We start from the raw sequence: 115,343 nt of genomic DNA on the forward strand, positions 1-115,343 counted from the left end.
GAAATGGCATTTGCTGTTTCGTGTTTTACTTCTTTGATGTGTAATTTATAAAACGATGACATGAAATATTTTTTTTGTAAAGGTAAAGAAATAGCAACGAATAGAAAAAGAAAGAAACTTTGAAAGTCTGTAACATTTTCCTATTTTTAGAAACTAATTCAAAAATTTAAACCGTTAACTATGTTCAAGCATTTCATTAAATTAGAATGGAAATCTTTTTTTCGTTCGGCATCCTTTGCAACTAATTTAGCTTTGAAAATCATAATGGGTTTAGGAGCTTTATATTTTATGGTATGTTTTGCCATATTAGGTTCCGCAGTTTTTTTTATTTTAAAAGAGGAGGGATTAGAACCACTTTCCACGATTAACACCTATATCATTTATTATTTAGTGGGTGATTTGATTATGAGATGGTTAATCCAAAAAATGCCGGTTACCAATATTAAACCTTTATTGACACTGCCCATAAAGAGAAGTACAATTGTTCATTATTCATTAGGAAAAACAGCCATTTCTTTTTTTAATATCATTCATGCTTTTTTCTTTTTGCCGTTTACCATTGTTTTGTTAATTGAAGGTTATGGTTATCAAGCTATTCTTTGGCATTTGGCCATGATGGCGCTGATTTATGCAAATAATTTCCTGAATGTAATCATAAATAATAAAGACATTGTTTTTTACCCATTGGTAGCTATAGTGGCTTCACTAGGTTTGGCACAATACTATCAATTTTTCAACATTACAGAGTACACCAAACCTTTTTTTCAAGGAATGTATGACACCAATTATTTATTTTTAATTCCAATACTTTTACTCATAATTACCTATTATTTTGCGTTTAATTATTTCAAAAATGATTTGAATTTAGATACAGGTTTGGCTAAGAAAAGTGCTGAAGCAAAAACCGAAAATCTTACTTGGTTGAACCAATTTGGAACATTAGGAACATTTCTTAAAAACGACATCAAACTGTTGAAAAGGAACAAACGTTCCAGAACTACTGTAATAATGAGTTTTCTTTTTGTTTTCTATGGATTACTCTTTTTCACTAATTCAATTGAAGCTTATAATAATCCCGCCATGCATGTGTTTGCTGGCATCTTTGTATCGGGTGGATTTTTATTTACTTTCGGACAGTTTGTTCCCAGTTGGGATAGTGCATACTATCAACTTATGATGAGCCAAAATATTAGCTACCGACAATATTTGAATTCAAAGTGGTGGTTGATGGTTATTGCAACCATAATTTCAACAGTTATAGCTTCGTTTTATTTGTATTTTGGATGGCAAACCTATATGTTAATAGTGGTTGGAGCTATTTATAATATTGGGGTAAACTCTCATTTGGTATTGCTTGGAGGTGCTTTTGTGAAAACACCCATTGATTTGACAATGGCAAACAAAGCATTTGGCGATAAACAAGCATTTAATATGAAAACCTTGTTAATTTCTTTGCCAAAATTATTAGTACCAATGCTGCTATATGCTGCGGGATATTATTTGTTTTCTGCCAACATTGGATTTTTATTCGTTGCAATTGCCGGAATTTTAGGATTTGCTTTGAGAAATACAGTATTTTCTAAAATTGAAAAAATCTATAAAACAGAAAAATACGCTACCATTGCTGCTTACAAACAGAAAAATTAGTGTCCAGTTTTCAGTCTCAGTTTTCAAAAATAAACCTCAAAACCTTATAAACCTCATAAACGCAAAAAAATGATACAAGTAACAAATTTAACCAAAAAATATATTGCAGGAGTAAACGTTTTAAATATTTCAAACTTGGAAATCCCAAAAGGACAAAGCTTTGGTTTAGTAGGAAACAATGGTGCTGGAAAAACCACTTTTTTTAGTTTGCTTTTGGATTTAATTCAACCAAGTTCAGGACATATAATAAACAATGGCGTTCAAGTCAACACAAGTGAAGCATGGAAACCTTTCACCTCGGCGTTTATCGACGAAAGCTTTTTGATTGGTTATTTAACCGCCGAAGAATACTTTTATTTCATTGGTGATTTACGAGGACAAAATAAAGCCGATGTCGATGCTTTATTAACCAAACATGAAGAATTCTTTAACGGAGAAATCTTGAAAAGCAAAAAATACCTTAGAGATTTATCCAAAGGGAATATGAAAAAAGTGGGCATTATCGCTACTTTAATTGGAAACCCAGAAGTAGTTATTCTAGATGAACCTTTTGCAAATTTGGATCCAACTACTGTAAATAGATTGAAAAAAATCATAAAAGAATTAGCTCATAATCCAGAAGTAACTGTTCTCGTTTCTAGTCACGATTTGGTTCATACTGTTGAGGTTTGTAACAGAATTGTAGCACTTAGTTTAGGCGAAGTGGTTAAAGACATTCAAACTTCTCCAGAAACTTTGAGAGAGCTGGAAGCATTTTTTGCAGTCTAATTTTTTGCTATATCAAAAAGAAACGTATTTTTACCCGTTAGTTATACTATTTATAACTTTTTCACGTTACAATACAAACCGTTTCGCTTTGAAAACCAATACAATTAAATATATCGTCTTTTCGGGATTACTGATTTTTTTGATAGCATGCTCTACCAAGAAAGATACAATTCTTTCTAGAAATTATCATGCGCTTAGTACCAAAGACAATGTTTTATATAATGGTGGAATTGCTTTGGATAAAGGAGTCGCAGAGGTAAAACAAGCAAACATTGATAATTTTTGGGAACTGCTTCCAATTGAGAGAATGCAAATTTCAGATCAAAGCATGATGCCAGGACAAACCAAAAACGCCAACTTTGAAAAAGCAGAAACCAAAGCAACTAAAGCCATTCAGAAACATTCAATGAATATTGGCGGGTCCGAAAAAAACCCACAAATGGATGAAGCATACCTAATGCTCGGAAAAGCAAGATATTATGATCAACGATTTGTTCCTGCCTTGGATGCCTTTAACTATGTTTTGAGTAAATCTCCCAACAGCAATAAAATATACATCGTAAAAATTTGGAGAGAAAAAACCAATATGCGCCTTGATAATGATGCATTAGCTGTTAAAAATCTGCAAAAATTACTGAAAGAAATAAAATTTAAAGATCAAATTTTTGCAGATGCCAACGCAACTTTAGCTCAGGCATTTATCAATTTGCAAGAAAAAGACAGTGCTGTTGCTAAACTAAAAATTGCAAAGGAATATACAAAATCAAATGAGGAAGTATCCAGGTACAATTATATTTTAGGGCAACTTTATGAACAACTAGGATATAAAGACAGCGCCTATGCCAGTTATCAATCGGTAATTGATATGCATAGAAGAGCGGCAAAATCATATGTAATTCATGCTCACGCAAGACAAGCGGCTCAATTTGATTACAAAAAAGGAGATACCGTTGCTTTTCTTAAGAAGTATGATGATTTGCTAAAAGACAGAGAGAACAGACCTTTTCTAGATGTGATACACCATCAATTGGCACTATTTCGCGAAAAAACCAATAATAAAGAATTAGCAAAAAAAGAGTATAACCTTTCTTTAAAAAAGAAAACACAAGATACGTATCTCGCGGCATCTAATTACAGAAACTTAGCGGACATCTGTTTTATAGAATCTAAGTTTATCAAAGCAGGGAAATATTACGATAGTACTTTAGTTAATTTGAAACCAAGAACTAGAGAGTATAATTTGATAAAAAAGAAACGAGAAAATCTCGATGATGTAATTAAATATGAGGGAATTGCTCAGAGTAACGATAGTATTATATCGCTTTATAATATGTCAGCTAGTGATAGAACCACGTATTTCGAAACGTATATAGCCAAGCTTAAAAAAGAAGACGAAGCAAAGAAAAAGTTGGCCGAAAAAGAAGCTAGAATCAAAGAGAATATTGCAAAAAATAATGGAGGTTCTGATGTTAAAGGAGAAAATGCTAACATGATCAAAGGGAAATCTAAGCCTAAAGAGACCAATAATGTTGCGTCATTATCAGGAAACAGCGGAAGTGTTTTTTATTTCTACAACCCTACAACCGTAGCCTATGGGAAAGTAGAATTTGCTAAAAACTGGGGAAAAAGAACACTGAAAGACAACTGGCGCGTTTCTTCACTTTCGGAAAAAGGAACTAGTAGTGAAAAGGATTCCGATTCAAATGACTCAGATAAAGATTCCGATTCAAAAGATGTTGCTGCAGTTGATGAACGATATACACCAGAGTTTTATACCAAACAAATTCCAGTTTCTCAGACTTTAATTGATAGTTTGAGTAAAGAAAGAAACTTCGCCAATTATCAATTGGGAATTATTTATAAAGAGAAATTTAAAGAGTTTCAATATGCCGTAAACAGATTTGAAAAATTATTAGGAGACAATCCAGAGGAAAGATTGGTATTACCTTCAATGTATAATTTATATAAGCTATACGAAATTATAGATAAAGAAAGGGCAGAAGCTACAAAAGCAAGCATCATTTCACAATATCCTAATTCTAGATATGCTCAAATTTTGCTTAATCCATCAAGTGAAGCAGAAGAATCTAGTGACTCCCCAAATTCGGTTTACCAAAAATTGTATAAGCAAAATAAAGACGGAGAATTTAAAGCAGCTTTGGCTGGAACAGAAAGCGCAATAAACAGATTTACAGGAGAAGAAATTGTTCCAAAATTAGAATTATTGAAGGCCCAAATAACAGGTAAACTGAATGGTTTAATTGAATTTAGAACGGCTTTAAATTATGTTTCCTTAAATTATCCCAACAGCGAAGAAGGGAAAAAAGCAGAAAAATTAATCACCGTAGATTTACCAAAACTTGAAGCGTTGCAGCTGTCAAAAGCACCTTCAAAAAACTGGAAAGTATTGTATGCCACCAAAGATTTTGAAAACGCAACAACCAAAACACTTCGTGATAAAATCAAGAAGTTCATTACCGATAGAAATTTAACCAAACTTTCTATTTCTTTGGATATTTACACGATGACAGATAATTTTGTGGTAATACATGGTATTTCTTCAGAAGATTTGGCAAATGGAGTCGCCACGGTTTTAAAAGAATTTAAAGAATATAAGGTGCAAAACACACCAATTATTATATCGGCAGAAAACTATACCATCGTTCAAATTAAAAAGAATATAGCCGAATATTTAGCAGGTAATCTTCCTGACACTGCGCCACCACCAAATTGGGACGGCACTATAGAAAGAGTTGCAGCAGTTCAACCGCCACCGCCCGCAAATACAAATCAGCAGCCACAACAAAATCAAGAAGGGCAAAACGAACTTAATGGTAAAGACAAACAGCCTGAAGGAGGCGAATTCGGACCACCACCATCACCCGGAATGCCAAATACAGGTAAAAAAGGATAGAAAACATGTTTGAAAAAAGTCCAAAATCATACACCGATCTTTTAGGTAAAACCAACAGAATTGTTGAGGGAACTAGTATTCACGGAGATATAAATTCGCCAGCAGATTTTCGTTTAGACGGACATTTAATAGGTAATTTTCAATCTAAAGGAAAGATTGTAATCGGCCCAGCCGGTAGCGTTAAAGGCGATATTATTTGTAAAAATGCCGATATCGAAGGTAAATTTGAAGGCAAAATTCAAGTACAAGAAATCCTTAATGTTAAATCCAAAGCACATATTATTGGTGATGTAGTTTGCGGTAAATTATCTGTTGAACCAGGCGCTGAATTTAGCGCAACATGTGTTATGAAACCACCTGTAAAAAACATGATAAGCGATGGAAAATCCACAGAGGAAAAAACAGCGTAACAAATGGCTGTCGCTGATCAATATTCCATTTCAAATGGGACTTATTGTTTTTTTATTTTCACAATTAGGGCAATGGCTTGACCTAAAATTCGTTAATAAACACAACCTTTACCTAAAACTCTTTACTATAGTTGGTGTTGTTTTAGCGTTTTATAACATAGGCAGACAATTAAAAGAAATAAACAAATCGGGACAAGAATAATGAATGTAATAAAAAACCGCTCATTTTTAATCATAATTCTAGCCGCCATTTTTGGCTTTATAATCCACAAAACCATAGCACACTTTTTAATTCCTAAAGGCTTTGAAGATAATTTTATCTACTCAACGCTTTTACTTTATGGCATTTTTGGATTACTTTCTTTTGTTATTGTGTTTTTGCTGATCAAAGTAAAAAAAACGTCTGTAGATTATGTTGGCTATGCCTTTTTGGCGGCAACTACTCTAAAAATGGTCATTGCCTATGCACTACTGAGACCAATTATCCAAATACAGCTACCAAAAACGCCAGCTGAAAAGATAAGTTTTTTTGTAATTTTTATCTACTTTTTAGCAATAGAAACCATTCTAACCATCCGGATTTTAAACAATAAGCAATAAATTGTTTTATATTCGACAATTCCATCAAAAAAAATAAAACATATACTTTTTAATATTAATTAAAAGTGTACTTTTGCACCAAATTTCAGAAATAAAATTTAGACAAATCATAGTTATGGTGTTTTCAAGAAAATCATTCCTTTATAGTTTAGTAGCTTCAATCGCTTTTTTACCTTCAGTTATATTGGCTAATTCACCTGAAACAACATCAGAAATCAAAGAAGTTGTTGCTAAAGAAAGCCAAGATCCTGATGCTGAAATTAGGGCTCAGATAGATGAAGTAAAAAATCATCACGTTTTAGACGGACATAGTTTTAGTTTATTTGCAGATGAAGCGACAGGGAAGCATTATGGTTTTCCTCTTCCTATCATACTTTGGGATAATGGACTGCAAGTTTTTTCTTCTTCCAAATTTCATGATGGTGAATCAGTAGCCGAACATAATGGTAATCATTACGTTTTACACCACGAAAAAATATACAAAACAGATGCAACCGGAACCTTAACAGAACACGAAGGTCACCCAACTAACGAAAAACCTCTTGATTTTTCCATAACAAAAGGCGTATTCACCATGTTGATTATTGCACTTTTAATGTTCTTATTGTTTAGAAGTTTAGGGAAATCATACGCTAAAAACGGCGGAGTAGCCAGGGGAGCAGGAAGATTTTTTGAGCCAATCGTATTGTTCGTTCGTGACGAAATTGCGATTCCCAACATCGGAGAAAGACATTATAAAAAATACATGAGTCATCTGTTGACGGTATTTTTCTTTATTTGGTTTTTAAACGTAGTGGGGATGACACCCTTCGGAATCAATGTAACAGGTAATATTTCTGTGACTTTTGGATTGGCAGTATTGACCTTTATCATCACAACATTTACAGCAAAAAAAGATTATTGGATGCATATTTTTTGGATGCCAGGAGTTCCTGTTCCAATGAAATTTATATTAGCACCAATTGAACTAATGGGCGCTATCATCAAACCGTTTTCATTAATGATTCGTTTGTACGCTAATATGTTTGCAGGCCATATCGTTATTATGAGTTTGATTGGAATGATGTTTATTTTCAAAAGCTGGATTGGTAGTCCATTGGCTTTCGGACTATCGTTTATCATCTCATTAATTGAAATTTTAGTAACGCTATTACAAGCTTATATTTTTACCATGTTAACCGCTTTGTATTTTGGTTCGGCTGTTGAAGAGCATCATCATGAACACGAAGGAGCCGAGCATCATTAATAAATGTCCAGTGGACATTCTATGCGAGTAGCCAGCCGGCGCGTTGGCACATTAATAATTTGAATGTTTAATTAAATATATATACATTATGGAAGGTACTCTTAATTTAGTAGGAGCAGGATTAGTAGTTATTGGAGTAGGAATTGGTATTGGTAGAATCGGTGGTTCTGCATTAGATGCAATTGCTCGTCAACCAGAAGCTACAGCAAAAATTCAAACAGTGATGCTTATTGCAGCGGCACTTATTGAAGGTATTGGTTTTGCAGCTTTATTTGCTGTAAAATAATAAAAAAAGTAAACTAAAAGCTGCAACGGTTGGTTGTAGCTTTGGTTTATCTTTAAAAAAATTAAAAAATCACACTATATATTACATAATATAAATTTAAATTATGGAAAAGTTAATAAATGATTTCTCATTCGGATTGTTCTTCTGGCAAACGTTAATCTTCTTGTTGTTGGTTTTCTTACTAAGAAAATTCGCCTGGAAACCGATTCTTGACGCCGTTAATGAAAGAGAAGAAGGAATTAAAAACGCATTACTTTCTGCAGAAATTGCAAAAAGAGATATGCAAAATCTTAAATCAGATAACGAAAAATTGTTAGCTGAAGCAAGAGTAGAAAGAGATATTATCCTAAAAGAAGCTAGAGAGATAAAAGATAAAATTATTTCTGAAGCTAAAGAAGATGCTCAAGTTCAAGCAGGTAAAATGATTGAACAAGCAAAAGCTGCCATCAACAGTGAGAAAAATGCTGCGATGTCAGAATTAAAAAACCAAGTTTCTTCTTTGTCTATTTCGATTGCAGAAAAAGTATTGAGAGAAGAATTATCTAACAAAGAATCTCAAACAAAATTGGTTGTTCAACTGTTGGGTGATGTTAAATTAAATTAATCGGTATGTCAAGAGCTGCGATTAGATATGCAAAAGCAATTTTAGAAACTGCGGTTTCAAACGGAAAAGCAAGCCAAGTAAATGAGGATATGAAATCTATCATTGCTGCGGTTGAATCGAGTGCTGATTTAAAAGAATTTTTGACAAGCCCAATCATTATTTCAGAAGTGAAGATGAAAGCCTTGTCAGAAGTTTTTGGGTCGGTTCAGGCGGATACCAAATCGCTTTTCAGATTGCTACAAGAAAACAAAAGATTTGAAATATTAGAAGCTATTGCTTCACAATACATCACTCAATTTGACGAAATGAATGGCGTTGAAGTGGCAAACGTTACTACAGCTTTTCCTATTACAGCCGATTTAGAAGCTAAAATATTGGCAAAAGCAGCTACTATTTCAACCAAAAAACTAACCATTCAAAATACTATCGATCCTTCAATTATTGGCGGATTTATATTGAGAATAGGCGATAAACAGTATAATGCTTCTGTATCCAACAGATTGCAAGAATTAAAAAGAGAATTTAGTAACTAGATTACCATTAAAGATAGATCAAAATGGCAGAAATTAATCCAGCTGAAATTTCAGCAATATTAAAAAAACAAGTAGAAGGTTTTGAATCGGGTGCAACATTAGAAGAAGTAGGAACCGTTCTTCAGGTAGGTGATGGTATCGCTCGTGTTTACGGGCTATCAAACGCTCAATACGGTGAGTTAGTACAATTCGACAACGGATTGGAAGCCATCGTTTTGAACCTAGAAGAAGACAATGTTGGAGTGGTACTTTTAGGACCATCTACCGGGATTAAAGAAGGTTCTACTGTTAAAAGAACGCAACGTATTGCATCTCTTAAAGTAGGCGAGCAAATTGTAGGTCGTGTGGTAAACACTCTTGGAGAACCAATCGATGGTAAAGGTCCAATCGGTGGCGAATTATACGAAATGCCATTGGAAAGAAAAGCGCCTGGAGTTATCTTCCGTCAACCAGTAACGGAGCCATTACAAACGGGAATCAAATCTATCGATGCCATGATTCCAGTAGGAAGAGGACAAAGAGAGTTGGTAATAGGTGACCGTCAAACAGGTAAAACTACCGTTTGTATTGATACTATTTTGAACCAAAAAGAATTCTACGATGCGGGCCAACCCGTATTTTGTATCTATGTGGCGATAGGACAAAAAGCATCAACAGTAGCCAATATTGCTAAAACATTAGAAGAAAAAGGCGCTATGGCTTACACTACAATTGTAGCAGCTAACGCTTCAGATCCAGCACCAATGCAGGTTTATGCGCCAATGGCCGGAGCTGCAATCGGAGAATATTTTAGAGATTCAGGTCGTCCTGCTCTAATTATTTATGATGATTTATCAAAACAAGCAGTAGCTTACCGTGAAGTTTCTCTTTTATTAAGAAGACCACCGGGTCGTGAGGCATATCCTGGAGACGTATTCTACTTGCACTCTCGTTTATTAGAAAGAGCATGTAAAGTTATTGCTGATGACGGAATTGCAAAAGACATGAACGATTTACCAGATGCCTTAAAAGGAATTGTAAAAGGTGGAGGTTCATTAACCGCTTTACCAATTATCGAAACGCAAGCGGGTGACGTTTCTGCGTATATCCCAACTAACGTAATTTCGATTACTGACGGACAGATTTTCTTGGATGGTGATTTGTTTAACTCAGGGGTTCGTCCAGCGATTAACGTAGGTATTTCGGTATCTCGTGTGGGTGGAAACGCTCAAATTAAATCGATGAAAAAAGTTGCGGGTACCTTAAAATTAGACCAAGCTCAATTCCGTGAATTGGAAGCGTTTGCAAAATTTGGTTCTGATTTGGATGCTGTTACTTTAAACGTAATCGAAAAAGGTAGAAGAAACGTTGAAATCTTGAAACAAGCAGTAAACGATCCGTATACTGTAGAAGATCAGGTTGCCATTATCTATGCAGGTTCTAAAAACTTGTTGAGAAGCGTGCCTGTAAATAAAGTAAAAGAGTTCGAAAGAAGTTATATCGATTTCTTAAACAATAAGCACAGAGATGTTTTAGATGCTTTGAAAGCAGGTAAATTGGATGACAAAATTACCGACGTTTTAGAAAGCGTAGCGAAAGAACTTTCTGCTAAATACTAGCCCCACCAAGCCTCCCCAAAGGGGAGGAGTTTGGAACAATAAAGTTATTAATAATGTAAGACAAATACCCTCGTGAGTCTCCCTCCCCTTTGGGGAGGGTTGGGGAGGGGCTTAAAATGGCAAACTTAAAGGAAATACGTAATCGAATTAGTTCCGTTTCATCTACGATGCAAATTACATCGGCGATGAAAATGGTTTCTGCTGCAAAGCTGAAAAAAGCTCAAGATGCTATTACAGCGATGCGACCTTATGCCGAAAAACTAACCGAACTTTTACAAAATGTAAGCGCAACTTTGGATGGAGATGCCGGAGGAGAATTTACGGCACAACGCGAAGTAAATAAAGTTTTAATTGTAGCGATAACATCAAACAGAGGTTTAGCAGGTGCATTTAATACGAATGTTATCAAGCAAGCTAAAGAAGTTGCTGAGAGTTACGCAGGAAAACAAGTAGATATTTTTGCTATTGGTAAAAAAGGAAACGACATTTTAAGAAAAACTACTACGGTTATTGAGAACAAAAGCGAAATATTTGACGAATTAACTTTCGAAAGAGTATCTCAAATTGCAGAAGCATTAACCGAAAAATTTGTTTCTGGCGACTATGATAAAATTGAATTGATTTACAACCAATTTAAAAATGCGGCTACTCAAATCGTTCAGGTAGAACAATTTTTACCGTTGGCACCAATTCAATCAGACGTTCCTGCTTCAACAGGGGATTATATCTTCGAACCATCTAAAGAAGAAATTGTAATGACGTTAATTCCAAAATCATTGAAAACACAATTATATAAAGCCATAAGAGATTCATTTGCGTCTGAACACGGAGCGCGTATGACGGCAATGCACAAAGCAACCGATAACGCAACGGAGTTGAGAAACCAATTGAAATTAACCTACAACAAAGCGCGTCAAGCTGCCATTACCAATGAGATATTGGAGATTGTTGGTGGTGCAGAGGCATTGAAAGGATAATTTTCAAAATAATATTTTACCAAAAAGAGTCAACTCGCGTTGGCTCTTTTTTTATACTTTTAAATAAAAATTCCAAAATGGAAATCAGAGAACTTTCATCGCTTGAACAAATCCTCGAACAATTTGAGACCATCCAATTGCTGTATCCCAATATGGCAATCGAACGTTATAAATCTTTCCTCGAAGACATGATTCCCAAAAGTTACAAACAAGTAGCCGTTTTTGATGGGAAAATTTGTGTTGGTTTAACTGGCTTTTGGTTTGGAACCAAATTATGGACTGGAAAATATATCGAAATTGACAACTTTATTGTCCATCCAGACTATCGTAAAAAAGGAATTGGCAAATTAATTTCAAATTATATTGATGAAAAAGCAGCCGAATTAAATTGTACTTGTATTGTTCTTGATGCCTTCACTGGAAATTTTCCTGCCCATCGTTTTTATTACAATCAAGGTTATGTGCCTCGTGGGTTTCATTTTATCAAAACTATTGACGAAAATGGATTTTCATAATCTAATAAAAACCTATTTTTGTTTCATTAAAGAAAACCACCTTGAGTTTATATAAAAATCTCTTTAAACAAACCTTAATTTACGGATTAGCAACCGTTATTCCCAGGTTAATCAGTTTTATCCTGAATCCCCTTTATGTACTTTATCTGCCTGATAAAAGCAAGATGGGTGAAGTGTCTGTGATTTTTGCTTATTTGGTTTTCTTTAATGTAGTCTTGTCCTATGGAATGGAAACCTCATTTTTCAGGTTTTACAATTCGGAAGACAATAAGAAGAGTGTCATTTCCACCTCGACAATTTCACTGTTTTGGTCGTCCTTAGGATTCTTAGTGTTAGGATTATTATTCCGAAATGCCTTAGCCAGTTGGTCCGATATTAAGGTTGAATATATCACCTATACGATATGGATTTTAACACTTGATGCTTTAGCCATAATTCCATTTTCCAAACTTCGCGCAGAGCGAAAACCCATAAAGTATGCTGCGATAAAAATTGGAAATGTTTCTATAAGTTTACTTTTGACGTTGTTTTTCCTAGCAATTTTACCCAAATTGGTAGCCAATAATCCCGATGGCATATTCAGTACGATTTATTTTAAAAATTATCAGATTGGGTATATTTTTATTTCTTTCATTGTGGCTAGCTTGGCTACATTTCTGGTATTGATTCCAAATTACACCAAAATTGCATGGAACTTTGATAAAGCACTTTGGAAAAAAATGATGACTTATGGACTTCCAATCTTATTCGCAGGAATAGCCTTTGCCATCAACGAACATTTTGACAAAATCCTTTTAGATTGGATGCACGTTCCGCTTTCAGAAATCGGGGCATATTCTGCCTGTTATAAAATTGGGATGTTTATGGTACTTTTCAGAACTGCTTATAGTTTGGGCATTGAACCGTTTTTTTTTAGTCATGCTAGCAATGAAAACGCACAACATACTTATGCGACTATAACAAAATATTTTGTGATTTTTGGCTCGTTCATTAGTTTGTTTGTGATTGTTTTTGCCGATTTACTGAAACAGGTTTTGGTGCCAAATGATACTTATTGGGATGCGATGAAAGTGGTTCCGTTAATTGTTTTGGCTAATTTCTTTCTTGGTATTTACACTAATCTTTCTGTGTGGTATAAACTTATAGATAAGACTAAAATAGGCGCTTATATTTCATTAATTGGCGCAGCAATAACATTGATTCTGAACTGGATTTTAATTCCGACCATGTCTTATTATGGCTCGGCCATTGCAACTATTGCGGCCTATGGCAGCATGATGATTATTTCCTATCAGTTAGGTCAAAAAAACTATCCGATTCCCTATGAAATGAATGTTATTTTGAAATACTTAGGAATTACGATTTTGTTTTCCGCTATTTCGTTTTATATCCCAATTTTAAGAGAAAATTATTTAGTTAAGCTAGTTTTACTATCGTTATTTTTATATTTTATTTATCGCAACGAAAAAGAAACCTTACTTAAAATCATTAAAAGAAAAAATAAATAACCTTCGAGTCTTAGTGACTTTGTGGCAAAACATAGAATATGCAAATAAAAATCATCAATAAATCGCAACACGATTTACCCAATTACGAAACCATTGCGTCAGCCGGAATGGATTTAAGAGCGAATTTGGTTGAACCAATAGAATTAAAATCATTAGAAAGAGCCATCGTAAAAACGGGACTTTTTATTGAATTGCCAATTGGATACGAAGCGCAAGTAAGACCAAGAAGCGGTTTAGCTGCTAAAAAAGGAATTACCGTTCTCAATTCTCCGGGAACGGTTGATGCCGATTATCGCGGAGAAATTGGTGTGATTTTAGTAAATTTATCGAATGAAAATTTTGTCGTAGAAAACGGCGAAAGAATTGCGCAATTAATTATCGCCAAACACGAACGCGCGGAATGGGTTTCAGTTGAAGAATTGTCTGAAACAACTCGTGGCGAAGGTGGTTTTGGAAGTACAGGAGTGAAATAGTAATCAGTGTTCAGTAATTAGTAGGCAGTTTCAGTCTTAATACTTAATACTCAAATCTTAATACAATTTTTATGAAAATAATAGTACCCATGGCAGGTCGCGGTTCCAGATTAAGACCACACACTTTAACCATCCCAAAACCCTTAATTCCCATAGCAGGAAAACCAATCGTTCACCGATTGGTAGAAGATATTGCTGGTGTTTTAAATCAGAAAATTGATGAAGTAGCGTTTGTCATCCACGAAAGTTTTGGTAAAAAAGTAGAAGAAGATTTGATTGCCATTGCTCAAAAATTAGGAGCAAAAGGAACGATTTACTATCAAAATGAAGCATTAGGAACGGGTCATGCCATTATGTGTGCCAAAGATTCTTTGATCGGACCAGCGGTTATTGCTTATGCAGACACATTAATTCGTGCTGATTTTGATTTAGATAAAACTGCCGATAGTGTAATTTGGGTTAAACAAGTGCAGCAACCCGAAGCTTTTGGCGTAGTTAACTTAAATACGAAAGGAGAAATTATTGAGTTAGTAGAAAAGCCAAAAGAGTTTGTTTCCGATTTAGCGGTAATAGGTATTTATTATTTTAAAGATGTAGCCGTATTGAGAAACGAACTTCAAGCGGTATTGGATAATAACATTATTCATGGTGGCGAATATCAAATAAATGACGGAATTAAACAAATGATGGTAAAAGGCATGAAATTTGTGCCGGGCAAGGTCGATGAATGGATGGATTGTGGCAATAAAGATGTAACAGTTGAAACGAATTCGAGAATGTTAGGTTTTTTACATAAAGACGGAGAAAACCTAGTTTCAGACAATGTGCGTCTTGAAAATGCTACTATTATTCCGCCCTGTTTTATTGATGAAGATGTTGCGATAATCAATTCAATCGTTGGTCCAAATGTATCACTCGGAAAAGGAACACACCTTATCGATTCAAAAATCAAAAACAGTTTGGTTCAAACGCATGTTCATATTAAAAATGCCAAATTAGATAACGCCATGATTGGAAATCATGTAAATTTTAACGGTGATTTTACTAGTATTAGTATCGGAGATTACTCTGTTTTAGAATAATTCGAGAACTGAAAATAATTCAGCTAAAATGTATAAAATAAGAATTTATTGTTTATTGTTTTTTGGAATGGCTATCATTCCAAATGTTATTGTGGCACAAAATGAACCCAATAACGATGTGGTTACAATGGATGATGGATTTGAAGATTTATTTTATGAAGCGATACAACATAGAAGTATTGAGAACTATGATAAAGCGATAATAGCTTTAGAAAAAGGCATTGCCATTCAACCCGAAAACCCTGTGATTTATTTTGAATTAGGGAAGAATTACTTAGCCCAAAAAAAGTATAAAGAAGCGTATGATAACTTTGAAAAAGTTACCAAAATGGACCCAAAAAACAGATGGGCTTGGGTTGGGATGTATGATGTTTGTTATGACACTCACGATTTTAATCAAGCAATTGTGATAGTCGAAAAATTGATACCGTTCAAGGAAGATTACAAAGAAGACTTGACATCGTTGTATATGAAAACACAACAGTTTGACAAGGCATTAGATTTAATAAACGAATTAAACACAAAATTTGGAAAGTCAGATAAACGCGAATTATATAAAGCCGATATTCTAAAAGAAGCAAAATACCAATCCTCAGAAAAATTTAATTTGCTAGATCAAATAAAGAAATTTCCAAAAGACGAATCCAATTATATTGCGTTGATTTATTTATATTCTCAAAGTAATCAAGAAGAGAAAGCTCTAGAAATTGCCAGAAAATTAGAAAAGGAAATCCCAACTTCTGATTGGGCTCAAGTTAGTTTATTCAAATTTTATTTGAATAATAGTGACGGTGACAATGCGGTGAAAGCCATGAATATTGTTTTTCCGAGTAAAAAAATAGATTCTAAAATTAAGCACCGTATGCTCAATGAGTTTTTACTTTTTACTAAAAATAACCCAAAATACGAGCCCGATTTAGACAAAGCGTTAGTCTATTTTGAAAATGATAAAGAAATTAGAGTCGCAAAAGAAATAGGCAAATTTTATTATTCGAAAAGTAATTGGGCTCAAGCCATCAAGTATTTCGAAATGCATTTATTAGATAAAGAAGACGATGTTGAAACCCAACTTTTAGTAATGCAAGCCTATACCGAAAAGCAACAATTTGATGTTTTAGCAAAAAAGGCGGATAATTTGACACAACTTTTTCCAACACAACCTCAGTTTTATTATTACGCTGGATTGGCAAATAATCAGTTAAAGAATTTTAAAAGAGCTATATCTATACTAGATTCAGGTATTGATTTTGTTGTTGATGATGCAGCATTAGAAATAAATTTTATCATTCAATTAGGTGAAGCTTACTCAGGTTTAGGCGATGTATCTAAGAAGGAAAAGTATTTTAAAAAAGCTAACGAACTAATACAAAAGCAAAAGAAATAATGAATAAAGGATTAAAGGTTCTTAGGGTTATTTCGATTTACTTTACGTGTTTACTGTTGCTGGTATCATGTAAGTCAAAAGCAGTTCTCGTTGGTACCAAACCTTCTACGAATACAGATAGTATAATTACATCTGAAAAAATCATTCAAAATCACTATAATAATAAAATTAATTTTTCAACGTTATACATTAGAGCTAGTGCAAAATACAAGCATGAAGATGATTCACAAAGTGTTTCAGCAGAAGTTAAAATAAAAAAAGACGAGCAAATATTAGTTAGTATTCGCGTTTTGGGAATAACTATGGCTAAAGCACTGATTACCCCTTTGGAAGTAAAATATTATGAAAAAATAAATGGTTCTTATTTTGAAGGCGATTATCAATCTTTGAGTCAATGGCTTGGAACCGATTTAGATTTTATGAAAATACAAAATATGCTTCTTGGCAAGCCTATAGATGATTTGACAAAAGGCAAGTATTTTTATACAGAAACGGATAAATTTTATACGTTGAATGCGACTGAAAAGAATGATGAAAAATCTTTTTCTTTTGAAGCAGAACATTTTTTACTAAAAAAACAAGAAATTAGCCAACCAGAAAAGGAACGGAATTTTGAGGCAAATTACCCCAGTTTTCAAGAATTTGCTTCAGCAATATTACCGTCAAGTTTGACTATAAATGCTTTTCAGAAAAATGTAAAGACAACCATAATTATAGAGTATAATTCGATTTTGTTTGACGAAGAATTAAATTTTCCTTATAGTGTTCCAAATGGTTACGACAGAATTTTTATTAAACAGAATTGAAAAAACAACCCGAAAAATGCCAAAATCTTTTTTAACTCTACTCGTATTCTTTTGCTTCACATTAAAAATGTGGAGTCAACCTCCAACGCAAGAAGAACTCGAAAACAGAAAAGCTAAAATTCAGATGGAAATTCAGGAAAAAGAGCAACTGTTGAAATCTGTAAAAAATAAAGAGAAATCTGTTCTTACGCAGATGTCTATTCAAAAAGAAAAAATTGGATTAAAAGAAAAACTAATAAAAACTACCGAAAAACAAACAAAGTTGTTAAATAATGATATTTATATTAATCAGGTTAAAATCAATCAACTTAACAAAGAGTTAGAACAGTTAAGAAAAGATTATGCCGCCATGATTTTAAAATCGTATAAAAGCCGATCGGAACAAAGTCGAGCCATGTTTTTATTATCTTCAGAAAACTTTTTGCAAGCCTATAAACGGGCTCAATATATGAAGCAATATGCGAGTTATCGAAAAATGCAAGGGCAAGAAATTGAAGTAACTACAAAGCAACTTAAAGGGTATACCAATCAAATAGTAATTCAAAAGACCGAAAAAGAAAAACTAATCAAAGAAAATGAAAAAGAGAAAGAAGAACTTGTAAAAGAGAAAAAAGAGCAAGAAAAAATAGCACTTCAAATTCAAAAAGAAAAAGGCAAAATCTCAGCTGAAATTAAGAAAAAGCAACAAGAAACGAAAAAGATTGATGCTCAAATTCAAAAATTAGTTCGAGAAGCCATTGCCGCCGCCAATAGAAAAACGGCCGCCGCTAACGTAAAAGCAAATCCTAAAATTACAGCAACCGAAAAGAAAGCTATTGAATCATCCACGAAAATTATACTAACACCAGAAGGGAAAATAGTATCCGATAATTTTAAAGCGAATAAAGGCAGATTGCCTTGGCCTGTTGAAAAAGGAGCTATTTCTCTCGGCTATGGCGACCAACCACATCCGGTATTTAAATCATTAATGATTCATAATAGCGGAATTGAAATCTCAACCGAAAGCGGCTCAAATGCTAGAACTGTTTTTTCAGGCGAAGTGGCTCAAGTGCAGCAAATAACACCACTTAAGAAAGCAGTTTTGATTAAACACGGAGACTTTTTTACCATTTACCAAAACTTAAGTTCAGTAAATGTTCAAGTGGGCGATAAAGTATCGGCAAAACAAATTTTAGGAAAAATTAGAACCGATGCTGACGGACAAACAATTCTTAAATTTTTGGTATCTCAAAACTCGGTATATTTTAATCCGACAAGCTGGTTGAGTGGGAGATAAAAAAAATTGATTTAAATTTTCTTCAACAAAACCTTTTCTTGAGTAAATTGATACGCTGCATCTAAGAATACTATGATCTTGCTCCAATTTGAGTTTGGCTCGTAGTATTTTTTATAATGTTTAAATGTTTTGATGACCAATTGATTTCCTTTTACTTCAGCAGAAGAAGTAAATCCTCCTGTTTCGTTTTCAACTTTTTTATTTAGTTTTTCCAATCCAGAAACTGCATATCCAGTTGGAATTTCTAAGACAATTTCATTATCAAAAGAACGTGGATAAACCATGTAAATATTGTTCTTTCTGTCTTTTTCTTTTTGGTCAATTTCTATTTGAGAAGTCAATAGTTTACCAATTTCAATCAAATATTTATCACCTGCTTTTTTGATTAAATTGTTTTTAATAGTAAAATTTTCCTCAATCTCAAATGCCGATTTTTTTCCGTAACGCCCCGTATTTTTGATTTCAAACTTGAAATCATCAACATCAAAATCGTATTCCTCTTCTGTTGATTTTTCGAATGCTTCTTTTTGTTTATCCTTCATCTTGTTTACCAAGGCATTCAGTTCATTGGTATATTGCTCTTTCTTCTTTTTATTTTTCACATACTCTAAAAGCTGAATCGTGCCATATTTTTTATAATCTTCGTATACATAATCATAGAAATTAAATTTTTCTTTTTGCTCACTTTCTTTTAAATGTCCAAGAAAAGAAGATTCTCTTTTTACCGTAAAACCTGTAAAATCGTCAAGTTTCAAAGTGGTTTTGCTTTTATAACTGTTTTCCTGATAAGTACTAGAGGGAAGCACAACTGTTGAAGCATCGGTTACTCGTTTTCCTTTAGAAACTTCTAAGACATACGCTTTAGAGTTTTCTATCTTTGAATCAATCTGATCGGCACTGGTGTAAGGCGAAAAATATTCTAAATATACTGGAATTTTGGTGTTCACTCGAATCAATTTTGTTACATTTCCTTGTATCAACAAATCATCAATAGAGCCATTATATCTTGGGGTAGCAACAATAATATCATAATCGATTTCATTCTTTTTCAAGAAATACATGAAATAGTTGATAAATGATTCTTCCTGACTAAAGAATATGGGATTGTATCCATAATATTCAAAAGGATAAAAAAGTTTGGCTTCATTTACCACAAAAGCCTCTATATATCGAGTGTAATATTCATGTCGGCAGAAGTAATACACCTCACGAACTTTTTCTTCCTCATTAGCAAAAGATTTGCCTTTTAGGAAATCTTTAATTGGACCTAAATCACCCGACGGTAAAAATTTTTTGTTGTAATAATCATAAATGTCTTCTTTGGCAACCGTTTTTTTAATCACTTTTTCACTATCGGATAAAAAGCCGTCCGCTAATTTTTCAAATTTTCCAGAACGAGCAAAAATCACCTGAAACTTATAGCAGGGCAATTCAGCAAAAGGATAAAACCAACGAGGAAATTCATTCTTTTCAATGTTTTTTTCTACCAATTCATAACTTCTTTCGCCACTGTTTTTGGTTGGAATTTGTTTTAAATCTGGTGCGCCATTATACGTATTGAAATTCACAAAAAAATCATTTTCAGTATCTAAAGTAATCTTCAAATCCATCGTTGGATACACATCGCCCAAAGGAGTTTCAACCGCTTCAAAAGTGTAATCATAAACCGATTTGAATGGTTCAATACTATAAAAATAGTAATCAAGAATGTCACCAACTTCCAAATTTGGGATGGCTAATTTTTGTTCGCCATTTACTTCTTTTGATTCTTTTTCGGCATCAATTTCTATTTCTTTTCCATCTGGCTTAACCACTTTTACGCCAATGAAATTTGTTCCTCTGCGCCAAAATCCACTTCCGTATGCTTTGTTCGAATAGAACTTGGTTTTATAAGAAAACTGAGAAAACTCAGTAACTGCGGCTTGATCTAAAAGCTTAACTCTTTTTCTGATACCCGAAGTATAGGTGACATTGGTGCCAAATTTATGATAGTTATAATGTTCTCTTTTATGAATAAGTACTGCCGATTCATTTTTCCATTTATCAGGAATGGTATTGGCTTTTTTGAATTCATCTTTTGCGCCCCAAAAAAACTCTTTCACTTCTTTTTTATCTTGAGCTAGTATCGAAGTGGTTACTAATAGCAAAAGGAATAACAGTTTGGTTTTCATTTGATTTGATTTTTATTTGGATAAAGTAATCTGCTGGTTATAATTATCGATTAGTTTTTTATTGAAATCATTCCATTTTTCAATTTCATTGGCTTTAATACAACCATTTTTAAATAAGAACGTTTTTTTATAGACAATCTCTTTTCCTGTGTTTTGAAAGCTGATGTTAACATCAAAATTATTTTCTTTAATCACCAAATTTGATGGTATTTTGGTCACTTTGTATCCGTCAGGAATTTTCAATGTTATTTCCGAATTGAAATAGGTTTTATAATCCATTTCATAATCTACTTTTCGGTCTTTTAATTCGAAACTTTTATACTCATTCATAAAATCTAAATCAACATAAATCTCATCATCAAAAAAGGAAACTTTATTTGATAGGGCTATAGTATAATCAAGTGTCAAAGCTATATCTCTGTTTGTAAAATCACTGGTTTTTATGTCATTGACCTGAATATCTTTTTTTTGTCTGGATAAAAAGCCATTTAAACGCTCTTTCTTTTTATTGGTTTCAAAACTATTGTAAATGTTTAAAAATTGCGTTTTGCTTTCGCCTAAAAAACTTTTGCTGCACGAACCAATCATCTTCTCGTTTTCGAGACTTAATGTGGCTTTAAATATTTCCTTGTTAGCATCAGCAGTTCCGCTGGGAACTTTTTCAATAATACATTTGTCACCATCTTCTATCATCACTTCTTTGTTTTGAATACGCTCTGCATAATCGCCCAATGAATTGAATTTTTCGGTGCCATCAAGGTAAATCTTTTTGCCTTTGTGAATCAAGGTACAAATCATGTGATTGTCTACTGCCAATGATGGAGTTCTATAATCATAAACAATGTGTTTGGTTCCAATCCAGGTAAGTCGTGCATCAAAACCCGCTACTTTAAGCATTTGCTTAATCAAGTTAGCCATTCCTTTACAATCGCCATATCTTTTTGTAAAAACATTATTGGATTCGTCAGGTTTAAATCCCGCAAGACCATCTTCAAAAGCGATATAACGAATATTGTCTTGAACCCAATAATAGATGTTTTTAATTTTCTCATCATCAGTTTTAGCATTCGCCGTGAGTTCAGTAACCTTAGCTTTAAGAACATTAGTGTCGTCTTTCATCATCAAGATTAACGAATGATACCATTTGTACAAATCATTATAATCTCTAAACAAGGGTGTTTTTGTTCCTTCTTTGGTGAATGATTTAGCTAAAACTAAAATATGCGGATAAATATAACTTCTTCCCGGAGTTTCTTCTTCTTTATAAACTGCCGGAACATCGTCAAAGGTATATGTAATGTGTGTGATGTTATTTTCCTGAGTTGTTGTTTTGGTAATTTTGAAGCCTTCAAAATGGAATTCTTTTAACTCAACTTCGAGCCAATTTGGAATATCAAAAGTGATTTTTTTCTTTAAAATTGGGTATTCATCATTAAAATATAATGCTGTGAAATATTTGACATCTTCATACTTTTTCTGCATTTCATATTTATAGTTGTATCCCTGAACAGGAAAATCAACGTTGATGTATTTTACTTTAGCGTCGTTATAAAATAAATCCTTGTCTTTATAAAATTCATCGGTTACGAGAAATTGTGCGGTTTTGTCATTGCGGTATTTCATCGAGAAAGTCTGAATGCTCGATTCACTGTTATAGAATTCATATTTATGAATGTTTGCACGATAATTAATGTTCATCAAATTCTCTTTAGAATTATGATTTACAATTACTTTCCCGTCTTTTTTGTTTAAATCAAAAGAAATAAAATCGCTGCTTTCAAGGATGGCAATATCATCTTTAGCATATATTTCTCTTAATTTTTTCGCTTTGTTAATGTCTTCAGGAGTTGGATCAATGCTCTTTTGTGCCTCAGCAACATTCACAAAAAAGCATAAAAAACCCAACAGGAGTTGAATGGTTTTCATTTTTCAGAATTTTTCGAAATATACTGCTTTTTATATAAAAATAAGAATATTATAAAAACAATGCCTTCAATTCGGTTGCATCGTGTGGTTTCATTTTTCCAGCCAAGACCAAACTCAACTGTTTTCTTCGTAAAGCAGCGTCATATCTCGACTTTTCTTCTTCGGTTTGTGGGTCTATTGGTGGCACAGGAACAGGACTTCCCATTTCGTCGACAGCTACAAAAGTATAAATGGCTTCGTTTGCCTTGGTTTTGTTTCCTGATTCTCTATCTTCTATCCAAACATCTAGAAAAATCTCCATAGAAGAGGTAAATGCACGCGACACTTTCGCTTCAACTGTTACCACACTTCCCAAAGGAATAGCTCTATTAAACGCAACGTGATTAACCGAAGCCGTAACGGTAATTCTACGCGAATGTCTTCGTGCCGCAATACTTGCCGCTCGGTCCATTCGGGCTAATAATTCGCCACCAAAAAGATTGTTCAACGGATTGGTTTCGCTTGGCAACACCAAATCGGTTAAAATGGTCAATGATTCAGAAGGATGTTTTGGGCTCATACTTTTTTTGGCAAAGGTAATAACAGTATATAAAAAATCCCGATTAATCGGGATAAATTTATTCTGATTCAATAAGAAGCCAAGCGTCTTTATTATCTAATTTTCGGATGTCTTTCATGGCTTGATGTGCTTCTGCATAACTTGCATAACTTCCGTAAAGAACAGGAAACAATCCATGCTTGTTTGGCGCTAATCGTTTGGCTTTTGTAAAGCCTAATTTTAAGAGTCTTTGATAGTGTTCTTCGGCATTATTTTCAATTCTAAAAGCGCCAGCAACCACACAAAAAGGCGTTTTTTCTGCCGGAACAGTTAGTGTTACAGATGGCAGTGGATTTGAAATATAAAACGTAGCTTCTTGAATTTTTTGATTTACTTTTTTCTGAACATTGGTTTGTACTATAAGTGTCTCTTCGGCAATTTTTTTCTCATAGTATTTATAACTCAAAGTTCCTGCAATTCCAGCAGTTAACAAAAAGACTGCCGCATATTTCAATACGGTATAGTTTCTTTTCTTTTCGGGAGTAAAAATGATTGGCGCAGTTTCTTCGAGTTGTTCAACTTCTTCTTTGTAAGTCTCACGATAAACGTCACGCTTTACACTTGGGGAAACAAACGAACTCAATCCGAATGAATCTTTCAAATAATTAATTTGATCAACAGGAACAAAAACGATGTTTCTTTCTGAATTTAATGAAAAGTCACCAATGTTTTTAACAGAGAAATTTCCAAATTCCTGAATTTTGGTTTTCCAAAGCGATACTTCATTTTGAATAGTATTTATCGCTATTTCATAGGATATTTTTTCAGCTTCAGCCAAATGATTTGCCAATAATCCATCATTGCTTTTGATGAACGGATTGAACGAAATTATTTTTTTTGGCGGATAAAAAGAATGAGCGTTTTCGTCCAATTGTGCCGACTTGTATTCCGTCAGAAACGCACCAAATCCCGGTACGGTAACACATTGATAACGATATAATAATTGGGAAATGTATTGCTCAATCTTCATGTCAACAAATTTAGAGAAACAATAATAGTATCAAAAAAAAAATGACAGAATTTATTAACAATCCCAAGAAAAAATTAGTAATTTGCGTAGTAAATTACTGATATGAATCCGACAGAACTTTTTAATATTTTGGCTTTATTAAAAGTAGAAAGTGTTGGCGATATTGTTGCCAAAAAATTGATAAATCATTGCGGTTCAGCTGAAAATGTTTTTCAAACGAAGGGAAATCAGCTAAAATCTATTGATGGAATAGGAGATTCTTTGATTAAAAAGTTAAAGGATAAGACCATTTTTGAAAAGGCAGAACAGGAATTGAAATTTATCGAACAGGAAAAAATAAATATTTTGTATTACCAAAACGAGCAGTATCCCGAACGATTAAAACATTGTATTGACGGTCCGGTTTTGCTTTTCAAATCGGGCAATATAAACCTAGAGAACAGAAAAGTAATTAGCATTGTCGGAACACGTGAAATCACTTCATATGGAACTAATTTTTGTAAAAAACTACTAGAAGATTTAGCGGTTTTTAATCCGATAATCGTCAGCGGATTTGCTTATGGCGTTGATATTATTGCGCATCAAGCAGCAATGGAGAATAAGCTGCAAACCATCGGTGTTTTAGCACATGGGTTAAACCAAATTTACCCAAAAACCCATAAAAAATATGTGGCTAAAATGGAAGAAAATGGCGGATTTCTAACCGAGTTTTGGAGCAATTCTAATCCAGAGAAAGAAAATTTTGTTCGCCGGAATAGGATAGTAGCCGGAATGAGTGAAGCGACGGTGGTTATTGAAAGTGCCGAAAAAGGAGGTTCATTAATTACTGCATTGATGGCCAATGATTATAATAGAGATGTATTTGCAGTGCCAGGAAGAACGTCGGATAAATTCAGTCAAGGATGCAACGATTTAATCAAAACGCAACGCGCTCACTTGATGACTTCTGCAGCTGATTTGGTTTATATTTTAAATTGGGAGATTGCTACCGATACTCGAAATAACAATTCGGCAATCCAAAAACAATTGTTTGTTTCGCTTGATACTGACGAGCAAAAAATATATGATTATCTTCAAAGAACCGGCAAGCAATTGTTAGATAGTATAGCTCTAGAGTGTGATTTTCCGATTTTTAGAATTTCGTCTTTACTTTTGAATATGGAACTTAAGGGTGTGATTCGCCCATTGCCAGGGAAATTATTTGAAGCCGTATAATTCATTAGAATGCATTACTTTTGTTTTTTAAGAGATTTTATACAGATGAATATAATTGTATTATTAGAATCGATTTCGCTTGACAAATCAGAAATCAATTCGTTAGCTAAAACTGATTTTACCAGAATAAAGAAACAATTAGTTGCTCAAAAGGAACTCAATCCTGAAATTCAAGATGCTGATATTACCAAACTATTAAAAGCATTAAAAACAACCCCAGAATCCTTTCAAGCGATTTTAAACAATAGAATTCTGTTTAATTTTTTTACCAACAAAGAGTATCCAAGATCTCATTTTACTAATGAATTTGAATCTGTTGAAATTGATAAAGTAAAATTATTTGTTCAACAGTTTTTGGGCGAAGAATTGAATTCCTTTTTTATTCAAAATCTAGAATCTAATATCTTTGAAAGAATTGGTATTTTGACAGAAGTGCATAAGTTTTTTCCTGACCAATTGAATTTTATTCTAAAACAGCATGCATTAGATAAATTAGATGATGCTATAAAGATTATAAAACCACCCTACGGTAATTTCTCCAAGATTTTATATATCAAAGACCGCCATTTTTTTTCGTTTCTAAGTCAGATAAAAGATCAGGAAATTGAACAAAAAGTTAAGGATTTGTTTGAGGCAATTACGTCTATTTTTAATCAAGATTCAAATTCGGAATTAGCAAACAAAACCTTTGTAGCCTTCAATAGCTATACTGCTTTTGATGACGGTTTTACTCAAAAAATTAGAAGAAATAAAGACATAGCGGACACTAAATTTGAAGCCTATATACCCAAAAAGAGAAACTTAACCTGGGTTTATGTGGTGGTTGGGCTATTTGTTTTTATTCGGATAGTAGTTTTTTTTAACACACATGATTTTAGTAACTATAGTGATGACGAGGTTATGTATGATGATCAAACAGAATACAAACCAGAGCCTCGAAAAATTGATCGGTACTATACCAACATGAAATATGCCATCGATAGTTTTCAGGTTTTTTTAACGAGTTATAAGGAAACAGACATCAAACAACTGAAACAAAACAGTTCGATAAAAACAGGAGATAATCCATTCGAGACTTTCTATCAAAATCCGCCAAGTGGCGACAGTAATCATTACATTACAGTAACCAATAACACCATCTACGATATGGTTTTGCTCGAAAATGCAGTGCTTTATGATTCTATAAAAATGCCCAAAAGCGCACATTTTATAAAAGCAGGAGATAATCTAGAGATTAACTTTACGAGTAGTTATACCGAAACGATATTTAATTTATATGTAGGTAAAAAATGGGGAACATTTCAAACGGAAACCAATAAGAACTTATTTATAAGAAATCATTCAGTGGTAGAATACCGTTTTAGCGAATTAATTCCGGCAGCAAAAGAAATTTTGAGTTTAGATTATAATTTTATTAATGATGCGGAAATTGCATTTACAAATGGCACTATAAATATAGAATCACAAGGAGCAAGAATTAATCCGTTAGATAAGTTTAAGAAGTAATCTATTTAAACCCCAATTTCTCTCTCACTCTTTGTAAAACGCCATCAGCTACTTTGCTGGCTTTTGAAGCGCCGGCATTTAATAAAGCATCCACTTTGTCTAAATTACTCATATAGTAATTGTACTTTTCTCTTTCGGTTTGAAATTTTGAAATTAGTAACTCAAACAAATCTTGTTTGGCATGACCAAAACCAAAATCTCTATTTGTATTAGCATAATTTATTTTCATTTGGGCAATTTGTTCGGCATTTGCTAATAATTTGTATAAGCCAAAAATTTTACACGTATCCGGGTTTTTGGGTTCTTCCAACGGTGTACTATCGGTTTCAATACTCATAATTTGTTTGCGCAACGCTTTATCTTCTAAAAAAATATTGATGATGTTACCACGCGATTTGCTCATTTTTTGACCATCAGTGCCAGGAACATACATCGTTCTTTCTTGAATTTTTGCTTGTGGAATCACAAATGTTTCTCCCATTTGATGATTAAAACGGGAAGCCACATCACGTGTAATTTCGATATGTTGTAATTGATCTTTTCCAACCGGAACAACATTGGCATCATACAATAAGATATCAGCCGCCATTAACATGGGGTAGGAAAATAAACCAGCGTTTACATCTTCTAATCGATCCGATTTATCTTTAAAAGAATGTGCTAAAGTCAATCGTTGAAAAGGAAAAAAACAACTTAAATACCAAGACAATTCGGCGGTTTGTGGCACATCGGATTGGCGGTAAAAAACAACTTTATTGACATCCAAACCACATGCCAACCAAACGGCTGCTGTGCTATAGGTGTTTTGACGCAGTTCATTTCCGTTTTTTATTTGTGTAATCGAATGCATATCAGCTATAAAAAGATATGATTCGTTTGCAGGATTATTCGATAATTCTATTGCTGGTAAAATAGCACCTAAAATATTTCCTAAATGTGGTGTTCCTGTACTTTGAATTCCAGTTAGTATTTTTGACATAAAATGCTGAATTTAATTTCTCTGAATTCATTTCAGAGTTTCAGTATTGATTTACCGCAAAGTTCGCAAAGTTTTTCGCAAATTTTGCAAAGTTTTTATAAGTTATTTACAATTCTTCGAACACCATTTTTCTTTAAACTGCAACTAATTTTTTTTAAAATTAATTATCGTTACGTTTTAAAAATACACGCAATTTTTTTCTTACTTTAATAACTTATTTGCCTTATATGGTTAATTTTTATACTTATGGTTTATAGTTCAAAATTAGACCTTTGTATTAAAAATTGCATACCTTTCAGTACATTTGACAACATGAGAGCATTGAAAATTGTTTTTTGGACTTTATATCGTATTTGGTTCTACATTTTGATGGCGATTCCGATAATCGTTATGTTTCCGTTTCTTTTTATTTCAATTCTTTCCGAGAAATGGTATCCTTATTTTTTTGTGATGGCTCGGATTTGGGCTAAATTCATTTTGTTTGGCATGGGATTTTATCCAAAAGTAGAAACAGAAGAAGAAATTATACAAGGCAAAAGCTATATGTTTGTCTCCAATCACACTTCAATGACCGACATTATGTTGATGTTGTCGGTAGTAAAAAATCCTTTTGTATTTGTTGGTAAAAAAGAATTAGCAAAAATTCCGCTTTTTGGTTTTTTTTACAAACGCACCTGTATTTTAGTAGATAGAAGTAGTTCTAAAAGCAGAATGGCTGTTTTTGAAAGAGCTCAAAAACGATTAAGTCAAGGATTAAGTATTTGTATTTTCCCTGAAGGTGGTGTTCCAGATGATGAATCTGTTCTTTTAGATGAGTTTAAAGATGGTGCTTTTCGATTGGCAATTGATCATCAAATTCCAATAGTCCCAATTACTTTTGCAGATAACAAAAAGCGATTTTCTTATACTTTTTTTAGTGGCAGTCCAGGAGAAATGCGGGTAAAAATTCACACGTTTTTTGATACACAAAACCAAAACCCAGATTTTAAAAAAGCCATTAAAGAAAAAGTGCGGTTGGTTATCTTAAATCAACTTCAGGCATTTAATTAATAAAAAAAGAGTTCTAATTTGGAACTCTTTTCTAGTTATTGCTCGAAAGCAATAACAACACATCAACCAATTTTAAACAAGTAACAAACTAAAAGTTATAACTGATTCCGCTGTAAACCCCAAAAAAATAGGGTTTAAAATTCCCAGCGTTGGAGTTAAACGTATTCAATTGATATTTTAAAGTAGGCTCGATATTGAACTCAAAAGATTTCAGAAAACTATATTTTACTCCCAATCCAAGATTGGTACTAAAATGAATGTCGTTTAAATTATTGGCTTTACCAAGAAGCATCGAATTAGTATCAGAAACCACAGTAATGGTATTTTCTTGAAGAAAAAGCGTACTAAAACCACCAATAATTTTAACACCAAATTTTTTACTCAAGAGAGTATAGGTCATTTCCACAGGCATTTCTAAATAACCCATTTCCTGTCGGAGAGAACCACTATTTTTATTGGTAAAGGCACTTTCAAATGGCATCATATCGTTTTCTGAAGGACTATTAGTATTGTTTGCAACACTACTTTGGATATGCATCATTTTATTGGAATCAGTTAGTGTAACATTTTTTAGCGATTGAGCTTGAATGCCTGTAAAAAATAATATATCATTAGTATCATAACTCATGTTGACCTTATTTAACCCTGAACGAATAGAAAACTTTTTATTTACAGAATAACTAACACCAACTCCATAACCAACATTGGTATTAAAAGATTTTGAATTATTAGAAAGAGTGGAGTCAATCGGCGAACCATTAGAAACAGAACCTAAAAAAATAGGGGTAACATTTGAGGTTAGTTGCCACCTATTTCTTTTAGATTCCAGTTTCAATTTGCTTTCTTTTTCATTAAGCAATTCTTCCAACACATTGTTAGCAACACTGTTTTTCTGTAAAGTGTCGTTTACTTTCTTTTCAATTTCTTTTGTTTCAATTTTTGAGATACTATTTCCTTTTAAATCATCAAGATTAATGGTTTTTTTATCAACCGTTGTCAGTGTTTCTTGTTTGATTTTCTCATTTAATTTATTTTCAACTAGTTGATCCTTTTGTATGTTATCATTTGAATCTTTTTCAAGAGTTGATTGTTTGTCGGTTTTTTGAACTAATTGATTATTTGTATTTTTAAACACAGGTTCTATTATTGGGGTGCTATCTATTAAATTGTTTTTTGAAGCACTATTATAATTAGGTTTCCTTTCGGAAACTTGTATTTTATTAGAATAGCTGGTTTTTTGAATTCCTTTTCTTTCTTCAGATGAACTTGTAACAATCGCATTTTCAGACGATCCCAGTTGGTTGTCTTTGTTTAATTCGTCAGACGCGTTTTTATTTCTTTTAATTTGATTTTTTTCAGTTATAACTGAATTTTCAATTTGTATGTTACCATTACCATTCACCTTTTTTTGGTTGTTGAACTCAATTTTTGTCTTTTCAGATTTACTTTCGTTCACAACAGGGTTTTCTATTTGATTGCTACTTGTATTAATTGATTTAGAAATTAAAAATCCAATTAAAAAAAGTGCTGCAACACCAGATAATTTCCACCAAAAAGGAACTATCCTTCTTTTCTTTTTCTCATCAAGCTTTGCGGCAATAGCATCCCAAATGTCATCCGAAGGATTCGCTTCGAAGTCTTTGAATTTTTCTTGAAAAAGACGGTCTATGTTTTTTCTTTCACTCATTTTGCAGAAGGAAATGTTGTGTTCTCTTCGTTTTTAAACTGTTCTATTTTATCTTTTAATATCAATCGAGCACGTGATAAATTTGACTTCGATGTTCCAATGTTTATGGAAAGCATTTCGGCAATTTCAGCATGTGAATAATCATCCATTACATACAGATTAAATACGAGTCTGTATCTGTCGGGTAATTCCTGAATTATTTTTAACAAATAATCCAGAGAAATATTTTCGTCATCAATTTCAATTTCTTCATACTTAGTGACATCTTCATTCACTAAACGCAACAATGTTTGTGTCCTATATTGTTGTAACACATGGTTAATCATTACCCTTTTTAACCAACCTTCAAAAGAACCTTTAAACGAAAACTGTTCTATTTTATTAAAAATTAATAAAAACCCATCTTGTAAATTATCTTGAGCCTCACTATAACTGCGCGAATATTTTAAGCAAACAGAAAACAATTTGGACGCGTATAATCGGTATAATTGTTCTTGTGCTTTTCGATCATTTTTTTTGCAATCAATAATGAGTTGATTTAGATCCAATTTTCAATAATTGATTGTTATTAATTTACCACCGGTACCTCATATTCTAAAAACACATTTTCACCATTTGGATTTTTTCCTTGATAAAATTTAAAAATATAAGAACCATTATTAGTTACATAAAAATTGAAAGTGTACGACGCTTCTGCATCTGCACCAGTTAAATCAACGCAATTATTTTGTTGTTCAATAGCGCATTCAACGGCAACCGTTCTTATGTTTAAATGTTTATCATAAAACAATTGGTTGAAAAAATGGCAGGTTGTCGGTTTGATATAATGCACAGTGATTGGATAGGTTTGACCTAATGTAAATTCGGTTGGAATGTCAACACTTTCTATAGGCATTAATTTTAAACTATATGAATTTCCTTCATCAGGGGTACAAGCGTTAAATAAAAATACGATGGCAAAAAGGGCTATTATTTTTTTCATTTTTATAATTATTTTGTTGTTATGATGAGTTACTTAAAAAAAGGTTGCGTCAAGGTAATAAAAAAACCCATCTTGTTTTTTGCAAACGTGACGGGTTTTAATTTTTTTAAGCATTGTTTGCTTTGATAAGATCTTTTATTTTTTGTTCTAATTCGTCTGCTAATTCGGGATTGTCTTTAATTAAAACTTTCACGGCATCTCTTCCTTGACCTAGCTTGGTATCGCCATAACTGAACCAAGAGCCCGCTTTTTTGATGATTTCAAATTCTACGGCTAAGTCAAGAATTTCGCCTGTTTTTGAAACACCTTCGCCATACATGATGTCAAATTCGGCAGTTTTGAAAGGTGGTGCGACTTTGTTTTTTACCACTTTTACTTTCGTTCTATTTCCTATTACATTTTCTCCGTCTTTAATTTGAGAGGAACGACGGATGTCTAAACGTACTGAAGCATAGAATTTCAAAGCATTTCCTCCAGTAGTAGTTTCTGGGTTACCAAACATCACCCCGATTTTCTCTCTTAATTGATTGATAAAAAATACGGTACAATTTGTTTTACTAATTGTTCCAGTTAACTTTCTTAATGCTTGTGACATCAAACGCGCATGTAATCCCATTTTTGAATCGCCCATTTCACCTTCAATTTCGCTTTTAGGTGTTAGAGCAGCAACCGAATCAATTACGACGATATCAATAGCGCCAGAGCGGATTAAGTTTTCCGCAATTTCTAGTGCTTGTTCCCCGTTGTCTGGTTGGGAAATGATTAAATTCTCAATATCAACACCTAATTTCTCGGCATAATTTCTATCAAATGCATGCTCGGCATCTATAAAGGCCGCAATTCCACCCGCTTTTTGTGCCTCTGCGATAGCATGTAAGGTTAAGGTTGTTTTTCCTGAAGATTCTGGGCCATATATTTCTATAACTCTTCCTCTCGGATACCCATTTACACCTAATGCTAAATCTAAACCAAGCGAACCTGACGGAATTACTTCAACTTCTTCAACAGCTTTGTCGCCCATTTTCATTACGGTTCCTTTTCCGTAGGCTTTGTCTAATTTATCTAACGTTAGTTGTAATGCTTTTAATTTGGCTTCTTTTTCTGAACTCATTTTTTCTAAATTTTGTGGCATAAAAATAATGCTTTTTTTGATGTTATAGGATTCCTATTTGAGGAGTTTTGAACAAATTATTTTAATCTTTAACGTAATTGTAAAAATAGTAGGTTTTGATTTTATAGAGGTACAGAAAAAGTGTATATTTTGATAAAGTTTTAAAGGATGATTTTTATAACATCCTTCGATTTTTCCTTATTTTTGCAATCTATTTATATGTCATGGAAAAACTTATTTCGTATCCTATTTCAATAGTATATTATGTATGCTTTGGATTTTGTTTGGTTATTTTTCATCCTATACAATGGGTTTGTTTACATCTTTTTGGATATCAAGCACACAAGAAGAGCGTCGATTATTTGAACTTTTTTCTGGTAAGATGCACCAATCTTTTAGGGACAAGATATACTTTTGAAAATAGAGAAACCATTCCTAAAAACGCTCCGATTATTTTTGTTTCTAATCACCAGAGTTTATATGATATTGTTGGAATTATTTGGTATTTACGCCGATTTCACGCCAAATTTGTCAGTAAAAAAGAATTAGGAAAAGGCATTCCAAGTGTTTCTTATAATCTTCGTCACGGCGGTTCTATTCTCATCGATAGAAAAGATCCTAAACAAGCGATACCGTTAATAAAAGGATTGTCAGAATATATTGAAAAGCAAAAACGTTCTGCCGTTATTTTCCCAGAAGGGACAAGAAGTATAAACGGGAAACCTAAGGAATTTGCACAAAGTGGACTAAAAATTTTGTGTAAATATGCACCTTCAGCTTTTGTTGTTCCAATAACTATTAATAATTCGTGGAAAATGGTTAAATTTGGTGCGTTTCCAATGGGTTTAGGAAATCATTTGCAATTTATCATTCATGAAGCCATTCCAGTAAGCGAATTTACTTTCGAAGAATTAATTGTCAAAACAGAAAAAGCAGTAACCCAATCTATTAAAATATAATTAGATATAATGTCAATACATAACATTCGCCTAGAAGTCATGCAGTTTCTAGAAAACAAAGTAGAAGGCTTCATGGAGGAGTTTTTAATACCAGTTGAAAAAATATGGCAACCATCGGATTTTTTACCCAATTCTGAAGAGGAAAATTTCTTTGAAGAAGTAAAAGAGTTACGCGAAATAGCCAAAGATTTACCCTACGATTTTTGGGTTACCCTAGTTGGAGACACCATCACTGAGGAAGCGTTACCAACCTACGAATCGTGGTTGATGGATGTTGATGGTGTAGGTCAAGTAGAAAATAATGCATGGAGCAAATGGGTACGTCAGTGGACAGGTGAAGAAAATCGTCACGGTGATTTATTGAACAAATACTTGTATTTATCGGGCAGAGTGAACATGCGCGAAGTAGAAATTACCACCCAACACCTAATTGCTGATGGATTTGATATAGGAACCGGTCGCGATCCATACAAAAACTTTGTTTATACTTCTTTTCAAGAATTAGCAACCTATATTTCTCACAACAGAGTTTCACAAATTGCAAAAGAGTATGGTGATAAAAAGTTATCAAAAATATGCAAAATGATTGCTGGCGATGAAATGCGTCACCATCATGCGTATAGCGAATTTGTAACTCAAATTTTTAAAGTGGATCCAAGTGAAATGCTATTGGCGTTCAACTATATGATGAAGCAAAAAATAGTAATGCCGGCTCAATTCTTGAGAGAATCTGGCGAAAAAATAAGTTCGGCGTTTTTAAATTTTTCAGACTCGGCCCAACGAATTGGAGTCTACACCGCTTCAGATTATGTAGATATTATGCAAAAGCTAATTGAGAAATGGGAAATAGATAAACTTTCGGGCTTAACTGATGAAGCTGAAAAAGCGCGTGATTATCTAATGAAATTACCGGCAAGAATGGCAAAGGTTTCTGAACGATTGATAATTCCAGCAGAATCTACAATTTTCAAATGGGTTGAACCCGCTTTGATAAGATAATTTACAGAAATTCCAATAACTAAAATTCCAAATTCCAAAACGTAGTAGAATTTGGAATTTTTTTATCAAATAAAAATGACATTGATAGATAGAACTATAGCATTTGTAAAAGCGAAATTGGATAAAGCCGAAGGCGGACATGATTGGTTTCATATTGAACGCGTTTATAAAAATGCACTTTTAATTTCCAAAGACGAAGACTGTGATTTGAATGTTGTTCAGCTTGGTGCTTTACTTCACGATATAGCAGATAGTAAGTTTCATGACGGAGACGAAACCGTTGGTCCAAAAACAGCTAGAGCTTTTTTAGAAAGCGAAAGTGTTGATGAGCAAACCATCAGTCACGTTATTAATATTATAAAAAACATATCATTTAAAGGCGGAAATTTTGGTCAAAAGTTTTCTTCCAAAGAACTTGAGATTGTTCAGGATGCAGATCGTTTAGATGCCATTGGCGCTATTGGAATAGCCAGAACGTTCAACTATGGCGGGTTTAAAAACAGAGCAATTTATAACCCAGCAATTGCTCCAAACTTAAATATGTGTAAAGAGGAATATAAAAAATCAGAGGCACCAACGCTCAACCATTTCTATGAAAAACTTCTTTTGTTAAAAGATAAAATGAATACCGAAACGGGTAAAAAAATTGCACAAGCGCGGCACAAATATATGGAAAATTTTCTTTCGCAGTTTTATGCCGAATGGGAAGGGGAAAAATAGTGTTGAGTTTTCAATTATAATAAGTAATCCCAAAAATTCTCTTTGTGAATGACTTGAGTTGTTTTTGGATGGTACTTTTCCGTAAATGATTTAGTGAATTTTACTTTAACATTCGGGTTGTATTTTATTTCAAAAGCATCAATTTCATTATTTTTTATTTCCAAAAAATCAATTTCAGCTTGTTGTGTGTTACGCCAAAAATAAGTGTCCTTAAATTGTTGCTCATACGACAATTTCTTTTTTCTTTCGCTAATAATAAAATTTTCCCATAGTGGACCGATGTCGTCACGAAGCTCAATAGGATTGAAGTTTTTGACAATTCTATTTCGTAAGCCAACATCCCAAAAATAAATTTTTCTACCTTTTTTTAGTTCGTTATCTTGATTTTTACTAAAGGCATTTAAGCTGAAAACGATAAAGTTTTTTTCGAGAATATCAATGTATTTTTCGACCGTCAACCGATTAATTCCCAAATCATTTCCTAGCGAGCTATAATTTATTTCGGCCCCAATTCGGAATGCCAACATATGAACCAATCGTTGTAATGTGGACGATTTTTTAATTCCTTCCAAATTCAAAATGTCTTTGTATAAAAACCCATCTACCAAATCATTTAGAATTTTTTCTTCTTTCCCAGGATTGGAAACAACTTCGGGATAATATCCATAAACCAAGCGATGAGGTACCAAACGGGTTTCTTCAATAAAATTAGTATGATTAACCATTTCTTTATAACAAAGAGGAAAAAGCTGAAGTTCTTCTTTTCTTCCCACCATACTTTCTTTTGTTTTGTCTGCCAATTCAAAAGCACTACTTCCAGAAGCAATTATTTGTATTTCGGGAAAATTATCAACCATCCGTTTGATGAGCAAACCAATATTGGAAATCATTTGTGCTTCGTCAATTACTAGGATTTTGTTGTTGCCAACCAATGCTTTCAACCTGTCTGACGTAATATTTTCTAATAATAGTTGCGTGTCGGGTTCATCGCCGTTTAACCACAGATACGAATTGTCTTTGATTGTGTTTTTTATCAAGGATGTTTTTCCTACTTGTCTTGCCCCAAAAACTAGGATAGCTTTGCCTTTAAAAAGATACGAATCTATTTCTTGTTGTTGTAATCTAGGTATCATTATATACTTTTTATTGTGCAAATATACAATAATATGATATTACAATATCAAAAAAATATAATTATATGATATTACAACATCTAAAAAATATAATAATATGATATTTTAAATACGGTTTTTTAACTAAAAACTAATTACTGAACACTGAACACTAAAATTATTTTCCCTTAAAAACTGCTTTTCGTTTCTCTAAAAATGCTGTAGTTCCTTCCTTAAAATCTTCGGTGCCAAAGCATTTTCCAAAGTTTCTGATTTCGGTTTCATAACCATTGACCCCATCTTTATAATTAGCATTGATAGCTTTTATGGCTTTGCTAATGGCCATTGGTGAATTTCTGATAATTTTAATTGCAATACTTTTTGTAAATTCAAGTAATTCTGATTGTGGTACGACATGATTTACTAAGCCATAATTTTTAGCTGTTTCAGAGTCAATCATTCCAGCAGTCATGATGAGTTCCATGGCACGCCCTTTTCCAATTAGTTGAGGTAAACGCTGGGTGCCACCATAACCAGGAATGACACCAAGAGAAACCTCGGGCAGACCCATTTTTGCATTATCCGAAGCTACTCTGAAATGACACGCCATTGCCAATTCTAATCCGCCACCGAGGGCAAAACCATTGACAGCAGCAATGACAGGTGTTTTTAAATTTTCGACAAAATCAAACAATAATTCTTGTCCTTGTGCGGCCAATTGTGCCCCTTCTTCTACAGAAAAATGAGCAAATTCAGAGATATCAGCACCAGCAACGAAAGCTTTTTCGCCTTCGCCAGTAATGATGATTACGCAAACTTCTTCCTTGCTTTCAAGATTTTTAAAAGCGTTGTGAAGTTCTTGAATAGTGGCAACATTAAGCGCATTTAGTTTAGATGGACGGTTGATAGTGATTTGTCCGATGCCGTTTTCAATGGAAACAAGTATGTTTTCGAAGTTCATGGTTTGATAATTAGAGTAAAATAATTTGTGATAATTTGTGAAATCTGTGTTTATTTAACAATAGGAAGCGACACGATGAAAGTGGAACCTTTTCCGAGTTCTGTTTCAAAAGTAATGGTTCCTTTATAATTTTCTATAATATTTTTTATAATTCCTAAACCCAATCCCATTCCACTAGTTTTGGTAGTGAATTTTGGTTCAAAAACATGTTCAATATTTTCTGTTTCAATGCCAATACCATTGTCTTTTACGGAAATAATTACGGTGTCATCCATTTCATTTACAGATACCAAAATTTGTTTTTCTTCTTGCTCGTCTGGAATAGATTGAATGGCATTTTTGACTAAATTGGTAATAATCCGAATCAATTGTGTTCTGTCCAGTTTTGAAATAATTTCTTCTTCATTACTTTCGAAAACAATAAAATCTTCGTTAAAAATATCCAATGCGAGCTCTACCACTTGAACTACATTGAGCGTTTCGTTTTGTTGCGCTGGCATCGATGCAAAGTTAGAAAATGCCGAAGCCACAGCACTCATGGTATCGATTTGTTGAATTAATGTTTTAGAATAATCGTTCAGTTTTTGTTTTAAATCAGGATCATTAGCATCAAACTTTCTTTGGAAACTCTGCACCGTCAAACGCATTGGTGTTAATGGATTTTTGATTTCATGCGCCACTTGTTTTGCCATTTCTCTCCACGCTTGTTCCCGTTCGCTTTGAGCTAGCATGGTGGCGCTATCTTCGAGTTTATCCACCATCTGATTGTAGGCATTTATCAAGGAATTAATCTCTTTACTATTGGCTTCGATAACAATTTTCTCGTTTTTTTGATTCAAACTCGTTTCGTTGATTTTGTCTGAAATGGTTTTTAAGGATTTGGTAATATAACTCGACAGGAAATAAGCCAATGCAAAGGCGATAATTAACATAAATGAATATACCTGACTTAATCGCAATAAAAATTGGCGCAGTTCGGTTTCATAAAAACCATCATCTTCAACATAAGGAATGTTCAAAATCCCCAAGGGTTTGAATTTATCATCTTTAATTTGACTGTAGGAAGATCGGTTTTTAACGCCGTTTACATTTTTAATGTCAACATACCTTTTCTCAACGGATGATTGAACAAGTTTCAGAATATAAGTCGGAATAGGAGGCGCAACTTTATCAACCGAAAAAGAGGCTTTTGAAGATTTTAGTAGTTTTCCATTCAGCCCATAAATATTAATCTCAAGATTGTGAATATCTGCTAATTCATGAATTTTATCTTTAAAAATCAACGGAAGATTTCTTTCGGTAAGCGGATAAGTGGTGTTTGATAGCACATAATTGATGTGCTCTTTGATGGCAAATTCTTTTCGGTCTAGACGTTCTTGATGGTAGTCTTTGGCTTCATTTTTAAATTGAATAATCGATATGGAAGCCATCAAAATGGAGGCAATAACTATCAATATAATCATCGAAAGGAAAATCCTAATTCGAAGCGATAGCATTGACATTTTGAAGTTTTTGACCATTTTAAATTTTTTACCACAAAGACACAACGAAGGCACAAAGCGCACAAAGTTTGATAGTGTTCTTCGCGCTTTCTTAATGAACTTAGTGGTTAGATTTTCGTTCGCGAATTCTTTTATAAAACTTAAATCCAAGCATTATCAAAACCGAAAACAAGACAATTCCGATTACGCCATAAACCCAGTTGAAAGCATTTTTTAAAATTACTAAAAAAACCACAGCAAAGAGGATAATTGTTGCACCTTCATTCCACAACCGCATGAAGTTGGAAGAATACTTAAACACATCGTTTTGTAATGCTGCGTAAATTAAATGACATTTTATTTGGTACGCAATCAGTAAAACGACAAAGCCCAATTTAACATGCATCCAAGCCGTTTGTAACCAATCAGGCATTAAAATCAATAACCAAATGGCAAACAACGTAGCTAAAACAGCACTAGGCCAAGTGATAATATACCACAAACGATAGGTCATGATTTTGTACTGCTTTTGTAAAATTTCCTTTTCGGGCGATGGTTTGTCGTTGGCTTCAATTTGATATACAAACAAGCGAACAATGTAGAACAAACCCGCAAACCAGGTGATAACAAAAATGAGGTGCAATGATTTTATGTAGTTGTAGAGTTCCATTTTTATCAGTTTTCAGTTTTCAGTTTTCAGTTTTCAGTCGAATTATAACAACTTGAAACCTTAAACTTGAAACCAATATTATTTTTCAAATTCTTTAATCCAACTCGCAACCACACCACACCATTCGTCTTCATCATTCATACACGGAATTGCCATAAATTCCTCGCCACCATGATGCAAAAACTGTTCGTTGGCTTCCATCGCGATTTCTTCTAAGGTTTCCAAACAATCAGCTACGAAAGCGGGAGTCACAACCGCTAATTTCTTTATACCTTTTTCGGGCATTTTATTAATTTCAACATCGGTATAAGGCGTTAACCATTTGTCGCCTGCTAGTCGTGATTGAAAGGTTTGGCTGTATTTTCCTTCTGGAATTCCTAATGTTTTTACGACTTGTTTCGTGGTTTCATAACATTGATGGCTGTAGCAAAACTCATGAGCAGGCGATGGTGTGTTGCAACAAGTTCGATCCATTTTGCAATGTGATTTAGTTACATCGGTTTTGCGAATATGCCGTTTCGGAATGCCGTGATACGAAAACAATAAATGGTCGTAATCAAATCCTTCTAAATGTTTTTTAATGGAGTTGGATAAGGCTTTGATGTAATCAGGTTTATTATAAAACGCAGGAACAATCGTGAATTTCATTTCCGGGAAAAACTGTTGACGCAATTCTTCTGCCAAAACTAAAATCGTTGTTGTTGAAGCCATAGCGTGTTGTGGATACAGGGGCAAAAGCATCACTTCGGTTACGCCTTTATCTTTCAATTCTTGCAATCCTTTTTTAATTGTAATGGTGCCATAACGCATCGCTAAGGCAACTGGAATATCTACTAAAGTTTGCACTTTTTTGTGCATCTTTTTAGAAATTACTATCAAAGGCGAACCTTCACTAGTCCAAATTCGACTATACGCTTCAGCCGATTTTTTGGGACGCGTTTGTAGAATTATTCCACGAACCAATAAAGCTCGTAGTAAAAACGGCACATCAATCACGTATTTATCCATTAAAAATTCATCTAAATACGGCTTTACAGCTGCCGGCGTTGGACTTTCTGGCGAACCCAGATTTACTAATAATACTCCTTTCATTTTTTGCTTTTATAAATATGAAACCTATTTTTAATTGTTTTGACTCATTGACATTAAATACTTCTTTGGTGTAGTGGTAAATTTTTTCTTGAATGCTGCTATAAAATGACTTCCCGTACTGTACCCAATTTTTAATCCCACTTCATTTACATTATACGAACCAGAATCTAATAATTGTCGAGCATATTCCATTTTATAATCAAATAGGAAACCATAAACTGTGTCTCCATAAATTTGTTTGAAACCCATTTTCAGTTTTTTCAAAGTGAGTCCAACTTGATTGGCGAGTGATTCTAAACTTGGTGGTTCCGCCATATTAGCAATGATGATTTCTTTTGCTTTTTTGATTTTCAACACGTTTTCTTCATCTATCAAAAACGGACATTGTTCTGCATTTGGATCTTCATTGCGGTTAAAAAATAAACTCAGCAATTCATATCCTTTGCCCTTATAGTATAAATTTTTGATGGATGGATTTAAATTGTAATGAAACATTTGGTTCAAAACAATTGCCATCGATGGACTTATATCACTTTCGTTATAATATTTCTTGTCTTTGTTTTCTTGACTCAAAAACGGAATATGTTCCGCGTCTGTAGTAAACAAACCATGAAATTTTTTGATAGAAACTAATATGGTAATTAGCCAAGATTTAGGCGCAATTTCAATATTTAGCGGCAACTCTTTTTCGGGATTATAAAACAATAGGCACTTTTCTTCTTTTAGATCTAATATATAATTCCCATTATTGAAGATAAATTTTGCGCTTCCTTTTAATCCAAAGTGAAATTGTATCAAACCCAAAGTTACCGGTCTTTGAAAAGTAGAAGCTTTATCAGTATCATTCTGAAAACGAATTAAGATAAAATCGTCATCAATTTTTATTTCTTCTTTTGAACCCATAGCGATATTTTTTTTATTCTGAACTTGATTCAGAATCTATTTTATAAATCTATTTATTTAGAATAAATCTATATAAGAACTAAATTAATAGTTGATTTCACTACAAATTTAAAAGAAATAACGATATAAATACAATTGAATACAAAAATAACTCATAGCGACACAAAAAGTTCTTTTAGCGTTGTTTTTGTTAAAAGCATAACGATAACTTTGTTCCTCTCTTAGGTAAAGAGTAAAATATGGAAAACGGAAACATTTCAAAACATAGTACTTTTTATGTTGTTGGTTTGAGTTATAAAAAAGCCGATGCCGACATTAGGGGAAAATTCAACTTGGATGAAAGCGGGAAGAAGAATGTTTTAATGCAGGCGCAACAGGAAGGGATTGAATCGTTACTGGTCACTTCTACCTGCAACCGTACAGAAATTTACGGATTTGCTCAGCATCCGTTTCAATTAATCAAGTTACTTTGTGACAATAGTCAAGGCACCGTAGAAGATTTCCAAAAAGTGGCTTACATCTATAAAAACCAAGAAGCGGTTAGTTATATGTTTCGAGTTGGGACTGGGTTAGACAGCCAAATTCTTGGAGATTTTGAAATTATCAGTCAATTAAAATCAGCATTTGTAGAAAGTAAATCAATGAATTTGGTAAATGCTTTTATGGAACGATTGGTGAATGCCGTTATTCAAACAAGCAAGCGAATTAAAAATGAAACCGAAATTTCTTCTGGCGCTACTTCTGTTTCTTTTGCATCGGTTCGTTATATTTTTAATAATGTAGAAAATATTGCCAATAAAAATATTTTACTTTTTGGTACTGGAAAAATTGGAAGAAATACTTGTGAAAATTTGGTAAAACATACCAAGCACGAGCAAATCACCTTAATCAATCGTACCAAAGATACCGCCGAAAAATTGGCCCGAAAACTGGATGTAGTGGTTAAAGATTACGCTGATTTGCAATTGGAAATTCAAAAAGCCGATGTGCTGGTTGTAGCCACTGGAGCACAAAACCCTACAGTTGACAAAGCCATTTTAAATTTAAAAAAGCCGTTATTGATTTTGGATTTATCCATTCCAAAAAACGTAAACGAAAATGTCACAGCCATTGATGGCGTAACTTTAATTCACTTAGATCATCTGTCGCAAATGACCGATGAAACTTTGGAAAATCGCAAAAAACACATTCCTGCTGCTGAGGAAATTATTGAAGAAATTAAAGACGAATTCATGGCTTGGACTAAACAAAGAAAATTTGCCCCAACAATCCATGCATTAAAAGAAAAACTAAATTCTATTAAAGAGTCGGAATTAAGTGTTCAAAGAAAAAAGTTATCCAATTTTGATGAAGCTCAAGCCGAACTAATTAGTACTAGAATCATACAAAAAATCACCAATCATTTTGCCAGTCATTTAAAAGACGATAACACTATGGTTGATGAAAGCATCGAATGGATTGAAAAAATATTTCAGATAGAAACTTCTTCTAAATAAAATGACCAAAACAATCAGAATAGGAACTCGTGACAGCGAACTCGCACTTTGGCAAGCAAAAACGGTAGAAAAATCCCTAAACGATTTAGGATATAAAACCGAAATCATTGCCGTAAAATCGCAAGGCGACATTATTCTTGACAAACCACTTTACGAACTCGGCATTACCGGAATTTTCACTAAAACGTTAGACATTGCCATGATAAACGGTCAAGTTGATATTGCCGTACATTCCATGAAAGATGTGCCAACGGCTTTACCAAAAGGCATTGTGCAAGCAGCCGTTTTAGAAAGAGCTACTGTTTTGGATATTATAGTTCACAAAGGAAACACCAATTTTCTTGAAAAAGGAGCTACCATCGCCACCGGTAGTTTACGTCGCCAAGCACAATGGCTCAATAAATATCCCAATCATACCGTTGTTGATTTGCGAGGAAATGTCAATACCCGAATGCAAAAACTGAATGATAACGATTGGAATGGAGCCGTATTCGCCGCTGCAGGACTGGAACGAATTAATCTAAAACCTGATAGTTTTATCAATCTCGATTGGATGACTCCAGCGCCAGCACAAGGAGCAATGGTCGTTTTGGCCATGGGAAATGACAATTATACTATAGATGCGGTTTCTCAATTAAATCATATTGAAACAGAGATATGTACATTTATAGAAAGACAATTTCTAAGAACTTTGGAAGGCGGATGCACTGCACCAATTGGTGCTTTGGCGAAATACGACCAAGAAGATGAAACCATTATATTTGAAGGAAATCTGCTTTCGCTTGACGGAAAACAAAAGACAGAAATCAAGAAAATAGTACCAATAGAAGATTGGAAAAAATTAGGATATCATTCGGCTCAAGAAATTTTGAATAATGGCGGAAAAGAATTAATGGCGGAGATAAAGAATCAAATGAAGTAATAATTTTTTACAAACCCTGTCAGAGTTATGAACTCTGACTGGGTTAAAGGATGATGAAAAAACAAACCAACATATTATCTACCAAAAAACTTTTGCCAAATCAAAAGCAACTTTTGTTAGATGCCAATATTCAGCTCATAGAAGAAGATTTTATAAAAACTACATTTCTCTCCCCTCCTTTGGTGGGGTTGGGGGAGGCACTTATTTTCACTAGTCAAAACGCGGTAGAAAGTATTTTACAGCATCCAAAATGTGAGGATTTAAAAAGTAAAAATGTCTTTTCAGTGGGAATGAAAACCAAAGATTTATTAACCGAAAACGGGTTTAATGTTATTGCTTATACAGGTTATGCTTCCGACTTGGCAGAGATCATTTCATTGATTTATAGCAAAGAGAGTTATACCTTTTTCTGCGGAAATTTACGCCGTGATATTTTGCCAAATACATTAAAAGAAAACGGAATAACATTCAACGAAATAGAAGTTTATGAAACCAACATCACTTCCAAAAAAATAATAAATAAATTAGACGGAATACTATTTTTCAGTCCATCAGCAGTAGAAAGTTATTTGAAAATGAATACTATAAAAGATGAAATGTGCTTTTGTATAGGTGAAACTACAGGAGAATCATTAGAAAATAAAAAAATAAAAAACATCATAATTGCAGATAAACCATCGGTAGAAAATGTAATTGCAGAAGTACTAGAATATTATTAAAAACAGTTTGATTTTGAGGATAAACAACCTTAAACTTTTAAACTTTAAACTTTTAAACAATGTTAAAAAACGACCTATTTCTTCGCGCCTTAAATAACGAAACCGTTGAACGTCCACCAGTTTGGATGATGCGTCAAGCTGGAAGATATTTGCCAGAATTCAGAGCATTGCGCGATAAATATGATTTTTTTACACGATGTGAAACCCCAGAATTAGCAGCTGAGATTACCGTTCAACCCATCAGAATTGTAAAACCTGATGCAGCCATTTTATTCTCTGATATTTTGGTAGTGCCAAGAGCGATGGGAATTCATGTGGAATTGAAAGACAATTTGGGACCCATAATACCCAATCCAATCCGTACTATGGAAGATGTGAATAAAACCTTTGTTCCCGATGTTCATGAAACCTTAGGATACGTTTTTGATGCCATCAAATTGACTAAAGAAATGCTAAACGATGAGGTGCCATTAATTGGTTTTGCAGGTTCACCATGGACGATTTTTTGTTATGCTGTGGAAGGAAAAGGTTCTAAAAGTTTTGATACTGCAAAAGGATTTTGTTTTTCCAATCCAGTGGCAGCGCATACATTATTACAAAAAATCACCGACACTACTATTTTATATTTAAAAGAAAAAGTAAAAGCGGGTTGCAATGCCATTCAAATTTTTGATTCTTGGGGCGGCATGTTATCACCAGTTGATTACAATGAATTTTCATGGCCATACATCAACCAAATCGTTGAAGCTTTAGCCGAACATACCAAAGTAATTGTATTCGGAAAAGGATGTTGGTTTGCTTTAGGCGATATGGCAAAAAGTAAAGCATCAGCACTTGGTGTTGACTGGACTTGTTCTCCAAGAAACGCCCGTTATTTATCAGGTGGAAGAATTACATTACAAGGAAATTTTGACCCAAGCCGTTTGCTTTCTCCAATTCCAACTATCAAAAAAATGGTACACCAAATGATAGACGAATTTGGGAAAGACAATTATATCGTAAACCTTGGACATGGTATTTTGCCAAATATTCCTGTAGATCATGCCAAAGCTTTTGTTGAAGCGGTGAAGGAGTACAAATAAAGTACAAAGATTAAAGTATTAAGTACAAAGACAAAAGTCCTGCAAGATTTTCAAAACCTAATAGGACAAAAATAAAAATGAGTAAACAATCTTTCATAATCAACCCATTAATTGAAAGCGACACCAATCAATTGCATCAATTTATTGTTGACAATTCTGAACGGTTAAAAAAATATTTTCCAGTAACACTCTCAAGCAATATAACACTTGAGAAAACATTGGAATATATTGCAATTAAAAATAAAGAAGTAGTAGAAAAAACCAACTTTACCTTTGCCATTCGAAATGAAAATAACCATCAAATTGTGGGGTTAATAATTCTTAAAAAAATCGATTGGGATAAAAATCAGGGAGAGTTTGCCTATTGTATGGATTTAGAATTTGAAGGAAAAGGGTTGACCTCGTTTGCAGTAAAAGAAATGGTTAAATTTGCTTTTGAAGAATTGAAATTAGAAACGCTTCAAATTATTTCACATAAAACCAATTATGGAAGTATTAAAGTCGCCAAAAATAATGGTTTTGTTTGGCAAAAAACATTACCAAAAGAATTCACTCCAACCAATGAAATAGCATTAGATATGGAATTATATGAATTATACAATGAAAGATAAATTCTACCAATACATACTAAACCTCCAAAACCAAATCACTACCAAACTTGAAGAAGTTGATGGCGTGGCCAAATTCCGTGAAGACATTTGGGAAAGACCCGAAGGTGGAGGTGGAAGAACACGCGTTATTGAAAACGGACAAGTTTTTGAAAAAGGCGGTGTAAACATTTCAGCGGTTCATGGAAAATTACCTGATTCTATGCAAAAAATGTTCAATGTGGGTGAAGCTGATTTTTTTGCCTGTGGATTGAGTTTGGTAATTCATCCGAGAAACCCGATGGTTCCCACGGTTCATGCCAATTGGCGCTATTTTGAAATGCATGATGATGATGGAAACATAATCAATTCTTGGTTCGGTGGCGGACAAGATCTGACACCTTATTATTTATTTGAAGAAGATGCAAAACATTTTCACCAAACCTGTAAAATAGCTTGCGACAAACATAATCCGGAATTTTATCCAAAATATAAAAAGCAATGCGACAGTTATTTCTGGAATGCTCACCGAAATGAAGCCCGTGGCATAGGCGGGCTGTTTTTTGATTATTGCAAAGACACAAGCGATAGCGAATTGGCGAAGCAAACGGAAAAAAAAATGTCTATGGAAGATTGGTACAATTTAGTAACCGAAGTTGGCAACAGTTTTCTCGAAGCTTATGTTCCCATTGTGGAAAAAAGAAAAAATTTAGAATACACATCCGCACAACGTACGTGGCAAGAAATCCGTCGTGGACGTTATGTCGAATTCAATTTGGTTCATGATAAAGGCACATTATTTGGACTAAAAACAAACGGAAGAATTGAAAGCATTTTGATGAGTCTGCCACCACATGTACAATGGGTTTACGACCATCATCCGGAACTAGAGAGTGAAGAAGAAAAGTTAATAAAAGTATTAATGAATCCGGTAGAATGGGTGTAACAAAACCTAATATAATTGTTTTTTTTACGGTCATTAGTGCTTGGTCACAAAATGATACCATCAAGTCTGCCCATTTCAAAACCTACGACGAAACGATTACCTCAAGTTTATATTATTTAGACACTTCAAACAGTTTCGAAATCATTTATAACGCAAACAACACCACAAATTATCTCAATTTCGAGCCTAATAAAAGAGCCCAAATCGGAGCCAATGTAAGCTATAAATTGATTGATATCAGTTATGGTTTTTCGCCTTCCTTATTTGCCGAAAATCGTGATAATAGCGGTTCCAAACACTTTACCATAAGCACCCGATTCTATCTGAAAAAATGGATGCAATCCCTAACATTCATTAATCAAACCGGATTTTACATCAGCGATGGTGTTACCGAAACTGCTTTTCCAAAAATGCGAACCACAAAGATAGGAGGAACCACTTCGTATATCTTTAACGATAAGTTTTCGTTCAAGACATTGGCCAATCAAAAGGAATGGCAAACGAAAAGCGCTGGAAGTTTTATCCCAAATTTTTCTTTGTATTATACGAATATTGATTTGAATAGTCCAACGGCGGGTACTCACAGCGACATTTTCATCATTTCACTCGCGCCTTCTTATTTTTACAATTTAGTAATTCACGAAAAACTATTGCTGTCAGCAGGATTGTCTGTCGGATTTGGCTTGAATAGTGTTGACGGTGATGTTTACGCTATTGCAGAAGTGAGTTCTAATTTCAAAATTGGTTACAATACCGATACCTTCTTTACATTTGTAAACTATAATTTTTCAAAATTTAACCAAAATACTAACACGCAGATTCGGTTGAATGACGAAATGAATACGCTTAAATTTACACTGGGATATCGCTTCAAAGCACCCAAAAAACTTACACAGCTTTACGATAAAGCAAACAAGAAAATAGGAATTTAACACATAAAAATATGTTTCCATTAAGAAGAAACCGCAGATTAAGAACTAATGAAAGCATTCGTTCATTAGTTCGCGAAACCATTTTATCTCCAAATGATTTCATTGTGCCACTTTTCATTGTAGAAGGCAAAGGCATTCGAGAAGAAATTCCTTCCATGCAAAACTACTTCCGTTTGAGTTTAGATACTCTTGAAAAAGAAATCAAAGAATTGCAAAAATTAGGGTTGAAATCGGTTTTATTATTTGTAAAAGTTCCAGATAGTCTCAAGGATAACGCAGGAAAAGAAGCGCTAAATCCAAACGGTTTGATGCAACGTGCCATCAAAACGGTAAAAAACAGTGCTCCCGAAATGATTGTAATGACCGATGTGGCTCTCGACCCCTATTCTATTTATGGTCACGATGGAATTATTGAAAACCTTCCGGCAGGCAGGCAAGGCAGACAAATAGTCAATGATGCAACAGCATTGATATTAGCAGAAATGAGTGTTTCTCATGCACAAGCTGGAGCCGATTTTGTAGCACCAAGCGATATGATGGACGGTAGAATTTTGGAAATCAGAGAGGCATTGGAAGACGAAGGATTTATCAATACAGGAATTTTGGCATATTCGGCTAAATATGCTTCGGCACACTATGGCCCGTTTCGCGATGCGTTAGATTCAGCTCCAGTTGATTTGGAGAATATTCCAAAAGATAAAAAAACCTATCAAATGGATTATCACAATCGGCTTGAAGCCATTCGTGAAACTCGAATGGATATAGAAGAAGGTGCCGATATTGTGATGGTAAAACCAGGAATTGCCTATCTTGATATTGTTCGGGAAATCAAAAACATGTCAGAAGTTCCAGTAGCTGTCTATCAAGTTTCGGGAGAATATTGCATGATAAAAGCCGCTTCCGAAAAGGGATGGATTGATCACGACGCCGTAATGATGGAACAAGTTACCGCTATAAAACGTGCTGGCGCGGATTTAATTGCCAGTTATTTTGCCAAAGATGTAGTGAAACTAATATCATAAAACATGAATAAAAGTATCATCCTTATTGCATTTTTTCTTTTAATTTCTTGTAATAATAAAGATGAAAAAACACAAATTTCAGTAGATAAAACTGCGACAAAGATTTCGGGAAAAGAACTTTTTGAAGGCGAAGGCAATTGTATAGCATGTCATCAACCAGAGCAAAAAATAATTGGTCCTAGTATACAGGAAATAGCTACTATTTATAAGGATAAAAATGCTAGTATCGTTTCATTTCTTAGAGAAGAGAGTGAACCAATCGTTGATCCAAGCCAATACGAAATCATGAAGACTAATTTTGCCATAACTAAAAGTATGAGTGACGAGGAATTAAAAGCGTTGGAGGATTATTTTTTTAGCTTTCCAAAATAAATAGTAGTGAACTTCGTGCCTTCTTAGTGTTCTTTGGGTTAAATTTTTTAACTTTATCTAATGGAAACAGCCTTCGTAGAATCACCACTCGGAATCACCAAAATTATTGGTGATGAGAACGGTATTTCGGCAATTTCTATTTTAAGCGAAGGAGATGTTTCAAAAAAAATCCCAAAGCAACTTCAAGAATGCGTTTCCCAACTTTTGGAATATTTTGAAGGGAAACGAAATCATTTCAATTTTAAACGTAATCAACAAGGCACCGAATTTCAGCAGAAAGTGTGGCAAGAATTATTGAACATTCCTTACGGGAAAACCATATCTTATCTAGATTTGTCTAAGAAATTAGGGGATGTAAAAGCCATTCGCGCCGTAGCCTCTGCCAATGGTAGAAACCCACTTTGAATTGTCATTCCTTGTCGTCGTGTTATTGGTTCTGATGGTTCGTTAACAGGATATGCCAGAGGTTTGTGGCGTAAAAAATGGTTATTGGAACACGAAAGCCCATCTAAGTAGCAGTCATTATTTTAAACTTTTTCTTTCGTATTCGAATTAGATTATTTAATTTTAGTCGGTAAATTCCTAAATTTAATATTATGATAGAAAAGATTAACCTTAATAATATTCTTTTTTTTGACATTGAAACTGTTCCCGAAACGGAAAATTTTAATGAATTAGATATGGATATGAAAGAACTTTGGGAGTATAAAACACAATACCAAAGACGTGATGAATTTACGCCCGAAGATTTTTATGAACGCGCTGGAATTTGGGCCGAGTTCGGAAAAATTGTTTGTATTTCGGTCGGATATTTTGTCAATAAAGGCGATCTTAGAAATTTTAGAGTGACTTCTTTTTTTGGAGACGAGAAAAAGATTTTAAAGGATTTTTCTAATTTGTTAGATACTCATTTTAACCAAGCACCACATGTATTATGCGGACACAATGCTAAGGAATTTGATATTCCGTTTGTAGCCCGCCGAATGATTATTAACCAAATTACTATTCCAAACAAACTGAATTTATTTGGAAAGAAACCATGGGAAATTCCACATTTAGACACGTTAGAATTATGGAAATTTGGCGATTACAAGCATTTTACATCTTTAAAATTATTAACTAAAATTCTCGGAATTCCATCTCCAAAAGGCGATATAGACGGTAGTCAGGTTGCTCATGTTTTTTATGTAGACAAAGACATTGACAGAATAGTAATCTACTGTGAAAAAGACGTTATTGCCGTTGCGCAAATCTTTTTAAGACTACGTAGAGAGGATTTACTAGTAGAAGACGAAATAATTCATGTATAAAAAAAAGCCCTGAATTTTCAGGGCTTGTAATTTGATTTTAATTTCTTTTTAGAATAATCTTTTTAGTAACAGAAGCTTCTTCGTTTTCTATATTAACTAAATAAATTCCGTCTTGAAGGTTATTTATTTCAAAAGAGGTACTGAATTGGTTGGTTTCTTTTGAAAGTATTTGTCTTCCTTGTAGGTCGAATAATTTTATAGTTGCAGTTTCCGTTAAAGAAGGGATAGAAACATTTACGATTCCTTTTGTTGGATTTGGATACACACTACTATTCATAATTGGATTTGTTCCAACAGACAATGCATTTTGAACACTACAAATAGTAATACTGAAACTATTAATAGTTCCTCCATCTTCATTATTAAAATCAAAAACTCTTAATACCCATTCACCATCTGCCGGTAAAGTATTTAAAGAACTCAAGGAATCAACAGGAACTATAGTCCCTGAAACAGCAGGATTTCCGGCACAAGCTGGAGTTCCTCCATCATCATCCATAATACAATTGATGTTTTGGAAATCACCACAAGGGATATCTAATAAAATTATACTTGGACTTCCAATAGATGCCGGTCCTTCTAATGTAACTCTGATATCTCCAATCCAAGTGTGTGTAATGTCCATATTTACATTTAAATCACCTATGGTATACCCACCTGTAACTGTAACTGGAACAAATGCTTCAGAATTTGGAACGGTTGCAATAGCATTGTTTGAAAAATCAGTAGCTGTGAAAGTATTGTTACAAGCTAATGTTCCGGTGGCAAATGAATAAACAACAGCATTTGAAGCTTCTCCATTTCCGCAGAAATTAGAAGGAACTATTCTCCAATAATATCGAGTAGATTGACTTAATCCAATCAATGTGTATTGATTTTCAGAGGTTAATTGATTAGTTATGAATGATGAAAATTCTGGATTTAATGATACCTGTACCGTATAGTTTTGAGCATTTAATTGACTAGCCCAATTCAATTGGGTTGTTGTTGATAAAGCTTGTTGTCCGTTTGTTGGACTTTGCAAAGCAACTTGTTGGAAATTTCCATTATATACTCTTAATGATTTGTATCTAGTTTCTGTATCAGTACTACTTGTCCCTTTTATACCAACAAAATATTCATTAGGTATAACATTGGACAAACCAGAAATAGTCATTGTAACAACTCCATTACTGCTTAAAGAAGTTGGAGAGAAGGAAGCTGAAGCACCTAAAGGCAAATCTACTGCAGAGAACGTTGTAGTTCCACTGCTAGTTGGAGCTTGAGTATAATTAAAAGTATACACTGCGTTTTGATTTGAACAAATGGTTAAATTATCTGAATTTGAATTAATCGCAAATGCAGAACTAAGCCCAGTAACTACTAAAGAATATTTTTGACTACCAGTAACAAGAGCTCTCTTATTTGTTACAGTGATTGTATATTGACCAGCAGGTGGATTGTCAATTTTAATTAGTTCGATGTTATCTACGGCATTATCACCTGTTCTTACCGCCGGACTTGTAAGATCTTGATTTAATCTCCACGGATAATAGGTAGTCCCATTACGTGTGATTCTAATGTCTAAATCGTTTACTAAAACGGGAGTTGGATTATTAGCTCCTTCATTACCACTATACGGTGCTCCAGGAAGATCTGTCCAACTAATAGAAGCAGTAAGAGGAGAAGTTCCATTAGAATTTACATTCATTGTAAATGTTTGACCTGAATTTAAATTTTCTTCTGAAATCCAGGAGGTTAGTCCGTTGTTTGTAATTGTTTCAGCAGCTACTTTAGCATTCAATAATCCCCAACCAAATATTGGATCAGGACCAATTTGTCCAGCATCATCAGCCGTATGACAAGCCATGCCTTTAAGGGTTGCGGCACGCATAAAACCATTAGTTAAATTTTTATAGTGTTGTTGAAGTAATATTAATGTTCCAGCTACATTTGGAGAAGACATTGAAGTTCCCGAAGCACTTCCTGTAGCTGTATTACTAACATTACTAGTGGAAGTCAAACCTGTTCCGTTTCCTGTAATATCAGGTTTAATTCTTAAATCATCAGTTGGTCCTTGACTACTTGATGAATTAATAAGAATATTTGATAATACTACTGTACCATTTGTTGCTGTTGTAACATCTTGACAATTAGCAACAATTAAAGGGTTTTTAGCAGTTTTATTGGATGTAAGTTTATCATATCCAAAACTAATTGGTTCTGGGTTATTATTATTTTGACCATCATTTCCAGCAGACATTACAGGTAGAAAATAGGGTGCATTATAAGTAATATCATCCCATGCAGCCGCATCAGAAGAATAGCCGCCTATAAACCACGAGGGAACTGTAGTGCCATTATTTGTTATAGGAACTCCATAAGAATGATTTGAAATAAGCATACCGCCTACAGCTTCAGAAATTGCTTCAGATTCGTCATCTATCCAATTGAAAGTTCGTGCATTGGCTTGATACGCCATTCCTTTGATGTTTGCAGGATTGGCACTAGCAATCATGGTTCCTGTCACATGAGTAGCATGGAAAATATTTGCTGGATTAGAAGCATCATCACCAATCGTTACCCTTCCGCCAAATGCATTGTGAGTAGTTCTAACATTGCCACCGTCCCAAACTCTTACGGTCATCCCTTGACCATTTAAATTTAATCCAAGAGATCCATTTGTATTTAAGTGATTAGTTCTAGTAGATTTTGCCGCATCTACATTAGTAGTAGCGTAGTAAATCGGCAATCCCTCTGGAGAAAGTTTCATTAACTCAGATATGCCTCCATCGTCTTTAACCGTATAAATTGGCCAGTTTTTAGCTTTAGCAACAGCGATGGCTTTTTCTTTTTCTTCTCTAGCTTTTTTTCTATAATAAACTTCTTTTTCTTTTAGCTTAGAAATATTGTATTCAGCCGTTATTTTTTGGATATCCTCTTTTGATTGTCCAACAATAGAACCGCAAACAAAAAGAACCGCAAAAAACAATAAGTTTTTCTTTTTCATGATGTGATGTAAATGTGCTTTATTTAAATAAAAGGTAACAAATATATAAACACTAAATTAATTTATTGATTTTATTAACAAATATTCACAGAAATTTACATATTGTTTAGTATATGATAAAACAAAAAATAAAATTGACTTTAAATTTTTCTGTCAAAATTGATTAAATGCTATATTTACAAAAAAACAAGGTATGGTTTTAAGTAGATTTTGGCTGGCTATTTTTGTTTCTTCAATAGCATTTGTAATCTTCAGTTTATGTATAGGTAGCAGTTATACTATTGATAATGTATTGAATGGAAAAAAAGACGATCCCATTTTAATTTCAGAAAAATATTTAGAACAAGTACCCAAATTTGTCATGGATAGCATCAAAAGGGCGCCTGAACAAACCATGATTATTAATAGAGATACACTCAATGCTGACACAACCTATATTTATAAAAATAAAACTGTAAAAATATATAGTGGTGTTCAAAAATCGGATGGATTATTACCAACATGCAAAAACACATTACTTGATTTGATTTTGCCACTTATGGCCTATTTGGCCTTTTTCTGCGGCTTAATGGAATTATTAATCATTTCGGGAGCATCTGATAAATTAGCAAAACTATTGAGTCCAGTATTTGTAAAAGTGTTTCCAAGTATTCCTAAAAATCATCCATCAATTTCCTATATGACATTGAATTTTTCAGCAAATTTCTTGGGATTGGATTCAGCGGCCACTCCATTTGGACTAAAGGCAATGCAGAGTTTACAGGAAATAAACCCTGATAAGGACAAGGCAAGTGATGCGCAAATCATGTTTATGTGTTTGCATGCTTCGGGACTCACTTTAATAGCAACTTCAATCATTGGTTATCGAGCCGCTGCAGGTGCTGAAAATCCAGCTGATGTGATGTTGCCTTGTATTATTACCTCTTTTATTGGTACTATTGCAGCTTTTTTGATAGTTGGAGTGAAACAAAAAATTAATTTCAAGAGCGCCTCATTAGTTGTAGGGTTGATGGTTTTAATTGCTGCGATTGTAGGACTATTGTTCTACGTCAACCACTTAGATTTAATAGGCAAAAACTATTTTACTACGAATCTATCAGCTTTAATATTAGTAGGGATTATTATTTTTACTTTAATTTTTTCATTTAGTAAAGAGAAGAAATTTACAGAGGCCAATACTACAGTTTATGAAGCCTTTGTGACTGGTGCCAATAATGGAGTAAAAACCGGCGTTACTATTTTTCCCTATGTTTTAGGGATGTTAGTGGCAATTTCCTTGTTCCGCAACAGTGGTTTGTTTGAAATTATTAGCAATTGGATTGCTTTTGCTTTCTCTAATATGGGAGTGAGTAAAGAAATCACCGATGCTTTGCCAGTTGCCTTGCTAAGACCTTTTAGTTCTGCTGGTTCAAGAGGGTTTTTGATTGATTCGATGAATACTTTTGGTGCCGACTCTATGACGGGAAGATTAAGTAGTATTTTTCAATGTAGCGCCGAAAGCACTTTTTATGTGATTGCGGTTTATTTTGGCTCCGTTAATATAAAAAACACTCGATACGCTTTAGGAACGATGCTTTTGGTTGATGTGATTTGTGTGATTACTGCGATTTTTGTGGCGAGTTGGTTTTTTTAAACTTCTCCTGCAAGGTTTTTAAAACCTTGTAGGTATAAATAGAAAGTGATGAAACTTGAAATTTTAGAAAAAGAGAATTTCTATCATATTTACAACAGAGGTATAAATAGTGATAACATTTTTCTGTCGGATGAAAATAAAGCATATTTTTTAAAATTACTTTCTAAATATTTGAGTGAGAAAATAGATGTTTACGCTTATTGCTTAATGGACAATCATTTTCATATTGTATTAAAAATTATCGAAGAAGAAAGAATTGTTACTCAATCTTTTTCTAATTTTTTTAATGCTTATGCAAAAGCATTTAATAAACAAAATCAAAGAACTGGAAGTTTGTTTGAAAAACATTTTAAAAGAATTAAAATACAAGATGATAACTATTTAAGAAATATAATTCAATATGTTCATCTAAACCCAAAACATCATTTGAATATAAACTATAAAACCTATAAATATTCTTCTTTTCAAGCAATGATTTCTATAAGCGAAACAAAATTAGCTAGGGGTGAAGTACTTTCATATTTTGATGGTATTGATAATTTTATTTATTGTCATGATTTTATAAACGAAATTTTATCTGAAAAATTTATATTTGAATAGGTGGTTTCTAATCCTTCAAGGTCTTTTTTGACCTTGTAGGTATTCCCAAACTAATATACCTACAAGGTTTTTGAAACCTTGCAGGAAAACAAACGAAAACTTTCAACTTTCCTTACTTTACACTTAAAATAAAAATAATTTATTCAAAATATGTCGATTACTGAAAGCTTTTTCGATTTTTACAACCATGTCAAAACCAGTTTAGCCGATGGCACTTTTGCTAAATTAACCATGGCAAAAACTATAGGAAATACTGATTTGATGAATATTTATGTTCGCCCGATTGTGGAAGAAGGCATTTTAAAACTAGAACTCAAATACAAATTCCAACAAGAAGAACAAATTGAAATTCATACTATTGATAATACTCAAAATGTTTTGGTGAATTATATCAATAATCCGTTTATGTCAGCGATTTTATTCACCACAGATTTTGATTTGACTTATAAATTGAATAAAAAACGAGCAGTCAGCATCACGGAAACAGTAAATACTTTTGGGAATGCATCAGAAGTTTTATTGGAGTATCTTAATCGATAACCATTTCTGGAATTTCTCCTTCAATAATTAAATCGGCTTCGGTGGAAGTAATAATGTGTGCTACAGAAACGCCAGGGGCACGTTCTAAAAGTTTAAATCCATTTGGAGTAATTTCCATCACGGCTAATTCGGTCACTACTTTTTTGACACAGCCAACGCCAGTTAATGGCAAGCTGCATTTCTTCAAAATTTTACTTTCGCCCGCTTTGTTGACATGCATCATGGCAACGATAATATTTTCGGCTGATGCTACTAAATCCATAGCGCCACCCATTCCTTTGACCATTTTGCCGGGGATTTTCCAGTTGGCAATATCGCCGTTTTCGGAAACTTCCATGGCACCAAGAATGGTTAAATCCACTTTTTGACTGCGTATCATTCCAAAACTAAAAGCTGAATCAAAAAAACTCGCTCCTGGCAAAGTGGTAATGGTTTGTTTTCCTGCGTTAATAATATCGGCATCTTCTTCGCCTTCAAAAGGGAATGGTCCCATGCCAAGCACACCATTTTCTGATTGAAATTCTACTGAAATATCAGTGCGGACATAGTTGGCTACCAATGTTGGAATTCCAATTCCAAGATTAACATAATAACCGTCTCGTACTTCTTGAGCTATTCGCTTTGCAATTTCTTCTTTTCCTAGCATAAGAATATTTTTTAAACCATTAAGAAATTAAGTTTCATTAAGATTTTTTAATGACTGAATACTAACCTACCCGCCGGCAGGCAGGAAATTGATTACTGAACACTTTTCTTTCTAACCGTTCGTTGCTCAATTCTCTTTTCAAATTTTTCACCTTTGAAAATGCGTTGCACCATAATTCCCGGAATATGAACTTGATTGGGGTCGAGTGAACCAACTGGCAGTAGTTCTTCTACTTCGGCAATGGTAATTTTTGCAGCGCCAGCCATACAAGCATTAAAATTTCGGGCAGTTCCTTTGAAAATAAGGTTTCCAGCTTCGTCGCCTTTCCATGCTTTTACTATCGAGAAATCGGCTTTGTAGGCCAATTCCATAATGTGCATTTTGCCGTTAAATTCACGCGATTCTTTTCCTTCGGCGACTTCGGTTCCGTAACCAGCTGGAGTGAAAAAAGCAGGAATTCCGGCTTGTGCAGCGCGGCATTTTTCGGCCAAAGTTCCTTGTGGTGTTAGTTCTACATCCAATTCCCCCGAAAGCATTTGGCGTTCGAATTCGGCATTCTCTCCCACATAGGAAGAAATCATTTTTTTGATTTGTCTTTTCTGTAAAAGCAATCCAAGTCCAAAATCATCAACTCCTGCATTATTTGAAATACACGTCAGATTGGTAGTTTCTTTTTTTACTAATTCGGCTATGCTATTTTCGGGAATACCGCAAAGGCCAAAGCCGCCAAGCATGATGGTCATGTTGTTTTCAATGCCTTGTAATGCTTCTTGAACGGAATTTACTTTTTTGTTAATCATAGTTATTTTTTTAGACTCTCGTCTTTTGGACGAGACAGGAATAAGCTTCTGAAATAAATTCAGAATAAATCCTAAATTTTACAATCCAAATTCATCGGTATTTTGTTCTTCTTCGATAGGAATTGCAGTTGAGTCAGGAATGGTATCTCTTTTTCGTTCGTAACAATCAACTTTAATAGAAAGATTATCAGGTCTTTGAAATGGCTCTTTGGATATCAGCAAATCTTTATCTTCATAGCATTTTTTCATCATATATCCCCAAATGGGTAAAGCTGCCGTTGCGCCCTGACCATACGTAATTCCTTTGAAACGGGCAGAACGATCTTCGCAACCCACCCAAACTCCGGTGACTAAATTGGGCACCATTCCGATGAACCAACCATCGGATTGATTTTGAGAAGTTCCTGTTTTTCCTGCAATAGGATTGGTAAACATATACGGATAACCAGTCCAACGAGTGTCGCCACTTCCGCCACCTTGTGTACGCAGACGAACACCAGAGCCACTTTCGGTTACGCCTTCGAGAAGTTTAATTACAGCATAAGCAATATCCTTGTTTAAAACATCATGGGAATCTGGAACGGGTTCGTATAAAACAACACCATTTTTGTCTTCAATTCTACTGATGAACTGTGGTTTGATATAGACACCTTGATTGGCAAAAGTACTGTAGGCCGCGACCATATCTTCTACGGTAATTTCAACGGCACCTAAGGCAATTGATGGTTGTGATGGAATGTCTGATTTTACGCCTAGTTTTTTTGTTAAAGAAGCAACCGCTTCTGGACCGGTTTTGTCAATTAGTTTTGCAGAAACTGTGTTGATAGACAGTGCCAAAGCTCTTTTTAAAGTCACCATTCCACGGTATTGGCGGTCCGAATTTTTGGGTTCCCAATCTTCGGTAACATTGTGTCTTCCTTTGTGTATCATAAAGGGACTGTCAATGATCGAATCACAAGGAGACATTCCTAATTGTTCGATGGCAGTGGCATATACAAAAGGTTTGAAAGTGGAACCTACTTGACGAGCACCTTGCCCTACGTGATCGTATTGGAAATACTTATAATCGATTCCGCCAACCCAAGCTTTGATATGACCCGTTTGCGGTTCCATTGACATTAGTCCGGCTTGTAGAAAATGTTTATAATATCTGATTGAATCCAATGGCGTCATCAATGTATCGATTTCTCCTTTCCAAGAGAAGATTTTCATTTTTGCTTTAACACTGAAAGAGGCAATGATTTCTTCTTCGGACTTATCCATGTCTTTCATCACACGCCAACGCTCAGATTGTTTCATGGCTTGGTTAATTATTCTATTGGTTTCATTGGTTGTGATGTTAACAAACGGAGCGTTTTTATTGTTTTTCTGTTCAGCGAAGAATTCCTGTTGTAGGTTTTTCATATGGGCTTGAACGGCTTCTTCAGCGTGTTCTTGAATTTTGGAATCGATAGTGGTATAAATTTTTAATCCATCGGTGTAGATGTCATAATCAGTTCCATCTGGTTTTTTATTTTCTTTAACCCAGTTTTTCATGTATTCGCGGAGGAATTCACGAAAATAAGTAGCAATTCCTTCTTTGTGCGTTTGTAACTTGAAATCGAGTTTAATTGGCAGCTGACTCAAGCTTTCTTTTTGAGATTCAGAAATTATTTTTGATTTCAACATCTGGGAAAGCACCACATTGCGTCTGTTTTTTACACCTTGTGGATTTCTAACCGGATTGTATAGCGAAGAGTTTTTGAACATTCCGACTAAAATAGCCGATTCGTCTATTGTTAAATCTTTAGGTTCTTTGGAGAAATATGTTTTGGAAGCCGAACGAATTCCGATGGCATAGTTATTAAAATCATATACATTAAAATACATAGCAATGATTTCATCTTTGGTATATTGGCGTTCTAACTTGATGGCAATAATCCATTCTTTTACTTTTTGAATCACACGAAACAGAAAGAATTTAGAACCTTCGCCATGAAACAATTGCTTGGCTAACTGCTGTGAAATGGTACTCGCGCCACCATTAGAACCTAATCTTAAAGCAGCACCTAAAGTTCTTTTTGCATCGATTCCAGAATGTTCGTAAAACCGTTCGTCTTCGGTAGCAATTAATGCTTTTACTAAATGTTGAGGTAAATCTTCATATTTGATTGGTGTTCTGTTTTCGTTGTAAAACTTACCAATAGTTACACCATCAGAAGAAATAACTTCGGTAGCCAAATTAGATTCCGGATTTTCTAAATCTTCAAAAGAAGGCATACTTCCAAAAAAGCCCCAATATGCCAAGGTGAAGAACAACGCCATTACACCTATACCATAAAAAAATAATTTCCAAAATTTCTTTTTGTAATAGTTGACGTCTTTGACAGAAGATGTTGTGTTATTATTTTTCGCCATAATTTTATTCTGTAGATTCTATTCTAAAACCAACATCTGTGATTCCATTAAGTGAAGTAACCCCTTCAATTTTACCGGTTTGTCTTGTTGCGTGTTTTATATGGATTTTATAAATTCCTTTTTGGGTAAAACTTGCTTTATCATTATAAAAAAGTTTATTTTCTTTAATATCCGAAAAGCCATCTCCAAGAAGTGAACCGTCGGGATTCGTCATTTGATATTCTAATGTGTCCACCTTTACCCGGTGGTTTGGATGTTCCAAAGAAACAATTAAAAACAAATTGTTGAACGGATAATCATCGTTATCTCTAATATTTACATATAAATTATAGGCTTTTTTGGGGTCTAATTTTGGCAATTCAAAAGTTACAATACTGTCTTTATGCCATGCATTTCCAACAGATTTGTATTGGTCAAAAGCGCTGCGTTTATCACAAGAAATAACCAAAAGAAGGATTAAAATAAGAAGGATGTTATTCTTTATTTTCATTCTTTTTTATAATTATAGGTTTTTTGTCTGCTGGTTTCTGGTTTTGAACTTGACCTTGACCTTGCTCTCTTTTTTGATTTTGCTTAGGTCCGTTTGGTTTCGCATCAATTGAATTCTGATTTGGCTTCGCCCTGTTGGCCTGCGGCTCTAGTGGACTAGAAACCTTGTTTTTATTTTTGTTTCTGTTCTTGTTTTTACTCTTTTTGGGTTGGTCAAAACGAGTTAAACTCTCTTGTCCCATGGCATTGTTAAAGTCTTTTTCAGGCTCAGCTATAGTCTCAATGGCAAAATCTTCTAAAGAACTAACTTTTTTGTTTTGTTTGTTCTCAGCCATTATTTCTTTGACTTGTTCAATATTTAACACATGCCAATTGGCAAAGTTTTCGGTATAAGCAAACCACATTAAACCTTTGAAAATATCTTGTTTTTGGCAAATCGCATCGCCTTTTTCGGTTTTTAATTTTGTTTCAAAATCAGGAAACCCTTTTAAAGCATCCATGTAAGTGTCTAACTCATAGTTCAAACAGCATTTTAGTTTACCACATTGTCCCGCTAATTTCTGCGGATTTAAGGACAGTTGTTGGTAACGTGCCGCTGAGGTATTCACACTTCTAAAATCAGTTAACCAAGTTGAACAACATAGCTCTCTTCCGCACGATCCTATTCCTCCAAGTCTTGATGCTTCTTGACGTAAGCCAACTTGTTTCATCTCAATTCTAGTATTGAAAACGCGAGAGTAATCTTTGATTAACAATCTAAAATCAACACGATCATTAGCGGTATAGTAGAACGTTACTTTTGAGCCATCGCCTTGAAATTCAATGTCGGAAATTTTCATTTCAAGCTTATGAATAATTGCCAATTCGCGCGCTTTGACTTTCATGGGTTCTTCTTTGTCTCGGGATTCACTCCAAACATCAATATCTCTTTGTGATGCTTTTCGGTATATTTTTGGAATTTCGTTGCTGGTATGATTTACCCCTTTTTTCTTCATTTGAATTTTTACCAGCTCACCAGTCAACGTGACAATTCCAACATCATGACCTGGTGATGCTTCGGTAGCGACAATATCTCCAATGCTTAAGGTGAGTTTTTCAGTATTGCGATAAAATTCTTTTCTTCCATTTTTAAAACGGATTTCGACACAGTCAAACGGCATTTCACCATTGGGCAAACTCATGTTGGCCAACCAATCAAAAACTGTTAATTTGTTGCAGCTATCGGTGCCGCAAGTCCCATTATTTTTGCATCCTTTAGGTGCGCCACCATCAGATGTTGAACAACTTTGACAAGCCATAATTATATAGGTAGTGTTGCAAAAAGCAACTTATAATTCATAAAATGATTAATTGGTAAAGATAGTATTTTAAAAAAATAAATTACAATAAAAAAATTCCAAATTCCACAAGAGTTTATTTTTGGAATTTGGAATTTCTCCCGAAGCTTCGGGATTGGAATTTCAATAAATTTTAGGATATAGTTTTATATAGTTTATCCGACAAACGAATTCGGAAAGGTAAAGCCATCGTGACTTTATCGCCAGATATTGCCAAAGTATTTTCACTGCCGTTGACGAACATTTTTTCAATTATTAGTTCCTCATTACCTGTTGTTGGTCCAGATATCAGTATCTTATCGCCAATAGCTATTTCTTGATTTTCGATGCTAAAAAGTCCAATGCGCGCGTTAACATAATAATGCTCTGCTTTCCCAATTAAAACCTTTTTGATTTTCTGACGAATAGCTGTTTGCTTTTTGGCGATAGCCAATGATTGATCTGATAGTTCACCCGAGTGTTTGAAAACTAATTTATCCGATTTCCCTTTTCTGAAAATCATGTTGCCATTTTTTAAGCCACGGCGCAATTTTACTTGATCAACCAACGACATGTGAATGATTTCTTGGCATTCGGTTGAACAACAATTTTCCATCGCAGTTTTGCATTCATCACATTGAATAAATAATAAATGACAACCTTCGTTTTCACAATTGGTGTGATTATCACAAGGTTTTCCGCATTGATGGCATTGCGAAACGATATCATCTGTAATTCTTTCGCCAAGGCGATGGTCGAAAACAAAGTTCTTACCAATGAATTTACTCTCTAAATTTTCTTCCTTGATTTGTTTGGCATAATTGATAATGCCGCCTTCCAATTGATAAACATTTTTAAAACCTTGATGTTTGAAATAAGCTGATGCTTTTTCGCAACGAATGCCGCCCGTGCAATACATCACCAGATTTTTATCTTCTTTGTGGTTTTGAAGTTGTTCGTATATAATTGGCAAACTTTCTCTAAAAGTTTCTACATCAGGAGTTATGGCTCCTTTAAAATGGCCAATTTCACTTTCGTAATGATTTCTGAAATCGACTACAATGGTATTTGGATTTTCTAAAATTTGATTGAATTCCTTGGCTTTTAAATGCACACCAATGTTGGTTACATCAAACGTTTCGTCATTTAATCCGTCGGCTACAATTTTGTCACGGACTTTTACCGTTAATTTCAAAAAGGAATGATTGTCTTGTTCGACAGCTACATTCAATCGAATGCCTCTCATGAAGGGATAAACTTCCAAAGTTTTGCGAAAAGCTTCCATATTTTCTGCCGGGATTGACATTTGAGCATTGATGCCTTCTTTGGCAACATACGTGCGACCTAGGGCATCGAGTTGGTTCCATTCGACAAATAAATCGTCGCGAAATTGTTTTGGATTTTCAATTTTGGCATAGGCATAGAAAGACAACGTTAGCCGTTGTTTGCCGGCTTGGTCAATAAGCTCGGCTCTTTCTTCTGCGCTTAAGGTGTTATACAGTTGCATGCTATAAACGTTTAAGTGAGAAATATATCAAAATCTAAATGGAAGAATTTGGCACAAATTTAGGATTTTATTCTAAAATTACAACTATAAAAATTAGCCACAGATTCACAGATTTTTATTATTTATCTGTGAATCTGTGGCTAAATAATTCCTTACGGCTGCATGCTGTAAACGTTTAATATTAGAGATGCGAATAATCGCATCTGTACAGAAATATGTTGTGAATTCACTTCGCCCTGTTCGGCTTTGCCTCGAGTCTAAATGGAAGAATTCGAGGGCAAAGTTATAATTTTTTATTTAACCACAAAGCGCACGAAGAAGTCACAAAGGTAACGAAGCGAAAATAAAAAAGAGCACTAAATTAATAGTGCTCTTAGTGCTTTCTTTGTGTTCTTCGTGGTTAGAAAACTAACAGAATTCTGCGTAAGCGTCTTTCAAATTCTCAGCAATCATTTCTGCAGGGCGACCTTCAATGTGATGACGCTCTAACATGTGAACCAATTCGCCATTTTTAAACAAAGCCATACTTGGCGATGATGGAGGAAAAGGGAACATGTGTTGACGCGCTGCATCTACAGCTTCTTTATCAACTCCCGCAAAAACCGTTACTAAATGGTCTGGTTTTTTAGCTCCTTCCAAACTCATTCTCGCTCCCGGACGTGCATTTCTGGCAGCGCAACCACAAACCGAATTTACAACTACAAGAGTCGTTCCTTCTGATTTGATAGCATTTTCAACATCTTCGGCCGTATATAATTCTTGAAAACCAACTTCTGATAACTCAGCACGCATTGGTAATACCATTTCTTCTGGATACATATTTTTTAATTTAGGATTAAGGAATTGGGATTAATTGATTTAATCTATGGCAAAGATAATGAGAAATCCTCTTTTAACTTTTAAAGAATTCATAAAGATTTGTTATTCTTTAATAAATATATTGGGCGTTACCCCAATTAGGATATACACCCAAAAAAAGAAACAATTTATAATTGGGGTCGGGGTTGAAGCACTCGTTTTTTTGTTCCATTTCATTTCACAAAAAGAACTCAAACAATTGCTTCAACCCCTAACGCAAACCTATCATTCTGCCAAACAACGCTTTTATAAAAACACCTGTAGGACATTTCCAAATCACTTGCAAATCTTCCCAAAACGAGGTTTCTTCATCTAGAAATTTGAAGACAACCGTTGCATTTCCTTTTTCAAACAAAGCGGAAAATATGGTGGAACCTAATTCATTTTTTTTATCCAAAATATCCAAAAGCAATAAATCATAGAACCAGAATTTATTCTTTTTGTGAAACTTTCTTAAGTCGGTATTGGTGTTTGTCTCATCGAGCGCAGTCGAGATGCCTTTTTCTAAAAAACAAACCAAAGCTTTTGATTTTTTGGCAGTGTTTTTAAAAGTATAACCTGTACTGGCTTTGGTCCAACCACCAGCCGAACCAATATTGAGTATGTTTTTGGAATTGTGTTTCCAAAAAGGATAACAAGTCATCGGGATATTTCCCTGTTCTTTTTCGATGATTTCGTATTCGGTTATTCCTAGTTTTTGGATGTAGTTTTGGATTTCGGTTTCGTATTCTTGTTTTTCCAACAAATCTTTAGAGAACAAAGTATATTCTATCAGTGCTTCGGTTTCCGACGTTGGCAAAATATACATAAAACGAGTATTTCCTCTTTGTTCCACGGAAAAATCCATAAAAGTGGCACAATCGGGATTGAAAACCGCTTCCTTGCTTTTGATAAACCAACCAATAAAATGTTGGTGCAAAAAAGGATATTTTGTTTGACTTTTTACAATTTCAGGATTAAAAATAGAATTAAAAATTTGGTTACAGGTAAAACTTTCTGTTTCAGTTTTTACAACACAATGATTACCTAGTTCTTTAAAATCAACTACTATTTGATTTACAAAATGGATATTATCGTTTTTCGAAATGGAATCAAAAACCATGTTATAAAAATCTAAACCTTTAATCATTTTATATTGATACGGGTTTAAATTTAATTGTCTTTCAAAGTTTTCGTTTTTTAACCAAGCTGAGTTCCATTTGGCAGAAGCCAATTTGTTATACAATCCTTTTTCATCCCATAAACACCAAGTTCTATCATTGGTTTTTTTGGTATTTTCATCAATAAGTAAAATGGTTTTATCTTCAAATTTTCCAGAAAGCACCATTTCATAAACCGTCATTAAAGCGGATAATCCTGAACCTGTGAAAATGTAATGGTAATGTTTCATTTATATCCGGAATGAAAAACCTATAGCAATATAGTGGTTAGGGGCATTATTTGTAATTCCAATACCTGAAGACAAATCTAACATAAAATTATTGCTAATCAAGTAAGTAATTCCCCCATCAAAACTGTGGTTTGCTTTGTCTTTTTCCGGAGCAAAACCAAAAAATTCTATGTATGAACCAAATTTGTCGGTAAAGGAATATCCTGTAGTAATAGTATAAATAAAGGTCGCTTCCGGTGAAATCCCATTCCACTCAGCGCCAAGATTGTAACTGAAAGTCATTTTTTTGGATAATGTATGTTGCATAACGAATCGAAATTCTGGCGCAAAATAATTGCTTTTAAAATCTGATGAGGCTGCATTTGGGATTAGGATATGACCAATAAATGACGTTTTGGGCCAAATCCCTTTTTCTTCTGACACTTTTATTTTACAGCCAATAAGTATTGGATTTAATCCTGAAACAGTACTGTCTTCAATTTTTTTTGAAACAAATTCGGTTATTAAACGAAGCTCAAAATTTTCATTTACACCATATTTCCATAAAGTGGAAGGCAATGTATTGGTGTTATTATTTTGTTTGTTTTTTTGAAATGAAAATCCTGTTTCAACCTGAAACATGCCTTTTGGAACAATAGCTGGTGTTTCTGTTTGGTCAGGTCGATCAGTTTGAATAGGTTCCGTTTCTTGCGAATAACAGAAAAAAGACAGAAATAATATTGAAAAGAGTGCTATGTTTTTCATAATTTTATATTTTTAGACAAAACTAAAAATAAATTTTGACAAACTAATAATAATTTCTTTTCTTTGTGAAAATTTACTTTTTATTGATGACAACTTCCGAAGAAAATTATATTAAGGTCATCTATCACCTTTCGTTGGTATCTCCCAAAGGTGTTAACACCAATGCTATTGCTGGAATGCTAGATACTAAAGCTTCTTCAGTAACAGATATGTTAAAAAAACTTTCCGATAAAGAACTAGTTGCTTATCAAAAATACCAAGGTGTAACGTTGACATCCAAAGGATTTCATTTGGCCAAAATGATAGTGAGGAAGCATCGTTTGTGGGAAGTTTTTTTGGTTGATAAACTTAATTTTTCCTGGGATGAAGTGCATGATATTGCTGAAGAATTAGAGCATATTAAATCTGACTCTTTAATTAATAAGTTGGATAAGTTTTTAGGATTTCCTGATTTTGATCCACATGGTGATCCTATTCCGAATGCCAATGGCGAAATGAAAAAAGTCAATAGATTACTGCTTTCAGAAGTTGAACTAAACAAACAATATCGTTGCATTGGTATGAAAGATTCGTCTTCTGATTTTTTAAAGTATTTGGATAAACAAAATATTGCTTTGGGGTCGACTTTTTTGGTCAAGGAAAAGGAAAGCTTTGATGATACTTTACGGGTAGAAATCAATTCTAAAGAAATTACGATATCAAATAAAATAGCTACTAATTTATACGTTCATTAATTATGTTTGAGTCAATAATTGCCTATTTCGAAAGTATAAATCCAGTTTTGGCGGCTTTATACGCCACTTTATTTACCTGGTTTTTAACAGCACTTGGTGCTTCATTTGTTTTCTTTTTCAAGAATATGAATCGAGTTGTTCTTGATGGAATGCTCGGTTTTACTGGCGGTGTTATGATAGCAGCAAGCTTTTGGAGTTTGTTATCGCCAGCCATTGAAATGAGTAAAGGTGAAGGATTTGTTAAAGTAATTCCAGCCGCAGTTGGATTTGCTTTAGGCGCACTTTTTATTTTTGGTTTAGATAAAATTCTTCCTCATTTACACATCAATTTTAAAGAAACGGAAGGAGTCAAATCACCTTGGCAACGTACAACTCTTTTAGTTTTAGCTATTACACTACACAACATTCCCGAAGGGTTAGCGGTTGGAGTTCTTTTTGGTGGCGTTGCAGCTGGAATACCCGAAGCATCCATTGCAGGTGCCGTAACATTGGCGATTGGAATTGGAATTCAAAATTTTCCCGAAGGGATTGCTGTTTCCATGCCATTACGTAGAATGGGAATGAGTAGATGGAAAAGTTTTATGTACGGACAATCATCCGCTTTGGTAGAACCTATTGCGGGTGTTTTAGGAGCTGTTGCCGTACTATTTTTTATTCCCATTTTACCTTATGCATTGGCATTTGCTGCTGGCGCGATGATATTTGTAGTGGTTGAAGAAGTAATTCCTGAAACGCAACAAGATAAGAATACTGATATTGCTGCATTGGGATTGATTGCCGGATTTATTGTAATGATGACTTTAGATGTTGCTTTGGGTTAATGACAAAAGGAGGTTGAATTAGTATTCTTTATAAATTTTTTGCTTCTTCAACATGCTTATTCGTGATGTAAGTTACCAAATAACGATTATCTTTTTTGTCAAAAAAGACATACCATGAAGTTCGTTTACTAACAGAAACTACAATGTAGTTTTTCGCTAAATTAGAAAATTGAGTTGGGGACGAATAATGGACATTAGTAGAAATACGATTTTCAATTTCTTCCTTTAAATCAAAAACGTAATTTTCAGCGTTTTCGCTATAGCTAAAATATTCTTTATGGTAGAGAATGTCTATTAAATCATTAAGATAAAACTCAATTTCTTTTGAGTATAAAACTACCTTTTCCAAGGTAAAGTTTTAATATGAGTTTGAACACGACTTACCAATTCGTCTCCAGAAATTGCATCAGACCATCTTTTTTCAAAAGTATCAGCAGTTTCAATAGCCCCAATTTTCATTAAGAAAGATTGAATTTCATTTCCGTATTTTTTTAAATCGATAGTTACCGACTGTTCTTTTCCAGAAGCATCTTTATTAAATTGAATTCCAGCAATTTCTTTCATCGTAAATTGATTTAAAATAACAAATATAAACATTAATGACAACCACAGTCATCATCGCCACAATTTTTTTTAGACTTGGGTTTCCAAATAAATTTTCTACACAAAAAAAGAATGGCAATAATTAATGCTAGATAAACTACTATTTCTTGAATGTTCATACCACAAAGGTAAAAAGGTTCTCGTTGATTAGAGAACCTTTTGTGATTTACTATATTAAAATTTTGCGCCGATAGAAATATAAAAAGTTCTTCCTTCTCCGGGTAGAATTCCTGGGCCTGGATAACCACTAGAACGACGAGTGGCATAGCGTTTATCCAAAAAATTATTGATGCCTGCACGAACATTGAAATTTTTCATAAACTTATATTCTGATGAAAAATCAACAATGTTGTACCCATCCAAAATTCCCGTTTGTCCATTGACAGACGGCGTCACGGTATTGTTGGCATCGGTAAAAATTCTTCCAGACATTTTATATTGTATGGTTGCCGAAAAGTTGTTATTTCCCCAAGACATTCCAAAATTGTGAATGTAACGTGGTGCATTTTCTACTTGGTTTCCTGCTAAATTCGTTTCAGTTGTTACAAAATCGATATAACGACTATCAATAAAAGACATCGAAGCAAACACGTCTAAATTCCCATAAGGTTTTTCTATCCCAATCATTTTTGTGATATTCAAATCAACAAAACCTTCAATTCCTTTGTTGCGCGTTTCACCTAAATTGGTTCTAAATAAATTGTTACTTTGTTGACGAATTAGACCAACACGATTGTTATAACTCAAATAGAATATACTAACATCAAAGTTTATAAATCCTTTATAAACACCACGATAGCCCAAATCTGCATTATAACCGCTTGCATCTTTTAAATTTGGATCGATTACATCAGTTACTGTTGGTGGCGTAAGATCTGAAAACAATACAGGTCTAAAAGCTTGCGTGATATTGGCATAAATGTTTGTGGTTCTGAATTTGTACTCTAATCCTAGTCCAAATAAAGGCTTACTTCTCGAAACCGTTTTGTCTGGAAAAGCCACATCATTTCCGTTGCTAATTCCATATCGTCCTTCTCCAATATTTTTTATGTATTCATAACGGACACCCGGAGTTACACTAAATTTTTCGGTAACTTTAAACTGATTTTCAAAAAAAACGGCAACGTTTTCAGTAGTAAAATCTAGATCACGTGCAAATCTTCCATCAATGGATAGGTCAAAATCAGAACCTGTTGTTCCTTTTTCATCTTGCACACGTTGGGTATTTGCTTTGTATAAACGCACTCCAAAAGCTAGATTATTATTAATTTTTCCTAATTTATATTTATAGATGTTTCGATTTTCTAGCCCAATGTTTTTATAATAATCACGATCTACTCTACGATTTGCAAAATTGTTTGTTGCAGGATTTATTGCGTCTTCAATATCTGCGGCTTTTGTAAATCCAACACTATTTCTCTCACCAATAAGCCCAAATGCTTTTACATTCACATCAAAATTAGGATTGACTTTTGTATCAAAATTTACAGCAAAAATATTCCATGGCACACCAAACCAATTGCGGCTTCTGAAGGATTGTCTTGGATTTGCCTCAAATTGTGCATCGGTTAAACCCCCAGGTTGTTGCATTTCATAATCAGCATTGGTGTATTCGGCTGAAATTTTTGTTTTATCCGAAAAGCGATATTCCACAAAAGCGTGCGTATTTCTCGCTTGAAAACGATTGTTTTCTCTCCAACCTTTTGCCGCTCGAGAATGATTGTATACGTAATATGACCATTTTTTATATTTCCCGCCAATGGCATTAAACGAACTCAATAATCCATAACTGCCAATAGTATTTTGAGTTTCAAATGTAAAGGGTTTGTCTTTTTCTCTTTTTAAAACATAATTGAGCATACCGCCAAATTGTGGCCCGAATTGCAAAGATGCACCACCGCGAACCATTTGAATAGTTTCAACTGCCTCAAGTGGAGGATTGTAATACGCTTCGGGATAGCCAAAAACATCGGCAGACATGTCTACACCGTTTTGGCGTGTGTTTAATTCCCAACTTCTGTTTGGACTTAAACCTCTAACGCCAACATTGATTTGCAGACCTGAACCTTCGTTTTCCCAAACGGTTACACCGGGAATTCTGGCAAAAATTTCGCGAGCATTGTTGTTTGTTAAGTTTCCATTTATATTTGAAAGTTTTAAGACTTCATTTTTTTTGCCCGAGAACAATACATTGTCTTTGGTTTCGGGCATTCGCTCCGGACTTTGTTGCTTTGCAACGATGATGACCGGAGCAAGTTTCTTGATGGTATCATTTATTTCATTTTCAAAATTGTCTTGCGCTTTTAAGGAATTTGAAATTAGGAGTAAAAAAAACAGGTAATATAATTGGCGCATTTGTTATTTAGATTAATTCTACGCGGCAAAAATATAAATTATATTTATTTAGACAAAATATAAATAACTAAAATATAGATTATTTTTTAAATATAAATTACGGAAGATTTATTTAAGCAATTGATAGGCAATTAAAGCTGTTAAATAGGCAAATCCACTCATGAAAACAAGTTGAATTATAGGCCATTTCCATGAGTTTGTTTCTTTTTTTGTAACCGCAAGTGTGCTTGCGCATTGCATCGCAAAAGCATAAAATAGCAATAAAGAAACTCCAGTAGCAAAGTTGAATATTTTGGTTCCATCAGCATGAACATCGGCTTGCATTTTACTTTTTATTGTGCTTTCGTCGTTATTGTTTCCAACGCTGTAAATAGTTGCCAAAGTTCCGACAAAAACTTCACGAGCAGCAAAGGATGTAACCACTGCAATACCAATTTTCCAATCGTAACCCAAAGGTTTTATTACAGGTTCAATCGATTTTCCGATTATTCCGATGTATGAATTCTCAAGTTTATAGGTGCTGGTAAGGTTATCAAGTTCTTCTTTTTCAATAATTTTACCTTCTGTTTTTGCATTAACTGTCACAATTTTTTCTGCATTTTTAAAAGACGCATTCGGACCATGAGAACCCAAAAACCAAAGAATTATTGAGATAGCCAAAATGATTTTTCCAGCTCCAAAAACGAATGATTTTGTTTTTTCGATTACGTTAATCGCCACATTTTTAAAAAGCGGTAATTTGTAATTTGGCATTTCAACAACGAAGTAGGATTTGGTTTTAACCTTTAAAATTTTATTTAAAATATAAGCCGAAAAAATCGCCATTCCAAAACCTAAAAGATACAAAATCATCAGTGTTGCGCCTTGCAAACTGAAAATACCAAATAAGCGTTTGTTTGGAATTATCAAAGCAATTAAAATGGCATAAACCGGCAAGCGCGCGGAACAGGTTATAAAAGGTGTAACCAAAATGGTAATAAGTCGTTCCTTCCAGTTTTCAATATTTCGCGCACTCATTATAGCCGGAATCGCACAAGCAGTTCCTGAAATTAAGGGCACCACACTTTTACCCGAAAGTCCGTAACGGCGCATGATTTTATCCATTAAAAAGACAACCCGACTCATGTAACCACTTTCTTCGAGTACTGAGATAAAAAGAAAAAGAAAGGCAATTTGTGGGATGAAAATTACGATTCCTCCAATTCCTGGAATGATTCCTTCGCTAATTAAATTGGTAAATTCTCCGCTTGGAAGATGCTTTTTTGCATAATTCGCCAAATCGGCAAAAGAGGTATCGATAAAATCCATTGGATAACTCGACCAATCAAAAATGGATTGAAATATCAATAGTAAAATTCCAAAGAAAAAAACGTAACCAAAAATTTTATGCGTTAGGACTTTGTCTAGTTTTGAGCGTAAATCAGTAGCGTTAGTTGTGTCTATTGTTTGACCAACTTTCAACGTATCATTAATAAATTGATACCGTTTTATGGTTTCTTTTTGTTGCAAACGTTTTAAATCGGAATGTGATTTTGTAAATGAACTTCGAATTTCATTTCGCTCCAAATTCAAAAAATTCACATCCTGTGTAATCACCAACCAAAGTTTGTACACCAATTGATTTGGGAATGCTTTTCGTAGTTTATTGAAATATTCTTCATCAATGCTTGACGCATTCAGACAAGGTTCCGTTGACAATGATTTATAATCGACAATTTGTTTTTTCAGCTCTTCAATTCCATATCCTTTTCGAGTACTAACCAAAACAACTTTGGTTTTTAATTGTTCTTCAAGATGCGGAATATCTAGTGTAATGCCTTTTGGTTTCATTCTGTCTGCCATGTTAATGACAAGAATAGTCGGAATTTCTAAATCTTTTATTTGAGTAAAAAGTAAAAGGTTTCGTTTTAAATTTTCAATATCTGTAATGACAACTGCAACATCAGGAAAGAGTTTATCTTTTTTATTGAGCAGCAATTCGATGACAACATTTTCGTCAATTGAACTTGCATTGAGGCTGTAGGTTCCAGGTAAATCGAGAATATTGGCTTTAACTGTATTATTTAATTTACAAAAACCCAATTTTTTTTCAACGGTTATCCCAGGATAATTTCCAACCTGTTGCTTCAAACCTGTCAATTGGTTGAACACCGAAGTTTTTCCGGTATTTGGATTTCCAATTAAGGCAACAGTGATATTTTGGATGCTCATGTTTACTTATTTCTTCCAGATTTCAACTTCAATTTCACGAGCGGTTTCTTTTCTAATAGCCAAATGAGAACCATTGTTTACATTCAAATAAATGGGATCACCAAGCGGTGCTATTTGGATAATTTCCAAAGTATTATTTGGGAAACAACCCATTTCTAAAAGCTTTAGTGGAATTTTGTCCAAATCAACATCTGTGATTGTGGCGATGTCTCCAATTTGTAATAAATCAACGGTGGTTCTCAATGCTTATTTAGATTGAATTAAGATTACAAAAGTATCGATAAAAAAGTAAAGTAAGATGATAAAAGTCAGTTTAACTACTTTTTATCATTTTCGCAAAGCCAATTGATATCGTCAATAAGTTTTTTTATTTCTTCTTTTTTGGTGCCATCATAAAAACCTCTAATGTGTTTTTGAGAATCGACGAGCACAAAATTTTCGGTATGAACCATATCGTAAAGTTCCGATGGTTTTCCGAGTTTCACAGCTAAATAAGACTTTCTGGCCATGCTGTAAATTTCTTTTTTATCGCCTGTTACTAGATTCCATTTAGAATCAACTACCCCTTTTTCTGCGGCATAGTTTTTTAAGACAAACACACTATCAATATCTGGGGTAACGCTATGGGATAGCAACATTACTTTTGGATTATGTAAAAAAGCTTTTTGTATTTCAATCATATTTGTGGTCATAATGGGACAAATAGTGCCACAAGTTGTGAAGAAAAAATCGGCAACATAAATTTTACCTTCGTAGTCTTTTTGAGTTATTGTTTTCCCGTTTTGGTTGATGAATGAGAAGTTGGCAATTTTATGTTCTCTTGCAATATATTGTACTGTAGAATCTACCAATTCGGGATTAACATCAGCAGGATTATAAATGGGCAAAGTTTTACTTGGCTTCAGCACATTATAAAACAGTGTGATTGTTATTATTGAAAAAATCAAAAATGTTCCGATTAAAATCCTATATTTTTTTATAAAAACAAACATTATTTTTTTTGGCAAAAATACAAAAGGGTTTTATCATTTATACCTTTTAGAGATTCATAAAGACTTATATTTTTGTTAAAAAAACATTTCTTTCGGGTTAATCAATAAATTTGTATCAACTAACAAAAAACTAAATTATTATGAAGATAATTACAATCTCAAAAATAGTGCTAGCAGCATTTATTACAGTTACTACATTGCAAACAAATGCACAGCAAAAAACGCCAGGAATTAACACTTCCTTAATGGACAAATCGGTAAGTCCAAAAGATGATTTCTTTAAATTCGTGAATGGAACATGGTTGAAAAACACGGATATTCCTGCCGATAAAACCCGTTGGGGAAGTTTTGATGAATTGCGTCAAAATACAGATAAAGACGCACTAGCTATTTTAAAAGAAGCCGCAAAAAACCCAAAATATGCTTCAAATACTGATCAAGGAAAAGCAATCAGTATGTACAAAGCCGCTATGGATACAGTAGCGAGAAACAAGCAAGGAATTACTCCAATAAAACCTTATTTAGCAAAAATTGACGCAGTAAAAAGCATAAAAGATTTACAGAAATTGATGATAGAAGAGGAAGCGAAAGGTGGAGGAGTTGGATTTTTTGGATTTAGCATTGGAGCTGATGATAAAAACAGTACTAAAAATTCGGTAAGTCTTGGTGTTGGCGGACTAGGTTTACCCGACAGAGATTATTATGTTTCTGATGATAAAGACTCAAAAGAAAAACGCGAAAAATACCAAGCGCATGTTGCCAGAATGTTAGCGTTTATAGGGAAATCTCCAGAGCAGGCAAGAATAGATGCTGAAAAAATACTCGCTTTAGAAATAGCCATGTCACGCCCAAGATTAGACAGAGTTGAAAGAAGGGATCCCAAAAAGCAATACAATCCAACTGCCATCAGTGATTTACAAAAAATGGCGCCGATTATTGATTGGAACACCTATTTAAAAGGGATTGGAATGACAACAATAGATACCGTTATTGTTTCTCAACCTAAATATATGGCTGCTTTACAAACCATTTTTACTGAAAACAAAGTGGAAGATTGGAAAGCCTATATGCGTTGGATGTTGTTAAGAGGTGCATCAGGGCAATTATCTACCGATATAGAAACAGCAAACTGGGAATTTTATGGAAAAACATTAACCGGAGCGTTAAAACAAAGACCACGTCACGAAAAAGCACTTCAAGTTGTTAACGGGACTGTTGGAGAAGCACTAGGTAAATTATATGTAGAAAAAATGTTCCCAGCGGAGGCCAAGGATAAAGCCTTCAGAATGATTAGAAATGTAATGCGTGCATACGAACTAAGAATCAACAATTTATCTTGGATGTCCGCAGAAACAAAGATAAAAGCAGTTGAAAAATTAAATAGCTTAACAATCAAAATCGGATATCCAGACAAATGGAAAGATTATGCTGCTTTATCTGTTAAAAGTCCAGAAGATGGCGGAAGCTATTTTGGAAATCTTAGAAATGTTTCAGATTGGAATTGGAAAAAAGATTTAGAGAAATTAGGAAAACCAGTGGACAAAACAGAGTGGGGAATGTCTCCTCAAACGGTGAATGCTTACTACAATCCATCATATAATGAAATTGTTTTCCCGGCGGCAATATTACAGCCTCCTTTTTATAATTACCAAGCAGACGAAGCGGTTAATTATGGTGGAATTGGAGCAGTTATCGGCCATGAAATATCGCACGGATTTGACGATCAAGGAGCTACTTATGATGCCGAAGGAAACTTAAAAGATTGGTGGACTGCCGAAGATTTGACAAAATTTACGGCATTAGGGAATGCTCTTGCCGATCAATATTCGGCTTTAGAGCCATTACCAGGAATTAAAGTGGATGGTAAATTTACTTTGGGAGAAAATATCGGAGATTTAGGCGGAATAAATGCCGCTTATGACGGGTTACAATTGTATTTGAAAGAAAACAAAAATCCGGGATTAATTGACGGCTATACTCCAGAACAACGTTTGTTTATTTCTTGGGCAACCATATGGAGAAGTAAAATGCGTGATGAAGCGTTAAAAAATCAGGTAAAAACAGACCCACATTCACCAGGAATGTACAGAGCTTACGTACCTTTATTAAACTTAGAAACGTTCTACCAAGCATTCGATATAAAACAAGGCGATGGTATGTATACTGCTCCAGATAAGCGCGTAATTATTTGGTAATCAAATTATGAGCAGTCCTAATAATCTGTTTTGATTATTTAGGACTGGTCATTTTTTATGCTTCTAATTTTGCAATACACTTTTCTCTTATTTCCCAAACTTTGTCAAAAGACAATGCAATATTATTATCATCAATCCATTTTTTTAGATAATTTCTATGATATTCCATTTTAAAAGTGCTTACTTGTTCGGGTTCAATTTCAATTTCTTCGAGGATGTCATTTTTTAAATTCTCAAAATCAGAATTTCTATTGGTAATGTCTATTCTTTTATTATTAAGAAGTAAGTAACAATGAGCTTCGGGCAAATATTCTAAACCATTGTTTAACAGTAATGTTCCAATTTTTGAGGTGTTCAAATGGTTCATTTTATACATTCCTATTACAAGTTTTATATTCTCAAACTTATTTAAGTCGGCTATCTTTTTTAAAAAGGAATGCTTTGAGCTACAAGTCCCTTTGTTTTCTTTTATTACCAATGAAAAATCTTCTCTGTTTTGGTTTCGTCCATAGCGAAGATTTCTTGTAAACTCAATTAATTCACTCCAATTTTTAATTGATTTTTCCTTTACTAAATTTGTTAAATCATCCGCTGAGGTGAAGTTCAAATGACTTACTGAAAACATTATTTTATAGCCCTCTGGGTCAGAAATCATAATTCCATTTTTTTTCCAATATGGATTTTTGGGTTTTTCGAGATTTTTATTTGCGGTTTTAATTTTTCTTTTAATAATTTCCAATTCAATTTCAGCATTTACATAAAAAACAAGGATGTCATCTTCATCAAATTTACTAGCTGGTTTTTCTGTTGAACTAGTAAATTCTAAATGCCAATTTGAGTTGGGAACACCCAAAAAAATTCCGTTATAGTTGTTATGATTTTCAAATCCGCCAAGTTTTTCTAACCCAACTATTTCAGTGTAGAACTTTTCGATTTCTTCTAAGTTTTGAGTATGTCTTGCGTATCTAAAAGTCATTTGTAATTATAATGCTATATTTTCAAAATGGTAGCCCAAAACGGTTTCCACTTTTTCAGAAGATATGATTTTTCCAACACTTGGTTTACTTTCATCAAATTCGGGTAATAGCAAATTGAGTTCCAATGCTTTTTCTGAATAATACGTTTTTCGTGTTGGATGAAAAGGCGCAACCGCATTGAAAATTTCTCCAAACCCTAATTTGTCATTCTGAGCTTGTCGAAGAATCTCTTCAATTATTCTAATACAATCCATTTGATGAATTAAATTTATAGGCGCATCAGGGTTTTCAATGTTTTTTCTTCCTGCTAAAAAATGAATTGGATGCCGATTTTCTCCAATCAATCCTCCAAAACGAATTACGGTAGTTTTGAAGTTTGTACTTCTTAACAAAAGATTTTCTGCCTTTAGTAATTGCTTTCCACTTTCTGTTTCAGGTTGTGGTTTTGTCAATTCTGTCACACTGAGCGTAGTTGAAGTTTCATCAGCATAAACTGAAGTTGAACTAATAAAAATTATTTTTTCAATCTTCGAATTTTCGATAAACGGAATTAGATTTTGAATTTTCGAAACAAAATTTTCATTAGAATTTTCTCTTAATTTTGGCGGAATATCAATTATCAAGATTTCGGAATTCTTTAAAAAAGATTGTAAATCACCTTGAATTTCATTTTCTGATAAAGTAATTTGAAAAGCATGAATTCCATTACTTTCTAAAAGGGTCATTTTCTCTATTGAAGTAGTTGACCCTTTTACCAAAAACCCTTTGTCTAACAAAGATTTCGCTAATGGTAATCCTAACCAACCACAACCTAAGATGGAAATGTTTTTCATTTATATTATTTAAAACCTATTTGTTTGCGTTCCTTTTGAGCTGTATCTTTTTCTTCTTTTTAAATACTAATTACATTTATAAGTAGCCCAATATCCTTGTTCTGTAAAAGCAAAAGGCAGGTATTTACTGTATTTTCCTCTACCAACATTCTCTAAGGTCACAATTTGTGACCTTAGAGAATGGTATTCATCAGCTGTTAATTGAAACATAAAATCAATAGGAAACCTTTTACTATTTCTTTTTACAGATTGATTTAAAACTTTTGTTTCTACTTCATAAAGCAATGCTAAATCAAGGTCAAGTAGGACTTTTTGACCCCGAATATCATAAATTTTAGATTGTAATGTGGCTACTTGCATAATTAGTATTTGTTATGTGAAGTCAAGAATTATGAGTTGTATATTTTATGGTTTTATCAAAGCATCTTTTTGAAATTGTTAACGCTCTATTCTTTTTGGCTTTCCTGCATTCATTGAAATTTGTTCAACCGCTTTTAACGAAACCTTCACTTTTTGTTTGATAATCACAGCATCGTTTAACACAAATGGTGTTGGCATCATCCAAGCTTTTCTTTTTGTCATCGTAAACAATGGACTACTCATCAAATCAAAGGAACTTTCGACCAAGTTTAAGTCTAGTTTTTGATTAACAGGAATAGAAAAATCCATCACCAACGGTTGATTATCTACCACATAATATGTCAATAATTTTCCTTTGGTTTTGGAAGAAATATTGCTTTTAAAATCAATCGATTTGACATTATTTGCAATGAAATTATTTATTTGAACTCCATCGTTATTAAAGATATCATAACGATTTACGTTTCTATTTGAAGTGATTTTAATTCGGTATATATGTTGGTTCTCTTTTATGGTATCACGCAAGAATTCAATGGTTGGTTTGGCAATTTTTTTTATGGATGCATCAGCCATAAAAGTATATTGTGAACCATATTTACTGTATAATTTATTGGTATTTAAAGGAGAACCAATTTTCGGGTTTTCACCCAAATATTCTTTTGTCCATTCGTCTAAATTTACATCATAAGTTGCCCAACTGGCTTTATTATTATCACCATCCAAAATATAAACCAAACTATTCGGTTTTGCTTTTGTATTGGTATAATCTGAGGAAAAATGCGCTTTGATGAAGAAACCTATTGAGACAAAAAGGAATAGCGTTGCCCAAACCCCTTTACGAGAAAACGACCCAAAAATGGGTAGTAATAATCCAAATGCCAATACGGTTAAAATTGAACTTCCAAACAAAATTTTCAACTCCAAACCAATAGGGAACATTTGAATAAATGGTACAATGATGATTAATGTTGGAATAGCCAACAGGCAATTCAAAAACCAATTTGACTTTTGAGTGAGTACATAAAACCCTAACATTAATGTACTTGCGATTACGGGTATAATCAAAAATCCAGCGCCTGGTAACTTTAAAGCAAGGCCAACATTAAGTAATAGCCAAAGGAATAATGGCGCGATTATTTGGTTCATTTCAGGATTGCGTTTTGCTTTACTTTGATAAAACAAAAAGCAAATAGCCAAGGTCAAACTCACAAAAGCATAAATATAATCATGACCGTTATAGGTAAACTTTTGAAGTATATCATTGTATTGTGGATAAAAATGCAGTACTAATTTCCATCCAATAAAAGAAATTAACCCGGCGATAATCAAAGAACCTAAAAGCGGAATAAACCCTTTCATGATTTCTTTCATTAGCAAAATGTGTTTTCCAATTCCGATAAACACAAACAAGAAAAGCAATCCAAAACCAATTAAAACCATCGGTAAAATCCAGCTAAAAGGATAACTAATAAATTTAAACGGCATATTGAAATATACTTTATCATCAGTAGAATTAAGTGATGTTAAATCAGTATTTGAAAAATGATTTAATAGCGGAACCAAATAAGTTCCTTGGTGAGCCATTGTTTTTGGGTCTAAGTTTTGAAAATTATCTTGCGCTGTGTGATAATTAAAATGACTATCGATAAAGGCAAAATTAAATCCTTGTATGTTGCCTTGTTCCCTAAAAACAGTCAAATCGGTATCGTTGGGCAACATTTTATAAATGCTATACATCAACGAATTGGAAACAGGATATTGTACATTTCCGCTCGAAAAAGCATCGACCATTTTGGCATTTCCTTGATTGGTTTCCATCAGCATATAACTCGGTCCTGAACTTCCTCGAGCTTCAAAATTGAGCGCCAAACCAATTTCTTTTGCCCATTGATGTTGGGTTACAAATAATGACGCACCGTTTAATCCCAATTCCTCAGCATCAGTAAAAAGAATGATGATATCGTTTTTGTGTTGGGTTTTATTGTGTAAAAAAGCACGAAAACTTTCTAAAATAGTAGCAACTCCCGAAGCATCGTCGCTAGCGCCAAGCGAGGATGAATGTGGCGCACTGTCATAATGGGAAAGCAAAAGCAATGCTTTAGTATTTGAAGTGCCTTTTATGCGAGCTAAAATATTTTTAGAATACACCAAAGTTCCTTTTTCGGTCATGGTGAAACCTTCTTGAATAGAGGTTTCTAAACCTAAATTTTTTAATTCTTTTTGGATATATTGTGCAACTACATCGTGATTTTTGGACCCTACAAAATGTGGTTTTTTTGAAATCTCTTTGACTGTTTCCAAAGCTCGTTTTGTAGAAAATTCCGAGAGTGGCGCTTCGGTTTCATCATAACCTTGAGGCATCATAAAATAGAAAACCCCAAAAATAATGGCAATTAAAACCAATAGGGAATACAGTGAAGCGTTATTTTTTTTCATTACTCAGTATTTATTTTAGAATCTTAGTACCTTTAATAGGCAATGTATTTAAACCAATAATCTTTCAACATCCAACACCCAACATCCATCTTTTCAATACTCTTTCTTTACCAACATATAAAAATCATTTTCCAAAAAACGATACCCTTGGTCGTAAACAAAGTGATAGGTGTTTCCGGTATTCGTGTTCAAAACACTAGTGAAATATTCAAAATCAAAACCCTTGCTCAACAGTTTGGCTTTGGTTGTTTTAGATTTTCCTTCCACGTTCAGCTCCGACAAAATTCGGTAATTTTTGCGCAATTTGTTGTTCACATTGCGCATAAAATTCGTGCTGTCTTTGTTAATTTTATTATTGTAGGCATTGCGACATCCATCGCTACAGAACTTTTTGTCTTCGCGACCTACAATTTTTTCGCCACATTCTAAACAGGTTTTGCTCATCAGTAATATATTTAAAATCAACCAAATATAAACAAAAATTTCCGTTTACAAACGGTTACAAATAATTACAACCGAAAGTAAATGAATAACAACCGAATAATTTTTGACAACTGCCACAACTTTGCATCGTTGATTTGACACAACCATTTCAAACAACAAAAATAATTTTAACAATAACATTTAAATTTTAAACGCCATGAATGCAATGAAAAACAAAGTACAGTTAATCGGTCACGTAGGACAAGAACCAGAAATCAAAACTTTTGACGGAGGGAAAAAACTAGCCAACATCACTATCGCTACCAATGATTATTACATCAATGACAAAGGGGATAAAGTAGAACAAACCGAATGGCACAAAGTAACTGCTTGGGGAAAAGTAGCCGAAATCATCGAAAAGTATGTTACCAAAGGCAAAGAAATTGCCATAGAAGGGAAACTTACTCACCGTAGTTATGATGATAAAGACGGCAACAAACGCTACATTACCGAAGTAGTTGTCAATGATATTCTTTTAATGGGAAAATAATTGATTTATCTTTTTAATTATAAAGCGACAAAGCGAAAGGTTTTGTCGCTTTTGTTATTTAAAGTAAAATGTGCAACACATCCGATATTTTTTCCAAAGTATTAAAGTTGGGATGCTCCACATTGTGACTTATTTTTTCGTGTTCCCAGGTGGTGTGAAACGGAATATGAACAGCATAACCACCAATTCCCAAAACGGGCAACACATCGGATTTAAGCGAATTGCCAATCATAAAAAATTCGCTGGGCTTAATTTCCAATCGGTTCAACAATTTTTGGTAATTGATTTCTTGTTTGTCTGCCATCACTTCTATATGATGAAAATAATGTCCCAAACCTGAACGATGCAACTTGCTTTGTTGGTCTTTCAAATCGCCTTTGGTGGCAACAATTAATTTATATTTTCCATGAAGTTGCGCCAACGTTTCCTCAACGCCATCCAATAATTCAATTGGTTTTTGGAGCAATTCTTTCCCGTGTTCAATAATTTTCTCAATTATTTCGATTGAAATAGTATTGTTGGAAATGCGCATAGCTGCTTCTATCATCGAAAGAATATACCCTTTGATTCCATAGCCATACAACTCTAAATTTTCGATTTCGGTTTTGAATAATTCTTGCGACAATCCTTGTTTTGATAAATAATCACTCATCAAAGCACAAAATTTCTCTTCTACTTCCTGAAAATAGGGTTCGTTAACAAAGAGAGTATCATCAGCATCGAAAGCGATTATTTTTGGGGTCATTAGAACAAACTGAATTGAGATTTAATTTTGGGATAGAAAACACCAATAATAACAAAAGGATTTTTTGCTCTTTGTCTATGCCATTGCATTGTCGTTCCAAGAAAAAGATAAATATCATTTTCTTTTGTAAAAACATTAAAATATTTATCCTTTACTTTTTCAATAGCTTTTTCTTCATCATTATTACTGTCTCTTAAACAGTTCCAATATAATTCAAATATTTCCCAATCTTCAATCATTAATCGACTTGACTTACCTTCATCATCTTCAAAAAGATAATAAAATTTATAGGGTGCTTTACGAATTAATTTTTCTGGATTACTATCTATTTCAATAAATAAATCAGTTTGTTTTCTTAGTTCTTTCCATTCATTTTTCCATTCCTTTGTGTCATTTTCAACATCAAAACCTATAATTTTTGTAGGCTTAAAAGTTGCCAAAGAGATATTATTTGGGGCTTTAGAATCACTAAGTAATTTAGCTTTATTTGTGTAAACGTTATTTAGGCAAATTCTCTTTCTCTCTTCCCAAAAATTATTTGTATTTAAAGTGTTAACGATTTTAATATCATAATTATTTGGAGAATGACTTTCTGGACGAAAATCATCAGTTCTTGGTTTAACATCTAATTCAATCCAAGTATATTTTTTAAACCCAATATCTTTTTTAACTTGATTTAAAAAACTCAAAGGAATTGGATATATTCTTATCCAAGTTCCATCTTCTAAAAAACCTGCAGTACAAACCAATTCATCATAACTTCTTGATGGTAAAGGATATGTGGTAACAGATATTAGAATTTTCTTTTTTGGCATAAACTATAAATGTTCAAGAGTATATTTAAATCCTTTCAAATTTGTAATTGCTTCGGACAAATGTTTTCTATGACATTGACAAATATCAGCTTCAAAACATGTCAAAGCAATTCTTCTATTCATTTTTAATAATTTAAGAATTTCAGTTTGACTATCAATAGACTTTTTAAGATTAAGATTTTTATATTCTTCAAATAAAACGTCGTAATCAGCTTGAGTTTTTAATTCTTGTCTTTGTTCAGAATCAATTCCAACTTCAGGAATATGAATGTATTCAATTCCAACACCGTTACAAGCATTTTTTAATTGACTTTTACTAAAACCATATTTCATACTTAAAGCATTTTTCCTAACATCGCAAAGAACTTTTATATTATTTTTTATTAATTTATTTAAATATGTTTCTAATGATATTCCTTGATAACCGATAGTAAATAAAGTTATTTCGTCTTCAAAAGATCTGTAATTATCTAGATTATTAAAGTCTTCTTCTGTCAAATATTCTTTTGCGACAGTACTATTAATAGCAAAATACGGATACCTTTTATAAGTAAGATTTATTAAATCATCGCTTGTTTTATTGGCGTAAATAATTCTAAAATCACTTATTGTTTTTTTATCTTCTATTGTTAGTTCATTTAAATAATTAACTTCATCTTCTTTTTTCCAAGATTTAGTAGTTTCATTTACAATTCCATATTTTTTTAAAGTCGATAAATCTGCATTTGCTTGAAATGAGTAACAACCGAATTTATATGGAACAAAATCATACGTTTTTTTATCCTTCTGAAATCTGGTAAATAAAAACAACAATTTTTGAAGCTGAACTTTTTCTAATTCATTGTCAAAAACTTGGATTAAGGATAAAATAATTTTTCTTCTGTAATACATAGTTTTGTAAAAATAGTAAATTTTTAACTAATCAAAGCCCCATTCTCAACTCCATCTGAACTTGTACTGAGCGTAGACGTTTTGTCCGGATTGACAAAAACCAATTTCCCATCTTTATCATTGGTCATCAAAATCATCCCTTGACTTTCCACACCACGCAATGCTCTCGGTGCTAAATTCACTAAAACTGTCACGCGTTTGCCAATAACTTCTTCGGGTGAAAAATGCTCTGCAATTCCTGAAACTATTGTTCTTATATCAATTCCAGTATCCACTTTTAAAACTAAAAGTTTGTTGGCTTTAGGCATTTTTTCGGCTTCCAAAATCGTTCCCACACGTAAATCCAATTTGGCAAAATCGTCAAAGGTTGACGTTTCTTTTTGTGGTTCTATAACTTGATTTTCCATAATATTCGCTTTTTTGGTGGCTTCGAGTTTGTCAATCTGTTTTTGGATTTCGGCATCTTCTATTTGAGCAAATAATATTTCGGCTTGTCCTATTTTATGACCCGATTTTAATAATTCTGAAGTTTCGGATACTAGTTTCCAATTAAAATGAGATTCCTCCTTCGTCGGAATGACAAGAATACGGGATAATTTCCTTGCAGTAAACGGTAAAAAAGGTTCACACAAAGTAGCTAAAGCCCAGGCAATTTGCAACGCCACATACATTTGGGTTTTTACTCTTTCGGGATCAGTTTTTACCATTTTCCATGGTTCTTCATCGGCGAGATATTTATTTCCTAATCGCGCCACATTCATTAGTTCACCTTGTGCTTCTCTAAATCGATACCTTTCAATTGAGGAAGAAATTACAGCAGGATACGCTTTTAATTCGGCTAACGTTTTTTCGTCAACTTCAGTAAATTCATTGGGCGACGGAACAATTCCGTTATAATATTTATGGGTTAACACCACCACACGATTGATAAAATTACCAAAAACTGCAGCCAACTCGTTATTATTTCTCGCCTGAAAATCTTTCCAAGTAAAATCGTTATCTTTAGTTTCTGGCGCATTGGCTGTCAAAACATAGCGTAAAACGTCTTGCTTATCTGGAAAATCTAGTAAATACTCATGCAACCAAACCGCCCAATTTTTGGAAGTTGACAATTTGTTTCCTTCCAAATTTAAAAATTCATTGGCTGGAACATTTTCTGGTAAAATATAGGTTCCTTCGGCTTTCAACATCGCTGGAAAAATGATACAATGGAAAACAATATTGTCTTTTCCAATGAAGTGAACCAATGAAGTGTCCGGATTTTTCCAATAATCTTCCCAATTTTTTCCTGTTCTTGAAGCCCATTCTTTGGTAGAAGAAATATAACCAATGGGTGCGTCAAACCACACATACAATTTTTTTCCTTCGGCACCTTCCACTGGAACATCAATTCCCCAATCTAAATCGCGAGTTACCGCACGAGGTTTCAATCCGTCGTCCAACCATGATTTTACCTGACCCAATACGTTGGCTTTCCAGTCTTTGGCATGGTCAACTAAAATCCATTGGGTCAAAAAATCTTGGTATCTATCCAATGGTAAAAACCAATGTTTAGTTGATTTTAAAATCGGAATTTCACCTGTAATTGTCGATTTAGGATTGATTAAATCAGTCGCATTTAACGTCGAACCACATTTTTCACATTGATCGCCATACGCTTCTGGATTGTCGCATTTTGGACATGTTCCGGTTACGAATCTATCGGCCAAAAACTGGTCTGCTTTAGCATCATACAATTGCTCGGTAACTTCTTCAATAAAATCATTATGGTCGTATAATTTTCTAAAAAATTCTTGAGCCGTATCGTGATGAATTTTAGATGAAGTTCTGGAATAATTATCAAACGAAATTCCAAAATCAATAAACGATTGACGAATAATTCCGTCGTATTTATCAATAACCTGTTGCGGTGTAATGCCTTCTTTTTTGGCTTTCATCGAAATGGCAACCCCGTGTTCATCGCTTCCGCAAATAAACGCCACATCTTTTCCTTGCAGTCTTAAATAGCGCGCATATATATCAGACGGCACATAAACGCCAGCCAAATGACCAATATGAATAGGACCATTAGTATAAGGCAAAGCTGCAGTGACGGTATATCTTTTAGCTTCGCTCAATTCGGCTTTGCCTCGGGTTGGACTTTTTAACATGATAAATTTCGGTATATAAACTGCAAAAATAAGCAATTTATTTGGAGCTATTTCCTGCTATCCGCTTCAATCTTTTTTGAAACGTAACACTTCGACAAGCTCAGTATGACATTTCAAAAAAGGATTTCCACTACTATCAGGGCTAAAACATTGGTTTTCTTACACCACAATTTGTTTATATTTGCTCATATCATTTTCAAAAATGAACAAAAAAAATATATTCTTTATTCTATTATCTTTATTCTTTTTAAATCTTCATTCTCAAAAAAAGATGATTACACCAGCTTATCTAAAAAAAGGCGATACGATTGCCATCGTTTGTACTGCCAGAAAAAACATTGAAGACAATTTAAAACCCACAATTGACATGCTCGAAGGATGGGGTTTGAACGTAAAAATTGGAAGTACAATAGGATTAGATTATTACCAATTGGCCGGAACAGACGACCAACGTGCCGCTGATTTTCAGGCGCAACTAGACAACCCAAATATTAAAGCGATTTGGTGCGTTCGTGGCGGTTATGGCACAGTAAAAATTATTGATAAGTTGGATTTTACCAAATTCAAACAACATCCAAAATGGATTATTGGTTTTAGTGATGTGACCGTTTTACACAGTCATTTAAACCGAATGGGAATAGAATCTATCCATGGCACTATGCCAGTTTCTATAGCAAGAGCAACAGATGAAGCAAAGAATTCTTTATGTGCGGCCTTGTTTGGAGACACATTACGATATACTTTAGAATGCGACGCCTTAAACCACAAAGGAAAAGCCAAAGGAGAATTGGTTGGCGGGAATCTATCTATTTTATACAGCTTATTAGGTTCTGAATCGGCCATTGATTGTAGTGAAAAAATACTTTTTATTGAAGATTTGGATGAGTATTTATATCACATTGACAGAATGATGATGAATTTAAAACGCAATGGTTGTTTGTCAAGTTTAAAAGGAATTATTGTTGGCGCCATGACCGACATGAAAGACAATGATATTCCTTGGGGAAGAAATGCTTTGGAAATCATTGAAGATTCGGTTAAAGGATTGAACATCCCAATTATTTATAACTTCCCAGCGGGACACATTAGAGACAATCGCACTTTGATTTTTGGTCGACAAGTTTTTTTGGAAGTCAATGCTAAAGAAAGCAAAGTGATTTTTGAATAATTTTAAACATTAAGGAGTAAAGTAAAATTAAGGATTTCATTAAGTATTACAACTGAATACTGCGACTGAATACTGAACACTATTTATATGGCAGAACACAACGAATTAGGAAAATTTGGAGAAGAATTAGCTGTAGAATTTCTGCAAAAAAACGGCTATGATATTCTGGAAACCAATTGGACTTTTCAAAAAGCGGAAATCGATATTATTGCTCAAAAAGGAACTATTCTAGCAGTGGTGGAAGTAAAAACACGTTCCAGTATAGAATTTGGATTGCCACAAGATTTTGTTAAACCAAAGAAAATACAATTATTAGTAAAAGCCATTCACGAGTACATCATTTTAAATGATTTAGATGTTGAAGCTCGTTTTGATATTATCGCGATACAGAAAGAGGAAAATAATTATAAAATAGAGCATATTGAAGATGCTTTCTTTTATTTTTGATTAAACAATTCCTAAAAATTTAACTTCAAAAGCTAATTTTAGTTCAATTTCAATAACTTTACACAAAAGAAATAATTATAACACTATGAAAAATAACCTACTATTAATGATGGTTTTTTGTGTAACAGGGTTGTTAGCGCAAAACAAAGTTGGTGAAAAAGTAATTGAATTACAAAAATTAAAAGCCAATTTTAAATCCATTTCGGTATTATCTTCAATCCATTACTCAACTGACGAAGAAGTAAATAAAATTGTTGATGGCGCTACATTAGCTCGGATAAATTTTGAAAAAGTTACTGAAATTGTATCGAATCAATTCGAGACAATAGAACTAGAAATACCCTTTGAGGGACAAAATATTAATGTGCTTTTATATAAAGTAAATCCATTTGCCGAAGGGTTTCATGTTGATACCAATAAAGAAAAAAATATCGCTTATCAAAAAGGCGTTTATTACCGTGGAATTATAAAAGGCGAAATGCAATCAGTTTCTGCGTTTAATTTCTTTAATGGAGAATTTAATGGAATTATTTCGAGCGCTTCGCTAGGGAATGTAGTGGTTGGAAAATTAAACAAAATTAACAACCAAACAGATTATATTGTATACTCTGATGCTAAAATGAAAGTGTTAAATGATTTTGATTGTCATGTTAAAGATGATTCTATTCCAGTTAGAAATAAAGCAAATACTGCAGAAAATGTAAACAGTCTTCGATGTGTTTCATTTTATTTTGAAGTTGATAATGATATATATGTACAAAATGGGAGTAATGTAACAACAACAACCAACTGGATGACCTCTGTTTTTAATAACGTACAAACGTTATTTGATAATGACACCATCTCGGTAAGTTTAAAATCTATTTATATCTGGACAGATCCAGACCCATATGAAGGCGTTGGGACAACTTCTTTCGAATATTTGAATGCTTTTTCACAAAATACTCCTGTATTTGATGGAGATTTAGGGCAATTGATAGGCATAGATGATGGAGGGCTTGGAGGCGTTGCTGTGACGATAGATGGATTGTGTAGCGAATTGAATTATAGTTATTCTGATGTAAATTTTAGTTTTCAAACAGTACCAACCTATTCTTGGACCGTTCAAGTAATCATTCATGAATTTGGTCATCTATTAGGTTCAAGGCATACCCACGCATGTGTTTGGAATGGGAATAATACGGCTATAGATGGTTGCGGGCCACAGGCCGGATTTTCTGAAGGAAGTTGCGCTATTGGGCCAATTCCTTCTACAACCGATAAAGGAACCATCATGAGTTATTGCCATTTAATTAGTGGTGTTGGAATAAGTTTAAGCAATGGTTTCGGACCACAACCAACTCAAGCTATTTTGGATGATGTCAATACTGGAACGTGCTTAAGTTTCGATTGTGCTACTAGTTGTCCTAATACAGTTACGCAAATAACAACTACAAACATAACTGATACATCATTACAAGTTTCATGGAATGATATTGGTTCGGCGACTTCTTGGCAAGTAGCCGTAACTCCATTTGCATCATCAAGCATTATATGGAATTCAGTAACAACAAACTCATTTTCAGCGACAGGCTTGAGTGCCAACACATTTTATAGAATACGCGTGAGACCTTTATGCACTGGTATTGATTCTGCCATAAGGGATAAAACAGGTATAACTGCAGCTACAAATTTCTGTGCAACAACTCCATTTACGGATACTGGTGGATCTACTGGAAATTATACTGATATGGAGTCTTGGATAAGAACGATGAGACCAAACAATCCAGGACTAAAACTAAGAATATCTTTTTCAAGTTTTAATTTAGAAACTGATTATGATTATCTATATATTTATGATGGTCCAGATGAAACGTATCCAGATTTAACTAATGGAGGATTGACGGGAAATACGAATCCAGGAATATTCAATTCCACTGCATTCGACGGTTCTTTAACTGTAAGATTTTTTTCAGATCAAGGAGTAGTTGCTGCCGGATGGAACGCAATAATAATTTGCACAGGAACATTAGGATTTGAAGATGCTAATTTCTTAGATTATAGCTATTATCCAAATCCTACAACCGGAAATGTTACGATAAAATCTAAAGATGCGATAACAGAAGTTGCAGTTTATAATGTTCAAGGGCAGTTGCTATTCGACAAAAAAATGAATGAGTTGACCACTAATGTAGATATATCTCAATTTGCAAAAGGAACGTATTTCTTTAAATTGAAAATTAATGATACCGAAGCTAATTTTAAGATTTTGAAAATGTAGTATTAGATCCATGCATACAAATAAAAAATCCGTCTTGTTCGAAAAAACGAGACGGATCTTTTTATGCTTTCATCAAATCCATAAATTCTAATGCCTTATGGATTGATTTTACGTTTTCAAATGTGAGCAACAACCGCAAGCCGTTTTTGGTTTCTTTCTCTTTCATTTTGCAGATGTTTCCGTTTTGCTGAACAAATTGCAATATTTGTCTAAATTGCTTTGAATTGTAATAATCCGATTGCTGGTCACCCACAAAATACCCCATCAGTTTACCTTGCTTCATGATGATTTTTTCAATTCCCATTTGCACAGCAATCCATTTGATGCGAATGCTATTTAAAAGTGCTTTTGCTTCTTTTGGCAACGGTCCAAAACGGTCAATTAGTTTTGTTTCATAAGCTAATAAACCTTCTTCGTCTTTAATAGTTCCTAATTCGTTATATAAATTCAAACGCTCGGCAATATTATTAATATAATCATCTGGGAACAACAATTCGAAATCAGTATCGATTTGTAAATCTTTTACATATTCTTTAGAATCGTCTTCATTTTCCTCGTGATACAATTCTTTGAATTCATTTTCTTTCAACTCTTCAATGGCTTCGTTCATGATTTTTTGATAGGTTTCAAAACCTATTTCGTTGATAAAACCACTTTGCTCGCCGCCCAATAAATCTCCAGCACCACGAATTTCTAAATCCTTCATAGCAATGTTAAATCCGCTTCCCAATTCACTAAACTGTTCCAATGCCTGAATACGTTTTCGAGCATCGTCAGTCATTACGGAATACGGTGGACATATAAAATAACAGAACGCTTTTTTGTTACTTCTTCCTACGCGACCGCGCATTTGATGCAAATCAGACAATCCAAAATTATTAGCATTGTTAATGAAAATGGTATTGGCATTCGGAACATCTAAGCCACTTTCAATAATTGTGGTTGCAACCAATACATCAAATTCCCCATTCATAAATCCGAGCATCAATTCTTCTAGTTTGTTGCCTTCCATTTGGCCATGACCAATACCAACGCGAGCATCGGGAACCAATCGCTGTATCATTCCGGCAATTTCCTTGATGTTTTCGATTCGGTTATTGATAAAGAAAACTTGCCCATTTCGTTGAATTTCATACGAAATCGCATCTCGAATTAATTCTTCGCTAAAACCTACAACCTTCGATTCTATTGGATACCGATTTGGTGGAGCTGTTGTAATTACGGATAAATCGCGTGCTGCCATCAACGAAAACTGTAAGGTTCTTGGGATTGGAGTAGCCGTTAACGTCAACGTATCAACATTTGCGGCAATGGTTTTTAATTTGTCTTTTACGTTAACGCCAAACTTTTGTTCTTCATCCACAATCAACAAACCTAAATCCTTAAACACGACATTTTTACTCACTAATTGATGGGTGCCAATCAGAATATCTAATTTTCCTGAAGCTAAATCTTCTATAGTTTTTGCTTTTTCTTTCGCTGTTCTGAAACGATTTAAGTATCCAATATTGACAGGCATATCTTTCAGCCTTTCGGTAAATGTTCTATAATGTTGGTACGCCAAAATTGTTGTCGGAACTAAAATCGCTACTTGTTTGCTATTATCAACCGCTTTAAATGCTGCTCGAATGGCAACTTCTGTTTTGCCAAAGCCTACATCGCCACAAACCAATCGGTCCATCGGACGGTCTTTTTCCATGTCGGCTTTGACGTCTTGTGTGGCTGTAATTTGGTCTGGAGTATCTTCGTAGATAAAGGAACTTTCAAGTTCTTTTTGCAAATAACTATCTGGCGCACAGGCAAAACCTTTTTCTAATCGACGCTTCGCATAAAGCTGAATCAAGTTAAACGCAATGTGTTTTACACGCGCTTTGGTTTTTTGCTTTAAGGTTTTCCAAGCATTGGAACCAAGTTTGTAAATTTTTGGAGGCGTTCCATCTTTGCCAATATATTTCGAAATTTTGTGCAGTGAATGGATACTTACATAAACAATATCATTATCGGCATATGCCAATTTTATAGCTTCTTGTGTTTTGCCTTCTACTTGTATTTTCTGCAAACCACCAAACTTCCCAATTCCGTGGTCAATATGCGTGACATAATCGCCAACCGATAATGAATTTAATTCTTTTAGCGTGAGCGTTTGCTTTTTGGAATAGCCATTTTTGATGTTGAATTTGTGATAACGCTCAAAAATTTGATGATCGGTATAACAGGCAATTTGGTTTTCTTCATCAATAAAACCTTGATACAAAGGGGAAACAATGGTATGGTATTGTTTGCGAATGTTCTCGCTATTTTCCTCATCTAATGATTCAAAAATATCATGAAAACGATTGGCTTGGGCTTCATTGGAACAAAACAAATAATTGGTGTAACCGTTAAAATGATTATCGCTCAAATTGTTCAATAATAAATCAAATTGTTTGTTAAATGAAGGTTGAGGTTGTATATGAAATTCAAAAGATTTGGTCGTTTTGAAAAACGGGTTGTTCGATAATTCGATTATAGAAAAATCCAATGCTTTACGCAAAAAGCCTTCTTGGTTTAAGAATAAATGTTGCGGTTCGGCATGTTTCACATCTTTAGATAACCTATCAAAGGTTTCAATGGCTTTACTAAAAAGTTTATCTAATTGAGATATTAAAAACTCGGTGTTTTCAATACATAAAACGGTTTTGTCGCTGATATAATCTAAAAAACTTTCCCGCGTCATTCCGACATTTGAGGAATCTATAAATTTATTTTCAAGATTTGGGATAATAGTGATTTTGGTTTGCTTTTCTAAAGAAAGCTGTGTTGCAACATCAAAGGTTCGAATACTATCCACTTCATTACCGAAAAACTCTATTCGATACGGGTTATCATTAGAAAATGAAAATACGTCTAAAATTCCGCCCCGAACCGAAAACTCTCCAGGTTCCGAAATAAAATCGACCCGTTTAAATTCGTATTCAAATAAGACTTCGTTGATAAAATTGATAGAAACCGTTTCGCCAACAGCCATTTTCAAAGTATTTTTTTCGAGCTCTTTTCGGGTTACTACTTTTTCAAAAAGAGCTTCAGGATACGTAACAATTACCGCTGGTTTTTTGCGCGAATTGATTCGGTTTAAAACCTCAGAACGCAATAAGATATTAGCATTATCAGTTTCTTCTCCCGAAGCGTCGGGATGATAGGGACGGCGATAGGAACTTGGATAAAATAGGACATCATTGGAGCCAATCATTTGTTCCAAATCATTCAAATAATAAGCAGCTTCTTCTTTTTCGTTAAAAATTAATAGAAATGGTTTTTCGCTTTGCTTGAAAACCGCATGAAATACAAATGAGAAAGATGAACCCAAAAGTCCTTTTAACTGTATTTTAGTTAAAGGATTTTGCTCCGCCAGTTCGCTAACGCTCGTGCCAAGTGATACTGCTATTTGTTTGACTTTCGTCGAATGAAGATAAGTGTTATATAAAGATGTTAAACTCAAAATTTATTTAGAATTTTTTGGAATTGGATTGGACGGAATCGCTCTTGCAGTATCCAGCATCCGAATCATATCGGCTTCGCCATCTTCTATTTTAATTTCGCTTTTGCGTTTAATTTCATCGATTTGGGCATTCATAGAAACCAATTCTGTATTGATTTCCTTAACCAATTCAACAATTTTTTTATCAGGAATTTGATTCAAATGAATGTAAAGGTTAATAGTATTAACCTTGGTTGTAATAACTGAAATTCTGCTTTTTACTTCGGGTAAATCATACTGTAAAGGAATATTGTTGTTTAACTCCACAGCTCTTATAGAAAGTGTTTTTGCTTTTTGTTGAAAAGCGCCAATACTACTTTTAGGTTTTTGTCCTAATTCGTTTAAAAATACACGCCATTCTGCCCATGAACTTGTTAAGTTTTGTGAAGCTTCGTTGGAAGGCTGCCAATTGAAATTCCAGCCCTTATTGATAGTAGTAAATATAGCTTCTTTTTTTTGAGCTTCTTTTTCTTGCTGTAAGGCTCTAACTTTGGGATCTTCTTGACAAGAGAAAAGAAAAAATAAAAACAGTAGTCCTGAAAAATAGAATTTCATATATGTAAATTTTACATGCTAGCGGTCATATATGGTATCGCCTTTTACTTAGTGGTGTTTGTTTGCAACAAACATTTTGCTGGTGGCGATTTCATAAAAATGAATTAGGTCACAAAGGTACAAAGGTAAAAGGAAACTATTGTTGGATGTAGTTAAAGCGATTATAAATTTTCAATCGCTATTAATAAAAAAATGCTTCTGTTTTAGAAGCATTTTTTATGTTTAATTTATTTTTTGGTTGTTGGAGTAAAACCTCTTGCTCTCATCAAGGCATCCGAAGTAACAGCTCTGCCTCTAAATTTTTTATAAGCAATTTCAGGATCAACAGTGTTTCCTATGCTAAACACATTATCATATAAAAGCTTAGCCATTCTTTTGTCGTATAATCCTTTTTTGGTTTCTTCTGTGAATGCTTCAGTTGCATCTGCACTAATAACATCCGCCCATAAATAGCCATAATACCCTGCAGCATAGGCATCGTCTGAAAAAATATGCCCAAATTGTGGAATTCTGTGACGCATTACGATTTCTTTAGGCATGTTTAATTTATCCAAAGTTTCTTTTTCAAACTTTTTAGGGTCGATATCTGGGTTTTGTAATAAGTGCAGTTTCATATCAATCAAGGCACTTGCTATAGTCTCTACGGTTGAAAATGCCTCGTTAAATGTTGCTGCTTTTTCATTTCGTTCCACCAATGTAACAGGCATTGGCTGCCCCGTTTGATAATGTAAAGCAAATTGATTTAGCACTTGTGGTGTTGCTAACCATCGTTCCATAATTTGAGACGGAAATTCTACATAATCTCTAGGCGTATTAGTTCCTGATAAACTTGGATAGGTAACATTAGAATTTAATCCGTGTAATGCGTGTCCGAATTCGTGAAACAACGTACTTGCATCATCCCATGAAATCAATATTGGCTCGCCTTCTTTTCCTTTTATAAAGTTGCAGTTGTTTGACACCAAAGTAATGACATCGCCATCAACCCTACTTTGCTCTCTAGTTGCATTCATCCAGGCGCCAGAACGTTTTCCTTTACGAGCATAAGGATCAAAATACCAAACGCCAACAATTTTACTAGTTATTTTATTATATACTTCCCAAACTCTAACATCTGGATGAAAAACAGGAACATTGTCCACTTGTTTGAAACCTAAATTAAAAACTTCCCCAGCAACCCAAAACATTCCTTCACGTAATTTTTCTAGTTGTAAATACGGCTTTAAATCATTTTGATCTAAATCGTATTTAGCTTTTCTGACTTTTTCAGAATAATAGCGATAATCCCAAGCAGCAATTTTGAATTTTCCACCTTCTGCAGTAACCATTTTTTGCATATCGGCAACATCAACATGAACTTTTTCAACGGCTGGTGTCCAAACCGACATCATTAAATCTATCGTTTTTTGTGGTTTTTGTGCCATAGTATTTGACAAACTCCAATCGGCAAAAGTTTTGAAACCTAACAATTTTGATTTTTCAGCTCTGAGTTTTAAAATTTGAACTAAAGTGGCATTGTTGTTATTAGCATTGTCATTATCGCCTCGACGTGTAAAAATTTGAAAGGCTTTTTCTCTTAAATCTCTTCGGTTTGAAAACGTTAAAAAGGGCTCTATAGAAGAACGTGTATTAGCAATACACCCCATAATTTTTAACTTTCTTTCTTTAGCTTCCGCGATAGCCGCATTTTTAAGTTCGGTGGGCAAACCATCAAAATCAGCTTCCTTTTTTAACTCTAAGTAATAATTAGATTCATCGGCTAATTGGTTTTGGCTAAATTTAGTAAATAAACCAGCTAATTCTTCATTGATTTTTGCAATTCTTTCTTTGCTTTGTGCATCGGCATTGGCACCTTCGCGGACAAAGTTTGAATAGTACAACCAAACCAATCGCTGTTGCTCTGGATTTAATTTTTCTTTTTCAGAAGAATTATAAACTGTAGATATCCTTTTAAACAGCTTATCATTTTGATAGTATTTATTGTTTAACTCATAAAATTTTGGAGTCATTTCAGTTTCGATAGGTTCAAACTCAGGGCTATTCATATTGGCGCTGTAAATTCCAAAAACAGCGTACACCTGACTCATTTTTTTTCCAGCTTTTTCTAAAGCAACAATTGTGTTATCAAAAGTTGGTGGTTCGGGATTGTTGGCAACTACATCTATTTCTTGCAGTTTTTCTTGAATTGCAAATTCAATGGCTGGCTTTAAATCGTTTAGTTTATAATCCGTAAAAGCAGGAACGCCGCCATAAGGACCTTCCCACTTTTTTAAAAATGGATTAGAATCTTTTTGAGCATTAATAGCGATAATTGGAGCAATCATAAGCAAGGTAAAAAGTATTTTTTTCATCGTTAATTTATTAAAGTTATCAAAAGTAATGAAAATTTATTTCATCCCTTCCTTTTGAAAATCATTACAGATAATTCAATAAATTTGAGAAAAACAAAAGTTATGTTTCAATCGAGAAAAGGCATTATCTATGTTATTCTAGCCGGAATATTTATTACAAATGCGGTCGTGGCAGAACTCATAGGAGGAAAGTTAATAGATTTGGGTCCGGCCGTAATGAGTATTGGAATTCTCCCTTGGCCTGTAGTCTTTGTAACTACCGATTTAATCAACGAATATTTTGGTGAAAAAGGGGTACGCAAACTCTCTATAATTACGGCTTGTTTGATTGCGTATACTTTTATCATTTTATTTTTTGCGATGCAAATTCCATCCTCTGAAGTGAGTACAATTTCGACATCTCAGTTTAATGCTGTTTTTGGTCAAAGTCAATTAATAATTGTGGGAAGTATCGCGGCTTTCTTAGTTTCACAGCTTATCGATGTGAGTATATTTCATTTTTTTAAAAGAAAAACAGGAGAACGTAAAATTTGGTTGCGAAGTACAGGCTCTACTGTAATTTCACAATTATTTGATAGTTTTATTGTACTTGGAATAGCATTTTGGTTACCTGGAATAATGGATACGAAAACCTTTTTCCTTTCCGCAATGACGGGGTATAGTGTAAAATTAGCCATTGCTGTTTTGATGACGCCAATGATTTATTTGGGACATAGTATAATTGATAAATATATCGCTAAGGATGAAAAATAGAATACGTTGCGCTTGGTGTGAAAAAGATGATTTGTATAGAGATTATCACGATAACGAATGGGGAAATCCAGTTTATGATGATGACAAATTATTCGAATTTTTAGTATTGGAAACTTTTCAAGCAGGGCTAAGTTGGCATACCATATTAAAAAAAAGAGCTAATTTCCGAAATGCTTTTGACCAGTTTGATTATAAAAAAATTGCCCAATATAATGAAGACAAAGTCCAAGAATTGTTGTTAAACGAAGGTATTATTCGAAATAAACTAAAGGTTAGGGGAACAATATCCAATGCGATTGCATTTATAGAAGTTCAAAATGAATTTGGCAGTTTCTCTAAGTACATTTGGGGTTTTACAGATGGAAAAACAATAGATAATAATCCCCAAACGTTGAAAGAAGTTCCTGCAACAACTGAAATTTCAGATGCTTTGAGCAAAGATTTAAAAAAACGAGGCTTTAAATTCGTAGGTTCGACCGTTGTTTATGCTCACATGCAAGCTACAGGAATGGTTAATGATCATGTCGCTGATTGCTGGAAAAACGGGTTTTGATTTAAATAGCAATGTTGCTCGTTTTATTCGTACTTTAGATAAAATTTAAAAACATGTTTCGGCACAAAGGAAACAGAAGAACGTTTTCACACAACTTGCGGTTGGCTTCTACTTTATCCTTTATTGCGGGAATAGTAAATATAGCTGGTGTTTTGTCTGTAGCAACTTTAACTACTAATGTTACAGGGCATTTCGCTTTTTTTGCCGAAGCAATTTCCTTAAAAAACTATTCCAAAGCGGTTACTTTTATTGTCTTTATTGTTTTCTTTTTGTTGGGGGCTTTTGTTTCCAATTTTTTGGTTGAAATAACAGCTATAAAAAAACCAAAAATTGCCCATGCCATTCCAATGTTTTTAGAAATAATTTTACTCTGTCTAATTGGATTAACTAAAAATTATTCCGACGAATATATCGCTTACACCTTGCTTTTTGCCATGGGTTTACAAAATGCTTTGGTGACCAAAATTTCACAATCGACAGTGAGAACCACACACTTAACAGGATTGTTTACCGATTTGGGAATTGAGCTTTCGCAGTTGTTTTTTTATAAAAAAGCTACCGAACTCAAGCGTTTATCGGTGAGCATTTTTTTGAGGCTTTCTATTATTCTTTTTTTCTTTTTCGGATGTGTTTTGGGCGGGTTGTTTTATAAAACCTATGGATTGAAAGTATTGCTTTTTGCAGCATTTGTTCTTGCAATCGCTTTGATTTATGACAATCTGGTGGTCTATTATCATATCACTAAAAGAAAAATTAAATCGAGTTTTAAAACCTAGTTTTTTCTGAATTTAAAACTTTCATAAACGTTTCCCTCGATATTTCGAAAGCACCCAATTTCTCCAAATGATCATTGTGCACCTGACAATCTAGTAGTTTATAATTGCTTTCTTTTAAGTAATTAATCAAAGTCACAAACGCAATTTTACTGGCATTGGGCACTTTTGAAAACATACTTTCACCACAAAAAACATGACCCAAGTCAACGCCGTATAATCCGCCGACCAATTCGTTGTTTTGCCACACTTCAACCGATTTAGCAATTTCCATATCGTGAAGCTTGGTATACGATTCAATAAAAGTATCAGAAAGCCAGGTTCCATCTTGGCCTTTACGTTCTATTTGCTGGCAACCCAAAATTACCTCAGGAAAGTTTTGATTAAACGTTACTTTGAATTTATTTTGGTTGAGTAAATTTCGAATGCTTTTCGAAACTTTATAAATAGAAGGCGCTACTACCATTCGCTCTGTTGGAGCCCACCATAATATAGGCTCATCTTCATTAAACCAAGGGAAAATCCCGTTACGATAGGCCAACAGCAATCGGGCAACAGATAAATCGCCGCCAATAGCGAGAATGCCTTCATAAGAAGCTTCATCAACGGGAGGGAAGTATAAGTCTTTGGACAGGAAGTACATAGTTAAGAGAATAGAAAATAGAATATAGAGAATAGACAAAAAAGCATAAAAAAGTCATTCTAAATTACCTTATGGGTTAACATTTAGAATGACAATCTATATTCTATACTCTTTGTTCTTTTCTTTTTTCTAGAATGGCAAATCGTCGTGCTCTTCTTCATTGAAGTTTGTAGCTGGTGCGAAAGCTTCAGTAGGAGGTATTGGAGCCATTCCGGCAGCAGACACTTCTGTTTGTAATTTTTCGATTCTCCAACCTTTTATGGAATTAAAATATTTGGTTTCTCCTTGAGGATTAACCCATTCTCTTCCACCCAAATTGATTGAAACTTTTACATTCTCGCCAACAGTTACAGTATTTAACAAATCACTTTTATCTTGCACAAATTCAATCATGATGCTTTGTGGATACTGCTCGTCAGTTGTAACGACTAACTCTCTTTTTTTAAACGTTGGACTTACTTGCTGTTCTGCTCCAACCACTTTTACTTTTCCGGTAACTTCCATAATTATTGTTTTGCTAAAAGTACTTTCCAAGCTGAAAGTACGTCATTATTATTCAAATATTCTTTTGCCTTTTCATGAATTTTTTGCTCATCGTCCGAACTTAAAACCCCTTTTACAGCAAAATTTTGCTTTACAAATATAGTAATTTCTTCTTGTGTTGGCAAGGCGTCTACATTCCCTAATTTGCCCAAATCATTGCCGTCAAAAACGGCGCTTTTTTTAACAAAATCAGGGATGGCATCAACACCAATACCGAGCGTGGTAAGTGGTTTTTCAACTTCAAAAAGGCCTTGGTTGGAACGTGAGTACCAATTACCGCCAAGTCGGGAAACCAAATCGATTTTGTTTTGATCAATCATCTTTTTATCATCTAAAACACTTTCGTTGATGTGAATTTTAATGACTTCGCAGATGATTAAATTTCCAGCACCACCTTGATTTCCTAGAGCGATAATTTCGTTGACTTTACATTCCATTTGCACCGGACTTTCCGCTACGCGATACGGTTTTATCATGTCAGAAGGTAGCATCGTTAAACCCGATTTTAAAAATTCGTTAACCCCATCAGAGTATTCAGTACTAGACAATGAAGCTTGTTGTACTATATTATAATTCACCACATTAATTACAACTTCTCGGGTAGCTTTACAGTTTTCCAACGTATGTTTTGTGGTATTATTTCGAACACGTCGTGCAGGTGAAAAAACCAAAATTGGCGGATTCGAACTAAACACATTAAAAAAACTGAACGGAGATAAATTGGGTTTCCCATTTTTATCCATTGTACTAGCAAAAGCTATTGGTCTTGGTGCTACAGCACTTTGCAAATAACCTTGAAGTTGCGCTGGTGATAGTGTATGTGGTTCGAAACTGAGCATGTTTTTTTCTTTTTACAAATGTAATTTTTTTTATGTTTTGTCTAAACATCAAAATTAGAAGTTATCATTTTTTCATTACTTTTAAACCAAATTACTATTCATGCAATTTTCCGAAAAAAGAAACCTTACCCGTTGGATTATCATTATGGCTTCCTTTGTCATTGTGATTTTGATATTGTGGAATACCTATTCTTTTTTTCAAATATTCAAAGACCAAGAGCGCATTAAAATGCAAAATTGGGCATTAGCTCAAAAAAAAATTAATAGTGCTGATCCCAATGCTGATGTTGATATGGAACTCCCTTTCCAAATTATACAAGAACCGAATATTCCTATAATTGTAACCGATAAAGATTCGATAATTAACACCAAAAACGTTGATGCTGACATTTTAAAAGACAAGACTAAATTAAATCGTTATTTGCAAAAATTAAAAAATCAGAATGAACCAATTGTTATGCAAATATCTGAAAAACAGATGCATTATTTATATTATGGGGATTCATCATTACTCAACAAATTAAAATATTACCCAATAGCATTGCTCTTGATTATTGTTCTTTTTGGCGCATTAGTTTATAATTTCTATCGCAGCACCAAAATGGCCACTCAAAACAAACTTTGGGCTGGAATGGCAAAGGAAACGGCACATCAAATAGGCACACCATTATCTTCTTTAATCGGTTGGCTCGAAATTATGAAAGCGGATAATGTTGATGAAACGACCATAACGGAAATAGAAAAGGATATTAACCGACTTCAAACCATAGCCGATAGGTTTTCAAAAATTGGTTCGGAACCTATTTTAGAACCTTTAAATATTATTGATGAAACAGAAAAATCTATAGAATATCTACAATCAAGGTTTTCAAAACAGGTAAAGTTTTCTTTTAGTGCTCCAGAAAAAGCTATAATGGTATCATTAAATTCGGCACTTCATAGTTGGACGATTGAAAACTTAGTCAAAAACGCCATAGATGCTATGAAAGGCAAAGGCAGATTATCTGTAGAAATAGTAAGCGAACCTAATTTTGTCAAAATATTGGTTTCAGACACCGGAAACGGAATTCCAAAAAACCAGTATAAAAGTGTTTTTGAACCCGGATTTACAACCAAAAAAAGAGGCTGGGGTTTGGGGCTGTCATTAACAAAACGAATTGTTGAAGAATACCACAAAGGGAAGATTAAAGTCGCTCATTCCGAAATTGGAAAAGGAACTACGATGCAGGTTTCGTTTAAAAAGGTATAAAAAATCCCATATCAATAAAGAAATGGGATTTTATGCTATTTTACTTATTGTAATTAAATTATGGAACTGCTATTTGATGACTTTCTGGAATACCGTTGATGTATATTTTTACCACATAAATTCCTGAATGTAAGCCACTAACAGAAAATGTAGCTTTGTTATTTACAATTGTTATACTGCCTTTTGAAAACCCCATCATGTCAAAAAGCTCCCCGCTTATGGAATCGCTTACCGATGGAGACTTGCTTACATCTGCTAAATCAATATTTACAATATTATTTGAAGGGTTAGGAAAAACAGTATACATTCGATTATAGGATTGAGGTAAAGCTGTTATTTCAAATGGCAATTCATACCAATCGCTCCATCCACATGCGTTTTTAGCTCTAACACTAACACTAGTCGAGCCAACATCCAAAGTACAAATAGTTCGCTTATTTTTTAAACCATTAAGACTTATTATAGAATTTGATGTTTGCCATTGCCAATTAGTATTAACTATACTTTCAGCATACGTTTGTCCGCTAAAATTTGCGATTACTACATTAGTTGAATTTAGTTCTGGAATAGAGTATGAATAATTTTCACTAGATGCAATACATAAACTTTGAGATGTCGTTCCGTTGCCAAATGTAAAATTATCTAAAATAGGTGCTCCAGCATGTAGATGCTTTACAGTTGACAAACCATTTTCAAAGAACGCTGTAATTGTTGCGTTTCCATTATAAATAGCTTTTACAGTAATGCCATAATCGGATTGAGAAATGATTTCTAAATTATCACTAACACTCCAATTAGATACTACAGAGGGAAACTTACAAGGGGTATTAAAAGTGTAATTAAAATTACTATTTAAACATATAGAGTCTGGCCCTGAAAGCAAGTTATCTCTCAACGGATAACTTGGCAGCTGCGGCTGGCCGTCAAGTTCTTTTAATTACCATTCCACACTTTCTTTGGTAAAAGAGGTATGTTGCGTGTTTTTATCACCTCCAAAATAGCTGTCAAAAGGTGTTTTCTTGTTTGTAGGACATGCTAAATTATAATTCAACGCATTATTCCAGTTTTGATTTGGTTCAAGATGAGCAATGGCTGAGAAGGTTGGGATGAAGGAATGGATTGGGTTAAATTCTCTTAAACTCCAATAACCTCTTGTTCCTATAATAAAATTAAAATTTAAAAATGGATTTTCTGAAAAAACCGCTTTTCTCAATTGGTCTTGAGCATCAAAAAAACCTCCAGGAACGTTGTCCATATTTCCTCTATTATTTACATTTCCAGCGATACAAATTTTATTTTCATTGCTATATGTATTTCTATTAAACTTATGTAGTCTAGAAATTTTAATTGGAGTTTGATCTTTCGGTAAAAACCTTGATTCTAAAGAAGCCACATGAACTTTTCCAACAGTAACTCCCAATATTTTAATTTTTTGAAAACCTCTAATATTTAGAACTAAATCACCATCATCAGCATAGTTCATAAATGGTTCACCAGTTATTAATTGTGTTTCTTTTGAACCCGTCAAAGAACCATTAACTATCGCTATTTTTCTTAAATTTTGAGGCCAACCTTTTGAATTAACAACACCATTATTATTTTGTTTATTATAATGTTCTTGAAAAAATGTGTTACCCCTATTATTTATTAACCCTTGAGAAATTGTTTGTGCATTTTGAAAATTTGGGTCTGCATTATTCCCTATTTGTCGATGAAACTCAATTAATTGTTGTTGAGATGCAGGGGAACTTAATTCTTTTTGATAAAAATCAATAGCTTGATCTGATTCAGATTGTAAACGATAGATTAAACCTTGATCACCTAACGGAATGTTAGCACCTAGATGGGGGCTATCAATACTTACCCATAAATTCACATTATGAGGAAGGTTATTTTTTTCCATGTAAGAAAGTGCATATCTAGAAATTTGACCCGCCATGCTAGGAGCAAAAATTGCAATTTGGTTAGTGCTGCCATTGGTAGCTAGCTTGGTATTGGTTTCAGTGATTAGTTTAATGAGGGCTAAAGCATTGCTCTCTATATAATAAGCTCCTCCATCAATTACCACTTGTTGACCATTTTCGAGGTTGGTTGTGGTATATTTTGGAAAATTAACAATCATGACATCGTAACCTAAATCTCTTAATCTTCTTAAAAGAGGAATAATTTGTTGGTCATAATAAACTATCATGTCGGTTATTGAACGATGTAATTCTGGGTCAAATTGTCCATTTGCGCCCCGAAAATTGACTGCGCAGTTGGCATCTTGCTCGCAATCGCAATCCTCTATTCGGCGTTTATCTCCCGGGTCAAACCCATCAATAATAATAATGGGTTTTGTTAATTTTTTTAGTGTATTTCCAGTACTATAATACACTCTATAATCAAATTTTGGCATAATTTTAGGATCCGTGGTTCTGTATCCTTTAAAATCATAAGAAGAAGTTGTTGCAAAATCATCTCTTAAAACATCCGATGGATTGCAACTGCTTGATAGAGTGTTCGAAAGGTTTGTGTTTCGAAAATAAATGGATGCATACGTAGTTGTTTTATCTCCATTATAAAATTCAACTTCAAATTTTATAAATTTTGTCCCAGTAGTTTCATAATTCATACTGACCGTAACAGGATTAAAAACGCCATTTGTAATAATTACTTCGGTTTTTCCATAATCAAAAAAAGCGGTTAACGACTTTATGGGTTTTTCTCCATAAGAATACACAAAATCATCTGTAAAAATAAACGTTGCAGCATCTCCCTCAATCGCACTTTTTAGTGGCGCAATTATAGTAGTATGCAACATGTAGAAAGCTTGTTTATTAGGTATTTGAATATATTTTTGATTAATTGAGTCAAACTTTACCCCTCGATAGTCACTATTTTCCCAATTAGCCAAAATATTAAAATCAGTATTAATAATTCCGAAATTTACAGCATTACTTTGCGCAAACTGTGATAAGCCCTTTACCTCTTCAGCTAATTTTAGAGGATGTTTGAATTTTTTGCCCTTACTTGCATTATAGAGTTCAAGTACTGCCTGTTTAAAGTAGCTGTAATCAGCCGTGTTTAAGCTGTCTGACAAATTAAAGTTGTACAAGTTTGCCAATTGCATGGTTCGTTCATATAAAATACCCGTGTTGATTTTTGTTGTATCAATGTCTCTGAGCATTTTGTCCAAATCGTCATAATCTGGATCAGGTAAGTTTTGTGCTACGGTGCTGTTAAAAAACAACACAACACTAGCGATGAAAAGAATTTTTTTCATAATTTTGTTTGATTTTTGTTAATATTTATTTATTGACATTTATAGGGTTGCCTTTGCCGAGGCAACCTTATTCTTTTATGGAAATTCTTTGTAGGAACAGGTTAAACTGTTCACGTCAAATCTTCCTTTAGTTATTTCTATTTCATCATTTGGGTTATTTATATTACGTAGTTTACCTGAAAATGAACCGCTTACTATTGTTCCTGTCAATGGAACATTAGAACCTGGTCTATACATAGTAATTGTTAAACTTCCTGAATTTTCATAGGAAATGTATTTTTTATATTGGTTTACGACTTTGTCATAAATTATACAATTAACATAGTTGTGATGTAGTCCATCAATATCCGAAAATCCATTTGACTCATTAATTGGGAAATTTCCAATACCAGTTAATTTTAATTCGTGAATATGAATTAATAATGTGAAATAGTGATTGCTTTTTAAATCTCTTACTTCAATTTCATTTGCATAAGGTGTGCTATCATAACTACCCCAAAAAGTCATTCCCCACTCAGGGAAAACAATACTTGGTTTTTCACATCTAGGTTTGTAAAGTTTTCCATCTATCAAACAACCAAAAGTATTGGCTCCTGTTTGTGTTTCTTTTGGTAAACCGTCTTCGGGACTATTGTCGGTACTACATGCTAGAAATAAGAATAGCAATGTTAGTAAAAGTGAGTTTTTCATAATTTTGCTTGATTTTTTTTATATTAATTTATTGACTATTTAGGGTTGCCTTTGCCGAGGCAACCTTATTCTTTTATGGAAATTCTTTATAGGAACAGGTTAAACTGTTCACGTCAAATCTTCCTTTAGTTATTTCTATTTCATCATTTGGGTTATTTATATTACGTAGTTTACCTGAAAATGAACCGCTTATTATTGCTCCTGTCAAAGGATTATTAGAACCTTGTGTATATCTGGTAATAATAATACTTCCTGAATTTTCATAGGAAATGTATTTTTTATAATTACTAGTTTTTTTATCATAAACAACGCAGTGCAAGTAAGTATGGTTTAATCCATCAACGCTGTTTTCACCGTTGGATTCATCTATAATAAATTCACCTACACCGTTTAAATGTAATTCATCAATATGAATGAGCATTTCAAAATAGTTTACGCTTTTTAAATCTCTCACTTCAATTTCACTATAATCAGTTACGTTTGGAATCCCTCCCCACATAATCATTCCCCATTGAGGAAATACTACACTAGGTTCTTCGCATCTTGGTTTGTAAAGTTTTCCGTCTATCAAACAACCAAAAGTATTGGCTCCTGATTGTGTTTCTTTTGGTAAACCGTCTTCGGGACTATTGTCGGTACTACATGCTAGAAATAAGAATAGCAATGGTAGTAAAAGTGAGTTTTTCATAATGTATTGGTTTTAAAATTTATATTGTAAAATAACATGTGCTGAATAAGTATTTTCGATAGAATTAAAAGTAACATTTGGATTTAATCCTAAAGCAAAGTTTTGAGAAGTATAAAAAAGCAGTTTTACTTTAATAGGTACGCCAATCGTAGATTCAGATTGTGAATAAAAATCAGTAGCGTCGTTTTTATAATTTACTTTAAAGTAAGCAAGACCAATATAGCTTTCTATTTTTATAATTCGCGATAAATTGATTTCTCTACCATATAATGCAGCAATTTCTGTATAGTTTCTTGATGCATCAAATAATTCGAATTCAGCTCCGCTAGAAAAGGCAAAAGAAAATAAGTTTTTATGATATCCACTAGTTACATCGAGATATCCGTTAATTCCACCATCATTAATTTCACCGGCACAAATACCGAAACCTGCTGAAATTGATCTAAATTTTAACTTCTTGTCAGATGATTGAGAATAACTGTTTACAAAAAAGAATAAAAGAACTGTCGCAAAAATAAATTGATGTTTCATCTTATCAGTATGTAAAAAGGTTTGAGAAATAATTTTACTAAACTATTTTATTTATACAAAAAGGCGTAATAAATAATATTTTCTTTAATTTCATGATAAAATTACAAAACCCTAATTTACTTTTGGTACACTTTTTCTGTACATTTTTTATTTACGACATATTTTCCTCAATTACTTTAATTACTAAATAGTGTAAAACAAAAAAATCCCGAGAAATCAGGATTTTTGCTTTATAAATTACTTTGGATTGCCTTGGTTAGTTCCTCAAATTCTTCCTTGGTTAACGAGACTTTTCGCTGAAAACGCATATCATCCATATCGTGAAGTGGAATTAAATGCACATGAACATGCGGCACTTCGAGACCCACGACGGCAACGCCAATGCGTTTACATGCTATTGTTTTTTCTATCGCTTTTGCTACGTTCCTTGAAAATTTCATCAATCCCAAGTAATGCGCTTCATCCATATCAAAAATCTTATTGATTTCTTGTTTTGGTATGCAAAGTGTGTGACCTTTAGCATTCGGATTTACATCCAAAATAGCAATGTAGTTTTCATCCTCGGCTACTTTGTAACTGGGAATTTCTCCATGTATTATTTTAGTAAAAATAGAACTCATTAGTCTCTTGAAATTTCTAAAACCTCAAAGTTAAGTTTTCCGTTTGGAACGGTAATTTCAGCAACTTGACCTACCGATTTTCCTAATAGTCCTTTGCCTATTGGAGACGTAACCGATATTTTCCCAGTTTTTAAATCGGCTTCGCTTTCGGCAACTAAAGTATAATCCATCTCCATCCCGTTTTGTTGATTTTTGATTTTTACTTTTGATAAAACCAAAACTTTTGACATGTCAAGATGTGATTCGTCTATCAATCGCGCATTCGCATGTACTTCTTCTAACTTAGCAATTCTCATTTCGAGCATTCCTTGTGCTTCTTTCGCTGCGTCGTATTCTGCATTTTCAGACAAGTCACCTTTATCTCTTGCATCTGCAATAGCTTGCGAAGCTTTGGGTCTTTCTATGCTTTTAAGTTGATCTAATTCTTCTCTTAATTTTTTTAATCCTTCTGCTGTGTAATAAGATACTGTACTCATGTTTTCCTCTTTTATATAAATAGAAAAAATCCCATCGCAACGGGATTTCTTTTTGCAAAGATATATTTTTTATTATTAATTCAATTTTGTTTACGTTTGATAACGTTTGTCAAAGTTAATTAAATTAAATTTGTTTCGCTATGTATTTTAATAAATTTATTATGAAAAAGATTTTTGTTCTATTTATTTTCTTGCCCTTTATTTTTGCTTGTGATTCGGGAAGCGTAAATTATAACAATCCTAACATTCCGAATGATCCAGTTAACTTGTCGCTTAATTTAAGTTTGCCTCAATATAGTAATCTTCAATTTCCAAGTAATCATATTGTAGATTATTCGCAAGGTGCCAGAGGAATTGTTGTATTCAATACAGGAAGTGCTTACAATGCTTTTGATTTGGCTTGCCCGAATCAAGCTTTTTCTACGTGCACTGCTCCGATGTCAATTATCGGCATCGATGCCAAATGTAATTGTGATAATATAAGCTACAGTCTGTTTTCAGGACAAGCTGCTGGACAACAATATCCTATGAAACCCTACCGAGTGGAAATAGTTGGAGGAAATTTGATTATAACTAATTAAAAATTCAAAGTTAATCCAGCTAAAAAATTGATTCCAGCTTGTGGATAATAGCCCGCGCCTTCTTGTGTTATTACCGTTCCTGGATTACTAAAATCGTCATCAAAAGTATAGAAATAGCCATTTGACTCATATTCAACATTGAAAATATTGTTGACCAATGCAGAAAAAACTATCGATTTTAACCCTTTGTTGATATTCCATTGGTAGGTAAAATTCAAATCATTTACAAAAAAAGCATCTAAAACAGACTTTTGCGAATCGATATTTCCCATAAATTGTTTACCTACATATTTTGAAAACAACGATATCTGCATGGTTTTGATGGGTTGATAGGTAAATCTATTTCCAAAAATTATACTTGGCGAAAATGCAATATCCGTATTTCCTAAGTTTTGCAATATACCATCACGTTGAAAATTAAAGTCTCGATTTTTGTTTTGACTTAAGGTTACATTTGGGTTGAGCGATAATTTTTGATTTAATGTGATCAAAGACTCTACTTCTAAACCCAAACGGTAACTACTTCCACTGTTGGTGAAAATAGGCGAACCTACATCATTCAAAGCACCGGTTAAAACTAGTTGGTCTCTGTAGTTCATGTAAAAAGCATTAGCCGTTAGCGTTGCTCTTTTTGAATTGTATTTCCATCCTAATTCAAAATCGAATAGTTGTTCAGGTTTGGCACTTCCGTTTTCATAGTCATCGCGACGCGGTTCTTTATTAGCCACACCAAAGAAACCATAAAACGAATTTTTTTCATTCAATTTATAATTTAATCCCATTTTTGGATTGAAAAATAGAAACGTATCGTTTACATCATCAAAACGAAAACTGGTAGCTTCATAAAAAACCATTCGGTATTGCAAATCAGCAAAAACATTCCATTTTCCTAGTTGATGTGATGCTTTTGCATATACATTAACATCGTCTTTATTCCCAATATTGTCGTAATATCGGTTTGCGTTGGGAATATAAAATTGTGTCCAAACTACTTCGCCAAAATGATCGCCTAGATATCGATTTGCTGCGCCACCAATCAAAATATCTGTTTTTGGGGTTCTATAATTTAAACAAAATGTGGCTCCAAAAAAATCATTGTCAAGCCATCGTTTTCGAACCAAATCGGAGACTGAATTTCCATTAAAATCGGGTAAATTATAGTCTGCCAATGTTTCATCTTCTCTGTATTGTTCAAAATAACCTTTGCCTAATGTGTAATGCAAAGCACTATTTGAAACCCATTTTTCCGACCATTTTTCAGACCAATGCAATTGAAAATGATTTTGTGTGTAATTATCAGTTTCATCATCATAGAACTGTGTGTTACCAAATTCATCGGTATACATCCCTGCAACATTATACGTTCGGTCGTTTTTTAGTTTTTCAGGATCTTCTAATCCATACCAAGCTTGATAGGTTTTTTCTTTACCTCCAAAAGCAAAAAACTTAATTTGTCTTTTTTCAGTACTATAATTGGCATTAAAAAAGTAACCAAATAGGTTTGAAGAAGCTCGGTCAATAAAACCATCGGACGCGATATTTGAAAGTCGTGCATTCATTTCAACATTGTTGTGCAACCCTGTACCAAAGGACAAAGTATGTTTTCGAGTGCCGAAACTTCCTGCAGCATTGGCAATTTCTGCATAGGCTTTTTCTTGAAATGTTTTGGTTTGCATGTTTAAACTTGCTCCAAAAGCACCAGCTCCATTGGTAGATGTTCCAACGCCGCGTTGCAATTGAACACTTTCTAGTGATGAAGCAAAATCGGGGAGGTTCACAAAAAAAGTTCCCTGACTTTCGCTATCGTTAAATGGAATTCCGTTTAAGGTTACGTTTATTCTTGAACCATCGGCGCCACGAACTCTTAAATAAGTATATCCCACACCATTTCCGGCATCGGTTGTGGATACTACAGATGGTAAAAAATTTAAAAGCACCGGAATATCTTGACCCAGATTGCGCGGTGCAATTTCTCCTTTAGAGTAGTTTGTATACGTGATTGGGTTTTTCCCTTTTGCTCTGACAGATGAAACGGTTACTTCATTAAGTTGGTTGACTTTAATGGTGTCTTGCGTTTTTTCCTGTGAGAAAGAGAGAACAGAAAAGAGAGAAAAGAGAATAGAAAATAGAAAATAGAAAATAGATTGTTGTCGTCCTCTGACTTCCTGCTTCCAGCTCTCTGCTTCCAGCATCTGGCTTCCTGCTTCCTGCTTGCTACATCCCGCTTTCCGCTTTCCGCTTTTTTTTAATAAAGTTTTCATTCGTAAAATAGTTTACAAATAAAAAGAGGTAATTATTCTTTGGTTAAAATTAATTTGATACTCTTGCTAATTGTTTGAAAAAGCCAGCAGCGCCTGCTCGCTCTTTCGCTAAAAATGTCCACTAGACATTTTCTTAACGCTTGGCCGTCCCTAAACAGCATTACCTGTTCTAGGTTCATTGGGTATAATCTCAGCTCGTAATTTAGAGCACCCCTTTTGAGACAAGGCAAAGATAAGAAAGTATTAAGATTATAGTATTAAGTATTAAGATATTTATTTTGTCTTAATACTTAATACTATAATCTTAATACTTAATACTTAATACTTAATACTTAATACTTAATACTTAATACTTAATACTTGATACTACAACTCCGGCTTCCTTCTATTTTGTTTGATTTCAGAAAGAGTGCGCTTGGCTTTAATTCTTTTTTCGATAACAGAGCGCGGAATTTTGGTAGCTTTTCTTTTTTTGGGAACTTGTAATGATTTTGTAATCAATTCCAAAAAACGCTTGATGACACTATCTTTATTTCGGAGTTGGCTTCTGTCTTCATCACAGTTTAGAATCAGTATATTTTCGGAAGATAACTTGGAAGCAAGTTTCGCTGCAAGCAATTCTTTTTCTTCTTCGCTTAAAGCCCTAGAGGCATTCAAATCAAAGGTTAAAACGACTTTAGAGGAAACTTTATTGACATTTTGCCCTCCGGCTCCAGAACTTCTAACGGCTTTAAAGTTTAGCTCGCTTACAATTTTATCAGTTTCCATGTTGTGGTTGGTGGGCTGGCTTCAGTAAGTCGTTTACAGTTTTTACGGGATTGAACGTGATTAAAGGAACTTCAACAAAAACGGTTATCCATTTAGCCATGGCGCCATTCCAAAGTCCGGGTAATTCATAGCCTTTTAATTCTTGTCCGTTTCTGTTTTTTGTAACAATAAAACCCGTACTTGAGTCAACAAACTCGCTTAAATCAAACTTTATTCCTTTATAATTTTTGATAGCACATACTAAATCAACTGGATTAAAATGAGTTGCTTTTGCTAAAATTACGGCTTGTTCTTTATTTGTTGTTTCAACTTGTGAGCTTTCAACAATTTGTAACGATACGTTTCCTTTATAACTTCTTACCCAAAATGGGCCACCACCTGGCTCGCCTTCATTTTTAACCATCCCACAAACACGAATTGGGCGATTTAACTTGTTTTTGATAAACGCAATTTTATTATCAACAGTATATTTGTCAAAATCATCTAAAATGTCAATATTTAACTTTTCTTCCATGAAATCAATGATTTTTGGAATCTTATTTTCTGTTATGTTATTATTTTCTACCGATTTTAATATATCAAAAATTTGTTGTTGTAAATCTAGTAAAATGCCTGCTAATCCTTTTTTATACAAAGTGATTTCCTGAATGTGGTTTTGAATCACGTTATCAATATTCTTAATAAAAATAACATCAGCATTCAAGTTATTTAAATTATTTATTAATGCACCATGTCCGCCAGGGCGAAAAACTAAGCGACCATCTTCATTTCGTAAAGGTTCGTTGTTAAGATTAACTGCAATAGTGTCTGTGCTTTTATCCTGATGAGAATAGTTAACATGAACCAATGTGTTGGATTTGGTTTCAACTTTTTGTTTTATACTATTAATAATGGATCGGAATAAATCTTCATGGTATTCAGAAACGGTAAAATGCAAATGAGATACCGAATTAGAGCTTGCATAAAAGGCACATTCGTTCAAATGCTCTTCTGCTGGAGTAGTAATTTCTGTTTCATATTTATGAAAATCTAAAACACCTTTGGGTTTATTTGGAAAATCAAAATAATCAGGAGATAGCATTGTTTTTATAAATAGAAAACTCTTTTCATGACTTTCCAAAGAGTAGTATTCTGGAGTATGCTCTTTTACCTTTGATTTTATAGCATCATAGAAGGGAAATTTTTCAATTCCAGCTAAAAAAATAGGGAGATTTTTGTCTTTCTTCCTATTGATATAAGCGTTTATAGTTTCATTTTCATGATCAAAATCATTCAGAAACTCATTTAAAAATTTAAACATTCTGCTTGCTGCACCCGAGGCAGGAACAAATTTTTTAAGTTTTAAAGTATCCTTTATAGAATCAAAAAAGTCGGCTTTTTTTTGAAATTCTTCATTCGATAATTTTACGATACCATCATTTATAGTTGCGGGTTTATCTAGAGTAATCTTGGGGATGCCCAATTGAAACAACAGAAGTTCGCCTTCAATTTTATCCAAAGAAATACCCAAAGCTTTGATTTGGTCAAAATCTGCTTCGGTAAAATTGTATTTTTTTGCTAAACCTTGTTTTGTTGTGCTGTTTTCTTCCATTCTAAATAGCCAAAAATGGCGATTATTGTAAAAATTAAATATTGTAAAGAGAGCATTCCTAATCCTCTGTAAGCGAAAAGCGGAACGACTATACTATCTCCAATAATCCATAATATCCAGTTTTCAATTTTTTTCAAAGCCATATACCACATTGCTGTAAAAAAAAGACCTGATGTAAAAATATCAATATAATTAGGAATTTCAAGTTTGTAATCGAAAAACTTGTAAACCAAATAGGTGATGAATACCGTTGAGATAAACAATATAATACCTGTAATTTTCTCTTGTAGATTAGTTGTTGATATTTCTATATTGCGGTCGTTTGATTTTGACCTCCATTTATACCAACCATAAACACTCATAATAGTGAAGTAAGCATTCATTGTCATATCTCCAAAATACTTAGCCTGATATAATAAATAGACGGTTATTATTGTAGCAATAAGTCCAGTAGGATAGACCAAAATATTTTGTTTTTTAGCAAAATAGACACTTGCTATTCCGAATGCAAATGCCAAAAACTCCAAAACAATTTGAATTGTTGAAGCGTATTTATATTGGTCAAACAGCAACTCTAACATTAGTCAAAAAAAGTTAAGTCATTTTCAAACGCTGTTCCGATTATGATTAAATCGGCACCTGCGGCGTAAGTTTCCTCGATTTGTTTTTTGGAACAAATACCACCGCCGACAAACAAAGGCACTGAAATTCTCTTTGAAACATTTTTTATTGTCTCTAAAGAGACCGTGTTTTGCGCACCACTTCCAGCTTCAAGGTATATCAATTTATTACCAATTAATTCACCAGCTTTTGCGGTTTGTGAAATATAATTGATATTATTTTTAGATAAAGGTTTGGTTTTACTAACTCTTTCTACGGCAGTTTCTGAACCGCTTTCTATTAATATATAACCAGTAGAAATGATTTCAAGGTTGCTTTTTTCTAAAATAGGAACAGAGTTAATTTGATGTTCTACCAAAAAATCCGGATTTCTTCCCGAAAGCAACATAAGGAATAAAATACCGTCAGCTTCTGCTGAAATTTGTGAAGGATTTCCTGGGAAAAGGATAATTGGTAAATGAGTACTACTTTTTAAACAAATAATGATTTCATT

The 115,343-nt window shown here is 33.7% G+C and carries 109 protein-coding genes and 1 pseudogene (2 of these 110 only partly in view); 51 read left to right on the forward strand and 59 right to left on the reverse strand.

Annotation, left to right across the window (positions count from 1 at the left end; all coding sequences use genetic code 11):
* Nucleotides 1-62, reverse strand: partial view of a 2Fe-2S iron-sulfur cluster-binding protein gene (locus ACIQ2L_RS03175; protein ID WP_396156361.1) — the beginning only. The gene continues 994 nt to the left of window position 1, outside the view; only the first 62 of its 1,056 coding nucleotides appear in the window; it begins with the start codon at nucleotides 60-62; the stop codon falls past the left edge of the window.
* Nucleotides 63-180: 118 nt separating this feature from the next.
* Between ACIQ2L_RS03175 and ACIQ2L_RS03180 the strand changes: the two genes are divergently transcribed.
* From ACIQ2L_RS03180 to ACIQ2L_RS03270, 19 genes are all read left to right on the forward strand, one after another.
* Complete coding sequence (locus ACIQ2L_RS03180; protein WP_396156363.1) at nucleotides 181-1,647, forward strand: DUF5687 family protein; 1,467 nt, start codon at nucleotides 181-183, stop codon at nucleotides 1,645-1,647.
* Between the two features lie 69 nt (nucleotides 1,648-1,716).
* A complete protein-coding gene (locus ACIQ2L_RS03185) occupies nucleotides 1,717-2,415 on the forward strand; it encodes an ABC transporter ATP-binding protein (protein ID WP_396156364.1) in 699 nt (232 codons plus the stop codon).
* A gap of 88 nt (nucleotides 2,416-2,503) precedes the next feature.
* Nucleotides 2,504-5,329 (forward strand): gliding motility protein, encoded by a 2,826-nt coding sequence (locus ACIQ2L_RS03190; protein ID WP_396156366.1) that lies wholly within the window; start codon nucleotides 2,504-2,506, stop codon nucleotides 5,327-5,329.
* A 5-nt stretch (nucleotides 5,330-5,334) separates the two neighbouring features.
* On the forward strand, nucleotides 5,335-5,739 hold the full coding sequence (locus ACIQ2L_RS03195) for a polymer-forming cytoskeletal protein (RefSeq protein WP_396156368.1): 405 nt from the start codon (nucleotides 5,335-5,337) through the stop codon (nucleotides 5,737-5,739).
* On the forward strand, nucleotides 5,708-5,941 hold the full coding sequence (locus ACIQ2L_RS03200) for an AtpZ/AtpI family protein (RefSeq protein ID WP_396156370.1): 234 nt from the start codon (nucleotides 5,708-5,710) through the stop codon (nucleotides 5,939-5,941). Before ACIQ2L_RS03195 ends, ACIQ2L_RS03200 begins: the two co-directional genes overlap by 32 nt.
* Nucleotides 5,941-6,339 (forward strand): hypothetical protein, encoded by a 399-nt coding sequence (locus ACIQ2L_RS03205; RefSeq protein WP_396156372.1) that lies wholly within the window; start codon nucleotides 5,941-5,943, stop codon nucleotides 6,337-6,339. The genes ACIQ2L_RS03200 and ACIQ2L_RS03205 overlap by 1 nt, the downstream gene beginning before the upstream one ends.
* Before the next feature lie 115 nt (nucleotides 6,340-6,454).
* Entirely contained in the window at nucleotides 6,455-7,585 is a 1,131-nt protein-coding gene (gene atpB, locus ACIQ2L_RS03210) for a F0F1 ATP synthase subunit A (RefSeq protein WP_396156615.1), read from the forward strand.
* 88 nt (nucleotides 7,586-7,673) lie between these two features.
* Entirely contained in the window at nucleotides 7,674-7,871 is a 198-nt protein-coding gene (gene atpE / locus ACIQ2L_RS03215) for an ATP synthase F0 subunit C (protein WP_309614284.1), read from the forward strand.
* A 103-nt stretch (nucleotides 7,872-7,974) separates the two neighbouring features.
* Nucleotides 7,975-8,475 carry a F0F1 ATP synthase subunit B gene (locus ACIQ2L_RS03220; protein ID WP_396156374.1) on the forward strand — a complete coding sequence of 167 codons (501 nt, stop codon included), beginning with the start codon at nucleotides 7,975-7,977 and terminating at the stop codon, nucleotides 8,473-8,475.
* The gene (gene atpH, locus ACIQ2L_RS03225; protein ID WP_396156617.1) at nucleotides 8,475-9,008 is read left to right on the forward strand and encodes an ATP synthase F1 subunit delta; all 534 of its coding nucleotides are present in this window, start codon (nucleotides 8,475-8,477) and stop codon (nucleotides 9,006-9,008) included. Before ACIQ2L_RS03220 ends, atpH begins: the two co-directional genes overlap by 1 nt.
* 23 nt (nucleotides 9,009-9,031) lie before the next feature.
* Nucleotides 9,032-10,606: a F0F1 ATP synthase subunit alpha gene (atpA, locus tag ACIQ2L_RS03230; protein WP_396156376.1), complete on the forward strand. Its 1,575-nt coding sequence runs from the start codon at nucleotides 9,032-9,034 to the stop codon at nucleotides 10,604-10,606.
* Between the two features lie 116 nt (nucleotides 10,607-10,722).
* Nucleotides 10,723-11,583 carry an ATP synthase F1 subunit gamma gene (atpG, locus tag ACIQ2L_RS03235; protein ID WP_396156378.1) on the forward strand — a complete coding sequence of 287 codons (861 nt, stop codon included), beginning with the start codon at nucleotides 10,723-10,725 and terminating at the stop codon, nucleotides 11,581-11,583.
* 77 nt (nucleotides 11,584-11,660) lie between these two features.
* Nucleotides 11,661-12,098 (forward strand): GNAT family N-acetyltransferase, encoded by a 438-nt coding sequence (locus tag ACIQ2L_RS03240; protein ID WP_396156380.1) that lies wholly within the window; start codon nucleotides 11,661-11,663, stop codon nucleotides 12,096-12,098.
* 41 nt (nucleotides 12,099-12,139) lie between these two features.
* Complete coding sequence (locus tag ACIQ2L_RS03245) at nucleotides 12,140-13,606, forward strand: lipopolysaccharide biosynthesis protein (protein ID WP_396156382.1); 1,467 nt, start codon at nucleotides 12,140-12,142, stop codon at nucleotides 13,604-13,606.
* 38 nt (nucleotides 13,607-13,644) lie between these two features.
* Complete coding sequence (gene dut / locus ACIQ2L_RS03250) at nucleotides 13,645-14,079, forward strand: dUTP diphosphatase (protein ID WP_396156383.1); 435 nt, start codon at nucleotides 13,645-13,647, stop codon at nucleotides 14,077-14,079.
* A gap of 71 nt (nucleotides 14,080-14,150) precedes the next feature.
* A complete protein-coding gene (locus ACIQ2L_RS03255) occupies nucleotides 14,151-15,161 on the forward strand; it encodes a sugar phosphate nucleotidyltransferase (protein WP_396156385.1) in 1,011 nt (336 codons plus the stop codon).
* A gap of 28 nt (nucleotides 15,162-15,189) precedes the next feature.
* Nucleotides 15,190-16,545: a tetratricopeptide repeat protein gene (locus ACIQ2L_RS03260; RefSeq protein ID WP_396156387.1), complete on the forward strand. Its 1,356-nt coding sequence runs from the start codon at nucleotides 15,190-15,192 to the stop codon at nucleotides 16,543-16,545.
* A complete protein-coding gene (locus ACIQ2L_RS03265; RefSeq protein WP_396156389.1) occupies nucleotides 16,545-17,351 on the forward strand; it encodes a DUF4292 domain-containing protein in 807 nt (268 codons plus the stop codon). Before ACIQ2L_RS03260 ends, ACIQ2L_RS03265 begins: the two co-directional genes overlap by 1 nt.
* A 67-nt stretch (nucleotides 17,352-17,418) precedes the next feature.
* Nucleotides 17,419-18,627: a murein hydrolase activator EnvC family protein gene (locus ACIQ2L_RS03270; protein WP_396156390.1), complete on the forward strand. Its 1,209-nt coding sequence runs from the start codon at nucleotides 17,419-17,421 to the stop codon at nucleotides 18,625-18,627.
* An 11-nt stretch (nucleotides 18,628-18,638) separates the two neighbouring features.
* Here the strand turns inward: ACIQ2L_RS03270 and ACIQ2L_RS03275 are convergent, their stop codons facing one another.
* The 4 genes from ACIQ2L_RS03275 to ACIQ2L_RS03290 are packed head-to-tail and all read right to left on the reverse strand — an operon-like array spanning nucleotide 18,639 to nucleotide 24,292.
* Nucleotides 18,639-20,798, reverse strand: a complete 2,160-nt coding sequence (locus ACIQ2L_RS03275; RefSeq protein WP_396156392.1) for a hypothetical protein — start codon at nucleotides 20,796-20,798, stop codon at nucleotides 18,639-18,641.
* Nucleotides 20,799-20,810: 12 nt separating this feature from the next.
* Nucleotides 20,811-22,724 (reverse strand): transglutaminase family protein, encoded by a 1,914-nt coding sequence (locus ACIQ2L_RS03280; protein WP_396156394.1) that lies wholly within the window; start codon nucleotides 22,722-22,724, stop codon nucleotides 20,811-20,813.
* A 49-nt stretch (nucleotides 22,725-22,773) separates the two neighbouring features.
* Nucleotides 22,774-23,283, reverse strand: a complete 510-nt coding sequence (locus ACIQ2L_RS03285; RefSeq protein WP_396156396.1) for an acyl-CoA thioesterase — start codon at nucleotides 23,281-23,283, stop codon at nucleotides 22,774-22,776.
* A gap of 58 nt (nucleotides 23,284-23,341) precedes the next feature.
* Entirely contained in the window at nucleotides 23,342-24,292 is a 951-nt protein-coding gene (locus ACIQ2L_RS03290; RefSeq protein WP_396156398.1) for an SPOR domain-containing protein, read from the reverse strand.
* A 102-nt stretch (nucleotides 24,293-24,394) separates the two neighbouring features.
* Here ACIQ2L_RS03290 and dprA point away from each other — a divergent pair, with 102 nt between their 5' ends.
* Together dprA and ACIQ2L_RS03300 are read left to right on the forward strand one after the other, a co-directional pair.
* On the forward strand, nucleotides 24,395-25,507 hold the full coding sequence (dprA, locus tag ACIQ2L_RS03295) for a DNA-processing protein DprA (RefSeq protein ID WP_396156400.1): 1,113 nt from the start codon (nucleotides 24,395-24,397) through the stop codon (nucleotides 25,505-25,507).
* Between the two features lie 45 nt (nucleotides 25,508-25,552).
* Nucleotides 25,553-27,013 (forward strand): hypothetical protein, encoded by a 1,461-nt coding sequence (locus tag ACIQ2L_RS03300; protein ID WP_396156402.1) that lies wholly within the window; start codon nucleotides 25,553-25,555, stop codon nucleotides 27,011-27,013.
* Nucleotide 27,014: 1 nt separating this feature from the next.
* Here ACIQ2L_RS03300 and trpS read toward each other — a convergent pair whose 3' ends face one another.
* On the reverse strand, nucleotides 27,015-27,992 hold the full coding sequence (gene trpS / locus ACIQ2L_RS03305; RefSeq protein ID WP_396156404.1) for a tryptophan--tRNA ligase: 978 nt from the start codon (nucleotides 27,990-27,992) through the stop codon (nucleotides 27,015-27,017).
* Nucleotides 27,993-28,304: 312 nt separating this feature from the next.
* On the opposite strand from trpS, the gene ACIQ2L_RS03310 reads away from it, so the two are divergent.
* A complete protein-coding gene (locus tag ACIQ2L_RS03310) occupies nucleotides 28,305-29,042 on the forward strand; it encodes a lysophospholipid acyltransferase family protein (protein WP_396156406.1) in 738 nt (245 codons plus the stop codon).
* A gap of 88 nt (nucleotides 29,043-29,130) precedes the next feature.
* Here ACIQ2L_RS03310 and ACIQ2L_RS03315 read toward each other — a convergent pair whose 3' ends face one another.
* The 4 genes from ACIQ2L_RS03315 to recA form a co-directional block, all read right to left on the reverse strand.
* Nucleotides 29,131-30,729, reverse strand: a complete 1,599-nt coding sequence (locus ACIQ2L_RS03315) for a hypothetical protein (protein WP_396156408.1) — start codon at nucleotides 30,727-30,729, stop codon at nucleotides 29,131-29,133.
* Nucleotides 30,726-31,277 (reverse strand): RNA polymerase sigma factor, encoded by a 552-nt coding sequence (locus ACIQ2L_RS03320; protein ID WP_396156410.1) that lies wholly within the window; start codon nucleotides 31,275-31,277, stop codon nucleotides 30,726-30,728. The genes ACIQ2L_RS03315 and ACIQ2L_RS03320 overlap by 4 nt, the downstream gene beginning before the upstream one ends.
* A gap of 20 nt (nucleotides 31,278-31,297) precedes the next feature.
* Nucleotides 31,298-31,711, reverse strand: a complete 414-nt coding sequence (locus ACIQ2L_RS03325) for a hypothetical protein (protein ID WP_396156412.1) — start codon at nucleotides 31,709-31,711, stop codon at nucleotides 31,298-31,300.
* 106 nt (nucleotides 31,712-31,817) lie between these two features.
* Nucleotides 31,818-32,822, reverse strand: a complete 1,005-nt coding sequence (gene recA / locus ACIQ2L_RS03330) for a recombinase RecA (RefSeq protein WP_396156619.1) — start codon at nucleotides 32,820-32,822, stop codon at nucleotides 31,818-31,820.
* A gap of 224 nt (nucleotides 32,823-33,046) precedes the next feature.
* Between recA and ACIQ2L_RS03335 the strand changes: the two genes are divergently transcribed.
* From ACIQ2L_RS03335 to ACIQ2L_RS03345, 3 genes are all read left to right on the forward strand, one after another.
* Complete coding sequence (locus ACIQ2L_RS03335; protein WP_396156414.1) at nucleotides 33,047-33,781, forward strand: lysophospholipid acyltransferase family protein; 735 nt, start codon at nucleotides 33,047-33,049, stop codon at nucleotides 33,779-33,781.
* Nucleotides 33,782-33,790: 9 nt separating this feature from the next.
* A complete protein-coding gene (locus ACIQ2L_RS03340; RefSeq protein WP_396156416.1) occupies nucleotides 33,791-34,780 on the forward strand; it encodes an acyl-ACP desaturase in 990 nt (329 codons plus the stop codon).
* Between the two features lie 75 nt (nucleotides 34,781-34,855).
* Nucleotides 34,856-35,500 carry an HD domain-containing protein gene (locus ACIQ2L_RS03345; protein ID WP_396156418.1) on the forward strand — a complete coding sequence of 215 codons (645 nt, stop codon included), beginning with the start codon at nucleotides 34,856-34,858 and terminating at the stop codon, nucleotides 35,498-35,500.
* Nucleotides 35,501-35,514: 14 nt separating this feature from the next.
* Here the strand turns inward: ACIQ2L_RS03345 and ACIQ2L_RS03350 are convergent, their stop codons facing one another.
* The 6 genes from ACIQ2L_RS03350 to ACIQ2L_RS03375 all read right to left on the reverse strand — a co-directional run bounded on the left by ACIQ2L_RS03350 (nucleotide 35,515) and on the right by ACIQ2L_RS03375 (nucleotide 41,719).
* The gene (locus ACIQ2L_RS03350; RefSeq protein WP_396156419.1) at nucleotides 35,515-36,633 is read right to left on the reverse strand and encodes an ATP-binding protein; all 1,119 of its coding nucleotides are present in this window, start codon (nucleotides 36,631-36,633) and stop codon (nucleotides 35,515-35,517) included.
* Nucleotides 36,634-36,790: 157 nt separating this feature from the next.
* Complete coding sequence (locus ACIQ2L_RS03355; protein ID WP_396156420.1) at nucleotides 36,791-37,573, reverse strand: enoyl-CoA hydratase/isomerase family protein; 783 nt, start codon at nucleotides 37,571-37,573, stop codon at nucleotides 36,791-36,793.
* Between the two features lie 50 nt (nucleotides 37,574-37,623).
* Nucleotides 37,624-39,036 (reverse strand): sensor histidine kinase, encoded by a 1,413-nt coding sequence (locus ACIQ2L_RS03360; protein WP_396156621.1) that lies wholly within the window; start codon nucleotides 39,034-39,036, stop codon nucleotides 37,624-37,626.
* A gap of 139 nt (nucleotides 39,037-39,175) precedes the next feature.
* Nucleotides 39,176-39,724 (reverse strand): CopD family protein, encoded by a 549-nt coding sequence (locus ACIQ2L_RS03365; protein ID WP_396156422.1) that lies wholly within the window; start codon nucleotides 39,722-39,724, stop codon nucleotides 39,176-39,178.
* A 78-nt stretch (nucleotides 39,725-39,802) separates the two neighbouring features.
* Nucleotides 39,803-40,816, reverse strand: a complete 1,014-nt coding sequence (hemH, locus tag ACIQ2L_RS03370; protein ID WP_396156424.1) for a ferrochelatase — start codon at nucleotides 40,814-40,816, stop codon at nucleotides 39,803-39,805.
* Nucleotides 40,817-40,846: 30 nt separating this feature from the next.
* Nucleotides 40,847-41,719 (reverse strand): helix-turn-helix transcriptional regulator, encoded by an 873-nt coding sequence (locus ACIQ2L_RS03375; protein WP_396156426.1) that lies wholly within the window; start codon nucleotides 41,717-41,719, stop codon nucleotides 40,847-40,849.
* 239 nt (nucleotides 41,720-41,958) lie between these two features.
* Here ACIQ2L_RS03375 and hemA point away from each other — a divergent pair, with 239 nt between their 5' ends.
* The 11 genes and pseudogenes from hemA (at nucleotide 41,959) to ACIQ2L_RS03430 (ending at nucleotide 51,107) form a co-directional block, all read left to right on the forward strand.
* Nucleotides 41,959-43,215, forward strand: coding sequence for a glutamyl-tRNA reductase (hemA, locus tag ACIQ2L_RS03380; RefSeq protein ID WP_396156428.1), 1,257 nt, complete (start codon nucleotides 41,959-41,961; stop codon nucleotides 43,213-43,215).
* A gap of 1 nt (nucleotide 43,216) precedes the next feature.
* Nucleotides 43,217-44,137, forward strand: coding sequence for a hydroxymethylbilane synthase (gene hemC, locus ACIQ2L_RS03385; RefSeq protein ID WP_396156430.1), 921 nt, complete (start codon nucleotides 43,217-43,219; stop codon nucleotides 44,135-44,137).
* Between the two features lie 50 nt (nucleotides 44,138-44,187).
* Complete coding sequence (locus tag ACIQ2L_RS03390; RefSeq protein WP_396156432.1) at nucleotides 44,188-44,856, forward strand: uroporphyrinogen-III synthase; 669 nt, start codon at nucleotides 44,188-44,190, stop codon at nucleotides 44,854-44,856.
* A 59-nt stretch (nucleotides 44,857-44,915) separates the two neighbouring features.
* A complete protein-coding gene (gene hemE, locus ACIQ2L_RS03395; RefSeq protein WP_396156434.1) occupies nucleotides 44,916-45,938 on the forward strand; it encodes a uroporphyrinogen decarboxylase in 1,023 nt (340 codons plus the stop codon).
* A gap of 77 nt (nucleotides 45,939-46,015) precedes the next feature.
* The gene (locus tag ACIQ2L_RS03400) at nucleotides 46,016-46,549 is read left to right on the forward strand and encodes a GNAT family N-acetyltransferase (protein ID WP_396156436.1); all 534 of its coding nucleotides are present in this window, start codon (nucleotides 46,016-46,018) and stop codon (nucleotides 46,547-46,549) included.
* Complete coding sequence (hemF, locus tag ACIQ2L_RS03405; RefSeq protein WP_396156438.1) at nucleotides 46,539-47,471, forward strand: oxygen-dependent coproporphyrinogen oxidase; 933 nt, start codon at nucleotides 46,539-46,541, stop codon at nucleotides 47,469-47,471. The genes ACIQ2L_RS03400 and hemF overlap by 11 nt, the downstream gene beginning before the upstream one ends.
* A complete protein-coding gene (locus ACIQ2L_RS03410) occupies nucleotides 47,462-48,403 on the forward strand; it encodes a DUF4421 family protein (protein WP_396156440.1) in 942 nt (313 codons plus the stop codon). Before hemF ends, ACIQ2L_RS03410 begins: the two co-directional genes overlap by 10 nt.
* A gap of 11 nt (nucleotides 48,404-48,414) precedes the next feature.
* Nucleotides 48,415-49,425, forward strand: coding sequence for a porphobilinogen synthase (hemB, locus tag ACIQ2L_RS03415; protein WP_396156442.1), 1,011 nt, complete (start codon nucleotides 48,415-48,417; stop codon nucleotides 49,423-49,425).
* A gap of 3 nt (nucleotides 49,426-49,428) precedes the next feature.
* Nucleotides 49,429-49,797, forward strand: a complete 369-nt coding sequence (locus tag ACIQ2L_RS03420) for a c-type cytochrome (RefSeq protein WP_396156444.1) — start codon at nucleotides 49,429-49,431, stop codon at nucleotides 49,795-49,797.
* Nucleotides 49,798-49,857: 60 nt separating this feature from the next.
* Nucleotides 49,858-50,313: pseudogene (locus ACIQ2L_RS03425) on the forward strand (methylated-DNA--[protein]-cysteine S-methyltransferase).
* 80 nt (nucleotides 50,314-50,393) lie between these two features.
* Entirely contained in the window at nucleotides 50,394-51,107 is a 714-nt protein-coding gene (locus tag ACIQ2L_RS03430) for a 3'-5' exonuclease (RefSeq protein WP_396156446.1), read from the forward strand.
* 37 nt (nucleotides 51,108-51,144) lie between these two features.
* On the opposite strand, the gene ACIQ2L_RS03435 is transcribed toward ACIQ2L_RS03430, so the two are convergent.
* Nucleotides 51,145-54,096 (reverse strand): S8 family serine peptidase, encoded by a 2,952-nt coding sequence (locus ACIQ2L_RS03435; RefSeq protein WP_396156448.1) that lies wholly within the window; start codon nucleotides 54,094-54,096, stop codon nucleotides 51,145-51,147.
* Between the two features lie 193 nt (nucleotides 54,097-54,289).
* On the opposite strand from ACIQ2L_RS03435, the gene ACIQ2L_RS03440 reads away from it, so the two are divergent.
* The 3 genes from ACIQ2L_RS03440 to ACIQ2L_RS03450 all read left to right on the forward strand — a co-directional run bounded on the left by ACIQ2L_RS03440 (nucleotide 54,290) and on the right by ACIQ2L_RS03450 (nucleotide 56,869).
* A complete protein-coding gene (locus ACIQ2L_RS03440) occupies nucleotides 54,290-55,729 on the forward strand; it encodes a nucleoside recognition domain-containing protein (RefSeq protein ID WP_396156450.1) in 1,440 nt (479 codons plus the stop codon).
* A gap of 48 nt (nucleotides 55,730-55,777) precedes the next feature.
* Nucleotides 55,778-56,329 (forward strand): transposase, encoded by a 552-nt coding sequence (locus ACIQ2L_RS03445; RefSeq protein WP_396156452.1) that lies wholly within the window; start codon nucleotides 55,778-55,780, stop codon nucleotides 56,327-56,329.
* Nucleotides 56,330-56,479: 150 nt separating this feature from the next.
* The gene (locus tag ACIQ2L_RS03450; RefSeq protein WP_396156454.1) at nucleotides 56,480-56,869 is read left to right on the forward strand and encodes a hypothetical protein; all 390 of its coding nucleotides are present in this window, start codon (nucleotides 56,480-56,482) and stop codon (nucleotides 56,867-56,869) included.
* On the opposite strand, the gene ACIQ2L_RS03455 is transcribed toward ACIQ2L_RS03450, so the two are convergent.
* The 9 genes from ACIQ2L_RS03455 to ACIQ2L_RS03495 form a co-directional block, all read right to left on the reverse strand.
* Nucleotides 56,859-57,515 (reverse strand): 3-oxoacid CoA-transferase subunit B, encoded by a 657-nt coding sequence (locus tag ACIQ2L_RS03455; RefSeq protein WP_396156455.1) that lies wholly within the window; start codon nucleotides 57,513-57,515, stop codon nucleotides 56,859-56,861. The two genes, ACIQ2L_RS03450 and ACIQ2L_RS03455, sit on opposite strands and share 11 nt — an antisense overlap.
* A 92-nt stretch (nucleotides 57,516-57,607) precedes the next feature.
* The gene (locus ACIQ2L_RS03460) at nucleotides 57,608-58,315 is read right to left on the reverse strand and encodes a CoA transferase subunit A (protein WP_396156457.1); all 708 of its coding nucleotides are present in this window, start codon (nucleotides 58,313-58,315) and stop codon (nucleotides 57,608-57,610) included.
* Nucleotides 58,316-58,393: 78 nt separating this feature from the next.
* Entirely contained in the window at nucleotides 58,394-60,712 is a 2,319-nt protein-coding gene (locus ACIQ2L_RS03465) for a penicillin-binding protein 1A (protein WP_396156459.1), read from the reverse strand.
* Between the two features lie 4 nt (nucleotides 60,713-60,716).
* On the reverse strand, nucleotides 60,717-61,202 hold the full coding sequence (locus tag ACIQ2L_RS03470; RefSeq protein ID WP_396156461.1) for a gliding motility lipoprotein GldH: 486 nt from the start codon (nucleotides 61,200-61,202) through the stop codon (nucleotides 60,717-60,719).
* Entirely contained in the window at nucleotides 61,186-62,499 is a 1,314-nt protein-coding gene (locus tag ACIQ2L_RS03475) for a stage 0 sporulation family protein (protein ID WP_396156463.1), read from the reverse strand. Before ACIQ2L_RS03475 ends, ACIQ2L_RS03470 begins: the two co-directional genes overlap by 17 nt.
* A 172-nt stretch (nucleotides 62,500-62,671) precedes the next feature.
* Nucleotides 62,672-64,024: a rhodanese-related sulfurtransferase gene (locus tag ACIQ2L_RS03480; RefSeq protein WP_396156465.1), complete on the reverse strand. Its 1,353-nt coding sequence runs from the start codon at nucleotides 64,022-64,024 to the stop codon at nucleotides 62,672-62,674.
* A 408-nt stretch (nucleotides 64,025-64,432) separates the two neighbouring features.
* Nucleotides 64,433-64,843, reverse strand: coding sequence for a BrxA/BrxB family bacilliredoxin (locus ACIQ2L_RS03485; protein WP_396156467.1), 411 nt, complete (start codon nucleotides 64,841-64,843; stop codon nucleotides 64,433-64,435).
* 250 nt (nucleotides 64,844-65,093) lie between these two features.
* Nucleotides 65,094-66,272: a lycopene cyclase family protein gene (locus ACIQ2L_RS03490; protein WP_396156469.1), complete on the reverse strand. Its 1,179-nt coding sequence runs from the start codon at nucleotides 66,270-66,272 to the stop codon at nucleotides 65,094-65,096.
* Nucleotides 66,273-67,016 carry a transporter gene (locus ACIQ2L_RS03495; RefSeq protein WP_396156471.1) on the reverse strand — a complete coding sequence of 248 codons (744 nt, stop codon included), beginning with the start codon at nucleotides 67,014-67,016 and terminating at the stop codon, nucleotides 66,273-66,275. It abuts the gene before it with no gap.
* 86 nt (nucleotides 67,017-67,102) lie between these two features.
* Here ACIQ2L_RS03495 and ACIQ2L_RS03500 point away from each other — a divergent pair, with 86 nt between their 5' ends.
* Nucleotides 67,103-67,750, forward strand: a complete 648-nt coding sequence (locus tag ACIQ2L_RS03500) for a metal-dependent transcriptional regulator (protein ID WP_396156473.1) — start codon at nucleotides 67,103-67,105, stop codon at nucleotides 67,748-67,750.
* Nucleotides 67,751-67,752: 2 nt separating this feature from the next.
* Nucleotides 67,753-68,571 (forward strand): ZIP family metal transporter, encoded by an 819-nt coding sequence (locus ACIQ2L_RS03505; protein WP_396156475.1) that lies wholly within the window; start codon nucleotides 67,753-67,755, stop codon nucleotides 68,569-68,571.
* A 28-nt stretch (nucleotides 68,572-68,599) separates the two neighbouring features.
* Here the strand turns inward: ACIQ2L_RS03505 and ACIQ2L_RS03510 are convergent, their stop codons facing one another.
* The 6 genes from ACIQ2L_RS03510 to ACIQ2L_RS03535 form a co-directional block, all read right to left on the reverse strand.
* Nucleotides 68,600-68,920: a hypothetical protein gene (locus ACIQ2L_RS03510; protein ID WP_396156477.1), complete on the reverse strand. Its 321-nt coding sequence runs from the start codon at nucleotides 68,918-68,920 to the stop codon at nucleotides 68,600-68,602.
* Nucleotides 68,908-69,135, reverse strand: a complete 228-nt coding sequence (locus ACIQ2L_RS03515) for a hypothetical protein (RefSeq protein WP_396156479.1) — start codon at nucleotides 69,133-69,135, stop codon at nucleotides 68,908-68,910. Before ACIQ2L_RS03515 ends, ACIQ2L_RS03510 begins: the two co-directional genes overlap by 13 nt.
* 213 nt (nucleotides 69,136-69,348) lie before the next feature.
* Nucleotides 69,349-71,529, reverse strand: a complete 2,181-nt coding sequence (locus ACIQ2L_RS03520; protein WP_396156481.1) for a TonB-dependent receptor family protein — start codon at nucleotides 71,527-71,529, stop codon at nucleotides 69,349-69,351.
* A 108-nt stretch (nucleotides 71,530-71,637) separates the two neighbouring features.
* Nucleotides 71,638-73,740: a ferrous iron transport protein B gene (feoB, locus tag ACIQ2L_RS03525; RefSeq protein WP_396156483.1), complete on the reverse strand. Its 2,103-nt coding sequence runs from the start codon at nucleotides 73,738-73,740 to the stop codon at nucleotides 71,638-71,640.
* A 6-nt stretch (nucleotides 73,741-73,746) separates the two neighbouring features.
* Nucleotides 73,747-73,983: a ferrous iron transport protein A gene (locus tag ACIQ2L_RS03530; protein WP_396156485.1), complete on the reverse strand. Its 237-nt coding sequence runs from the start codon at nucleotides 73,981-73,983 to the stop codon at nucleotides 73,747-73,749.
* A gap of 74 nt (nucleotides 73,984-74,057) precedes the next feature.
* Nucleotides 74,058-74,732 carry an SCO family protein gene (locus tag ACIQ2L_RS03535; protein ID WP_396156487.1) on the reverse strand — a complete coding sequence of 225 codons (675 nt, stop codon included), beginning with the start codon at nucleotides 74,730-74,732 and terminating at the stop codon, nucleotides 74,058-74,060.
* 140 nt (nucleotides 74,733-74,872) lie between these two features.
* Here ACIQ2L_RS03535 and ACIQ2L_RS03540 point away from each other — a divergent pair, with 140 nt between their 5' ends.
* Nucleotides 74,873-76,927, forward strand: coding sequence for a M13 family metallopeptidase (locus ACIQ2L_RS03540; protein ID WP_396156489.1), 2,055 nt, complete (start codon nucleotides 74,873-74,875; stop codon nucleotides 76,925-76,927).
* A 55-nt stretch (nucleotides 76,928-76,982) separates the two neighbouring features.
* Here the strand turns inward: ACIQ2L_RS03540 and ACIQ2L_RS03545 are convergent, their stop codons facing one another.
* The 5 genes from ACIQ2L_RS03545 to ACIQ2L_RS03565 form a co-directional block, all read right to left on the reverse strand.
* On the reverse strand, nucleotides 76,983-77,903 hold the full coding sequence (locus tag ACIQ2L_RS03545; RefSeq protein WP_396156491.1) for a VOC family protein: 921 nt from the start codon (nucleotides 77,901-77,903) through the stop codon (nucleotides 76,983-76,985).
* A 6-nt stretch (nucleotides 77,904-77,909) separates the two neighbouring features.
* Nucleotides 77,910-78,737, reverse strand: a complete 828-nt coding sequence (locus ACIQ2L_RS03550; RefSeq protein WP_396156493.1) for an NAD(P)H-binding protein — start codon at nucleotides 78,735-78,737, stop codon at nucleotides 77,910-77,912.
* 66 nt (nucleotides 78,738-78,803) lie between these two features.
* Nucleotides 78,804-79,097 (reverse strand): ORF6N domain-containing protein, encoded by a 294-nt coding sequence (locus ACIQ2L_RS03555; protein WP_396156495.1) that lies wholly within the window; start codon nucleotides 79,095-79,097, stop codon nucleotides 78,804-78,806.
* Between the two features lie 78 nt (nucleotides 79,098-79,175).
* Nucleotides 79,176-81,533, reverse strand: a complete 2,358-nt coding sequence (locus tag ACIQ2L_RS03560; RefSeq protein ID WP_396156497.1) for a M20/M25/M40 family metallo-hydrolase — start codon at nucleotides 81,531-81,533, stop codon at nucleotides 79,176-79,178.
* A gap of 93 nt (nucleotides 81,534-81,626) precedes the next feature.
* Nucleotides 81,627-81,977, reverse strand: coding sequence for a hypothetical protein (locus ACIQ2L_RS03565; protein ID WP_396156499.1), 351 nt, complete (start codon nucleotides 81,975-81,977; stop codon nucleotides 81,627-81,629).
* Nucleotides 81,978-82,173: 196 nt separating this feature from the next.
* On the opposite strand from ACIQ2L_RS03565, the gene ACIQ2L_RS03570 reads away from it, so the two are divergent.
* The gene (locus ACIQ2L_RS03570; protein WP_396156501.1) at nucleotides 82,174-82,506 is read left to right on the forward strand and encodes a single-stranded DNA-binding protein; all 333 of its coding nucleotides are present in this window, start codon (nucleotides 82,174-82,176) and stop codon (nucleotides 82,504-82,506) included.
* A 58-nt stretch (nucleotides 82,507-82,564) separates the two neighbouring features.
* Here ACIQ2L_RS03570 and ACIQ2L_RS03575 read toward each other — a convergent pair whose 3' ends face one another.
* The 4 genes from ACIQ2L_RS03575 to metG are packed head-to-tail and all read right to left on the reverse strand — an operon-like array spanning nucleotide 82,565 to nucleotide 87,107.
* Entirely contained in the window at nucleotides 82,565-83,251 is a 687-nt protein-coding gene (locus ACIQ2L_RS03575) for an HAD family hydrolase (protein ID WP_396156503.1), read from the reverse strand.
* On the reverse strand, nucleotides 83,251-84,066 hold the full coding sequence (locus ACIQ2L_RS03580; protein ID WP_396156505.1) for a hypothetical protein: 816 nt from the start codon (nucleotides 84,064-84,066) through the stop codon (nucleotides 83,251-83,253). Before ACIQ2L_RS03580 ends, ACIQ2L_RS03575 begins: the two co-directional genes overlap by 1 nt.
* Nucleotides 84,067-84,069: 3 nt before the next feature.
* Nucleotides 84,070-84,957, reverse strand: a complete 888-nt coding sequence (locus ACIQ2L_RS03585) for a DUF488 family protein (protein WP_396156507.1) — start codon at nucleotides 84,955-84,957, stop codon at nucleotides 84,070-84,072.
* 23 nt (nucleotides 84,958-84,980) lie between these two features.
* On the reverse strand, nucleotides 84,981-87,107 hold the full coding sequence (gene metG, locus ACIQ2L_RS03590; protein ID WP_396156509.1) for a methionine--tRNA ligase: 2,127 nt from the start codon (nucleotides 87,105-87,107) through the stop codon (nucleotides 84,981-84,983).
* A 271-nt stretch (nucleotides 87,108-87,378) separates the two neighbouring features.
* Between metG and ACIQ2L_RS03595 the strand changes: the two genes are divergently transcribed.
* The 3 genes from ACIQ2L_RS03595 (at nucleotide 87,379) to ACIQ2L_RS03605 (ending at nucleotide 90,982) form a co-directional block, all read left to right on the forward strand.
* A complete protein-coding gene (locus ACIQ2L_RS03595) occupies nucleotides 87,379-88,275 on the forward strand; it encodes an LD-carboxypeptidase (RefSeq protein ID WP_396156623.1) in 897 nt (298 codons plus the stop codon).
* An 87-nt stretch (nucleotides 88,276-88,362) separates the two neighbouring features.
* The gene (locus tag ACIQ2L_RS03600) at nucleotides 88,363-88,722 is read left to right on the forward strand and encodes a YraN family protein (protein WP_396156511.1); all 360 of its coding nucleotides are present in this window, start codon (nucleotides 88,363-88,365) and stop codon (nucleotides 88,720-88,722) included.
* A gap of 85 nt (nucleotides 88,723-88,807) precedes the next feature.
* Complete coding sequence (locus ACIQ2L_RS03605) at nucleotides 88,808-90,982, forward strand: M12 family metallo-peptidase (RefSeq protein WP_396156513.1); 2,175 nt, start codon at nucleotides 88,808-88,810, stop codon at nucleotides 90,980-90,982.
* A 61-nt stretch (nucleotides 90,983-91,043) separates the two neighbouring features.
* Here ACIQ2L_RS03605 and mfd read toward each other — a convergent pair whose 3' ends face one another.
* The 3 genes from mfd to ACIQ2L_RS03620 form a co-directional block, all read right to left on the reverse strand.
* Complete coding sequence (gene mfd / locus ACIQ2L_RS03610; RefSeq protein WP_396156515.1) at nucleotides 91,044-94,460, reverse strand: transcription-repair coupling factor; 3,417 nt, start codon at nucleotides 94,458-94,460, stop codon at nucleotides 91,044-91,046.
* 3 nt (nucleotides 94,461-94,463) lie between these two features.
* On the reverse strand, nucleotides 94,464-95,054 hold the full coding sequence (locus tag ACIQ2L_RS03615) for a hypothetical protein (protein WP_396156517.1): 591 nt from the start codon (nucleotides 95,052-95,054) through the stop codon (nucleotides 94,464-94,466).
* A gap of 227 nt (nucleotides 95,055-95,281) precedes the next feature.
* On the reverse strand, nucleotides 95,282-97,405 hold the full coding sequence (locus tag ACIQ2L_RS03620) for a M3 family metallopeptidase (protein WP_396156519.1): 2,124 nt from the start codon (nucleotides 97,403-97,405) through the stop codon (nucleotides 95,282-95,284).
* A 102-nt stretch (nucleotides 97,406-97,507) separates the two neighbouring features.
* Here ACIQ2L_RS03620 and ACIQ2L_RS03625 point away from each other — a divergent pair, with 102 nt between their 5' ends.
* From ACIQ2L_RS03625 to ACIQ2L_RS03635, 3 genes are read left to right on the forward strand one after another with little or no spacing between them, the layout of a single operon-like run.
* On the forward strand, nucleotides 97,508-98,158 hold the full coding sequence (locus ACIQ2L_RS03625) for a queuosine precursor transporter (protein ID WP_396156521.1): 651 nt from the start codon (nucleotides 97,508-97,510) through the stop codon (nucleotides 98,156-98,158).
* Nucleotides 98,148-98,711, forward strand: coding sequence for a DNA-3-methyladenine glycosylase I (locus ACIQ2L_RS03630; RefSeq protein WP_396156523.1), 564 nt, complete (start codon nucleotides 98,148-98,150; stop codon nucleotides 98,709-98,711). Before ACIQ2L_RS03625 ends, ACIQ2L_RS03630 begins: the two co-directional genes overlap by 11 nt.
* A 53-nt stretch (nucleotides 98,712-98,764) precedes the next feature.
* Entirely contained in the window at nucleotides 98,765-99,487 is a 723-nt protein-coding gene (locus ACIQ2L_RS03635; protein WP_396156525.1) for a YoaK family protein, read from the forward strand.
* Here ACIQ2L_RS03635 and aat read toward each other — a convergent pair.
* From aat to ACIQ2L_RS03650, 3 genes are all read right to left on the reverse strand, one after another.
* A complete protein-coding gene (aat, locus tag ACIQ2L_RS03640) occupies nucleotides 99,477-100,127 on the reverse strand; it encodes a leucyl/phenylalanyl-tRNA--protein transferase (RefSeq protein ID WP_396156527.1) in 651 nt (216 codons plus the stop codon). The two genes, ACIQ2L_RS03635 and aat, sit on opposite strands and share 11 nt — an antisense overlap.
* Nucleotides 100,128-100,256: 129 nt before the next feature.
* Entirely contained in the window at nucleotides 100,257-100,631 is a 375-nt protein-coding gene (locus tag ACIQ2L_RS03645; RefSeq protein ID WP_396156529.1) for a DUF3127 domain-containing protein, read from the reverse strand.
* 2 nt (nucleotides 100,632-100,633) lie between these two features.
* Nucleotides 100,634-101,509: a flavin reductase family protein gene (locus ACIQ2L_RS03650; RefSeq protein ID WP_396156531.1), complete on the reverse strand. Its 876-nt coding sequence runs from the start codon at nucleotides 101,507-101,509 to the stop codon at nucleotides 100,634-100,636.
* A 100-nt stretch (nucleotides 101,510-101,609) separates the two neighbouring features.
* On the opposite strand from ACIQ2L_RS03650, the gene ACIQ2L_RS03655 reads away from it, so the two are divergent.
* The gene (locus ACIQ2L_RS03655; RefSeq protein ID WP_396156533.1) at nucleotides 101,610-102,758 is read left to right on the forward strand and encodes a sensor histidine kinase; all 1,149 of its coding nucleotides are present in this window, start codon (nucleotides 101,610-101,612) and stop codon (nucleotides 102,756-102,758) included.
* Between the two features lie 58 nt (nucleotides 102,759-102,816).
* Here the strand turns inward: ACIQ2L_RS03655 and ACIQ2L_RS03660 are convergent, their stop codons facing one another.
* The 7 genes from ACIQ2L_RS03660 to greA form a co-directional block, all read right to left on the reverse strand.
* Nucleotides 102,817-103,641: a T9SS type A sorting domain-containing protein gene (locus ACIQ2L_RS03660; RefSeq protein WP_396156535.1), complete on the reverse strand. Its 825-nt coding sequence runs from the start codon at nucleotides 103,639-103,641 to the stop codon at nucleotides 102,817-102,819.
* Nucleotides 103,642-103,695: 54 nt separating this feature from the next.
* Nucleotides 103,696-106,023, reverse strand: a complete 2,328-nt coding sequence (locus tag ACIQ2L_RS03665; protein WP_396156537.1) for a hypothetical protein — start codon at nucleotides 106,021-106,023, stop codon at nucleotides 103,696-103,698.
* A gap of 75 nt (nucleotides 106,024-106,098) precedes the next feature.
* Nucleotides 106,099-106,713 (reverse strand): hypothetical protein, encoded by a 615-nt coding sequence (locus ACIQ2L_RS03670; protein ID WP_396156539.1) that lies wholly within the window; start codon nucleotides 106,711-106,713, stop codon nucleotides 106,099-106,101.
* Nucleotides 106,714-106,786: 73 nt separating this feature from the next.
* Nucleotides 106,787-107,401 carry a hypothetical protein gene (locus tag ACIQ2L_RS03675; protein ID WP_396156541.1) on the reverse strand — a complete coding sequence of 205 codons (615 nt, stop codon included), beginning with the start codon at nucleotides 107,399-107,401 and terminating at the stop codon, nucleotides 106,787-106,789.
* Nucleotides 107,402-107,413: 12 nt separating this feature from the next.
* Complete coding sequence (locus tag ACIQ2L_RS03680; protein ID WP_396156543.1) at nucleotides 107,414-107,932, reverse strand: hypothetical protein; 519 nt, start codon at nucleotides 107,930-107,932, stop codon at nucleotides 107,414-107,416.
* 230 nt (nucleotides 107,933-108,162) lie between these two features.
* Nucleotides 108,163-108,552, reverse strand: a complete 390-nt coding sequence (locus ACIQ2L_RS03685) for an HIT family protein (protein WP_396156545.1) — start codon at nucleotides 108,550-108,552, stop codon at nucleotides 108,163-108,165.
* Nucleotides 108,552-109,028: a transcription elongation factor GreA gene (greA, locus tag ACIQ2L_RS03690; RefSeq protein WP_396156547.1), complete on the reverse strand. Its 477-nt coding sequence runs from the start codon at nucleotides 109,026-109,028 to the stop codon at nucleotides 108,552-108,554. Before greA ends, ACIQ2L_RS03685 begins: the two co-directional genes overlap by 1 nt.
* 161 nt (nucleotides 109,029-109,189) lie before the next feature.
* Between greA and ACIQ2L_RS03695 the strand changes: the two genes are divergently transcribed.
* Nucleotides 109,190-109,609, forward strand: coding sequence for a hypothetical protein (locus ACIQ2L_RS03695; protein ID WP_396156549.1), 420 nt, complete (start codon nucleotides 109,190-109,192; stop codon nucleotides 109,607-109,609).
* On the opposite strand, the gene ACIQ2L_RS03700 is transcribed toward ACIQ2L_RS03695, so the two are convergent.
* The 5 genes from ACIQ2L_RS03700 to ACIQ2L_RS03720 form a co-directional block, all read right to left on the reverse strand.
* Nucleotides 109,606-111,870 (reverse strand): TonB-dependent receptor, encoded by a 2,265-nt coding sequence (locus ACIQ2L_RS03700; protein ID WP_396156551.1) that lies wholly within the window; start codon nucleotides 111,868-111,870, stop codon nucleotides 109,606-109,608. The two genes, ACIQ2L_RS03695 and ACIQ2L_RS03700, sit on opposite strands and share 4 nt — an antisense overlap.
* A 366-nt stretch (nucleotides 111,871-112,236) precedes the next feature.
* Nucleotides 112,237-112,638 carry an alternative ribosome rescue aminoacyl-tRNA hydrolase ArfB gene (arfB, locus tag ACIQ2L_RS03705; protein ID WP_396156553.1) on the reverse strand — a complete coding sequence of 134 codons (402 nt, stop codon included), beginning with the start codon at nucleotides 112,636-112,638 and terminating at the stop codon, nucleotides 112,237-112,239.
* Nucleotides 112,628-114,229 carry a DUF4301 family protein gene (locus ACIQ2L_RS03710; protein ID WP_396156555.1) on the reverse strand — a complete coding sequence of 534 codons (1,602 nt, stop codon included), beginning with the start codon at nucleotides 114,227-114,229 and terminating at the stop codon, nucleotides 112,628-112,630. The genes arfB and ACIQ2L_RS03710 overlap by 11 nt, the downstream gene beginning before the upstream one ends.
* Entirely contained in the window at nucleotides 114,196-114,810 is a 615-nt protein-coding gene (gene pnuC / locus ACIQ2L_RS03715; RefSeq protein WP_396156557.1) for a nicotinamide riboside transporter PnuC, read from the reverse strand. The genes ACIQ2L_RS03710 and pnuC overlap by 34 nt, the downstream gene beginning before the upstream one ends.
* Nucleotides 114,810-115,343, reverse strand: partial view of a geranylgeranylglyceryl/heptaprenylglyceryl phosphate synthase gene (locus tag ACIQ2L_RS03720; protein ID WP_396156559.1) — the 3' portion only. 180 nt of this gene lie beyond the right edge of the window; the window shows 534 of its 714 coding nt (coding positions 181-714); its start codon lies off the right edge, out of view — the gene reads right to left on this strand; the stop codon is at nucleotides 114,810-114,812. Before ACIQ2L_RS03720 ends, pnuC begins: the two co-directional genes overlap by 1 nt.

It is taken from the genome of Flavobacterium sp., from assembly GCF_044369455.1.
In the GTDB taxonomy this organism is placed as follows: Bacteria; Bacteroidota; Bacteroidia; order Flavobacteriales; family Flavobacteriaceae; genus Flavobacterium.

Bases quoted from the DNA above. Each gene is read 5' to 3' on its own strand.
- ACIQ2L_RS03180 (WP_396156363.1), top strand. From the start codon at position 181: ATGTTCAAGCATTTCATTAAATTAGAATGGAAATCTTTTTTTCGTTCG.
- ACIQ2L_RS03185 (WP_396156364.1), top strand. From the start codon at position 1,717: ATGATACAAGTAACAAATTTAACCAAAAAATATATTGCAGGAGTAAAC.
- ACIQ2L_RS03195 (WP_396156368.1), top strand. From the start codon at position 5,335: ATGTTTGAAAAAAGTCCAAAATCATACACCGATCTTTTAGGTAAAACC.
- ACIQ2L_RS03200 (WP_396156370.1), top strand. From the start codon at position 5,708: ATGGAAAATCCACAGAGGAAAAAACAGCGTAACAAATGGCTGTCGCTG.
- ACIQ2L_RS03205 (WP_396156372.1), top strand. From the start codon at position 5,941: ATGAATGTAATAAAAAACCGCTCATTTTTAATCATAATTCTAGCCGCC.
- atpB (WP_396156615.1), top strand. From the start codon at position 6,455: ATGGTGTTTTCAAGAAAATCATTCCTTTATAGTTTAGTAGCTTCAATC.
- atpE (WP_309614284.1), top strand. From the start codon at position 7,674: ATGGAAGGTACTCTTAATTTAGTAGGAGCAGGATTAGTAGTTATTGGA.
- ACIQ2L_RS03220 (WP_396156374.1), top strand. From the start codon at position 7,975: ATGGAAAAGTTAATAAATGATTTCTCATTCGGATTGTTCTTCTGGCAA.
- atpA (WP_396156376.1), top strand. From the start codon at position 9,032: ATGGCAGAAATTAATCCAGCTGAAATTTCAGCAATATTAAAAAAACAA.
- atpG (WP_396156378.1), top strand. From the start codon at position 10,723: ATGGCAAACTTAAAGGAAATACGTAATCGAATTAGTTCCGTTTCATCT.
- ACIQ2L_RS03240 (WP_396156380.1), top strand. From the start codon at position 11,661: ATGGAAATCAGAGAACTTTCATCGCTTGAACAAATCCTCGAACAATTT.
- dut (WP_396156383.1), top strand. From the start codon at position 13,645: ATGCAAATAAAAATCATCAATAAATCGCAACACGATTTACCCAATTAC.
- ACIQ2L_RS03255 (WP_396156385.1), top strand. From the start codon at position 14,151: ATGAAAATAATAGTACCCATGGCAGGTCGCGGTTCCAGATTAAGACCA.
- ACIQ2L_RS03260 (WP_396156387.1), top strand. From the start codon at position 15,190: ATGTATAAAATAAGAATTTATTGTTTATTGTTTTTTGGAATGGCTATC.
- ACIQ2L_RS03265 (WP_396156389.1), top strand. From the start codon at position 16,545: ATGAATAAAGGATTAAAGGTTCTTAGGGTTATTTCGATTTACTTTACG.
- ACIQ2L_RS03270 (WP_396156390.1), top strand. From the start codon at position 17,419: ATGTGGAGTCAACCTCCAACGCAAGAAGAACTCGAAAACAGAAAAGCT.
- ACIQ2L_RS03275 (WP_396156392.1), bottom strand. From the start codon at position 20,798: ATGAAAACCAAACTGTTATTCCTTTTGCTATTAGTAACCACTTCGATA.
- ACIQ2L_RS03280 (WP_396156394.1), bottom strand. From the start codon at position 22,724: ATGAAAACCATTCAACTCCTGTTGGGTTTTTTATGCTTTTTTGTGAAT.
- ACIQ2L_RS03285 (WP_396156396.1), bottom strand. From the start codon at position 23,283: ATGAGCCCAAAACATCCTTCTGAATCATTGACCATTTTAACCGATTTG.
- ACIQ2L_RS03290 (WP_396156398.1), bottom strand. From the start codon at position 24,292: ATGAAGATTGAGCAATACATTTCCCAATTATTATATCGTTATCAATGT.
- dprA (WP_396156400.1), top strand. From the start codon at position 24,395: ATGAATCCGACAGAACTTTTTAATATTTTGGCTTTATTAAAAGTAGAA.
- ACIQ2L_RS03300 (WP_396156402.1), top strand. From the start codon at position 25,553: ATGAATATAATTGTATTATTAGAATCGATTTCGCTTGACAAATCAGAA.
- trpS (WP_396156404.1), bottom strand. From the start codon at position 27,992: ATGTCAAAAATACTAACTGGAATTCAAAGTACAGGAACACCACATTTA.
- ACIQ2L_RS03310 (WP_396156406.1), top strand. From the start codon at position 28,305: ATGAGAGCATTGAAAATTGTTTTTTGGACTTTATATCGTATTTGGTTC.
- ACIQ2L_RS03315 (WP_396156408.1), bottom strand. From the start codon at position 30,729: ATGAGTGAAAGAAAAAACATAGACCGTCTTTTTCAAGAAAAATTCAAA.
- ACIQ2L_RS03325 (WP_396156412.1), bottom strand. From the start codon at position 31,711: ATGAAAAAAATAATAGCCCTTTTTGCCATCGTATTTTTATTTAACGCT.
- recA (WP_396156619.1), bottom strand. From the start codon at position 32,822: ATGAGTTCAGAAAAAGAAGCCAAATTAAAAGCATTACAACTAACGTTA.
- ACIQ2L_RS03335 (WP_396156414.1), top strand. From the start codon at position 33,047: ATGGAAAAACTTATTTCGTATCCTATTTCAATAGTATATTATGTATGC.
- ACIQ2L_RS03340 (WP_396156416.1), top strand. From the start codon at position 33,791: ATGTCAATACATAACATTCGCCTAGAAGTCATGCAGTTTCTAGAAAAC.
- ACIQ2L_RS03345 (WP_396156418.1), top strand. From the start codon at position 34,856: ATGACATTGATAGATAGAACTATAGCATTTGTAAAAGCGAAATTGGAT.
- ACIQ2L_RS03350 (WP_396156419.1), bottom strand. From the start codon at position 36,633: ATGATACCTAGATTACAACAACAAGAAATAGATTCGTATCTTTTTAAA.
- ACIQ2L_RS03355 (WP_396156420.1), bottom strand. From the start codon at position 37,573: ATGAACTTCGAAAACATACTTGTTTCCATTGAAAACGGCATCGGACAA.
- ACIQ2L_RS03360 (WP_396156621.1), bottom strand. From the start codon at position 39,036: ATGATTATATTGATAGTTATTGCCTCCATTTTGATGGCTTCCATATCG.
- ACIQ2L_RS03365 (WP_396156422.1), bottom strand. From the start codon at position 39,724: ATGGAACTCTACAACTACATAAAATCATTGCACCTCATTTTTGTTATC.
- hemH (WP_396156424.1), bottom strand. From the start codon at position 40,816: ATGAAAGGAGTATTATTAGTAAATCTGGGTTCGCCAGAAAGTCCAACG.
- ACIQ2L_RS03375 (WP_396156426.1), bottom strand. From the start codon at position 41,719: ATGGGTTCAAAAGAAGAAATAAAAATTGATGACGATTTTATCTTAATT.
- hemA (WP_396156428.1), top strand. From the start codon at position 41,959: ATGGAAAACGGAAACATTTCAAAACATAGTACTTTTTATGTTGTTGGT.
- hemC (WP_396156430.1), top strand. From the start codon at position 43,217: ATGACCAAAACAATCAGAATAGGAACTCGTGACAGCGAACTCGCACTT.
- ACIQ2L_RS03390 (WP_396156432.1), top strand. From the start codon at position 44,188: ATGATGAAAAAACAAACCAACATATTATCTACCAAAAAACTTTTGCCA.
- hemE (WP_396156434.1), top strand. From the start codon at position 44,916: ATGTTAAAAAACGACCTATTTCTTCGCGCCTTAAATAACGAAACCGTT.
- ACIQ2L_RS03400 (WP_396156436.1), top strand. From the start codon at position 46,016: ATGAGTAAACAATCTTTCATAATCAACCCATTAATTGAAAGCGACACC.
- hemF (WP_396156438.1), top strand. From the start codon at position 46,539: ATGAAAGATAAATTCTACCAATACATACTAAACCTCCAAAACCAAATC.
- ACIQ2L_RS03410 (WP_396156440.1), top strand. From the start codon at position 47,462: ATGGGTGTAACAAAACCTAATATAATTGTTTTTTTTACGGTCATTAGT.
- hemB (WP_396156442.1), top strand. From the start codon at position 48,415: ATGTTTCCATTAAGAAGAAACCGCAGATTAAGAACTAATGAAAGCATT.
- ACIQ2L_RS03420 (WP_396156444.1), top strand. From the start codon at position 49,429: ATGAATAAAAGTATCATCCTTATTGCATTTTTTCTTTTAATTTCTTGT.
- ACIQ2L_RS03430 (WP_396156446.1), top strand. From the start codon at position 50,394: ATGATAGAAAAGATTAACCTTAATAATATTCTTTTTTTTGACATTGAA.
- ACIQ2L_RS03435 (WP_396156448.1), bottom strand. From the start codon at position 54,096: ATGAAAAAGAAAAACTTATTGTTTTTTGCGGTTCTTTTTGTTTGCGGT.
- ACIQ2L_RS03440 (WP_396156450.1), top strand. From the start codon at position 54,290: ATGGTTTTAAGTAGATTTTGGCTGGCTATTTTTGTTTCTTCAATAGCA.
- ACIQ2L_RS03445 (WP_396156452.1), top strand. From the start codon at position 55,778: ATGAAACTTGAAATTTTAGAAAAAGAGAATTTCTATCATATTTACAAC.
- ACIQ2L_RS03450 (WP_396156454.1), top strand. From the start codon at position 56,480: ATGTCGATTACTGAAAGCTTTTTCGATTTTTACAACCATGTCAAAACC.
- ACIQ2L_RS03455 (WP_396156455.1), bottom strand. From the start codon at position 57,515: ATGCTAGGAAAAGAAGAAATTGCAAAGCGAATAGCTCAAGAAGTACGA.
- ACIQ2L_RS03460 (WP_396156457.1), bottom strand. From the start codon at position 58,315: ATGATTAACAAAAAAGTAAATTCCGTTCAAGAAGCATTACAAGGCATT.
- ACIQ2L_RS03465 (WP_396156459.1), bottom strand. From the start codon at position 60,712: ATGGCGAAAAATAATAACACAACATCTTCTGTCAAAGACGTCAACTAT.
- ACIQ2L_RS03470 (WP_396156461.1), bottom strand. From the start codon at position 61,202: ATGAAAATAAAGAATAACATCCTTCTTATTTTAATCCTTCTTTTGGTT.
- ACIQ2L_RS03475 (WP_396156463.1), bottom strand. From the start codon at position 62,499: ATGGCTTGTCAAAGTTGTTCAACATCTGATGGTGGCGCACCTAAAGGA.
- ACIQ2L_RS03480 (WP_396156465.1), bottom strand. From the start codon at position 64,024: ATGCAACTGTATAACACCTTAAGCGCAGAAGAAAGAGCCGAGCTTATT.
- ACIQ2L_RS03485 (WP_396156467.1), bottom strand. From the start codon at position 64,843: ATGTATCCAGAAGAAATGGTATTACCAATGCGTGCTGAGTTATCAGAA.
- ACIQ2L_RS03490 (WP_396156469.1), bottom strand. From the start codon at position 66,272: ATGAAACATTACCATTACATTTTCACAGGTTCAGGATTATCCGCTTTA.
- ACIQ2L_RS03495 (WP_396156471.1), bottom strand. From the start codon at position 67,016: ATGAAAAACATAGCACTCTTTTCAATATTATTTCTGTCTTTTTTCTGT.
- ACIQ2L_RS03500 (WP_396156473.1), top strand. From the start codon at position 67,103: ATGACAACTTCCGAAGAAAATTATATTAAGGTCATCTATCACCTTTCG.
- ACIQ2L_RS03505 (WP_396156475.1), top strand. From the start codon at position 67,753: ATGTTTGAGTCAATAATTGCCTATTTCGAAAGTATAAATCCAGTTTTG.
- ACIQ2L_RS03515 (WP_396156479.1), bottom strand. From the start codon at position 69,135: ATGAAAGAAATTGCTGGAATTCAATTTAATAAAGATGCTTCTGGAAAA.
- ACIQ2L_RS03520 (WP_396156481.1), bottom strand. From the start codon at position 71,529: ATGCGCCAATTATATTACCTGTTTTTTTTACTCCTAATTTCAAATTCC.
- feoB (WP_396156483.1), bottom strand. From the start codon at position 73,740: ATGAGCATCCAAAATATCACTGTTGCCTTAATTGGAAATCCAAATACC.
- ACIQ2L_RS03535 (WP_396156487.1), bottom strand. From the start codon at position 74,732: ATGTTTGTTTTTATAAAAAAATATAGGATTTTAATCGGAACATTTTTG.
- ACIQ2L_RS03540 (WP_396156489.1), top strand. From the start codon at position 74,873: ATGAAGATAATTACAATCTCAAAAATAGTGCTAGCAGCATTTATTACA.
- ACIQ2L_RS03545 (WP_396156491.1), bottom strand. From the start codon at position 77,903: ATGACTTTTAGATACGCAAGACATACTCAAAACTTAGAAGAAATCGAA.
- ACIQ2L_RS03550 (WP_396156493.1), bottom strand. From the start codon at position 78,737: ATGAAAAACATTTCCATCTTAGGTTGTGGTTGGTTAGGATTACCATTA.
- ACIQ2L_RS03555 (WP_396156495.1), bottom strand. From the start codon at position 79,097: ATGCAAGTAGCCACATTACAATCTAAAATTTATGATATTCGGGGTCAA.
- ACIQ2L_RS03560 (WP_396156497.1), bottom strand. From the start codon at position 81,533: ATGAAAAAAAATAACGCTTCACTGTATTCCCTATTGGTTTTAATTGCC.
- ACIQ2L_RS03565 (WP_396156499.1), bottom strand. From the start codon at position 81,977: ATGAGCAAAACCTGTTTAGAATGTGGCGAAAAAATTGTAGGTCGCGAA.
- ACIQ2L_RS03570 (WP_396156501.1), top strand. From the start codon at position 82,174: ATGAATGCAATGAAAAACAAAGTACAGTTAATCGGTCACGTAGGACAA.
- ACIQ2L_RS03575 (WP_396156503.1), bottom strand. From the start codon at position 83,251: ATGACCCCAAAAATAATCGCTTTCGATGCTGATGATACTCTCTTTGTT.
- ACIQ2L_RS03580 (WP_396156505.1), bottom strand. From the start codon at position 84,066: ATGCCAAAAAAGAAAATTCTAATATCTGTTACCACATATCCTTTACCA.
- ACIQ2L_RS03585 (WP_396156507.1), bottom strand. From the start codon at position 84,957: ATGTATTACAGAAGAAAAATTATTTTATCCTTAATCCAAGTTTTTGAC.
- metG (WP_396156509.1), bottom strand. From the start codon at position 87,107: ATGTTAAAAAGTCCAACCCGAGGCAAAGCCGAATTGAGCGAAGCTAAA.
- ACIQ2L_RS03595 (WP_396156623.1), top strand. From the start codon at position 87,379: ATGATTACACCAGCTTATCTAAAAAAAGGCGATACGATTGCCATCGTT.
- ACIQ2L_RS03600 (WP_396156511.1), top strand. From the start codon at position 88,363: ATGGCAGAACACAACGAATTAGGAAAATTTGGAGAAGAATTAGCTGTA.
- ACIQ2L_RS03605 (WP_396156513.1), top strand. From the start codon at position 88,808: ATGAAAAATAACCTACTATTAATGATGGTTTTTTGTGTAACAGGGTTG.
- ACIQ2L_RS03615 (WP_396156517.1), bottom strand. From the start codon at position 95,054: ATGAAATTCTATTTTTCAGGACTACTGTTTTTATTTTTTCTTTTCTCT.
- ACIQ2L_RS03620 (WP_396156519.1), bottom strand. From the start codon at position 97,405: ATGAAAAAAATACTTTTTACCTTGCTTATGATTGCTCCAATTATCGCT.
- ACIQ2L_RS03625 (WP_396156521.1), top strand. From the start codon at position 97,508: ATGTTTCAATCGAGAAAAGGCATTATCTATGTTATTCTAGCCGGAATA.
- ACIQ2L_RS03630 (WP_396156523.1), top strand. From the start codon at position 98,148: ATGAAAAATAGAATACGTTGCGCTTGGTGTGAAAAAGATGATTTGTAT.
- ACIQ2L_RS03635 (WP_396156525.1), top strand. From the start codon at position 98,765: ATGTTTCGGCACAAAGGAAACAGAAGAACGTTTTCACACAACTTGCGG.
- aat (WP_396156527.1), bottom strand. From the start codon at position 100,127: ATGTACTTCCTGTCCAAAGACTTATACTTCCCTCCCGTTGATGAAGCT.
- ACIQ2L_RS03645 (WP_396156529.1), bottom strand. From the start codon at position 100,631: ATGGAAGTTACCGGAAAAGTAAAAGTGGTTGGAGCAGAACAGCAAGTA.
- ACIQ2L_RS03650 (WP_396156531.1), bottom strand. From the start codon at position 101,509: ATGCTCAGTTTCGAACCACATACACTATCACCAGCGCAACTTCAAGGT.
- ACIQ2L_RS03655 (WP_396156533.1), top strand. From the start codon at position 101,610: ATGCAATTTTCCGAAAAAAGAAACCTTACCCGTTGGATTATCATTATG.
- ACIQ2L_RS03665 (WP_396156537.1), bottom strand. From the start codon at position 106,023: ATGAAAAAAATTCTTTTCATCGCTAGTGTTGTGTTGTTTTTTAACAGC.
- ACIQ2L_RS03670 (WP_396156539.1), bottom strand. From the start codon at position 106,713: ATGAAAAACTCACTTTTACTAACATTGCTATTCTTATTTCTAGCATGT.
- ACIQ2L_RS03675 (WP_396156541.1), bottom strand. From the start codon at position 107,401: ATGAAAAACTCACTTTTACTACCATTGCTATTCTTATTTCTAGCATGT.
- ACIQ2L_RS03680 (WP_396156543.1), bottom strand. From the start codon at position 107,932: ATGAAACATCAATTTATTTTTGCGACAGTTCTTTTATTCTTTTTTGTA.
- ACIQ2L_RS03685 (WP_396156545.1), bottom strand. From the start codon at position 108,552: ATGAGTTCTATTTTTACTAAAATAATACATGGAGAAATTCCCAGTTAC.
- greA (WP_396156547.1), bottom strand. From the start codon at position 109,028: ATGAGTACAGTATCTTATTACACAGCAGAAGGATTAAAAAAATTAAGA.
- ACIQ2L_RS03695 (WP_396156549.1), top strand. From the start codon at position 109,190: ATGAAAAAGATTTTTGTTCTATTTATTTTCTTGCCCTTTATTTTTGCT.
- ACIQ2L_RS03700 (WP_396156551.1), bottom strand. From the start codon at position 111,870: ATGAAAACTTTATTAAAAAAAAGCGGAAAGCGGAAAGCGGGATGTAGC.
- arfB (WP_396156553.1), bottom strand. From the start codon at position 112,638: ATGGAAACTGATAAAATTGTAAGCGAGCTAAACTTTAAAGCCGTTAGA.
- ACIQ2L_RS03710 (WP_396156555.1), bottom strand. From the start codon at position 114,229: ATGGAAGAAAACAGCACAACAAAACAAGGTTTAGCAAAAAAATACAAT.
- pnuC (WP_396156557.1), bottom strand. From the start codon at position 114,810: ATGTTAGAGTTGCTGTTTGACCAATATAAATACGCTTCAACAATTCAA.